This is a genomic window from Nocardia terpenica, assembly GCF_013186535.1.
Classification (GTDB): domain Bacteria; phylum Actinomycetota; class Actinomycetes; order Mycobacteriales; family Mycobacteriaceae; genus Nocardia; species Nocardia terpenica.
Window position 1 is genome coordinate 1260003 of record NZ_JABMCZ010000001.1, and the last position, 110555, is coordinate 1370557.

The 110555-nt window shown below is 66.6% G+C and carries 130 protein-coding genes and 1 tRNA gene (1 of these 131 only partly in view); 62 read left to right on the forward strand and 69 right to left on the reverse strand.

What is annotated here, in order from left to right; translation table 11 throughout:
- The first annotated feature begins 66 nt into the window (after positions 1-66).
- From HPY32_RS05790 to HPY32_RS05800, 3 genes are all read left to right on the forward strand, one after another.
- Entirely contained in the window at positions 67-2325 is a 2259-nt protein-coding gene (locus HPY32_RS05790; RefSeq protein ID WP_156674662.1) for a TPR repeat domain-containing protein, read from the forward strand.
- A 125-nt stretch (positions 2326-2450) separates the two neighbouring features.
- Positions 2451-3131, forward strand: a complete 681-nt coding sequence (locus HPY32_RS05795) for a hypothetical protein (protein ID WP_082871680.1) — start codon at positions 2451-2453, stop codon at positions 3129-3131.
- A gap of 183 nt (positions 3132-3314) precedes the next feature.
- Positions 3315-3479: a hypothetical protein gene (locus tag HPY32_RS05800; protein ID WP_156674661.1), complete on the forward strand. Its 165-nt coding sequence runs from the start codon at positions 3315-3317 to the stop codon at positions 3477-3479.
- A gap of 263 nt (positions 3480-3742) precedes the next feature.
- Here HPY32_RS05800 and HPY32_RS05805 read toward each other — a convergent pair whose 3' ends face one another.
- The 4 genes from HPY32_RS05805 to HPY32_RS05820 form a co-directional block, all read right to left on the reverse strand.
- The gene (locus tag HPY32_RS05805) at positions 3743-5341 is read right to left on the reverse strand and encodes an alpha/beta hydrolase family protein (protein WP_067592960.1); all 1599 of its coding nucleotides are present in this window, start codon (positions 5339-5341) and stop codon (positions 3743-3745) included.
- A 161-nt stretch (positions 5342-5502) separates the two neighbouring features.
- Positions 5503-5877, reverse strand: a complete 375-nt coding sequence (locus HPY32_RS05810; RefSeq protein ID WP_067592957.1) for a VOC family protein — start codon at positions 5875-5877, stop codon at positions 5503-5505.
- A 158-nt stretch (positions 5878-6035) separates the two neighbouring features.
- Complete coding sequence (gyrB, locus tag HPY32_RS05815; protein WP_156674878.1) at positions 6036-7961, reverse strand: DNA topoisomerase (ATP-hydrolyzing) subunit B; 1926 nt, start codon at positions 7959-7961, stop codon at positions 6036-6038.
- A 316-nt stretch (positions 7962-8277) separates the two neighbouring features.
- Complete coding sequence (locus HPY32_RS05820) at positions 8278-9510, reverse strand: MFS transporter (RefSeq protein WP_067596158.1); 1233 nt, start codon at positions 9508-9510, stop codon at positions 8278-8280.
- Between the two features lie 103 nt (positions 9511-9613).
- Here HPY32_RS05820 and HPY32_RS05825 point away from each other — a divergent pair, with 103 nt between their 5' ends.
- The 7 genes from HPY32_RS05825 to HPY32_RS05855 all read left to right on the forward strand — a co-directional run bounded on the left by HPY32_RS05825 (position 9614) and on the right by HPY32_RS05855 (position 17188).
- Positions 9614-10507 (forward strand): LysR family transcriptional regulator, encoded by an 894-nt coding sequence (locus HPY32_RS05825; RefSeq protein WP_067592952.1) that lies wholly within the window; start codon positions 9614-9616, stop codon positions 10505-10507.
- Between the two features lie 169 nt (positions 10508-10676).
- Complete coding sequence (locus tag HPY32_RS05830; RefSeq protein WP_067596157.1) at positions 10677-11732, forward strand: PhoH family protein; 1056 nt, start codon at positions 10677-10679, stop codon at positions 11730-11732.
- A 297-nt stretch (positions 11733-12029) separates the two neighbouring features.
- Entirely contained in the window at positions 12030-12584 is a 555-nt protein-coding gene (gene ybeY / locus HPY32_RS05835) for an rRNA maturation RNase YbeY (RefSeq protein WP_067592948.1), read from the forward strand.
- A complete protein-coding gene (locus tag HPY32_RS05840) occupies positions 12581-13921 on the forward strand; it encodes a hemolysin family protein (RefSeq protein WP_067592945.1) in 1341 nt (446 codons plus the stop codon). Before ybeY ends, HPY32_RS05840 begins: the two co-directional genes overlap by 4 nt.
- Positions 13914-14297, forward strand: a complete 384-nt coding sequence (locus HPY32_RS05845) for a cytidine deaminase-like protein (protein WP_067596156.1) — start codon at positions 13914-13916, stop codon at positions 14295-14297. Before HPY32_RS05840 ends, HPY32_RS05845 begins: the two co-directional genes overlap by 8 nt.
- Positions 14294-15199, forward strand: coding sequence for a GTPase Era (era, locus tag HPY32_RS05850; protein ID WP_067592942.1), 906 nt, complete (start codon positions 14294-14296; stop codon positions 15197-15199). The genes HPY32_RS05845 and era overlap by 4 nt, the downstream gene beginning before the upstream one ends.
- A gap of 417 nt (positions 15200-15616) precedes the next feature.
- Positions 15617-17188 (forward strand): NCS1 family nucleobase:cation symporter-1, encoded by a 1572-nt coding sequence (locus HPY32_RS05855; RefSeq protein WP_067596155.1) that lies wholly within the window; start codon positions 15617-15619, stop codon positions 17186-17188.
- A gap of 24 nt (positions 17189-17212) precedes the next feature.
- Here HPY32_RS05855 and HPY32_RS05860 read toward each other — a convergent pair whose 3' ends face one another.
- Positions 17213-18631, reverse strand: coding sequence for an amidase (locus HPY32_RS05860; protein ID WP_231951827.1), 1419 nt, complete (start codon positions 18629-18631; stop codon positions 17213-17215).
- Between the two features lie 136 nt (positions 18632-18767).
- On the opposite strand from HPY32_RS05860, the gene HPY32_RS05865 reads away from it, so the two are divergent.
- Positions 18768-19181, forward strand: coding sequence for a hypothetical protein (locus tag HPY32_RS05865; protein WP_156674660.1), 414 nt, complete (start codon positions 18768-18770; stop codon positions 19179-19181).
- Positions 19182-19189: 8 nt separating this feature from the next.
- Here HPY32_RS05865 and HPY32_RS05870 read toward each other — a convergent pair whose 3' ends face one another.
- Both HPY32_RS05870 and HPY32_RS05875 read right to left on the reverse strand, forming a co-directional pair.
- The gene (locus tag HPY32_RS05870) at positions 19190-20038 is read right to left on the reverse strand and encodes an MBL fold metallo-hydrolase (RefSeq protein ID WP_067592933.1); all 849 of its coding nucleotides are present in this window, start codon (positions 20036-20038) and stop codon (positions 19190-19192) included.
- The gene (locus HPY32_RS05875; protein ID WP_067592930.1) at positions 20038-20601 is read right to left on the reverse strand and encodes a TetR/AcrR family transcriptional regulator; all 564 of its coding nucleotides are present in this window, start codon (positions 20599-20601) and stop codon (positions 20038-20040) included. Before HPY32_RS05875 ends, HPY32_RS05870 begins: the two co-directional genes overlap by 1 nt.
- Before the next feature lie 119 nt (positions 20602-20720).
- On the opposite strand from HPY32_RS05875, the gene recO reads away from it, so the two are divergent.
- Positions 20721-21497 carry a DNA repair protein RecO gene (gene recO / locus HPY32_RS05880; RefSeq protein ID WP_067596154.1) on the forward strand — a complete coding sequence of 259 codons (777 nt, stop codon included), beginning with the start codon at positions 20721-20723 and terminating at the stop codon, positions 21495-21497.
- 57 nt (positions 21498-21554) lie between these two features.
- Positions 21555-21977: a PPOX class F420-dependent oxidoreductase gene (locus HPY32_RS05885; protein WP_067592927.1), complete on the forward strand. Its 423-nt coding sequence runs from the start codon at positions 21555-21557 to the stop codon at positions 21975-21977.
- A gap of 159 nt (positions 21978-22136) precedes the next feature.
- On the opposite strand, the gene HPY32_RS05890 is transcribed toward HPY32_RS05885, so the two are convergent.
- Positions 22137-22877, reverse strand: coding sequence for an IclR family transcriptional regulator (locus HPY32_RS05890; RefSeq protein ID WP_067592924.1), 741 nt, complete (start codon positions 22875-22877; stop codon positions 22137-22139).
- A gap of 204 nt (positions 22878-23081) precedes the next feature.
- On the opposite strand from HPY32_RS05890, the gene HPY32_RS05895 reads away from it, so the two are divergent.
- The 3 genes from HPY32_RS05895 to HPY32_RS05905 all read left to right on the forward strand — a co-directional run bounded on the left by HPY32_RS05895 (position 23082) and on the right by HPY32_RS05905 (position 24850).
- Positions 23082-23888 carry an isoprenyl transferase gene (locus HPY32_RS05895; protein ID WP_067592921.1) on the forward strand — a complete coding sequence of 269 codons (807 nt, stop codon included), beginning with the start codon at positions 23082-23084 and terminating at the stop codon, positions 23886-23888.
- Positions 23885-24292, forward strand: a complete 408-nt coding sequence (locus HPY32_RS05900; protein WP_098693833.1) for a YbjN domain-containing protein — start codon at positions 23885-23887, stop codon at positions 24290-24292. Before HPY32_RS05895 ends, HPY32_RS05900 begins: the two co-directional genes overlap by 4 nt.
- 285 nt (positions 24293-24577) lie before the next feature.
- Positions 24578-24850, forward strand: a complete 273-nt coding sequence (locus tag HPY32_RS05905) for a hypothetical protein (RefSeq protein ID WP_067592918.1) — start codon at positions 24578-24580, stop codon at positions 24848-24850.
- Positions 24851-24907: 57 nt separating this feature from the next.
- On the opposite strand, the gene HPY32_RS05910 is transcribed toward HPY32_RS05905, so the two are convergent.
- The 7 genes from HPY32_RS05910 to HPY32_RS05940 form a co-directional block, all read right to left on the reverse strand.
- Positions 24908-26101 carry a glycosyltransferase gene (locus tag HPY32_RS05910; protein ID WP_067592916.1) on the reverse strand — a complete coding sequence of 398 codons (1194 nt, stop codon included), beginning with the start codon at positions 26099-26101 and terminating at the stop codon, positions 24908-24910.
- Positions 26098-26958, reverse strand: coding sequence for an alpha/beta fold hydrolase (locus HPY32_RS05915; RefSeq protein WP_067592912.1), 861 nt, complete (start codon positions 26956-26958; stop codon positions 26098-26100). Before HPY32_RS05915 ends, HPY32_RS05910 begins: the two co-directional genes overlap by 4 nt.
- Positions 26955-27284 (reverse strand): hypothetical protein, encoded by a 330-nt coding sequence (locus HPY32_RS05920; RefSeq protein WP_067592909.1) that lies wholly within the window; start codon positions 27282-27284, stop codon positions 26955-26957. Before HPY32_RS05920 ends, HPY32_RS05915 begins: the two co-directional genes overlap by 4 nt.
- Positions 27281-31738, reverse strand: a complete 4458-nt coding sequence (locus tag HPY32_RS05925; RefSeq protein WP_067592906.1) for a type I polyketide synthase — start codon at positions 31736-31738, stop codon at positions 27281-27283. Before HPY32_RS05925 ends, HPY32_RS05920 begins: the two co-directional genes overlap by 4 nt.
- A gap of 6 nt (positions 31739-31744) precedes the next feature.
- Positions 31745-38605, reverse strand: coding sequence for a type I polyketide synthase (locus HPY32_RS05930; protein ID WP_067592903.1), 6861 nt, complete (start codon positions 38603-38605; stop codon positions 31745-31747).
- A 601-nt stretch (positions 38606-39206) separates the two neighbouring features.
- Complete coding sequence (locus tag HPY32_RS05935; RefSeq protein WP_067592900.1) at positions 39207-40661, reverse strand: MFS transporter; 1455 nt, start codon at positions 40659-40661, stop codon at positions 39207-39209.
- A 471-nt stretch (positions 40662-41132) separates the two neighbouring features.
- Positions 41133-42182 carry a LacI family DNA-binding transcriptional regulator gene (locus HPY32_RS05940; RefSeq protein WP_231951823.1) on the reverse strand — a complete coding sequence of 350 codons (1050 nt, stop codon included), beginning with the start codon at positions 42180-42182 and terminating at the stop codon, positions 41133-41135.
- Positions 42183-42288: 106 nt separating this feature from the next.
- Here HPY32_RS05940 and HPY32_RS05945 point away from each other — a divergent pair, with 106 nt between their 5' ends.
- Positions 42289-43224, forward strand: a complete 936-nt coding sequence (locus tag HPY32_RS05945; protein WP_067592894.1) for a TIM barrel protein — start codon at positions 42289-42291, stop codon at positions 43222-43224.
- Entirely contained in the window at positions 43221-44627 is a 1407-nt protein-coding gene (locus tag HPY32_RS05950; RefSeq protein WP_067592891.1) for a sugar porter family MFS transporter, read from the forward strand. The genes HPY32_RS05945 and HPY32_RS05950 overlap by 4 nt, the downstream gene beginning before the upstream one ends.
- A 120-nt stretch (positions 44628-44747) precedes the next feature.
- Here the strand turns inward: HPY32_RS05950 and HPY32_RS05955 are convergent, their stop codons facing one another.
- The 3 genes from HPY32_RS05955 to HPY32_RS05965 form a co-directional block, all read right to left on the reverse strand.
- A complete protein-coding gene (locus HPY32_RS05955) occupies positions 44748-45677 on the reverse strand; it encodes an esterase/lipase family protein (RefSeq protein ID WP_231951821.1) in 930 nt (309 codons plus the stop codon).
- A gap of 809 nt (positions 45678-46486) precedes the next feature.
- Positions 46487-46915 carry a hypothetical protein gene (locus HPY32_RS05960; RefSeq protein WP_156674659.1) on the reverse strand — a complete coding sequence of 143 codons (429 nt, stop codon included), beginning with the start codon at positions 46913-46915 and terminating at the stop codon, positions 46487-46489.
- A gap of 169 nt (positions 46916-47084) precedes the next feature.
- A complete protein-coding gene (locus HPY32_RS05965) occupies positions 47085-47345 on the reverse strand; it encodes a hypothetical protein (protein WP_156674658.1) in 261 nt (86 codons plus the stop codon).
- 87 nt (positions 47346-47432) lie between these two features.
- On the opposite strand from HPY32_RS05965, the gene HPY32_RS05970 reads away from it, so the two are divergent.
- Both HPY32_RS05970 and HPY32_RS45580 read left to right on the forward strand, forming a co-directional pair.
- Positions 47433-48224, forward strand: coding sequence for a MerR family transcriptional regulator (locus HPY32_RS05970; protein ID WP_067592882.1), 792 nt, complete (start codon positions 47433-47435; stop codon positions 48222-48224).
- 447 nt (positions 48225-48671) lie between these two features.
- Positions 48672-48800, forward strand: coding sequence for a hypothetical protein (locus HPY32_RS45580; protein ID WP_269456524.1), 129 nt, complete (start codon positions 48672-48674; stop codon positions 48798-48800).
- A gap of 71 nt (positions 48801-48871) precedes the next feature.
- Here HPY32_RS45580 and HPY32_RS05980 read toward each other — a convergent pair whose 3' ends face one another.
- From HPY32_RS05980 to HPY32_RS05995, 4 genes are all read right to left on the reverse strand, one after another.
- Positions 48872-49225: a VOC family protein gene (locus HPY32_RS05980; RefSeq protein ID WP_067592879.1), complete on the reverse strand. Its 354-nt coding sequence runs from the start codon at positions 49223-49225 to the stop codon at positions 48872-48874.
- A 174-nt stretch (positions 49226-49399) separates the two neighbouring features.
- Complete coding sequence (locus HPY32_RS05985; RefSeq protein WP_156674657.1) at positions 49400-50044, reverse strand: hypothetical protein; 645 nt, start codon at positions 50042-50044, stop codon at positions 49400-49402.
- A 318-nt stretch (positions 50045-50362) separates the two neighbouring features.
- Entirely contained in the window at positions 50363-50800 is a 438-nt protein-coding gene (locus HPY32_RS05990) for a Fur family transcriptional regulator (protein WP_067592874.1), read from the reverse strand.
- A gap of 3 nt (positions 50801-50803) precedes the next feature.
- Positions 50804-51199, reverse strand: a complete 396-nt coding sequence (locus HPY32_RS05995) for an ArsR/SmtB family transcription factor (protein WP_216675877.1) — start codon at positions 51197-51199, stop codon at positions 50804-50806.
- Between the two features lie 208 nt (positions 51200-51407).
- Here HPY32_RS05995 and HPY32_RS06000 point away from each other — a divergent pair, with 208 nt between their 5' ends.
- Both HPY32_RS06000 and HPY32_RS06005 read left to right on the forward strand, forming a co-directional pair.
- Positions 51408-52799, forward strand: coding sequence for a glycine--tRNA ligase (locus HPY32_RS06000; protein ID WP_067592872.1), 1392 nt, complete (start codon positions 51408-51410; stop codon positions 52797-52799).
- Positions 52800-52858: 59 nt separating this feature from the next.
- Complete coding sequence (locus HPY32_RS06005; RefSeq protein ID WP_067592869.1) at positions 52859-53731, forward strand: serine hydrolase; 873 nt, start codon at positions 52859-52861, stop codon at positions 53729-53731.
- A gap of 338 nt (positions 53732-54069) precedes the next feature.
- Here the strand turns inward: HPY32_RS06005 and HPY32_RS06010 are convergent, their stop codons facing one another.
- Positions 54070-55020 (reverse strand): LysR family transcriptional regulator, encoded by a 951-nt coding sequence (locus HPY32_RS06010; RefSeq protein WP_067592862.1) that lies wholly within the window; start codon positions 55018-55020, stop codon positions 54070-54072.
- An 83-nt stretch (positions 55021-55103) separates the two neighbouring features.
- On the opposite strand from HPY32_RS06010, the gene HPY32_RS06015 reads away from it, so the two are divergent.
- From HPY32_RS06015 to dnaG, 11 genes are all read left to right on the forward strand, one after another.
- Positions 55104-56057 carry an MBL fold metallo-hydrolase gene (locus tag HPY32_RS06015; RefSeq protein WP_067592860.1) on the forward strand — a complete coding sequence of 318 codons (954 nt, stop codon included), beginning with the start codon at positions 55104-55106 and terminating at the stop codon, positions 56055-56057.
- Between the two features lie 72 nt (positions 56058-56129).
- Positions 56130-57050: an NADP-dependent oxidoreductase gene (locus HPY32_RS06020; RefSeq protein WP_067592857.1), complete on the forward strand. Its 921-nt coding sequence runs from the start codon at positions 56130-56132 to the stop codon at positions 57048-57050.
- Between the two features lie 85 nt (positions 57051-57135).
- On the forward strand, positions 57136-58071 hold the full coding sequence (locus HPY32_RS06025) for an ABC transporter ATP-binding protein (protein ID WP_067592854.1): 936 nt from the start codon (positions 57136-57138) through the stop codon (positions 58069-58071).
- Position 58072: 1 nt separating this feature from the next.
- Entirely contained in the window at positions 58073-58849 is a 777-nt protein-coding gene (locus HPY32_RS06030; protein WP_067592851.1) for an ABC transporter permease, read from the forward strand.
- Positions 58850-58917: 68 nt separating this feature from the next.
- Complete coding sequence (locus tag HPY32_RS46060) at positions 58918-60117, forward strand: sensor histidine kinase (protein WP_067592848.1); 1200 nt, start codon at positions 58918-58920, stop codon at positions 60115-60117.
- Positions 60111-60719 carry a response regulator gene (locus HPY32_RS06040; RefSeq protein ID WP_171982810.1) on the forward strand — a complete coding sequence of 203 codons (609 nt, stop codon included), beginning with the start codon at positions 60111-60113 and terminating at the stop codon, positions 60717-60719. Before HPY32_RS46060 ends, HPY32_RS06040 begins: the two co-directional genes overlap by 7 nt.
- A 259-nt stretch (positions 60720-60978) precedes the next feature.
- Entirely contained in the window at positions 60979-61398 is a 420-nt protein-coding gene (locus tag HPY32_RS06045) for a VOC family protein (protein WP_067592843.1), read from the forward strand.
- Between the two features lie 46 nt (positions 61399-61444).
- Entirely contained in the window at positions 61445-62140 is a 696-nt protein-coding gene (locus HPY32_RS06050; RefSeq protein ID WP_067592840.1) for an MBL fold metallo-hydrolase, read from the forward strand.
- 66 nt (positions 62141-62206) lie between these two features.
- The gene (locus HPY32_RS06055) at positions 62207-62899 is read left to right on the forward strand and encodes a YdcF family protein (RefSeq protein ID WP_067592837.1); all 693 of its coding nucleotides are present in this window, start codon (positions 62207-62209) and stop codon (positions 62897-62899) included.
- A 21-nt stretch (positions 62900-62920) separates the two neighbouring features.
- Positions 62921-64219, forward strand: a complete 1299-nt coding sequence (locus HPY32_RS06060; protein WP_067592834.1) for a deoxyguanosinetriphosphate triphosphohydrolase — start codon at positions 62921-62923, stop codon at positions 64217-64219.
- Positions 64200-66128 (forward strand): DNA primase, encoded by a 1929-nt coding sequence (gene dnaG / locus HPY32_RS06065; RefSeq protein WP_067592832.1) that lies wholly within the window; start codon positions 64200-64202, stop codon positions 66126-66128. The genes HPY32_RS06060 and dnaG overlap by 20 nt, the downstream gene beginning before the upstream one ends.
- Here dnaG and HPY32_RS06070 read toward each other — a convergent pair.
- Entirely contained in the window at positions 66125-66370 is a 246-nt protein-coding gene (locus HPY32_RS06070) for a hypothetical protein (RefSeq protein ID WP_067592828.1), read from the reverse strand. The two genes, dnaG and HPY32_RS06070, sit on opposite strands and share 4 nt — an antisense overlap.
- Before the next feature lie 202 nt (positions 66371-66572).
- Between HPY32_RS06070 and HPY32_RS06075 the strand changes: the two genes are divergently transcribed.
- Positions 66573-68606 (forward strand): CocE/NonD family hydrolase, encoded by a 2034-nt coding sequence (locus tag HPY32_RS06075; protein WP_067592824.1) that lies wholly within the window; start codon positions 66573-66575, stop codon positions 68604-68606.
- Between the two features lie 5 nt (positions 68607-68611).
- On the opposite strand, the gene HPY32_RS06080 is transcribed toward HPY32_RS06075, so the two are convergent.
- Entirely contained in the window at positions 68612-68992 is a 381-nt protein-coding gene (locus HPY32_RS06080) for an acyl-CoA thioesterase (RefSeq protein WP_082871678.1), read from the reverse strand.
- A gap of 201 nt (positions 68993-69193) precedes the next feature.
- Here HPY32_RS06080 and HPY32_RS06085 point away from each other — a divergent pair.
- Positions 69194-69266, forward strand: a tRNA-Asn gene (locus tag HPY32_RS06085).
- Between the two features lie 262 nt (positions 69267-69528).
- On the opposite strand, the gene HPY32_RS06090 is transcribed toward HPY32_RS06085, so the two are convergent.
- A complete protein-coding gene (locus HPY32_RS06090) occupies positions 69529-70254 on the reverse strand; it encodes a hypothetical protein (RefSeq protein ID WP_067592820.1) in 726 nt (241 codons plus the stop codon).
- On the reverse strand, positions 70251-70583 hold the full coding sequence (locus HPY32_RS06095) for a hypothetical protein (protein ID WP_067592817.1): 333 nt from the start codon (positions 70581-70583) through the stop codon (positions 70251-70253). Before HPY32_RS06095 ends, HPY32_RS06090 begins: the two co-directional genes overlap by 4 nt.
- 324 nt (positions 70584-70907) lie before the next feature.
- On the opposite strand from HPY32_RS06095, the gene HPY32_RS06100 reads away from it, so the two are divergent.
- Positions 70908-71753: an MmyB family transcriptional regulator gene (locus tag HPY32_RS06100; RefSeq protein WP_082871677.1), complete on the forward strand. Its 846-nt coding sequence runs from the start codon at positions 70908-70910 to the stop codon at positions 71751-71753.
- A 3-nt stretch (positions 71754-71756) separates the two neighbouring features.
- On the opposite strand, the gene HPY32_RS06105 is transcribed toward HPY32_RS06100, so the two are convergent.
- The gene (locus tag HPY32_RS06105) at positions 71757-72581 is read right to left on the reverse strand and encodes an alpha/beta fold hydrolase (RefSeq protein ID WP_067592812.1); all 825 of its coding nucleotides are present in this window, start codon (positions 72579-72581) and stop codon (positions 71757-71759) included.
- Positions 72582-73087: 506 nt separating this feature from the next.
- On the opposite strand from HPY32_RS06105, the gene HPY32_RS06110 reads away from it, so the two are divergent.
- Positions 73088-73357 (forward strand): hypothetical protein, encoded by a 270-nt coding sequence (locus tag HPY32_RS06110; protein ID WP_067592811.1) that lies wholly within the window; start codon positions 73088-73090, stop codon positions 73355-73357.
- A 69-nt stretch (positions 73358-73426) separates the two neighbouring features.
- Here the strand turns inward: HPY32_RS06110 and HPY32_RS06115 are convergent, their stop codons facing one another.
- Entirely contained in the window at positions 73427-73837 is a 411-nt protein-coding gene (locus HPY32_RS06115) for a helix-turn-helix domain-containing protein (protein WP_067592801.1), read from the reverse strand.
- A 339-nt stretch (positions 73838-74176) separates the two neighbouring features.
- Here HPY32_RS06115 and HPY32_RS06120 point away from each other — a divergent pair, with 339 nt between their 5' ends.
- The 19 genes from HPY32_RS06120 to HPY32_RS06210 all read left to right on the forward strand — a co-directional run bounded on the left by HPY32_RS06120 (position 74177) and on the right by HPY32_RS06210 (position 84467).
- Complete coding sequence (locus HPY32_RS06120) at positions 74177-75076, forward strand: YqaJ viral recombinase family nuclease (RefSeq protein WP_067592797.1); 900 nt, start codon at positions 74177-74179, stop codon at positions 75074-75076.
- Between the two features lie 2 nt (positions 75077-75078).
- Positions 75079-75354 carry a hypothetical protein gene (locus HPY32_RS06125; protein WP_067592794.1) on the forward strand — a complete coding sequence of 92 codons (276 nt, stop codon included), beginning with the start codon at positions 75079-75081 and terminating at the stop codon, positions 75352-75354.
- Positions 75351-76082 carry a RecT family recombinase gene (locus tag HPY32_RS06130; protein WP_067592792.1) on the forward strand — a complete coding sequence of 244 codons (732 nt, stop codon included), beginning with the start codon at positions 75351-75353 and terminating at the stop codon, positions 76080-76082. The genes HPY32_RS06125 and HPY32_RS06130 overlap by 4 nt, the downstream gene beginning before the upstream one ends.
- Complete coding sequence (locus tag HPY32_RS06135) at positions 76082-76273, forward strand: helix-turn-helix domain-containing protein (RefSeq protein WP_067592789.1); 192 nt, start codon at positions 76082-76084, stop codon at positions 76271-76273. The genes HPY32_RS06130 and HPY32_RS06135 overlap by 1 nt, the downstream gene beginning before the upstream one ends.
- 86 nt (positions 76274-76359) lie before the next feature.
- Positions 76360-77001 carry a hypothetical protein gene (locus HPY32_RS06140; RefSeq protein WP_067592786.1) on the forward strand — a complete coding sequence of 214 codons (642 nt, stop codon included), beginning with the start codon at positions 76360-76362 and terminating at the stop codon, positions 76999-77001.
- Entirely contained in the window at positions 76998-77621 is a 624-nt protein-coding gene (locus HPY32_RS06145) for an LvrA C-terminal domain-related protein (RefSeq protein WP_067592784.1), read from the forward strand. Before HPY32_RS06140 ends, HPY32_RS06145 begins: the two co-directional genes overlap by 4 nt.
- Before the next feature lie 62 nt (positions 77622-77683).
- Entirely contained in the window at positions 77684-78103 is a 420-nt protein-coding gene (locus HPY32_RS06150; RefSeq protein ID WP_067592781.1) for a hypothetical protein, read from the forward strand.
- On the forward strand, positions 78100-79602 hold the full coding sequence (locus HPY32_RS06155; RefSeq protein WP_067592777.1) for a DnaB-like helicase C-terminal domain-containing protein: 1503 nt from the start codon (positions 78100-78102) through the stop codon (positions 79600-79602). The genes HPY32_RS06150 and HPY32_RS06155 overlap by 4 nt, the downstream gene beginning before the upstream one ends.
- Positions 79569-80144, forward strand: coding sequence for a deoxycytidylate deaminase (locus tag HPY32_RS06160; protein WP_197696591.1), 576 nt, complete (start codon positions 79569-79571; stop codon positions 80142-80144). The genes HPY32_RS06155 and HPY32_RS06160 overlap by 34 nt, the downstream gene beginning before the upstream one ends.
- Positions 80145-80157: 13 nt before the next feature.
- Positions 80158-80367 (forward strand): hypothetical protein, encoded by a 210-nt coding sequence (locus HPY32_RS06165; protein ID WP_156674655.1) that lies wholly within the window; start codon positions 80158-80160, stop codon positions 80365-80367.
- Complete coding sequence (locus HPY32_RS06170) at positions 80364-80666, forward strand: hypothetical protein (RefSeq protein WP_067592774.1); 303 nt, start codon at positions 80364-80366, stop codon at positions 80664-80666. The genes HPY32_RS06165 and HPY32_RS06170 overlap by 4 nt, the downstream gene beginning before the upstream one ends.
- Before the next feature lie 239 nt (positions 80667-80905).
- Positions 80906-81649, forward strand: coding sequence for a PE-PPE domain-containing protein (locus HPY32_RS06175; RefSeq protein ID WP_067592768.1), 744 nt, complete (start codon positions 80906-80908; stop codon positions 81647-81649).
- 121 nt (positions 81650-81770) lie between these two features.
- The gene (locus HPY32_RS06180; RefSeq protein WP_067592765.1) at positions 81771-82217 is read left to right on the forward strand and encodes a single-stranded DNA-binding protein; all 447 of its coding nucleotides are present in this window, start codon (positions 81771-81773) and stop codon (positions 82215-82217) included.
- Between the two features lie 300 nt (positions 82218-82517).
- Positions 82518-82802 (forward strand): WhiB family transcriptional regulator, encoded by a 285-nt coding sequence (locus HPY32_RS06185; RefSeq protein ID WP_082871675.1) that lies wholly within the window; start codon positions 82518-82520, stop codon positions 82800-82802.
- A complete protein-coding gene (locus tag HPY32_RS06190) occupies positions 82799-83209 on the forward strand; it encodes a RusA family crossover junction endodeoxyribonuclease (protein ID WP_067592759.1) in 411 nt (136 codons plus the stop codon). Before HPY32_RS06185 ends, HPY32_RS06190 begins: the two co-directional genes overlap by 4 nt.
- Complete coding sequence (locus HPY32_RS06195) at positions 83206-83496, forward strand: hypothetical protein (RefSeq protein WP_067592756.1); 291 nt, start codon at positions 83206-83208, stop codon at positions 83494-83496. Before HPY32_RS06190 ends, HPY32_RS06195 begins: the two co-directional genes overlap by 4 nt.
- Positions 83483-83725 carry a hypothetical protein gene (locus HPY32_RS06200; RefSeq protein ID WP_067592753.1) on the forward strand — a complete coding sequence of 81 codons (243 nt, stop codon included), beginning with the start codon at positions 83483-83485 and terminating at the stop codon, positions 83723-83725. Before HPY32_RS06195 ends, HPY32_RS06200 begins: the two co-directional genes overlap by 14 nt.
- Positions 83726-83727: 2 nt before the next feature.
- Positions 83728-84261, forward strand: coding sequence for a helix-turn-helix domain-containing protein (locus HPY32_RS06205; RefSeq protein WP_067592750.1), 534 nt, complete (start codon positions 83728-83730; stop codon positions 84259-84261).
- Positions 84258-84467, forward strand: coding sequence for a hypothetical protein (locus HPY32_RS06210; protein ID WP_067592747.1), 210 nt, complete (start codon positions 84258-84260; stop codon positions 84465-84467). Before HPY32_RS06205 ends, HPY32_RS06210 begins: the two co-directional genes overlap by 4 nt.
- Positions 84468-84470: 3 nt before the next feature.
- On the opposite strand, the gene HPY32_RS06215 is transcribed toward HPY32_RS06210, so the two are convergent.
- The 5 genes from HPY32_RS06215 to HPY32_RS06235 all read right to left on the reverse strand — a co-directional run bounded on the left by HPY32_RS06215 (position 84471) and on the right by HPY32_RS06235 (position 87012).
- Positions 84471-84866, reverse strand: a complete 396-nt coding sequence (locus tag HPY32_RS06215) for a hypothetical protein (RefSeq protein WP_067592744.1) — start codon at positions 84864-84866, stop codon at positions 84471-84473.
- Positions 84867-84868: 2 nt separating this feature from the next.
- Positions 84869-85147 (reverse strand): hypothetical protein, encoded by a 279-nt coding sequence (locus tag HPY32_RS06220; RefSeq protein ID WP_156674654.1) that lies wholly within the window; start codon positions 85145-85147, stop codon positions 84869-84871.
- 205 nt (positions 85148-85352) lie between these two features.
- Positions 85353-85946 carry a hypothetical protein gene (locus tag HPY32_RS06225; protein WP_067592738.1) on the reverse strand — a complete coding sequence of 198 codons (594 nt, stop codon included), beginning with the start codon at positions 85944-85946 and terminating at the stop codon, positions 85353-85355.
- A 20-nt stretch (positions 85947-85966) separates the two neighbouring features.
- Positions 85967-86467, reverse strand: coding sequence for a hypothetical protein (locus HPY32_RS06230; protein WP_067592735.1), 501 nt, complete (start codon positions 86465-86467; stop codon positions 85967-85969).
- Between the two features lie 29 nt (positions 86468-86496).
- A complete protein-coding gene (locus tag HPY32_RS06235; protein ID WP_156674653.1) occupies positions 86497-87012 on the reverse strand; it encodes a hypothetical protein in 516 nt (171 codons plus the stop codon).
- Positions 87013-87298: 286 nt separating this feature from the next.
- On the opposite strand from HPY32_RS06235, the gene HPY32_RS06240 reads away from it, so the two are divergent.
- Both HPY32_RS06240 and HPY32_RS06245 read left to right on the forward strand, forming a co-directional pair.
- On the forward strand, positions 87299-87676 hold the full coding sequence (locus HPY32_RS06240) for a dATP/dGTP diphosphohydrolase domain-containing protein (RefSeq protein WP_082871673.1): 378 nt from the start codon (positions 87299-87301) through the stop codon (positions 87674-87676).
- Entirely contained in the window at positions 87664-88431 is a 768-nt protein-coding gene (locus HPY32_RS06245) for an exonuclease domain-containing protein (RefSeq protein WP_067592727.1), read from the forward strand. Before HPY32_RS06240 ends, HPY32_RS06245 begins: the two co-directional genes overlap by 13 nt.
- A gap of 203 nt (positions 88432-88634) precedes the next feature.
- Here the strand turns inward: HPY32_RS06245 and HPY32_RS06250 are convergent, their stop codons facing one another.
- Complete coding sequence (locus HPY32_RS06250) at positions 88635-88886, reverse strand: hypothetical protein (protein ID WP_067592724.1); 252 nt, start codon at positions 88884-88886, stop codon at positions 88635-88637.
- Between the two features lie 278 nt (positions 88887-89164).
- Here HPY32_RS06250 and HPY32_RS06255 point away from each other — a divergent pair, with 278 nt between their 5' ends.
- The gene (locus HPY32_RS06255; protein WP_082871672.1) at positions 89165-89905 is read left to right on the forward strand and encodes a helix-turn-helix domain-containing protein; all 741 of its coding nucleotides are present in this window, start codon (positions 89165-89167) and stop codon (positions 89903-89905) included.
- Between the two features lie 30 nt (positions 89906-89935).
- Here the strand turns inward: HPY32_RS06255 and HPY32_RS06260 are convergent, their stop codons facing one another.
- The 28 genes from HPY32_RS06260 to HPY32_RS06390 form a co-directional block, all read right to left on the reverse strand.
- A complete protein-coding gene (locus HPY32_RS06260) occupies positions 89936-90148 on the reverse strand; it encodes a hypothetical protein (protein ID WP_156674652.1) in 213 nt (70 codons plus the stop codon).
- 19 nt (positions 90149-90167) lie between these two features.
- A complete protein-coding gene (locus HPY32_RS06265) occupies positions 90168-90464 on the reverse strand; it encodes a hypothetical protein (protein ID WP_216675880.1) in 297 nt (98 codons plus the stop codon).
- Positions 90465-90604: 140 nt separating this feature from the next.
- On the reverse strand, positions 90605-91210 hold the full coding sequence (locus tag HPY32_RS06270) for a hypothetical protein (protein ID WP_067592715.1): 606 nt from the start codon (positions 91208-91210) through the stop codon (positions 90605-90607).
- A gap of 31 nt (positions 91211-91241) precedes the next feature.
- On the reverse strand, positions 91242-91787 hold the full coding sequence (locus HPY32_RS06275; protein ID WP_156674650.1) for a hypothetical protein: 546 nt from the start codon (positions 91785-91787) through the stop codon (positions 91242-91244).
- 66 nt (positions 91788-91853) lie between these two features.
- On the reverse strand, positions 91854-92372 hold the full coding sequence (locus HPY32_RS06280; RefSeq protein WP_067592709.1) for a hypothetical protein: 519 nt from the start codon (positions 92370-92372) through the stop codon (positions 91854-91856).
- 117 nt (positions 92373-92489) lie between these two features.
- The gene (locus tag HPY32_RS06285) at positions 92490-92732 is read right to left on the reverse strand and encodes a hypothetical protein (protein ID WP_067592706.1); all 243 of its coding nucleotides are present in this window, start codon (positions 92730-92732) and stop codon (positions 92490-92492) included.
- Positions 92733-92759: 27 nt separating this feature from the next.
- A complete protein-coding gene (locus HPY32_RS06290) occupies positions 92760-93860 on the reverse strand; it encodes a DUF932 domain-containing protein (protein WP_082871671.1) in 1101 nt (366 codons plus the stop codon).
- 67 nt (positions 93861-93927) lie between these two features.
- Positions 93928-94272 carry a hypothetical protein gene (locus HPY32_RS06295; protein ID WP_067592701.1) on the reverse strand — a complete coding sequence of 115 codons (345 nt, stop codon included), beginning with the start codon at positions 94270-94272 and terminating at the stop codon, positions 93928-93930.
- A gap of 7 nt (positions 94273-94279) precedes the next feature.
- Positions 94280-94702, reverse strand: a complete 423-nt coding sequence (locus tag HPY32_RS06300; RefSeq protein WP_156674649.1) for a hypothetical protein — start codon at positions 94700-94702, stop codon at positions 94280-94282.
- Between the two features lie 147 nt (positions 94703-94849).
- Positions 94850-95080 (reverse strand): hypothetical protein, encoded by a 231-nt coding sequence (locus HPY32_RS06305; protein ID WP_067592694.1) that lies wholly within the window; start codon positions 95078-95080, stop codon positions 94850-94852.
- The gene (locus HPY32_RS06310) at positions 95077-95298 is read right to left on the reverse strand and encodes a hypothetical protein (RefSeq protein ID WP_156674648.1); all 222 of its coding nucleotides are present in this window, start codon (positions 95296-95298) and stop codon (positions 95077-95079) included. Before HPY32_RS06310 ends, HPY32_RS06305 begins: the two co-directional genes overlap by 4 nt.
- On the reverse strand, positions 95295-95768 hold the full coding sequence (locus HPY32_RS06315) for a hypothetical protein (RefSeq protein WP_067592688.1): 474 nt from the start codon (positions 95766-95768) through the stop codon (positions 95295-95297). The genes HPY32_RS06310 and HPY32_RS06315 overlap by 4 nt, the downstream gene beginning before the upstream one ends.
- Positions 95756-96040 carry a hypothetical protein gene (locus tag HPY32_RS06320; protein WP_067592685.1) on the reverse strand — a complete coding sequence of 95 codons (285 nt, stop codon included), beginning with the start codon at positions 96038-96040 and terminating at the stop codon, positions 95756-95758. Before HPY32_RS06320 ends, HPY32_RS06315 begins: the two co-directional genes overlap by 13 nt.
- Positions 96041-96062: 22 nt before the next feature.
- Complete coding sequence (locus HPY32_RS06325) at positions 96063-96644, reverse strand: hypothetical protein (RefSeq protein ID WP_067592682.1); 582 nt, start codon at positions 96642-96644, stop codon at positions 96063-96065.
- Positions 96645-96646: 2 nt separating this feature from the next.
- A complete protein-coding gene (locus HPY32_RS06330) occupies positions 96647-97198 on the reverse strand; it encodes a hypothetical protein (RefSeq protein ID WP_067592680.1) in 552 nt (183 codons plus the stop codon).
- A 24-nt stretch (positions 97199-97222) separates the two neighbouring features.
- Positions 97223-97357, reverse strand: a complete 135-nt coding sequence (locus HPY32_RS45585) for a hypothetical protein (protein WP_269456523.1) — start codon at positions 97355-97357, stop codon at positions 97223-97225.
- Positions 97358-97467: 110 nt separating this feature from the next.
- Positions 97468-97860, reverse strand: coding sequence for a hypothetical protein (locus tag HPY32_RS06335; protein ID WP_067592677.1), 393 nt, complete (start codon positions 97858-97860; stop codon positions 97468-97470).
- Positions 97857-98210 (reverse strand): GNAT family N-acetyltransferase, encoded by a 354-nt coding sequence (locus HPY32_RS06340; protein WP_067592675.1) that lies wholly within the window; start codon positions 98208-98210, stop codon positions 97857-97859. The genes HPY32_RS06335 and HPY32_RS06340 overlap by 4 nt, the downstream gene beginning before the upstream one ends.
- Positions 98210-99037, reverse strand: a complete 828-nt coding sequence (locus HPY32_RS06345) for a hypothetical protein (RefSeq protein WP_067592673.1) — start codon at positions 99035-99037, stop codon at positions 98210-98212. The genes HPY32_RS06340 and HPY32_RS06345 overlap by 1 nt, the downstream gene beginning before the upstream one ends.
- Positions 99038-99125: 88 nt before the next feature.
- Complete coding sequence (locus tag HPY32_RS06350; RefSeq protein ID WP_067592669.1) at positions 99126-99503, reverse strand: hypothetical protein; 378 nt, start codon at positions 99501-99503, stop codon at positions 99126-99128.
- A 96-nt stretch (positions 99504-99599) separates the two neighbouring features.
- Positions 99600-100163, reverse strand: a complete 564-nt coding sequence (locus tag HPY32_RS06355) for a MerR family transcriptional regulator (protein WP_067592667.1) — start codon at positions 100161-100163, stop codon at positions 99600-99602.
- Entirely contained in the window at positions 100163-100381 is a 219-nt protein-coding gene (locus HPY32_RS06360) for a hypothetical protein (protein WP_067592664.1), read from the reverse strand. Before HPY32_RS06360 ends, HPY32_RS06355 begins: the two co-directional genes overlap by 1 nt.
- 20 nt (positions 100382-100401) lie before the next feature.
- Entirely contained in the window at positions 100402-100644 is a 243-nt protein-coding gene (locus HPY32_RS06365; protein ID WP_067592661.1) for a hypothetical protein, read from the reverse strand.
- Positions 100645-100727: 83 nt separating this feature from the next.
- The gene (locus tag HPY32_RS06370; RefSeq protein ID WP_067592658.1) at positions 100728-101030 is read right to left on the reverse strand and encodes a hypothetical protein; all 303 of its coding nucleotides are present in this window, start codon (positions 101028-101030) and stop codon (positions 100728-100730) included.
- Between the two features lie 77 nt (positions 101031-101107).
- A complete protein-coding gene (locus tag HPY32_RS06375; RefSeq protein WP_067592655.1) occupies positions 101108-101341 on the reverse strand; it encodes a hypothetical protein in 234 nt (77 codons plus the stop codon).
- A gap of 86 nt (positions 101342-101427) precedes the next feature.
- A complete protein-coding gene (locus tag HPY32_RS06380) occupies positions 101428-101598 on the reverse strand; it encodes a hypothetical protein (RefSeq protein WP_156674647.1) in 171 nt (56 codons plus the stop codon).
- A 65-nt stretch (positions 101599-101663) separates the two neighbouring features.
- Entirely contained in the window at positions 101664-102134 is a 471-nt protein-coding gene (locus HPY32_RS06385) for a hypothetical protein (RefSeq protein WP_067592652.1), read from the reverse strand.
- Positions 102135-102795: 661 nt separating this feature from the next.
- Positions 102796-103509, reverse strand: a complete 714-nt coding sequence (locus HPY32_RS06390) for a hypothetical protein (RefSeq protein ID WP_067592648.1) — start codon at positions 103507-103509, stop codon at positions 102796-102798.
- Positions 103510-104092: 583 nt separating this feature from the next.
- Here HPY32_RS06390 and dut point away from each other — a divergent pair.
- Entirely contained in the window at positions 104093-104533 is a 441-nt protein-coding gene (gene dut, locus HPY32_RS44420) for a dUTP diphosphatase (protein WP_067592642.1), read from the forward strand.
- Positions 104534-104643: 110 nt separating this feature from the next.
- Here the strand turns inward: dut and HPY32_RS06400 are convergent, their stop codons facing one another.
- Both HPY32_RS06400 and HPY32_RS45590 read right to left on the reverse strand, forming a co-directional pair.
- Positions 104644-105183: a GNAT family N-acetyltransferase gene (locus tag HPY32_RS06400; protein ID WP_067592636.1), complete on the reverse strand. Its 540-nt coding sequence runs from the start codon at positions 105181-105183 to the stop codon at positions 104644-104646.
- Positions 105180-105641, reverse strand: a complete 462-nt coding sequence (locus tag HPY32_RS45590; RefSeq protein WP_067592633.1) for an NUDIX hydrolase — start codon at positions 105639-105641, stop codon at positions 105180-105182. The genes HPY32_RS06400 and HPY32_RS45590 overlap by 4 nt, the downstream gene beginning before the upstream one ends.
- Positions 105642-105725: 84 nt before the next feature.
- Between HPY32_RS45590 and HPY32_RS06410 the strand changes: the two genes are divergently transcribed.
- Positions 105726-106334: a hypothetical protein gene (locus tag HPY32_RS06410; protein WP_067592631.1), complete on the forward strand. Its 609-nt coding sequence runs from the start codon at positions 105726-105728 to the stop codon at positions 106332-106334.
- On the opposite strand, the gene HPY32_RS06415 is transcribed toward HPY32_RS06410, so the two are convergent.
- Positions 106331-107986: a B12-binding domain-containing radical SAM protein gene (locus HPY32_RS06415; RefSeq protein WP_216675881.1), complete on the reverse strand. Its 1656-nt coding sequence runs from the start codon at positions 107984-107986 to the stop codon at positions 106331-106333. The genes HPY32_RS06410 and HPY32_RS06415 overlap by 4 nt on opposite strands.
- A 270-nt stretch (positions 107987-108256) precedes the next feature.
- Between HPY32_RS06415 and HPY32_RS06420 the strand changes: the two genes are divergently transcribed.
- A complete protein-coding gene (locus HPY32_RS06420; protein WP_171982672.1) occupies positions 108257-108550 on the forward strand; it encodes a hypothetical protein in 294 nt (97 codons plus the stop codon).
- A gap of 21 nt (positions 108551-108571) precedes the next feature.
- On the opposite strand, the gene HPY32_RS06425 is transcribed toward HPY32_RS06420, so the two are convergent.
- The 3 genes in view from HPY32_RS06425 to HPY32_RS06435 are tightly spaced (at most 24 nt apart) and all read right to left on the reverse strand, a layout consistent with a single transcriptional unit that may run on beyond the window.
- Positions 108572-109354: an endonuclease/exonuclease/phosphatase family protein gene (locus HPY32_RS06425; protein WP_067592628.1), complete on the reverse strand. Its 783-nt coding sequence runs from the start codon at positions 109352-109354 to the stop codon at positions 108572-108574.
- The gene (locus HPY32_RS06430) at positions 109351-110430 is read right to left on the reverse strand and encodes an aldo/keto reductase (protein ID WP_067592625.1); all 1080 of its coding nucleotides are present in this window, start codon (positions 110428-110430) and stop codon (positions 109351-109353) included. The genes HPY32_RS06425 and HPY32_RS06430 overlap by 4 nt, the downstream gene beginning before the upstream one ends.
- Positions 110431-110454: 24 nt before the next feature.
- A protein-coding gene (locus tag HPY32_RS06435) for a hypothetical protein (RefSeq protein WP_156674646.1) crosses the window boundary here: on the reverse strand, positions 110455-110555 show its final stretch. Its footprint extends 502 nt past the window's final position; only the last 101 of its 603 coding nucleotides appear in the window; the start codon falls outside the window, past its right edge; its stop codon occupies positions 110455-110457.

Here is a 110555-nt window from a genome sequence, read left to right on the forward strand (position 1 = left end):
CTCGACCGGTACGCCGACGAGTGGGAGAAGATCGGCGCCGACCTGGAGCAGGTGTACCAGAAGTACGTGGACGCCGTGGTGAAGGTGGACGGCACCTATTGGGAGGGCAAGGCGGCGATCGCCGCACACGACCGAGCCACCGGTGACTACAAGACGATCCAGACACTGTCCGACAAGCTGACGGCGCTCGCGAATCAGCTGCGGCAGGGGCACGGAGCCATCAACGAGCCGCTTCAGCGTGCCCGGGGCTACCTGTCCGAGTGTGAGCACAACGGCTGGTCGGTGACGCCGATGCTGACGGTGATCGGCAGCGGTGAGGTGCAGAAGCTGGCCGACATGAACCGCGATCTGCACGAGGCCGCCCAATCGGCGTTGAATGCCGATATCGCGCTGCAGGATGCGTTGAACGGTGCGAAGAAGGATCTGGCGATCGCATTCACCTCGGCGGCCGCGCTCGGTGCGGATCAGGCCAAAGCCGATGGGCAGCACCTGGTTTCGGACCCCACCCATATGACCGAGGCGGAAATTCAGCGCCTGATCGACGCCGGTCGGCTGACACCGGAGCAGATCGCGGCCCTGCACAGCGGTGGCACGGCGACCATCCCCGCGGCGCAGATGGAGTACCTGAACCAGATCAGCCGGTCCCTGGATGGTAATAGCCCCCAGGAGATTCAGCAGATCATGGACAAGCTGCCGCCGGACGCGCAACGCGGACTTGCCAATTCGCTACAGCTGATCTCCACCAGCACCGTAACCGCCGGTGTGACAGGCGATCCGAAGATTCCGGAGCACGGCGGCGAGAACCTGCTGCCGAAGAAGATGCGCGAGTCGCTGGATCGAACGGATCTGACCAAGACCACCTGGAGCACGAGCGGCGGCCCCATCGCCAGCAAGTACATCGAGCTCAACGGGGTGGCCGACAACCAGGCGATCGCGAAGATCGCCGGTTCCGCCGACCCGAACCTGCGTGCCGGTAGCGAACTCGACAAGAAGGTCCTCGACGTCGGCGCGAAATACCTGCAGGCGCAGACGGAATGGGAGCAGACGCCGGACAACAAGCTCGTCGGCTTCACCGTCGACGGTCGCGGGGCGGACCCGGGCAGCAAGATCACCGACGATATGTTCAAGGCCGTCGGCGACGACAAGGCCGCCGTGCAACATTTGGTGGTCGGCAGCGACGGCAAGCCGAACGCGCAGTTCTTCCACGATGCGCTGACGCATCAGTGGAAGGATCACGGTGACGCCGTGTCCTCACTGTTCAAATTCAGCGATCAGAATGTGACGCCGATCGATTCCCAGCGCCAAGCCTCGATCATGAGTGCCTTCGGCCAGTTCGCCGCCGGTGACAACGCCCCGAGCCATATTGCGGGCGGGGACGACAAGTGGAAGCTGTACGACATTCCGGGTACCGATCACAAGAATGTGGGGCAGCTCAACCCGAATCTGGTTCGGGCGCTGTCGGTCGGCATGAGCCCGTATGTCAATGATCTGATCAATCCGGGCAACCCCTCGCTCGACGGCTTCAATGTCGGCGACGGCTCGGGCCGCAGCTGGACCGATCCCGGCGGCAACAATACGTTCACGGGCTCGAAGAATATTTTCGCGCTGATGGATACCGACAAGGCGGCGGGGGACAATCTCAATGCTCGTGCCCTGGAGGAGTCCTTCGAACGCCAGGCCCTGGTCGGGCACAATCCGAACGACCCGCAGGCCAGAAACTATCTGCTGAACGCCGGTCAGCTACAGGGGCTGGTCGATGCCGGGCTGCGGGACGAGATCAGTTCCGAGGTGACGGACAATAATCAGGTGGCGCAGGACGTCTACAATCGGAAGAAGCTGATCTACGACACGGTCAAGACCGCGATCGGCACCAGCGTTCCGATCGGGGACGGCGATGACAAGATCACACTGAAACTGCCCGGCAGCGACGGTGTTTCGAAGATGCTCGGCCTCGGTGGCGATCCACTCAAGGACGCGATCATCGGTCCCGCTCCAACTGCCGGGAACAATGATATCGGGCTGAATCCCCCGAATTTCGATCGCCAGGCGTACAACGTTCTGGCGAATGCGGATGTGCCGGAGAACCTTCGGCAACAGTATCCGCGGCTGTTCAATGCTGATGGCAGCCTGAGATCCTGGCCGGACATCAACTCGACTCCGTATAACGCTCGCGAGACGGGCGGCTCGAGCCCGAATGAAGACATCACTGCGCTCTTCAATCAGCTCGGCCGACCGAATGACGGACATCAGACGGCAATGAAGGACGGATACGACATCGTGACGGGTGATCACCGGCAGGGCGACGATCGGCCCACTCGAAAATGACTGTCAGGCATAGGTTGTCGGCGATCCTCCTTATCGCCGGTCTCGCAGTCTGCGGCTGTAGCGGCAAGTCCACGGCTCCGTCGCCACCGGCCTCCGAGCCTGAACCGGTTATTCCGTCCACGAACGTGTGGTCGGCCGATCCGGGTGTGGATCTGTTCTCGCGTGGCGCGGAGTTGGTCCGTGCCACGATGGAGGCCGGAGGCTATGCCGCCTATGTGGGTGCCGATCATTCCTATCCTGGCTACGCGCGTGGGGTCGCTGCTCTTACCGATGAGATTGAACGTTCGAAGACGCCCGACCTGGGTGTGAAGAAGCTGGTGTCGCCACAGCCCACCGATCCGGATCTGAAACTTCAGCCGCTGACGACGTATCTGCATATGACTGCATTCGACGCTACCGATACCAAGGTGAGTGCAATTGTCTGCGGCTACACGGTCTGGCCGGAGCAACTGCCGTACGAGGATGATCGCTATGTCGGTGGCGGTACGCGGATCGAGCTCGAAAATACGGTCGCTGACCCGGGGGCCGCAGGCATTGCGAACCGAGACCCCAACTATCAGGACCCGCGGGCACATCGCTCACCCCGGTGGGACGTTTTCGGTACCTGGAGGGTCACCACTATCAAGGGCCCGGTCGGTGCCGGGCAGTACGCGCCGGAGTGCCTGCCCTGGTACCAGCAGCAGTTTCCCACCTTCACCAAGGTGCCGGACCTCAGTGAGCTTCAGGCCCCACCCGGATACCAAGCTCCCCATCATCCCGTCGCCCCGCAGTTCCCGGAGTGGATCGGCCCTACCAAGACAGGGTGAATCACCCTGTGCTGGTTCGAGACCCACAAGGGTCCTGACGAGTGTTGATCTCCAGAACAACAGAGGCGGCCGGGTATCCGCGGGCAGATACAGGGGGAGGGCCGGGAGCATCGCATTCCCGACTACCTGCGCGGGCACGACGGTGTCATCGGATCTGGTGCGCAACGAAGATGATCCAGCTCGGTGAACACGCAGACCAGCTGGCAGTTCAGTCCCGATGAATTCCTCTGGGTGTGGGCGGCCGAGACGGAGGTCCAGATCATTCTGTGGGGACGGTATCCCCGGTCCGCGACCCGGTTGCGGACGTTGGCGGCCGCCGTCGGCGATCTCGGCGTCGTCCTCTTTTAAAAGCCCGGCCCCACAGCGGAATTCGATCGCGACATCAAGCTCGTGGTCACCCGGCGCCCGCCGGGGTCGCCCGGAGACTCGTCGGCTACACCCCGCGCGTCCGGGGCGAGGAACCGCCGAGTTCCTGGCTGCGCAACGACGACGGCCTGCGCCCGATGGAGTAGCGAATTCGCCTGCTGCTGCGGGCTCCTCGCGCCGCCGAGGGCTATATCCGCATCGCCCGCGAAGTCGCTCGCCGCGCCGGACCGGAATCGCGGTAGGCGTCAAGCGCAGCCCGCGCGCAGATCCTCGCAGCGGTACCGAGTTCCGTCGGCGCGGGTGATGTCCAGGCGCGAAAGATAATGGTAGGAGTACGCATTCGCGTCGCCGGACGGGTCGACCGCCGCGGTGGCGGAGTCGTTACGCCAGGGCGGATCGGTCAATTCGGCGTCGGCCGTGGGGCTGTGGCGCAGATACTTGTCGAACCACGCGGTGGTGTACCAGGTGGCCATATCGCGTCCCCGCAGTGACGAGGGGATCAGGCCCACGCTGTCCGCGAAGTCGATGTGGTTTCCGCCGCGCAGCACGATGGCGGCGGAATCGACACCCGCCTTCGAATAAGCCTGGGATGCATGGGATTTGCTCTCCGGGTCGGGGGCCTGCGCGTAGGGGACCGGGGCGAGGAGATAGTCGCCCGTCATGTGCAGGGCCGGTGTGGTGAGCGCGGGGGGCGGCTCGTTCGGTGAGCCGAAGCACCGGTCGGGGAACCCGTACAGGGCCGGGAGCTGCACGCCGAGGATATTGTTGACCGGAGCCGTTGCGAACGCGAGCATTTCGTCCTGCGGCGGTCCGGGCAGGCACAGGCTGTCGAGGGCGACGATAGCGCGGACCCGGTGATCGGCCTGGCCGTTCCAGCTGGCCGCCTGCGCGCCGTAGGAATGGCCCGCCAACCCGATCTCGCTGTCGTCCACCAGCTTCCACAGCGGGTTGTATCCGCGCGCCGTGCCCGCTGCCGCCCGGCGCTGCTGTTTGGCCGAATGATTCGTACCGGTGCTGCGACTCGGCCGCGGCAGATAGGGTCGATCCGGAGCCGACAGGAAGAAGTCGAGCGCGTCGATCTGGCCGTCGTAGAACGGTAATCCGTTGCCGCCCAAGCCGAGTCCGTCTCCGACGGGGCGGTTGGTGCCGTTGAGCAGGGCCCCGGTCAGGCTCTGCGGGCCGACGAAGCCGAGCAGCGGTGTGCCCGCGAAGGCGTCCTCGAGCTGGTCGGGGGCCTCGCCGAACTGATCCGACATCCCTTCGCCCTGCGGATCGTAGGTGAGCACCACGTATCCGGCGCGGGCCAGGGCCTGCGCCAGGAACCAGTACGCCTGTTCGAAGCCGACGATGGATCCGTTGGCGAACACCACTCCGGGCCGCCGCGCCGGACCATCCGCCGTGGCCCATACGGTGCCGGACAGGGTGGCCCCGGAGCGGGAGGTGAACAGCACCGGTTCCGCCAGTCCACCGGATGCCCGCCAGCGATCGATGCCGACCTCGGGATCGATCGGGCAGGTCAGTACGAGCGTGCACGAGTTCGGATTCGGTTGGCGCTCAGGGTCGGCCCGTAGCGCCTCGAGGCGGCGTCGCTGATAGTCGACGGTGGCCGCCGCGAGCCGCGCCGGATATCCGGTGCCGAGCTTGCCGACCAGGTCCTTCGTGGTCTCCGACCAGATCAGCAGGTTACGTGCCTCGGCGGCGGGATCCACCCACTGCCCGGGGGCGGCGACGCCCGGCGAGGCGAACAGCAGCAGCCACACCAGCGCGAGCACCGCACCGGCCGGTGCGGTTGCGGGCAGTCGTAATCCGCTGTGCCGCATGAGTGCGCCATCGATGTCCCGCATCCGATCCCCTGTCATTGGGCCTCGGATACTGAGAGTATTTACATTCCATCGTGCTCGCAACTGTCCGATTAGGGGTGCCGGAGGTGCCGCTGGGGCAGCGGTGAAGCTCCACTGCCCCAGCGATACCTGGCGGTCCGGACTTACCGTCACCGATGCATGGATTACAGGTATGGGCGCGTGATCATCTCGAGCCCGTGTCCGGCGGGGTCGAAGAAGTAGACGCCCCGGCCGCCGTGTCCGGTATTGATCTGTCCCGGCTTCTGGGAGTGCGGGTCGGCCCAATGGTCGATCCCGCGTTCCACCAGGCGCGCATACGCCCGGTCGAACTGGTCGTCGTCGACCAGGAATGCGTAGTGCTGCATGGGGAAATCGATCGGCGGCTCCGCGAACTGGAGCAGCACCCCGTCCTCGCAGAGCAGGTTGGTGAACACGCCCCACGAGGGCGCCTCCGCGAGTTCGAAGATGTCGCGGAAGAACGCGGCGGACTCGGTGCGGTCCTTGGCGGCAATGATCGTGTGGTTGAACCGTGCGGTCATGAATTCTCCTGTGGTGATTGATCTTTCGTGCTCGTGGTCAATCACGACGGAGGTGGGCCCCGCCCGGCCCCTACGGTGCTCAGGTGAGCACCGGGTCACCGATCTGTGTGTGGCTGTGCGCCGTCCCGGTCATCATCGGTGGCGAGTGTAGCCGATGGCTACAGGTCGAGGAAGCGGACGTCTTTGGCGTTGCGGGTGATGAAGCTGCGGCGGGCTTCGACGTCTTCGCCCATGAGGATGCTGAACAGTTCGTCGGCGGCGGCCGCGTCGTCGAGGGTGACCAGGCGCAGCAGGCGGGTCTCGGGGTCCATGGTGGTTTCCCAGAGTTCTTTGGGGTTCATTTCGCCGAGGCCTTTGTAGCGTTGTACGCCGTCGTCTTTGTTGATCTTCTTGCCGGCGGCTTGGCCCTGTTCGAGCAGGGCGTCGCGTTCGCGGTCGGAGTAGGCGAATTCGGGTTCGCTGCGCTGCCATTTGAGTTTGTAGAGCGGGGGGCAGGACAGGTAGACGTGGCCGTGTTCGACCAGGGGGCGCATGAACCGGAACAGCAGGGTCAAAAGCAGGGTGGTGATGTGTTGGCCGTCGACGTCGGCGTCGGCCATGAGGATGATCTTGTGGTAGCGGAGTTTGGCGATGTCGAATTCGTCGTGGATGCCGGTGCCGAAGGCGGTGATGATGGATTGGACCTCGTTGTTTTTGAGGACGCGGTCGATGCGGGCCTTCTCGACGTTGATGATTTTGCCGCGGATGGGGAGGATGGCCTGGTACATGGAGTCGCGGCCGGATTTGGCCGAGCCGCCGGCGGAGTCGCCCTCCACGATGTAGATCTCCGACAGCCGCGGATCCTTGGCACGGCAGTCGGCCAACTTGCCGGGGAGGCCGCCGAGGTCGTTGGAAGTCTTGCGGCGCACCAATTCCCGCGCCTTGCGCGCCGCGACGCGCGCTTGCGCCGACGAGGCGGCCTTCTGCACAATGATTTTGGCGTCGGCGGGGTTCGCCTCCAACCAGTGCATAAGATTCTCGTTGCAGGTGCGCTGTACGAAGGATCGCACATCGGTATTACCGAGTTTGGTTTTCGTCTGTCCCTCGAACTGAGGATCGGGCAGACTGACGCTGACGATCGCGGTGAGTCCCTCGCGGATGTCGTCGCCGGTGAGGTTGCCGTCCTTGTCCCTGAGCAGCTTCTTGTCTCTGGCGTACCTGTTGACCACCGAGGTCAGTGCCGCCCGGAACCCCTCCTCGTGGGTGCCGCCCTCGTGCGTATTGATCACATTGGCGAAGGTGTGCACGGACTCGGAGTACCCCGAGTTCCACTGCATCGCCACCTCCATCCGGTGCCGAGAGTCCTTGCCGGAGAACGCGATAACGGAATTGTGGATGGGCTGCTTCGACCGGTTGAGGTGCCCGACGAAATCGATCAGGCCGCCCGGGTAGTGATAGGTCAGGGACCTGCTTTCGTCGTCGAGCCCGTCGCGCTCGTCGGTGAGGACGATGGTGAGCCCCTTGTTGAGGAATGCCTGCTCCTGCAACCGGCGCGCCACGATCTCGAAATCGAAGGTCGTGGTTTCGAAGATCTCCGGATCCGGCCAGAACCGGGTCAGATTGCCGGTGCGCCGCGTCGGTTCTCCGCGCAGCAGTTTTTCCGGCTTCGCATAGACGTAGTTCTGTGTCCAGTGATACCCGTCCCGGTCGATCTCCAGCTCGATGCGAGCGGACAGCGCATTGACCACCGAGACGCCGACGCCGTGCAAACCGCCTGCCACGGCATAGGTTTCGGAGTCGAACTTGCCGCCCGCGTGCAGTTGGGTCATGACGACCTCGACCGTCGGGACCCCCAGGGCATGCATCTCCACCGGGATCGCCCGGCCGTCGTCGGCCACCTCGACGCCGCCGTCGGCCAGTAGCCGGACGGTGATGCGGGTGGCGTGACCGCCCATCGCCTCGTCGACGGAGTTGTCCACGACCTCCCAGATCAGGTGGTGCAGGCCGCGTTCGCCGGTGGAGCCGATGTACATGCCGGGGCGCTTGCGGACCGCGTCCAGGCCCTCGAGGACCGTGATGTTGGCGGCACCGTAGTCGCGAGCCATCGCTGCGGTGGTGTCGTTCGAACGGGAATCGTTGGCAGCCACCGCGCGGGGCCCTCCTCACGTGTTCGGCCGTCGACACCGGGCGCAGGCACACGGGGGTCCCCTCGACGCGTGCGTCCACGAATTGCGGAGTGCTCGAGACGGCGGGTTCCCCCGAGATTGCGCGCCGACCACCGGCGACCTCACCGATACCTTTCGATCTCCACTCTACCTGTGAAGCGATCTCTGGCGCGAGTTAGACACGCCTGATGGCTTCATGAAGCCATCAGAACCCAACAGCTCGAGTAGGGATACGTATGAGCGCGATCCGATGGACTCACATGGACGCTGGGCCGCAAACTCCCGAATTGCCGCGAGCCGGTTTCGCGGTGGCGACCACCACGGCCAGCGCACCGGCGAGCACCACCAGCACCCCCACATACCCCGCGAGACCGGCCCAGCCGTGCCAGGCATAGGCCAGCCCCGCCGCGCCGCCCACCAGCGAGCTACCCAGGTAGTAGGCGAACAGATACAGCGACGAGGCGGCCGCCCGGTTACCCTCGGCGGCGGCGCCGACCCAGGCGCTGGCCACCGCGTGCGCCCCGAAAAAGCCTGCGGTGCACAGCAGTACGCCCGCCAGAAGCACCGGCAGGTGGTCGGGGACGGTCAGCGCCAGCCCCGCGGCCATGGTGAGAATCGAGACACCCAGTACGCGGGCGCGGCCCAGTCGATCGGCCAGCCGCCCGGCGACGGTCGAGGAGGCCGTTCCCGCCAGATACATGACGAACACCAAACCCGCTGTGGCCTCGGACAATCCGAACGGCGCGCGGATCAGCCGATACCCCAGGAAGTTGTAGACCGACACGAACCCGCCCATCAGCACGAACGCCACCCCGAACAGCGGCAGCAGCGTGCGATGCCGCAGATGACCGGCGAGATCGGCTGCCAGCGAACGGATTCCGGTCGGCTGCGGGACGAACCGCCGCGACGGCGGCAGGCCGCGCACGAACCAGACCGTGCACAGCGCCGCCGCCACCGCCACGGCCGCGTCACCCCACCGCCACGACGCCACCTCCAGCGTGAACGCCGGAATCAGCCGCCCGGCCAGCCCGCCGATACTGGTCCCCGCGACATACACGCCCATCGCCGCACCGAGCCCCGCCGCCCCGATCTCCTCGGCCAGATACGCCATCGCGACCGCGGGCACCCCGGCCAGCGCCAGGCCCTGCACCGCCCGCCCGACCAGCAGCACCCCCAGCGACGGGCTGAACGGCAGCAGCAGCCCGATCACGCTGGCCGCCACCGCCGACGCGATCATCACCCGGGTCCGCCCGAACCGGCCCGACAGCACGCTCACCGGCACGATCGCCAGCGCCAGCAGGCCCGTGGTCAGCGACACCGCCAGCGCCGCGTGCGCCGGGGTCGCCGCGAACGCCGCCGACAGGCTCGGCAGCAGCGCCTGCGCGCTGTACATCGAGGCGAAGGTGGTCAGGCCCGCGGCGAACAGGGCGACGGTGATCCTGCGTTCGTGGGCCGAGACATCGGCGGGAGCGGCGGCTGAGGTGGTCATGACGCTCAGCATGGGCACGGGCGGTCTGAAAAAGGAAATGCATAATGATTGAGAAGTTGATGCAGTGATGACATTAGGAGAGCTGGCGTGCGGGAGGCCCGGCATGGCGAGTGACGATCTGCACTGGTTCATCACCCTCGCCGAGCTGGAGCGCGTGGGCGCGGCCGCCGGCCGGCTACACCTGACCCAGCCCACGCTCTCGCGCATGCTGGCGCGGCTGGAACGCAGGCTCGGCGTCGAGCTGTTCGACCGGCACGGAAAACGGCTGACGCTCAACGAGTTCGGCCGGGTCTTCTACGAGCATGCCCGGCGCGCGCAGGGCGAACTCGACGCCGCCGCAAGGGAACTGGCCGATCTGGCCAATCCGGCCAGGGGTGTGGTGCGGCTGTCGTTCCTGCACTCGTTCGGCGCGCGGGTGGTGCCGGAGCTGATCTCCGGATTCCGCCGCGGGTCCGGCCGCATCACCTTCACCCTGAGCCAGGACGCGGCCGCGGCGGTGACCACGCGTGTGCTCGACGGCAGCGCCGACCTCGGCCTGGTCTCCCCGAAACCCGCCGACGCCGGGCTCGGGTGGCGCACGCTGCTGCGGCAGCGGCTGGCCCTCGCCGTCCCGGCCGACCATCGGCTCGCCGGGCGTCGCCAGGTGCGGCTGGCCGAGGCCGCCGACGCCGAATTCATCGCTATGCCAACGGGTTTCGGCATGCGGCGGATCCTCGACGACCTCTGCGCCGCCGCCGACTTCCGGCCCCGGATCGATCTGGAGTCCAGCGATCTGGTGACGGTCGCGGGGCTGGTCGCGGCCGGGCTCGGGGTCGCGGTGCTGCCGATGGAGGAGCCGCCGGTGCGCGGTCCGGCGCCCGCGCCGGTGCTGATCCCGCTCACGGATCCGGGGGCCGCCCGCGCGGTCGGGCTGATCTGGTCGGCGGGGGCGGCGCCGTCGGAGGCGGTGCGCCGATTCCGCGAGTACGCGCTCGCCTGGGCGCAGCGCACCCCCTGAACCGGAACATGCCCGTGACCAGGTGGTAGCCGTCTATTCACTGGGCGATGTCGGTGCTGCGCGTTAAACTTTCCTTGCACGAAGCAGACGTTCGAGACCGGAAAGCAGGCCATAGCTCCTATTGCGAACACCAGGTGAATTCGGCGACCCGACAACTTCCACGGCCGGCATCGGGGGCGGCGGCAACGGTTCGGGCCCTGCCGCGCGAACCGTGCGTTCGAGCATTGAGCTGGCACCGGAATCCGTCTTCGGCTTCCTCGGCTCCGCCGACGCGAACCTCCGCGAGCTCGAGCAGTTGCTCGACGCCGATATCCATGTCCGTGGCAACTCCGTGACGCTGACCGGCAAGGCCGCCGATGTGGCGCTCGCCGAGCGGGTGGTCGAGCAGCTGGTGGCGCTCACCGGCCGCAACCGCATGGTGACGCCCGAGGCCGTGCGGCACACCGTGTCCATGCTCACCGAGGGCTCGTCCGACTCCCCGGCCGAGGTGCTGAGCCTGGACATTCTGTCCCGGCGCGGCAAGACCATTCGGCCCAAGACGCTGAACCAGAAGCGCTACGTCGACGCGATCGACAAGCACACCATCGTGTTCGGCGTCGGACCGGCCGGTACCGGCAAAACGTATCTGGGCATGGCCAAGGCGGTGCAGGCGCTGCAGACCAAGCAGGTCAACCGCATCATCCTGACCCGCCCCGCGGTCGAGGCCGGTGAGCGCCTGGGCTTCCTGCCCGGCACCCTCAACGAGAAGATCGACCCGTACCTACGCCCGCTCTACGACGCGCTGCACGACATGATGGACCCGGAGGCCATCCCGAAGCTCATGGCGGCCGGGGTGATCGAGGTCGCGCCGCTGGCCTACATGCGTGGCCGGAGTCTCAACGATTCGTTCATCATCCTGGACGAGGCGCAGAACACCACGCCCGAGCAGATGAAGATGTTCCTGACCCGGCTCGGGTTCGGCTCGAAGATGGTCGTCACCGGCGACATCACCCAGATCGACCTGCCGGGCGGGACCTCGGGGTTGCGCCTGGTCAGCGAGATCCTCACCGATATCGACGACATCCACTTCGCCGAACTCACCTCGAGCGACGTGGTCCGCCACCGCCTGGTCTCGGAAATCGTCGACGCCTACGACCGCTACGAGTCCGACACGCGCCCGGTCACCACGGCCCACTACCCGGGCAATCGCGCCCAGCGCCGAGCCGCCGGTCGCGCTCGCCGCTGACGGAGATCCTTGCCGCGCATCGCTCCGCGCTGCACGGCAAGGAAGACGGGGACCGCTATCGTGCGCCGGGCGGGGATCGCTGTTGTTCGTCGGGCCGGGATCCGCTGTTGTTCGTCGGGCGGGGATCCGCTGTTGTTCGTCGGGCGGGGATCCGCTGTTGTTCGTCGGGCGGGGATCCGCTGTTGTCCGTCGGGCCGGGACCCGCTGTTGCCCGCCGGGTGGGCACCTTACTGTTCCCCGCCGGGCAGCGCAGCGCGATGCACGGCGGGGATCCCCTAGTGACATAAGCTGACCCCCGTGAGTATCGAGATCGCCAACGAGTCGGGTATCGACGTATCCGAGGAAGAACTGGTCAGCGTTGCGCGGTTCGTCATCGGGCGGATGGATGTGCATCCGGCGGCCGAGTTGTCGATGGTGCTGGTGGATCTCGACACCATGGCGGATCTGCACATGCGGTGGATGGATCTGCCGGGGCCGACCGATGTCATGTCGTTTCCGATGGACGAGCTCGAGCCGGGCGGACGGCCGGACAGCGCCGAGCCGGGGCCGTCGATGCTCGGCGACATCGTGCTGTGTCCGGAATTCGCGGCGGGGCAGGCGGCCAAGGCCGGTCACTCCGTCGACCAGGAACTGGCCCTGCTGACCGTGCACGGCGTGCTCCACCTGCTCGGCTACGACCATGCCGAGCCGGAGGAGGAGAAGGAGATGTTCGGCCTGCAGAATCAGCTGCTGGCGGACTGGTACGAGAGCCTGCGCGAGGCGCAGCGCCGCGCGGAACTCGCCGAGCGCGACCGACGGCTGCTCGGCAAGACCGGATTCACCGCACCCGGTGATCCGTTGGATCCGGCGTGAATTCGCTGATTCAGCTGCTCCTGGCGATACTGCTGGTCCCGGTGGGCGGCGCGTTCGCGGCCATCGATGCGGCGCTGGTGACCGTGTCACCCGCCCGCGTCGAGGACATGGTCCGCGCCGACCGCGCCGGCGCCCGGCGACTGACCCACATCATGGCCGACCGGCCCCGCTACGTGAATCTCATGGTGCTGCTGCGCCTGGTCTGCGAGATCAGCGCGACCGTGCTGCTGGCCGCCGCGCTCGACGACGTGTTCAGCGCCGGGCTGGCGCTGCTGCTCACCGCGATCGTGATGGTGCTGGTCGACTACCTGGTGATCGGCGTCGGCCCGCGCACCCTCGGCCGCCAGCACGCCTATTCGATCACCCTCGCCGCCGCCCTGCCGCTGCAGGTGATCGGCACCCTGCTCGGCCCGGTGGGCCGCCTGCTGATCATGATCGGTAATGCGATCACCCCCGGTAGGGGTTTCCGCAACGGGCCGTTCGCCTCCGAGGTCGAGCTGCGCGAGGTCGTCGACATGGCCCAGCAGAGCGGCGTGGTCGACTCCGAGGAACGCCGGATGATCCAGTCCGTCTTCGAACTCGGCGACACCCCGGCGCGCGCGGTCATGGTGCCGCGCACCGAGATGGTGTGGATCGAAGCCGACAAGACCGCGGCGCAGGCGATGTCGCTGGCGGTGCGGTCCGGGCACTCGCGGATTCCGGTGGTCGGCGAGAACGTCGACGACATCCTCGGCGTCGTCTATCTGAAAGACCTTGTGCCGTACGCGGATCGGGGCAAGAAGGTGTGGGTGCGCGAGGTGATGCGCTCGGCGGTGTTCACACCCGACTCCAAACCGCTGGATCAACTGCTGGACGAGATGCAGCGCCGCCGCAATCATATGGCGCTGCTGGTCGACGAATACGGCGGCATCGCGGGCCTGGTCACCATCGAGGACGTGCTCGAGGAGATCGTGGGGGAGATCGTCGACGAGTACGACACCGACGAGATCACCCCGATCGAGGCGCTCGGAAGCGGCAAATACCGTGTGTCGGCGCGCCTTTCGCTGGAGGATCTGGGTGAGCTGTTCGATACGGAGATCGACGAGGAGGACGTCGATACCGTCGGCGGTCTGCTGGCGCACGCCCTGGGCCGCGTGCCGCTGCCCGGTTCCAAGGCCGCGATCCACGGCTTGCAGCTGCGCGGTGAGGGCGGCACCGACGCCCGCGGCCGCGTCCGGATCCACACCGTGGTGGTGAAGCGGGCGGCGGAGAAGCCGGAGCGCGACGGCGGGAGCACCGAGATCGAGGAAAAACCCGCCCGGACACCGGGCTACGAGGATGGAGATGGCCATGAGTGAATCCGATGTCACCGGTCTGGACGCGGAGGACAACAAGCTGCTGGTGCTCGCGCGCGGAGCGCTGGGCCGCACCGGCGGCCCGGAGGGCGCCGCCGTGCGCGACACCGACGGGCGCACCTATGCCGCGGGCGCGGTGACCCTGCAGAACCTGGCCCTGACCGCGCTGCAGGCGGCGGTGGCGGCCGCGATCTCCAGCGGCGCCGAGGGTTTCGAGGCGGCCGTGGTGCTGGGCGGGCAGCTGCGCGACGCGGGAGTCGGTGCGGTGCACGAGGTTTCGCCCGGGGCGCGGATCATCTTCGCCGATCGCAACGGCGCGGTCTACGACACGGTGGACCCCGAGCCGATCACCGGTTACGGAGCCGGGGTGAACGAATGACCGACGCCGAATTCCGTTCGGGTTTCATCTGTTTCGTCGGCCGACCCAATACCGGCAAGTCGACGCTCACCAATGCCATGGTGGGACAGAAGATCGCGATCACCTCGTCGCGGCCGCAGACCACCCGGCACACCATTCGCGGCATCGTGCACCGCGAGCACGCCCAGCTGATCCTCGTCGACACCCCCGGCCTGCACCGGCCGCGCACGCTGCTCGGGCAGCGGCTCAACGACCTGGTGCGCGACACCTACTCCGAGGTCGACCTCATCGCGATCTGCATTCCCGCGGACGAGAAGATCGGCCCCGGCGACCGCTGGATCGTGCAGCAGATCAGGCAGATGGCGCCGAAGACGACCGTCGTCGGCGTGGTCACCAAGATCGACAAGGTGGGCAAGCAGGCCGTCGCCGAACAGCTGCTGGCCGTATCGCAGTTACTCGGCCCCGAGGCCGAGGTGGTGCCGGTCTCCGCGGTCAAGGGCGAACAGGTGGAACTGCTGGTCGACCTGATCGCCTCGAAGATGCCGGAGGGCCCGGCCTTCTACCCGGACGGCGAGCTGACCGACGAGCCCGAGGAAACGCTCATGGCCGAGCTGATCCGCGAGGCCGCGCTCGAGGGCGTCCGCGACGAACTGCCGCACTCGCTGGCCGTGGTGATCGAGGAGGTGCTGCCCCGCGAGGAGCAGGAGGGCATGCTCGACGTGCACGCCATCCTCTACGTGGAGCGCCCGAGCCAGAAGGCGATCATCATCGGCAAGGGCGGCTCCCGCCTGAAAGAGGTCGGCACCGCCGCCCGCAAACAAATCGAGCACATCCTGGGGACCCGCATCTACCTGCACCTGCACGTGAAGGTCGCCAAGGACTGGCAGCGCGACCCCAAGCAGCTGGGGCGTTTGGGGTTCTGATTCCGGCCAAAAGCATGCCGGAATCACAGACTGGTGGCATGTCGGACTGGCGGGTGGTGGCGTGCCGGACTGACGGGGTGGTGGCGTGCCGGATTGGTGGGTGGTGGCATGTCGGACCGATGGGGGTGGTGGCGTGCCGGATTGGTGGGTGGTGGCATGTCGGACCGATGGGGGTGGTGGCGTGCCGGATTGGTGGGTGGTGGCATGTCGGACCGATGGGGGCGGTGGCGTGCCGGATTGGCGGGTGGTGGCAGGCTCGACTAACGGATTGGTGACATGTTCGACCGGGAGGGGCGTGGTTCGGTCGCGGGCGGGCTCGTGCTGGAGTACATTCGCGGCCTCGGCCTGTTGATCGGCGGGGCGGAATCCGCTGTGTTTTGCCGTCGACGCGTCGGCCGAGCAGCGGAAGGACGCAGTATGAGTATCGACACCGCTCGGCCGGAGCCTGCCGAAGTTCCCGAATCCGCTGCGGCGGAACAGATTCACCGGTCCGATGGGCGGGTCGAGCTCGGTGCGGGGGTGGTTCTCGACGATCCCACGCTGGCCAATGCGGATCTGCGGCCGGTGCCGATTGCCCGGCGGCGCTGGACCACCTACAACTTCATGGCGCTGTGGGTCGGGATGGCGCACAATGTGGCGTCCTGGACGTTGGCGTCCGGGTTGATCGCGGTCGGCATGAACTGGGTGCAGGCGGTGGGGACCATTGCGCTGGCCAATGTCGTTGTGCTGGCGCCGATGCTGCTCACCGGGCATGTGGGCACCAAGTACGGCATCCCGTTCCCGGTGTTCGCGCGCGCGAGTTTCGGTGTGCGCGGGGCGAATCTGCCCGCCATGATCAGGGCGGCGGTGGCGTGCGCCTGGTTCGGCATCCAGTCCTGGATCGGCGGCGAGGCCATTTTCGTGCTGGCCGGAAAGTTGTTGGGGGACAGTTGGTCCCATGCCGGGCAGATCGGCGGCTATCCGTGGACGCAGTGGCTGTCGTTCGCGCTGTTCTGGTTGCTCGAGGTGGCGATCATCGCGCGCGGCATGGAGGCGTTGCGCCGGTTCGAGAACTGGGCCGCGCCGCTGGTGATCGTCGGCGCGGTGGCCCTGCTGGCATGGATCGCGGTCAAGGCGGGCGGGTTCGGGCCGCTGGTGAGCGAGCCGTCGAAACTGGGCTGGGGCCACGGCTTCTGGACGGTGTTCTTCCCGTCGCTGATGGGCATGATCGGGTTCTGGTCCACGCTGTCGCTGAACATTCCCGACTTCACCCGCTTCGGCGGCAGCCAGCGCGCCCAGGTGCGCGGGCAGGCGCTCGGGCTGCCGACCACGATGACGCTGTTCGCGGTGCTGGCGGTGCTGGTGACCTCGGGCACCCAGGCGGTGTACGGGGCGCCGATCTGGGATCCGGTGCAGGTGGCGGCGAAGATGGACTCCGTGGCGGGCACCCTGTTCGCGCTGGTGATCGTGCTGGTGGCCACGCTGTCGGTGAATATCGCCGCCAATATCGTCAGTCCCGCCTACGACCTGTCCAATCTGGTGCCCAAGCTGATCGGCTTCCGCACCGGCGCGGTGATCACCTGCGTGCTCGGCGTGGTGATCATGCCGTGGCGGCTGATCGCCAACCCGCACACCTACATCTATACCTGGCTCAATACCGTCGGCGGGCTGCTCGGCACCGTCGCGGGCATCCTCGTCGCCGACTACTGGATCGCCCGCCGCACCCGGCTGACGGTCCCCGACCTGTACCGCCGCTCCGGCGCCTATTGGTATGCGGGAGGCTGGAATTGGCGCGCCGTGGTGGCCCTGGTGGCCGGTGGTGTGCTGGCCATCGGCGGCTCGTATTCGACGGTCAGCGACGGCGTGAAGCAGGGGCCGTTCCCGGCCGACGGCATCATTCCGGCGCTTCGCCCTTTGGCCGACTACGGTTGGGCCGTCGGGCTGGCCTCGGCACTGCTGATCTACCTGGCCCTCGGCCGAGTGTTCCCCCAGCGCCCCGCCGATCGGTGAGACTTGCCGGAATAAAGAGTGGGACTACCCGCCGGATCGTTCCCACCACGGCTCGGGCCGTTCCCGCTCCCAGTGTAGTTCCGATTCCAATTGGGCCGCAACGGAAACCAGGAGCGGCTCGGAATTGGCCGGGCCCATGAGTTGGGCGCCGACCGGGAGGCCGGTGGCGGTGAATCCGGCGGGGACGTTCACGCTGGGCCAGCCCAGGATGTTCCACGGCCAGGTGTAGGGGCAGGCGGCGGTGATCAGGGCGTCGGTGGCCGCGATGCCCAGGCCGTTCATGGCATCGACCGGCGGGGGCGGGGTGGCGGTCGTCGGCGCGAGGACGATGTCGTAGTCGCGGAAGAAGCCGCCGATCCGCCTGTGCAGCAGCGGTTCCGCGGCGCGCGCGGCGAACAGGGCGGGCCCGTCCAGCAGCAGGCCCAGCGCGGCATTGACCCGGGTGCGCGAATCGACCTGGGCGCCGGGCAGTTTGGCGAGCTCGGTGCGGATGCCCGCCATCGAGCGCGGCAGGAAGGTGGTGCCGATCAGCAGCCCGTAGTGCAGGTCGGCGACGGTGACCGCGTGGCCGAGCCGCCGCAGCGCCGCGGCCAGATCGTGCACCCGGGCGGCGATCTCGCGGTCCAGGGCGGTCCGGGTGGCGGTGAACGGAATGTTCAGCGACAGCGCGATGCGCAGCCGCCCGGGGTCGCGGCCGACCGCGTCGGACACCGTCGCGGCGGGCGGGGTGTGCCGATCGCCCGGATGCGGACCGGCGGCCACGTCGAGCAGCAGGGCCGCGTCGGCGACCGTGCGGGCCAGCGGGCCGTGCACGGTGAGGCCGTTGAACGCCTCCGGCAGCGGCCAGGTGGAGATGCGCCCGCGCTGCGGCTTGATGCCCACCAGATTCGTCCACGCGGCCGGGATGCGCACCGAGCCCGCGCCGTCGGAACCCAGTGCGGCGGGCACCAATCCGGCCGCCACCGCGGCCGCCGAACCGCCCGAGGAACCGCCGGGCGTGTGCCCGGCGCGCCAGGGATTGCGGGTGCAGCCGAAGGCCGCCGCGTCGGTGAACGGCCACTGGCCGATCTCGCAGGTGTTGGTCTTGCCGACGATCACCGCGCCCGCCGCGCGCAGCCGCCGCGCCGCCTCGGCGTCCTCGGTCTTCGGGGCGAAGTCGCCGCCGCAGCCGAAAGCCGTTGGCTCCCCGGCGAGATCGGTGTCGTCCTTGATCGCGATCGGCACGCCCAGCAGCGGCAGCCGCTCCCCGGCGGCCAGGCGGCGGTCGGCGTCGGCGGCCTCGGCGAGCGCCCGCTCGCGGCGCACGATCCGGAAGGCGTTGAGCGTGGGCTGCGCGGCCTCGATCCGGTCGAGCGCATCCGTGGTCGCGGCCACCGACGTGGTGGTGCCGGAAGCGAGCGCGGCCGCCACTTCGGCCAACCCGAGCTCGCGTATCGATGCCATCGCCATGTGATCTCCGTCTCCCTGCCGACTGTACCGAACGGTAACCTGGAAATGGTCGTGTGTCCAAGTCGGGTCCCGGGAGTCGATTTTCGGGACCTCAGCGGCGGTGGTCGCGCAATCGGCCTACCATCTGGGCGTGAGGTGGATGTCCCGGGCGTTCGGTTCGAAAGAGCTACCGCTGCACATGCGTTCGGATCTGGAATCGGAAGGGATCGTGGTGTTCGGTCCCGTGAGTGGCTCCGTCGCGCACCGCAGCTACCGGACGCCCCTGCACTACGCCTCCTCGAGCTGGGAGAACGTCGCCTTCGGCACTATCGCGATGAGCCGCCGCCGCCTGATCGTCTGGGGCAATCGCGTAGCGCTGGTGGATGTTCCGCTCGGCCACCCCTCGGTGACGATGGAACTCCAGGGCCGAGAGCGAATGCTGCTCGAGGCCGACAACTCCGGCATCGACCGCACCCGCACCGGCTGGACCACGCTGCTGTTACGCACCATCCACGCGCCGCGGGTGGCCCAGCTCTACAGCGAAAGCGGAACCGGGCGGCCCTGATTCGCGATTCAGGCGTGGGAGCCGAGAGTCGCGCCGGAGTGCAGAGCGTGGAATTCGGAGCTGCTGTGCGCACTGAACACCGTGACCTCGCCGTTGTGCGTGTGGAGCAGTTCGCGTAGTCGTTCGTGGTTGGTGTGTCGGGCGCCGGTCAGTGCCTCGACCTGTTTTTCGAACATCGCGGCGCCGATCGGGACGGGTGGGCGGGCCGGATCGACCTGGGCGGGATGGAAATACGAGTCGCCCGCGTGCAGGAGCCAGCCGTGGCCGGTGTCGACGGCGACGGCGGTGTGGCCGTAGCTGTGCCCGGCCAGCGGGATCAGCAGGATCGACGGCGGTAGGCCGGTGAGGTCGCGGACGGCGTCGAAGCCGAACCAGGGCTCGCCGTGTTCGCTGTAGCGCTCCCAGGCCGGGCCGTGCGCGAATTGCGCTGCCAGGTACCGGGATTGCTCGCGGCCGCCGTGCGCGCCGCGCAGCGAGTCGAGTTCGACGGCGTGCACATGCACTCGGGCGTGCGGGAATTCGGCCAGGCCGCCCGAGTGATCGCGATCGAGGTGGGTGAGCACGATGTCGCGCACGTCGGTGCGGCGGTAGCCGAGCGCCTCGATCCTGCGGGCGACGGTGTGGGTGAGGTCGAGCACCGGACGGGTGAGCCGCACGAAGCCGCGACCCAGCCACCGGTCCGGATCGTGCACCGCGTTCTCGCCGATTCCGGTGTCCACCAGGGCGAGTCCGGTGTCGTGCTCGATGAGCAGGCAGTGGCAGACCAGTTCGGCGCGGCGGAACACCCCGGCCCGGCCGTCGAACAAGCGCCCGCCGAACGGCCGCATGGTGCCGCCGTCGAGGTGGTGGATTCGCATCAGGAGAGCTCCTTGTCGAGCGTGGTACGCAGGTGATCGGCGACGGCGCGCAGGGGTGCGGCGTCGCGCCGGGTCTTGGCGAGCAACAGGGCGCCCTCGATCATGGCGAGGACGACGGTCGAAAGCTCCCGGGCGCGAACGGGTTCGAGGCCGCGGTCGGTGAGGAAGTCGGTGATCGCCGCCTCCCAGGAACCGAATCCGTCGACGCAGGCCCGCCGGATCGGCTCGCTGTCGCCCGCGGTGTCGAGCGCCACCGTGGCGATCGGGCAGCCGCGCCGGAAGTCCGATTCGGTGAGATCCCGTGCGAGAGCGTCGATTACGGCGTCCAGGTCGCGGGCGGCGAGCGCGGCCGCCAGCAGGTCCCGCAGCTGCTCGCCGGAGCGGGCGACGGCCTCGGCCGCGAGTTGTTCCTTCCCGCCGGGGAAGTGGAAGTAGAACGAGCCCTTGGGCGCCCCGCCCGCGCTGACCAACTGGTTCAGCCCGGTCGCGTGGTAGCCCTGGGTGTGGAAGAGGTCGGCGGCGGCGTCGATGAACCGCTGCCGGGAATTGGTGCGCGATGGCATGCGACGACCATAGCGACAACTATGACGACTGGTCTAGTGATTACCGACTCGGAATCGGCCGATGAGCGGGCAGGCGTGGCGGATCGAGCGTGTCGATGCGGCATGCGAGGATGTGGGGCGTGCGGTTGTATCGGGATCAGGCTGTCGTGCTGCGTCAGCACAAGCTGGGGGAGGCCGATCGCATCGTCACGCTGCTCACCCGCCAGCACGGCCTGGTGCGGGCGGTCGCGAAGGGGGTGCGGCGCACCCGATCCAGGTTCGGGGCGCGGCTGGAACCGTTCGCCTACGTGGATGTGCAGCTGTACCCGGGCCGCACTCTCGACACCATCACCCAGGTGCACACCGTGGAGGCGTTCGCCGCCGCCATCGTCGACGACTACGGCCGCTACACCACCGCCTGCGCGGTGCTCGAGACCGCCGAGCGGCTGGCCGGTGAGGAGCGCGCCCCCGCGCCCCGGCTGCACACCCTGACCGCCGGCGCGCTGCGGGCGATCGCCGCCCGGCAGCGCCCGCACGAGCTGATCCTGGACGCATTCCTGTTGCGCGCCATGGGTTTCGCGGGCTGGGCCCCGGCCCTGGACGACTGCGCGCGCTGCGCCACCCCGGGCCCGCACCGCGCCTTCCACGTGGCCGCCGGGGGAGCGGTGTGCGTGCACTGCCGCCCGCCCGGCTCCGCGACCCCCGCCCTGGGCGTCCTCGACCTCATGAGCGCGCTCTACCGCGGCGCGTGGACCGGCATCGACGCCGTTCCCGACGTCGTCCGCCGCCAGGCCAGCGGCCTCACCGCCGCGCACCTGCAGTGGCACCTGGAACGCCAGCTGCGCACCCTGCCCCTGATCGAACGCTCCCGCCCGCACGGCGTGAGCGCCGAACCGGCGCAGAGCCGGGTCGGGTGAGCCGGGCCGGGTGAGCGCCCGGGGAATGAAAGCATCGGCCGCGCCGTAGAAGAAGGCATGAAACTCGACACCGCCGCGCGCGATCTCATCGGCCCCGGCGCCGACGCCACCCTGGTCACGCTGAACCCCGACGGCAGCCCGCAGGTCTCGGTCGTGTGGGTGGCGCTGGAATCCACCCCGGACGGTGACGAACTGGTGGTCGGGCACCTCTCCGAGCACAAGAAGATCCGCAATGTGCGCCGCGACCCGCGGGTGGCGGTGACGATCCTCGCGCCGGAACTGGGCGAGACCATGCGCCCCTACCTCCTGCTCACCGGCACCGCCCGGGTCGTGGAAGGCGGTGCGCCGCAACTCCTCCGCGAGCTGGCCAAGACCCTGGCGACGCCGGGCGCGAAGTTCCCGCCCGCCGACGCCCCGGATGGCTACCTGACCCGCATCCGCATCGAAAAGGTCGGCGGCGTCGGCCCCTGGGCGCAGTAGACGGGCCATTGTGACGCCACCCTCGAGCATTCGTGGCGTCACAATTTTCCGGGCGTGCCGTCACCATTCCGGGCGTGGCGTCACCATTCCGGGCGTGCCGTCACCATTTCCGACGCGCTGTCACAATTTTCCCGGCGCGCTTTTGGCCGGGATCCTCCCCTACAGCCCCGCCCGGCTCGAGCGGAGAAGGCGGGCCAGGTGGGTGGTCACCAACCCCGCCGCCTGCTGCACGGCGTGGCCCAGGGCCGGGATGCGGTCGGGCTCGAAAACCGTTGCGGCCAGGGCGGCTACCACCTCTCCGGCGGGGCCGCGCACCGGGGCCGCGACGCAGGCGACGCCGTAGCGGCGGGTGTCGAGGTCGTAGGCCATGCCGCGGTCGCGGGCGGCGGCGGTGAGGCGGCGCCATTCCAGGGGTGAGAAGCCTTCCGGCGGTACGGGATTCGGGTGGGCCGCGGTGAGGATCTGTTCGGCTGCCGTCCCGGGCGGCAGCAGCGTGCCGGGGCGGAACGGATACGCCTCCTCGATCTCGCGGTTGACCGAGGCGATCAGCATGGTGTCGCCGCGATCGGTCAGCGAGAGGGTGAACCCGCCGCGGTCCGTCGCCGCCACCAGCTGCCGCATCGGATGCGCGACCGCGGTCCGCAGCAGCTGCGCGGGCTGCCAGGTCTGGCCGAGCCGGAACATGCGCGGGCCCAGGCGGTAGCGGCCCGCGCGCCGCTGCACCGCGCCCTCCTCGATGAGCTGCCCGAGCAGCCGGTAGGTGGTGGCCTTCGGCAGCCCGGACGACATCGACAATTCGGTCAGGCCCGCCTCCTCCTCGCGCACCAGGGCCTCCAGCAGGGCGAACGCCCCCTCCAATACGCCGCGGCCGACGGTCCGCTCCCGTGTCGCTTCGCTCACTTTGCCCTCCCGATCGGATCGTGCACACGAACCCGAGCCCCGTGCTTGTATCGGTGAGGGTCCTCGGAATGGAACGCCCGGGCACCCGCACGGGCGTAAAGAGACCGTTAAAGCAGGAAACCGGACGGTGTTTTTCAGGAGATTGTGTGGAGAACCGGTGCGAACCCGGTGGTCCCGGTCGTCTGCCCGGCGACGTGTTGCAGGATGGTGGGCGTGATCGGTAACCGCGCCTCCTCCACCACTACCACCCGCACCGTTCGCCCGCCGTCGCCGCATCCGTCGGGGGCCAGGCCGCCCGCGCTGCCCGCGGAGTTCGTGCCCAAGCACGTAGCACTGGTGATGGACGGCAACGGCCGCTGGGCGCAGGAGCGCGGGCTGCCGCGCACCGCGGGGCACGAGCGCGGCGAGGCGGTGCTGCTGGACACCGTCGAGGGCTGCATCGAGATCGGCGTGAAATGGCTGTCCGCGTATGCCTTTTCGACCGAGAACTGGCGGCGCAGCCCGGACGAGGTGCGCTTCCTCATGGGCTTCAATCGCGATGTGATCCGCCGCCGCCGCGACGAGATGCACGAGATGGGCGTGCGGGTGCGCTGGGCCGGGCGGCGACCGCGCCTGTGGCGCAGCGTGATCAAGGAACTGGAGATCGCCGAGGAGCTCACCAAGGACAATACGGTGATGACCCTCACCATGTGCGTCAACTACGGTGGTCGCGCCGAGATCGCCGACGCCGCACGGGAAATCGCGCGCCGCGTGGCCGCCGGTGACCTGGACCCGGAGAAGATCACCGAGGACACCTTCGCCCGCTTCCTGGACGAGCCGGATATGCCGGACGTGGATCTGTTCCTGCGCCCGTCCGGCGAGCTACGCAGCTCCAACTTCCTGATCTGGCAGTCCGCCTACGCCGAATTCGTCTACCAGCACACGCTGTTTCCCGATTTCGACCGCCGCAATCTGTGGGAGGCGTGCGTGGAGTACGCCAAGCGCGACCGTCGGTTCGGTGGGGTGAAGTGAGCACCGAGCAGAAGACCGCGGAGGAGTTGCAGGCCCGCGCCGGCGCCTGCCTGGCCCGCTACGACATCGCCGTCCGGGTCGAGAACGGCGGCCTGGGTTTCGAATACGACGGCGCGCTGTGCTCGCTGCGCGCGGTCACCCTGGCCCCGGGCCTGGACGTCCTCACCCTGACCTGCGTGCTGGCCTGGGATCGCCCGCGCAAGCCGCAGCTGCACAGGCGGGTCGCCGAGCGCAACAACGCGCTGCAGTTCGGGTCGCTCACCGTCATCGCGCACGGCGATCTCGCGGATGTGATCCTGCGCTACACCTTCCCGGCCGCGGGCCTGGACGACGAGGCGCTGGCCACCATGCTGCTGCTGGTCCTGTCCGGCGCGGGCCAGGCCCGCCGCGGCTTACTGCCCTGACCGCCTCCCCGCATTTCTGGCCATACCAGTCGGAGCCTCGGCAGTTGGTCACCGGTCCTGCGTGGGTGCCGCAGAAGGAAGACGGAATCGGCGGCCGGTGCTGGGAACCCGTCCAGGGCAGCACCGGCAGGTGCCCGAACGGGATAGGGGTAGGGGCGGTGCATTACTGCGCGAACATGACGAAAGACCCCACCGCCGGTGACACGAACAGCGCACACTCGAACATCGGAGACGAATTCCGAAGCAAGGCAACGCATTCCCTGTCGCCGACCGAAACCGACCGCCATGTCACAGCCTGCGCCAGCCCCCGGCCAGCACCCGGACCGGGCCACTGACGGCGACATCGTCGCCGACATTACGGCCACCCTGGAACGCATCGCCCGCGACCTGCGCGACACCGCCGCCCTGCACCAGATCACCCAACTCTGGAATCAGCGCCGGACCCCGCCTCGCACCGGCGCGGACCTCGCCGCCCGGGTCGGCGCAGACCTGGCAGCGATCCACCACATCCTCGCCGGCCTCGACTACCGCACCGCGCCCGGCATCGGCCAGTCCTGACACCCCCTGACGCCCGCAGCCCGCCGGAAAGCAGGGTCCTCAGCGACAGGCAACAGCTCACGTGGACGGATTCGGCATCACCGTGCGGGCGGCGAACGTCTCCAGTTCGGCCGCGGCGGCGCAGGCGCCCCCAGCGGAACGGAAGGACCGCTGCAGCTGCGCCGCGGCCTGACTGTAGTGCGGCTGGGTGAGTACGGCGTCCACCGCATCGCCCAGGTGTCGAGTGGTCGCTCGGTTGAACCGGACGCGGATGCCCGCACCGGCTCGTACCACCTGGCTGGCGACAATGGATTCGTCGTTGACGATGGGCGCCATGACGAGCGGGAGTCCGTGCCACAGGGATTCACAGACGGTGTTGTGCCCGGCGTGACAGATCACGGCGTCGGTTTTCGCCAAGAGCGGTACCTGCGGAACGCGCGGTCGGACAAGGATGTTCGGCCCCAGGGCGCCGAGTACGCCGCCTGGGTCGACGATGACCGCTTGGAGTCGTTCGGCTCGGGCGGCGATGGCCTCCGCGGCCGCGGTGAGAAATCGGTCCACCCCGGTGGTGCAGATCGTGCCCAGCGTGATCAGGACGGTCTGTCGCGCCGGGTCCAGCCAATCCCACGGAAAATCCGATTCGGATGGTCGCGCGGTGACCGACGGGCCCACGAACCGGATCTGTTCTCCGACCTCGACATCGGGTCCGACGAGTGCGTCGGTCGTGAACGCCAGCACCAAGTGCGGGGAGAACCGGGGGTCGGCATCCTCGGCGGTGGGGTCGCCGATTCGTTGGCGGAGGTCGCGGACCAGGTCGGTAAGCCAGGCTTGCACTTTCGGCAGTCCGGCCAGGGGATCGACGAGATCGGCCGGGGTGGTAGCGGAGGTCGCCCAGGGCAGGCCGAACCGTTGCGCGATCAATGCGCCCGCCACCGCGTGCTGGTCGACCACCAGAACGTCCGGTACGAAATCGGCGATCGCCGCGGACACGCCTGGAGCCATGGCGTCGGCCAGGGGTACGAGGACCTTCTCCCACAGCAGCTTCAGTCCGATCGCGGGCGAGCGGTATTCCAGTGGCTGAACGGGTGGTGTCTCGCTGTCCCAACCACAGGCCGGGTAAGCGATTGTCTCCCCTCCGGCCAGTTGTCGGATCATCTCCGGTGGGCCCGCCCACGCCACCTGATGGCCCTGCTCGGTCAGTGCGGCCGACACGCCGACGAGGGGGTTGATGTGGCCGACCAGTGGGGGTACTACGAACAGGTATCTGCTCACGTTCCGTCGCCTCCTCCTCGCGGTGTCTCCGTATGCGTGTGTTCCGAAATCCAGGTGACGATGAGGTCGTGCACTTGGGCGGGGGCGTCCAGCAGTACCGAGTGCTTCAGACCGGGCAGGACGGCGGACCGGCAGTTGGGGAGCAGCGACTCCACCCACGGAATCACGTCGGTGACCAACCCGTCGCTGCCGTAGATGAGCAGTACGGGACAGCGCACCGCGCGGATCTCGTCCTCGCCGACCAGGTGGCCGACGGGGACGTCGCGGACGACCGTTGTGGTACGCATCAGCTGCTCGGCGGCCTTTCCGATGCGGAGGAAGTGCGCATACTGGCTGGATCGCAACGGCCCCGTCCTACTCGCCTCGGCGACCCAGCGCGCCAGCAGGTTGTCCTCGCTGTCTTGGTTCGCTGCGACATACTGCAAGCTCTGCGCTGCGAAACTCGCCCACGCCTCGGTCGCGGGGCGTGACTCGATCATCGTGACGGTCGCTGTGCGATCCGGGCGGCGCACCGCGTAGTTGAAGGCCACCGTTCCGCCGTAGGAGTTGCCGACGAGGTGCACCGGGCGCCTGATGTCGAGCTGGTCGAGGAGTGCGTCGAGATCGGCGACGAAGGTGTCCAGCGTGTATCCGCTCGGGGGGCGCTCACTCTTTCCGTGTCCCCGCAAGTCGTACAGGATCACGTCGAACCCGGCGTCGGTGAACGGGAATCCGAGTGTGAAGTAGTAGCTTGCCATGTTGTCGAAGCAAATGCCGTGGATGCACACCACGATCGGCGCCTGGTCGGCCACCGCGGTGCCCCGCGCGGTCAACCGTCGCACGTGGTGATCGACTCCGTTCGCCCGGACCCGGCTCACCGGTCGGCTCCTTCGGCTGCGCGCAGACAGGTGGTCACGTGCTCGACCAGTTGGCCGACGGTGAGGTTGATGATCTGATCGAGTTCCATGTCCGCCACGAATTCGGCGAAGTTGACCGCGTGGCCGTACCGCGCGTCCAGGGACTCCCCCAACGCGACCATGTCGATGCTCTCGAATTCCAGATCCTCGCCGAACGCGGTGTCCATGCCGATCTCGAGGTCCTCCAGGTCGTAATCGTCCAGCACGTCCCGGATCATCGCGGCGATCTCGGCGCAGACCGCGGCCTCGTCCGCTCGCACCGGTACGTCCGAGTTGCCGATATTCATCGAGTCGCCTCCTCGTCCTGCGGTTCCGTCGCGGTCCACGCCACGACGTAGGTCCTGATCGGCAATGCGGGCGGGTTGCTCACCTGCGCGCAGCGCACCCGGTAGCGGCGGGGCCCGATTTCCACGGCGAGCTCGGACGGCTCGGCGGCGACCACGGCGAAGTCACGTGGTCGCCCTTGCAGGCCGGTGCCTTCCGCTTTCGCGACGGCTTCCTTGGCCGTCCAGAACCTGGTGAACCACAACGCTTCCGGTTCACCGGTTGCCGCGCATCGGGCGGAGAGCAGTGCGCGTTCGGCTGCGCCGAGGGCGATCTCGTGAGTGCCGCCCGCGCGTTCGGTGACTTCCTCGATGTCGATCCCCACGGCAGGACCACCGGTCCCGCTCGACGGCCGGGCGATCGCTACCGCGGCTTCCCTCCGATGCGCGATGGACACGGTCAGTTCCGGCAGTATTCGCCCGTGCAGGCCCGCCACCAGCGGTCGGCCGTCGGGGGCGTTGCTCACCTTGATCTCGGCGGGGAAGATCGGGTCGTCGCTGTCGGTCCAGAGCCATTGCCGTACCGCGTCCTTGGCCACGATGCGACCGAGCGCGAACTGCCGACGGGCGCCCGGCGGGCACCGCTCGTAGTCCTCCCGCTCGCCGCTGCTGAGGTGGTTACGGATAACGAGGTCGCGGGAGGCCAGGTCCTGCCAGCCTTCGAAAAGCAATGCCCAACCACCGGATTGGGGGTCCGACAGCAGGTGCCGCTCGGGAAAGCGTTCGGTCGGCGGGCCGGTGGAGAAACGGCGGTCCCGCCAGCCGGTGAGCTCGGCCCACACCCTCCCGTCGGCCACCAGTTGCAGGTCGGCCTCGACGTGGGAATCGGTGACCGAAGTGATCCGGACGAAGCAGTCGATCTTCGTGCCCGCCTCGGGATGTGGACCGAAGAATCGGATTCCGCCCAGCCGCACCGGAAGCACCACATTGTGTTCGGTCAAGCTGGTCATCACCCAGCAGCCGAGGATCTGACCGGCGTTGTCCAACAGGGCTCCTGGTGCGCCGGGCGTGGTGATCGTGCCGCGCATGTGTGCGTCGCCGGTCGCGATGAGCTCGCCGACCCCTTGGAACCGGGGTCCGTGAAACATCCAGCGTCCGGTGTACAGCTGTTCGGCGGTGAGCACCGGTGGGCGTTCGGCAGCGGGCTCGGGGTCCCAGGGTGGCGGCGGGGCGGCGGGGTACGACGGATCCAGCTCGATGACCGCCCGCGCGTAGGGGCCGAACGATACGGCGACTCGGCTGTCCGATTCGGGTGTCACGGTGACCGGTACGTCGGTTGGGGGTGCGGCGGTCACCCACCGGTGGAACAGGACATCGTGGACGGCGACGGCCTTCCGGCCGGGTGCGGCTTGTTCGGCGAAGTCCATCATGTGCTGGATCATGGTGGTGGCCGGTAGCACCGGAAAGCGGTCGGCGTCGTCCGGCCAGTCGCGGCGTTGCTGGATGAAACCGTGATCCAGCAGGTACGGCATCGTCTCCACCGACACCCGCAGCACGTCCCGAATCTCACCCGGTGGAGGCGTCGAGGATCGCTCACGGGCCGCGATGAGTGTGGCCGCAGTGTCGGCGGTGTTGTTCAGCAGCGAGTGAAGCTCCGCGGCCACCGGGTATCGATTCGCGAATTGCCGCAAGGTGGACAAGCCGGTGCCGGAGTTCGTATGGCCGGTGGGCCGTTCCACAAGCGGCAGTAGTTCCCGGCTCGTCCGATCGTCCAGCGAGACCAGTGCGGAGCCGAGCTCCAACCGCATCGGCGAACCGCGCTGAACTGCGCGATCCGCTGTGTGTCGGGTGAGCAGAACATCGGTGTCGGCTGTGCCGCCGTCCACCCACAGGGCGTTGGCGACTCGCCGCAGTTGGTCCAGCCCGCTGCGATGCGGCGAGGCGGCGGGGACGACGAGATGATCCTTACCGTGCAAGGTGTCGCCGATGAGCGAGCCGAGCTGTCCCGTGCCGACCTGGATGAACGCGCGGAAGCCTGCCGCATACATCGCCTCGATCAGCGGGCGGAACCGCACCGGTTCCAGGAGATGCCGGAAGAACAGCTCACGGATGTCGTCCGCGTCGGACGGGTAGGGGGACACGGTCGTCGCCGACCAGACCGGCACGCTGGGCGGCAGCGTCTCGAGGTGCCGCGCGATCCGCCTGACCGGGTCCAGGTAGGGCTCCAGCATCGGTGTGTGGAAACCGGATTGGAACGGCAGCACATGCCCGAGCACCTTGCGGGCACGAAACCACCGCACGAATTCTTCGACGATCGGCTTCGGGCCGCAGACCATCGACTGATTCGGTGCGTTGTCGTGGGACAGGACGATCTCCTGCCGGTCCTCGAGCGCCGCCAGCACCCGATCGGCCGGTGCGCCGATCACCGCGAACGCCAATCCGAGGCGCCGCACCGAGTCGGGGTCGAACGAGGTGACGAGTTCGTCCGCGGTGGCGCTGGTGCACATGCCGCTGGCCACCATCGCGGTCCATTCGCCGACGCTGTGCCCGGCCATCGCGTCCGGGGTGATCCTCATCCGTCGCAGGGCGGCGTTCAGCAACCGGCCGAGGCTCACGACGCCGACCGCGTGCCGACCGACATCGCCAACCAGAATCCCGCCATCGGGATTGGCCGGGTATCCCGGCACGGATAGTCCGAAATGCTCCGCGATATCGGCGGCCCGGGGGTCGAACTCCGCCTCGAGACCGGGAAAAACGAAGGCCAGCTTGCCCGCACCGCCGAGCAGGGGCTCCGGTGTGAACCAGACGTCGTTGCGGCCGCGCCAGGCACGGCCGTTCGCCACCACCCGTCTGGCCAGCGCCAGCCGTTTGGCGGTCGGATCGACGATGCCGAGCCTGCTGCCGCCCGTGGGACGACGGTGGTCGTCGGCACGACCGCGCGCGAGTATCGCCGAATCGTCGGCGTCGAGCAGTTCGGCAAGGCGCTGCGGACTGTCCGCGGACAGCCGCAGCACCCGCTCGGGTTCGGCAACCGGCGTAACGACCGCCGCGCCGACCGCACCGGTCGGCGCCTGTTCCAGGACGACGTGTGCGTTGATGCCGCCGAAACCGAAAGCGTTCACCCCGGCCCGGCGAATCCGCTGTCCGCCAATGCTTTCCCACGGTCGTGCGGAGTCGAGCGGCTGGAACCTGGTCCTCGCCAGGGCCGGGTGCGGGTCTTCGCAGTGCAGGGTCGGCAGGAGCACGCCGTGGTACACCGCGAGCGCGGCCTTGATCATGCCCGCCACGCCCGCGGCGGGCATGGCATGACCGATCATCGACTTCACCGAGCCGATCACCGGGCGTTCGCCGTGGGCGGGGCCGAATACCTGGCCCAGGGTGGCCAATTCGGCCGCGTCTCCGGCCGGTGTCGCGGTGCCGTGCGCCTCCAGCAGGCCGACCGAGCCCGGCTCGGCCGGATCCAAGCCCGCCGCGCGCCACGCCTGCCGCACCGCTCGCTGCTGACCCTGTGGGTCCGGGTTGAGCAGGCTGGCACTGCGGCCGTCGCTGGCCACCCCGACGCCCCTGATCACCGCGTAGATCCGGTCGGCGTCCCGCTCGGCATCGGACAGCCGTTTGAGTGCGACCACTCCGGTGCCCTCCCCCATCAGCAGACCGTCGGCGCCGCGATCGAACGGGCGAATACGCTCGCTCGGCGAGAGCGCCCGCAACTGGGCGAACACGCTCCACAGCGTCACGTCGTGGCAATGATGGACCCCGCCGGCCAGCACCAGATCGCAACGGCCGCTGACGAGTTCGCGCACCGCGTGATCGACCGCGACCAGCGAGGAGGCACAGGCCGCGTCCAGTGTGTACGCGGGCCCACGCAGATCCAGCCGGTTGGCGACCCGAGATGCGACGAAGTTGGGTACCACGCCTACGGCCGACCCTGGTTCCTCGGGTCCGAGCCTTTCGTGGAACGCCGCGCGCACCCGGTCCAGACGCTCGGGACTCAGCTCGGGAAACAACTCGCCGAGGGTGCGTACCAGCTGGGTGGTAGTGATAACCCGCTGCGCCAGCCGAGCCTGACCCGCGCTGAGATAACCACCGCGGCCGAGGATCACGCCGACCCGCTGCCGATCGCCCGGCAGCCGGTCCTGCCCGCCCGCGTCGGCGATGGCCGCGGCCGCCACCCGCAGGGCGATCAGCTGATCGGGTTCGATACCGGGCACCGCGTTCGGCATGATCCCGAACGGGAGCGCGTCGATCTCCGCGAACTCGTCGACGAATCCGCCGCGACGGCAGTAGATTCGGTCCGCTCGCCCCGGCCCTTCCGCGGCATCCGGCTCGTAGAAGACCGCGGAGTCCCATCGGTTGGCGGGCACGTCGGTGATCGCGTCCACCCCGTCCACCAGGTTCCGCCAGTAGGTTCCCAGCTCACCCGCGCCCGGCAGCATCACCGCCATCCCCACGATCGCGACCGGAGTGTTGCCCAGCATCGGAATTCACCACCCGGAGGCCGTGTAGACGACCGTATCGACAGCGGGCTCACCCCAGGCCAGCTCGCGCAGCAAGCCGAGGGCGCCTTCCTCCGGGTCGATCAACTCGATCCCTCGGCGGACGTACTCCCGGCCCAGTTCCGGGCTGACCATTCCGCCGTGCGGGCCGACCGGCGCCCAGGGTCCCCAGTGGACGGTCAGCGCCCGTCGGCCGGTGCGAGCCGCCCACCGCGACCCAAGGCTCTGTAGCGCGTCGTTGGCCGCTGCGTAATCGGCTTGGCCGCGGTTGCCGAGCACCGCCGCGATGCTGCCGAACAGCACCGCGAACCGCGGTCCGTTCGGCAGTCCCTGCACCGCGTCGAGCAGCTCTCTCGCACCGTCCACTTTGGTTCCGAAGACCCGCTGGAAGGATGCCAGGTCCTTGTCCGCGACCAGTTTGTCCTCGATCACGCCCGCGGCGTAGACCAGACCGTCCAGACGGCCGTGCTCGCTGTGGATGTCCTTCACGAGCCGATGCACGCCTTCGGCGTCGTGCACATCCAGCGAGTGGTACCGCACGTCGCTGCCCAATTCGCGCAGTTCTTCCAGGCTCGTCCCGATCTCGCGCTGGGCTGAGATCTCGCCGACCGTCCGTTCGATGTCGGCCGCCGACCGTCGGCCCTGCGCGATCAGCGCGGCGCGCAAGGCCGCGCGGTCGGTCGCCGCCGCGATGGCCGGATCCTCCGGGCCGACCGGCGCGGCGGTCCGCCCGACCAGCTCGAGCCGACAGCGGCTCGCCGCCGCGAGCGTGGCCGCGAACCGCGCGGTGATCCCGCGCGCTCCGCCGATCAGCAGGACCACCGATTCGCGATCGAGGCCCAGCGCGCTCGCCTCCGCCGTGCAATCACCCGCAGGACCGGCACCGGTGGCGCCGAGCGGGCCGAGACCCGCCTCGACGAGATCGAATCCGTGCCGGACGCCGTCGCAGCGCCGCACCACGGGGATTCGATCCTCGGCGAGCAGTTCGGCGAGCAGTTCCTCGGCCAGTGCGTCCGGCGCGCGCCGCGGGTCGACCTCGACGAGCCGCGCCGTCGTGTCCGGGTATTCCCGAGACAGCGCGCGAAACAGCCCGCGCAGCCCGGCCGTGCGGTCGTCCGGCTCGGCGGCGGCCGACCGCACGGCGACCAGCCACTCCGGATTACGCAGCAGAGCCGCTCGAAATACCGGGAACGATTCCGGCAGCACCGGCGTGTCCGTGTCCGAGAGTCCATCGAGGTACCACACACCGTCCACGTGGCCGTCCGGCTCGCCGATCCGGTGGGTCGCTTCCCGGGTGACGGTGTCGGCGCCGAGCGCTGCGAGCCTGGTCGCCAGGCTCTCGGCGAGGCCGTTTCCCGAGCCCAGCATCACGAACCGCTTGCCGTGCAGGGCTTTTCCGCGTGCGAGGTCGCCTGCGGGGAGCGGCACCTCCTTCAGCAGCAGCCGTTTGGGCACCGCGCCCGGCCGAACCGCCTGCTCGGCAGGCTTCTCCGCGATGGTGTCGGGCGAACCGTCGTCCCGGGCCGGGGTTGCTCGCGCATCGGCGTCGTCATCACGGCGGGCAAGCAGCCACTCGGTGATAGCCGAAGTGGTTCGCGCCTTGGACAGTTCCTCCAGTTCGGTGTCGTCGAGTTCGGTCACCCCGGCGGTGTCGGCCGGGATGATCCTCCCGACCAGCTCCCCGACGATCTCGGCCCGCTTTATCGAGTCGATGCTCAGGTCCGCCTCGAGATCAAGGTCTGATTCGATCATGTCGACCGGGTATCCGGTTCGCTCACTGATCAATTCCGCGACCGCAGACAGGATGTCGTCCGTGGACAGCGTGACCAACGCCTGTTTCGGCTCGACGGTTTCGTGCGGCGGCACCGGAGCTTGCTCGGCAGCCGCCGAAACGGCCTGGAGTTCCGCGGCGGCGCGCGGTGGTGGCGCTTCCCCGAAGTAGCTGAGCAGCACGTCCCGCTGGGCGGCGACCATTTCCTGGCTGGTCCGCAAGAACTGGGAGATCAGCGCCTCCCGGTCGTGGCCGAGGGCGCCGCCATTGTTCACGGTGGCACGTTGCTGTAACACAGTGTCCCCCAGCGCTATACGTTGCGGCGGCTCGAGCGCACCGGCCAGCGCCGCGCCGGAGACGGTCCGGACACGGTGCCCATTGACGATCCACCCAGGCCGTTGCGGTGAGGTGGCGTGATAAGCGTCGATCGCGTCCCGTCCCTGGAACAGCCATTCCGTGTCCACTCGAACTCCGGACGTGGCCAGCCGCGCCAATGCCCGCAGGAACCCCGTCAGGCCCCGTCCGCCCTCGCAGCTCACCGTCCGATGTGGACGGTCACCGAGAATGTCCGATACCAGTCCCGTGAGCACCGAACCGGGGCCGACCTCCACGAACACCCGTGCGCCCTCGGCGTACATCGCCTCGACCTGGTCCCCGAACCGCACGGGTGCGTCGATCTGGGCGGAGAGTTCGCTGCGCACCTGCTCGGGGTGTGTGGGGTATCCGGCCGCGGTGCGGTTGGACCAGACCGGCACCTCGGCTTCGCACACCGGTGTGTCCGCGAGTACGTCGGCGAAGCGCTCGCGGGCGCGCCCCAGCAGCGGACTGTGGAACGCGCAGGCGACTCGAATTCGCTTGGCGCGCAGCCCTGCCGCGTGCAGCCGCCGCACCGCCGTGTCCACCGCGGCGCTCGGGCCGGAGACCACGGTTTCCTTCGGCGAATTCTGGTTGGCCACCACAACCCGGTCGGCGAGATCGGCGGCGCGAAGGGCCTCGGCGACCTCCCGCGCACCGGCGGACACCGCGGCCATCGCACCGGGGTCGGCACCGGTCGAGGAGAGGATCGCTTCGGCGCGAGCGGCACTGAGCTCCAGCAGCGTATCCGGGGTGAACGCCCCGGCCGCGCACAGCGCTACCAGCTCGCCGTAGCTGTGCCCCGCCATCATGTCCGGCCGTACCCCCGCCGCGGTGAGCAGGTCGTGGGCGGCCATGCCGACGATGCCCAGCGCGGGCTGGGCGACCCTGGTGTCGGTGATCCGTTCCTGCTGTGCCTTGGCCGTGGCAAGGTCGAACGCGACCGGCGGATAGAGGGCGTCGGCCCAGCGGCGGCCACGTTGCAGGTAGTACTGGACCTCCGGAAAGGTCACCATCAACTCGGCGAGCATCCCCGGGCTCTGGCTGCCCTGTCCCGGGAACAGGAACGCAACCGCACCGTCCCGGTCCCATTCCGGGTCGGAGACAAAGACACCACCCGAGGGGTCATCTTCGCCGGTTATCGCGCGGCGCAGCAGGCCGCGCAACTGTTCCAGGTCGCTGGCCACCACCGCGATCCGCACCGGTTCGGCGCGGGAGTCGGAGCGACGCGATGCGGCCAGTGCCACATCACGCAATCGCCATGGCTCGTCGGCGTCGACCAGTTTCAGCAACCGCTCGACCTCGCGGGTAGCGGCCTGCCGGTCCGCGCCCCGGAAGGTGAACAACTCGGCGGGCCACTCGTCGAGGGCGTGCTTCGACGGCGCCCCGCCCTCATAGGCTCGCAGGACGACGTGAAAGTTGGTGCCGCCGAAGCCGAACGCGCTCACCCCGGCAACCCGCTGCGCGGGGGCGGCAGCCCACGGCCGCGCCGCGGCGTGGAACACGAATGGGCTGGACTCGGCGTCCCACCCCGAGTTCGGCCGCGTCACATGCAGCGTGGGCGGCAACACCCCGGAGCGCAACGCCAACGCGGTCTTGATCAGACCGGCCATGCCTGCCGCGCACTTCGTATGCCCGATCTGCGATTTCACCGAACCCAGCACGCAACCACCGGGATTCGCGCCCGCATCGGTGAACACGTCGGTCAGGACGGCCAACTCGGTGCGGTCACCCACCATCGTCCCCGTACCGTGCGCCTCGAGCAGTCCGACCTCGGCGGGCGAGATACCCGCATTGCGATACGCCCGTTCCAGCGCAAGCCGCTGCCCCTGCGGCCGCGGCGCGGTCAGGCCCATCGACCTGCCGTCGCTCGACCTGCCCACCCCCTTGATGACCGCGTAGATCCGGTCGCCATCGCGTTCGGCGTCGGCCAGCCGCTTGAGCACCACGCAGGCCACACCCTCGCCGAGGACGATGCCGTCCGCCGAATCATCGAAGGAGCGCGACCGGCCGGTGGGCGACAGGGCATGCACCGACGAGAAGAGCAGATAGTCACCGATCCCGTTATGCAGGTCGGCGCCGCCGCACAGCACCACGTCGCTGGTGCCGAGGGCCAATTCCCTACAGGCCGCGTCCACCGCCGCCAGCGAGGACGCGCATGCCGCGTCCACCGTGTAGTTGGCGCCGCCGAGACCGAGCCGATTCGCGATCCGCCCGGCGATGACGTTGGCCAGCATCCCGGGAAACGAGTCCTCGGTCAGCTTGGGCAGCTGGGCGTCCAGCGCGGCAGGCAGCTCACCGAGATAGCCCGGCAGGCAGGCACGCAGCGAAATCGTACTGGACAGGTCGCTACCGGACTCGGCGCCGAAGATCACGGACGTTCGTGACCGATCGAAAACCCGCTCGCCGTATCCGGCATCGACGAGTGATCGCCACGCTGCCTCCAAAGCCAGCAGCTGCACGGGCTCGATACTGCTCAACGCGGTCGGCGGGATGCCGTAGCGCAGCGCGTCGAACGGGATGTCCGGCAGGAACCCGCCCCATTTCGACGCGGACGTCCCGTCGGCGCCGTCCGGCGCGTAATAGATCGCCGGATCCCAGCGGTCGGGTGACACCTCGGTGATCGTGTCCACCCCGCCGACCACGGTGGCCCCGAAACTGGCCAGGTCCGGCGCTCCCGGGAACATGCAGGACATCCCGATCACCGCGATATCGAGCGGGGCGGGGGCCTGCGGCTCGCCGCCCCGCTCGCTGAACCGCGTCCGCAGGTCGGCCGCGCGCCGGACGAAGTACGCCGCTGCCGCCGTGCTCACCGACTCGTGTAGCGCGCGGATCGTGGTGACCTCGCCGCGCAGGGCGGCGACCTGACCGGCCATGAACAAGCCCTCGGCGACCTGACGGTCGCGGTCGACCCGGGCCAGCGTGTCGCCGACTCGTTCGATTCCCTTGCTGGCCAGCCGCAACCGGCCGAGGTTGAGGCTTTCGAGCGTCTCCCATACCTGCCGGTCGGTGGCGCCCTGCTCGCGCAGTTCGTCCTTGACGGCCAGGAAGGTGTCGGTAAACGGGCTGCGCACGCACCGGGTGGCGTGGCCGGGCGCGGTCTCCAGGAGCACGGTCTGCCGCGCGGTCACCACCTGGTCCTGGAACACCGGCTCGATAGCGCCACAGCTCACCGCTTGTTCGGTCAGCAAGTAAGCGGTGCCCATCAACACGCCGATGGCCACCCCGCGCGCTGCCAGTGGGGAGGCCAGCGCGGCCACCATGGCCGCGGACCGCGAGTCGTGGATTCCACCGGCAAACAACACCCGCAGCCCGTCGGCCGACTCGGAGGTTCCATCCAGGTACTTGATCAGGACGTCGATCTGCGCTTCCCACAGCGGAAAGCTGGCACGAGGTCCGACATGCCCGCCGCACTCGGCACCCTCGAAGACGAACTTGCGCGCGCCCGCATCCAGAAACTGTTTCAGCAAACCGGCGGACGGCACATGCAGGAACGCCTCGATGCCCACCTCCTCCAGGGCCGACGCCTGCGAGGGCCGCCCGCCCGCGACGATCGCACACGGCGGGCGGATGGCGCGAATGACCTCGAGCTGGGCAGCCCGGATCTCCTCCGGCGCAAAGCCGAGCACCCCCACCCCCCAGGGCCGCCCACCGAGCACGTCGCGGGTCTGCTCCAGCAGAGCAAGGGTCTGCTCTCGGTCGGCCAGCGCCAACGCGATGAACGGCAGCCCGCCCTCGGCGGCGACCTGTTCAGCGAACAGCGCTTGGTCGCTGACCCGGGTCATCGGCCCCTGCACGACGGGGAGTGAGGTGCCCAGTGCGCGGCTCATCGGGGAGTCCGGGACAAGCACCTCCGCGAGCGCATCGCCTCGCACCGCGTCGTGAATGGCCTCGGTCACCGCCCGTACCGCCGTCCCGGCATCACCCCACTGCTCGGCGAACCGTGCGGCGAGAAAGCCGTCCTGACCGATCGGCAGCAATTGAGCGCGTAGATCGCGGGCGCCCAGCCGACCCCGGACGTCGGGGCCCTCCGGATCCGGTACGGCATCGTGCCCGCGCCTGCGCAGCACCCGGAACCCGTCGACCACAGTGGTCTCGGAGCCATCCATGGTGCGGATCGCGGCGGCGACCTCCCCGGGCACGTTCGACTCGGCCAGCAACGCCAACTGGGTATCCAGCACGACACCGGCCGCACCGCCGACAACGGCCGCGGCCGCGGACCGGGGACCGATTCCGCCACACGCCCAAATCGGAACATCCACTGCCTCCGCCGACAACAACTGCTGGAGCAGAACGAATGTGGTCAGCTCACCGATTCGGCCACCGCATTCGCAGCCACGGGCGACCAATCCGTGCGCCCCGTCCCGCACCGCGCGCAATGCCTCCTCCGAACTGGTCACCTCGACCAGCACTCGGAAGCGGGAGCGGAGTTCGGCGGGCCGCCACCGAGCGTCCGCGTCCAGCACCACCGTGCTGATGTCCGCGCCCTCCCCGGCCAGCTCGACCGGATCGAGCGCACAGCTACCCCCCAGCCGCACCCCGAACGGCCCCGGAGGCCAACGTCCGGCCCTGGCCAGTTCCTGCCGGGCTCGCCGGTCCCCCGTACCCAGATCGAGCACCCCGAGACCCCCCGCTGCGCAGATCGCAGCGACGAGCCGTGCATTGGGCTCGCCGAACGGACTGATTCCGATCACGGCCTCGGCCGCAGAGGACAAAGCCGTCATAGAGGCTCCCCCGCCCGGCCCATCGGGCAGTGTCGGAACTCGTTGGGGCGTCGGTAATATTTCTCATGTTCGGCAGTCACGGTGGGAATCCTCATCTCAGCTATCGATGGTGGTGCCCGAAAAACAGCGTGTCGCACAGATTTCCGTACGATCGGATCGGCGAGTAGTCGGTTGCGACGGGGATGTCGCTCGACGGGTGAACGCCGCCTCGCCGCCCGACTCTCGGTCTGCTGCGAGGCGGCCATCGCAAACCCTCTCAACTCGAAGCCTCAACTCGGAGTCGCGTCGATCCGAGTGATAGGTCGGCCGTAAAGGAACTGTTAGCGAGTGTGACACGAATTCATTCCAACTGGAAGTATTAATCACGAATCGCGATTGACATATCGAGGGCATTCGAGGAAACAAGAGAATGGGCAATGATATAGGACTGCTTTTGGAGTCGTTTAACTTGCGATACCACGCATGCAATGCACGTGGCACTCGATCAGCGAATCGCCTTCCCGCGGCGAGCATCTCCGCGTAACCAGCACTATCGGTGGCGTATCGACCGGCGACAGTGCGGTGTGCGTGCGGGAGGGCACCGTCCCGCGGAATCTTCGGCTCAGCCGTCCGCGCGCCGGGGCAGGCAGAACATCAAGGCCCACATCACTGTCAAGGCGGCTGCGACCCACCACAGCACGCCGGTGAACGCGGCGCGGTTGAGCGTGCTCGTGGGTGAGTCGCCGGTGGCGGAGAAGAACACGAGGCCGGTCAGTGCGATACCGAGGGCGTAGCCCAGCTGGAGTGCGGTGTTGAACAGGCCAGAGGCCGAACCGGCGTGCTCGTGCGGAACCTTCGCGAGAGTCAGATCGGCGATCGGTCCGCCGATCATGCCGAGGCCGAACCCGAGTAGCAGAACGGGGGCCGTCATCGTGAGCAGCGTCGAATCGGCTCGCGCGCTGCTGATCTGGATCCCGTAGGCCGTGATCGCGGCGAGGGTGATCAGGGCTCCGGTCTGGGGCAGGCGACGCGCGAAGCGTCCGGCGGTCTTCGTCGTGGTGATCGCACCGGCCAGCTCGCCGAGAGCGAGCAGCACGAAGGCCAGACCTGCTGTCACCGGGCTCATGCCCAGGCCACGCTGCAAATACAGCGTCCAGGTCATGAAGAACAGTCCGCACAGCAGGCCCAGCATCAGCTGCGCGGAAAGACCACCAGCGAACTGTCTGCCGTTGAACAGCGACAGCACTACCAGCGGGGCATCGTCGGTGCGGCGCTGTTGGTGGCGCAGGAAGACGCCGAGCACAAGCAGACCACCGGCGACCATGGCCCAGCACCACAGCGGCCAGCCGTGGGCGTGGCCTTCGGTGAGCGGAAAGACGATCAGCACCATCGCGATCGCGGACAGCAGCATGCCGGCGAGGTCGAGTCGGTCGGCCTTCGCCGCGGTCGACTCGGTGATGAACTTGCGTCCGAGGATGATCACGGTGAGCCCGATGGGCACGTTGATCAGGAAGATCGGCCGCCAGGACAGTCCGAACAGGTCGGCCTCGGTGAGTAAGCCGCCCAGGATCGGACCCAAGACGTTGGCCATCGGCAGGACGGCTCCGTAGAGGCCGAAGGCCCTGCTGCGGTTTTCGCCGTCGAAGGTGACGTGGAGGGTGGCCAGAACCTGCGGGATCATCACGGCGGCGGCTCCGCCTTGGAGTACGCGGGCGGCGATCAGCATGCCGGGGTCGGCCGCGATGCCGCACAGCAGCGAGGCGAGGGTGAACCCGACGGTGCCGAGCAGGAAGGTCTTGCGGCGGCCGTAGATGTCGCCGAGCCTGCCGCCGGTGATCAGCCCGAGCGCGAAGGTCAGCGCGTAACCCGCGGTCAGCCACTGCAACCCCGCTGGTCCGGTGCCGAGTGACTGCTGGAGCGTAGGAAGAGCGGTGAGGACGACCGAATCGTCGAGGATGCTCATGAGTTCGCCGGTCAGAACGACCGCGAGGGCGATCTTCGAGGACACGTCGAGCGGGGTTCGAGCCGAAGGTTCGGGGGTTGGCTCGGGCTCGTTGTCGAGCGCGGAGGAATTCACGGTAGGACTCCCGGTTCAGGAATCGGGGAGCTCGCCGTCGACCACACCAGGACCGGACAACACGAAACCCAGGGCAGTCGGCAGAGCTGCACCCGGGAAATGACAGAAAACTGCAGGGGTGGTGACGCAACTCAGGCCAGCGCGACGTCCGCCCCCGGACACGTTCGGAAATCAGGACGTGGGGGAACACGGACGGCTACATGGCCTGGGATATAAGTCACCACCTCGAATCCACTACAGAAGGAAGCACGGGAACTCGACCACGATACGACACTGCCCGGGTCCCGCGCACACCAGATATCCGCGAGCATCCGAGCCTCGAACAGGTTCTGCACCACGCTCGAAGGGATCGGAATGAACCACCCTGCCACGTGGCGCTCATTTCGTGGCACGCATAACCCGTGTGCATGGCGGGCATGCGCGGTGGTCCTTCGGGGGCCGTCTTCATTATCGGCTTCATTGCCAGCCGGGTCAGGGGAGGATCCCGGTATCCGTCCGATTCGGGGGTGGTCCGGAGGTGCCGCGGACGACGAGTTTGGGTTGGACGGCAACGTCGCGGGCTGGGGTGTCGGGGTTTTCGAGGCGATCGGCGAGGGCGCGGACGGCGTGTTCGGCTTGTCGGGCGGGGTCCTGGTTGACGGTGGTGAGGTCGATGTGGATGAGCTGGGCGAGGGGGCTGTCGTCGTAGCCGACGATGGATATGTCGCGCGGTGGCCGCAGGCCGTCGCGCCGGAGCCCGTCGAGCAGCCCGACCGCGGTGCGGTCGTTGCTGGCGAAAACGGCTGTGGGTAGGGGAGTGTCGGCGGTGAGCAGGGTGGTCGCGGCGGCGAGGCCGGAGGCTTCGGTGTGGTCGCCGGGCAGGATGCGGATACGGTCGGCGAGTCCGTGGCGCTGCATGCCGGTGCGGTAGGCGCGGCGGCGAGCGGCGGAGCCGGAGCCGGAACCGCCGTCGATATGGGCGATGTCGGTGTGCCCGAGTTCGACGAGATAGTCGATCACCTGGCGCACGCCGTGGGCTTCGGCGGCATGGACGGCGCCGACGCCGGTACCCGGTGCGCTGCGGCTGATGGCCACGGTGGGCACTTGTCTTCCGACGGTGGCCAATTGCTCGCTGGTCAGTGTGGGCCCGAGCAGGATCAGGCCCTCGCAGCGATGGCCGAGCAGCGACTCGACGACCTGTCGTTCATTGCGGGTGGGTGCGGTGGCGGCCAGCAGGATGTCGTAGCCCAATTCCGCCGCGATCGGGTAGATTCCGTCGACCAGGTCGGCGTGGAACAGGTTGCGCATGGTGACCACGACCCCGATGACGCCGCTGTGGCTGCGGGCAAGCAGGCGAGCGGCGGTGTCGGGCCGGTACCCGAGTTCGTCTGCGGCGCGGAAGATCCGGTCGCGGGTTTGTGCACTGGCGCCCGGCCGATCGCGGAACGCCAGCGAGACCAGGGCGCGCGATACTCCGGCGTGCGCGGCGACATCCGCCATCGTCGGCTTGCCACGTCTGCGCGCGGTTCGCGAGTCGGTCACCGGTGGTCCTCTCCAGCCTTGACATCGTCTGTGATCGCCACCATAGTAACGGACTAGAGCGCGCTAGTAGAGCGCGATAGGTCCCACTTTCCAGGGAGTTCCAGTTATGACAACGACGTCACCGCCTCATATCCTCGGCAATCTGTGTCTGGGCTCGGCACCGGACTCGTGGGGTGTGTGGTTCGCCGACGACGAGGGTCAGATTCCGTACACGCGCTTCCTCGACGAGCTGGTGGTGGCCGGTTACACCTGGTTCGAGCTGGGACCCTACGGCTATCTGCCCACCGATCCGCGGCGGCTGGCCGAGGAGGTCGACGCCCGTGGGCTGCGGGTGTCGGGCGGCACCACGTTCGGCGCGCTGCATCGGCCGCGGGAGTGGGACGATACGGTGGCCGCCACCCGGCGGGTCGCGGAGCTGACCGCCGCGGCCGGTGCGCATCACCTGGTGTTCATTCCGCCGATGTACCGGGACGAGAAGACCGGCGCCTATACCGAATCGCCGGAGCTGACCTCCGAGCAGTGGGCCGGATTCGGCCGCCGCGCAAGCGAACTCGGCAAGATCCTGGTCGAGGAGTACGGCGTGCGGCTGGTGCTGCACCCGCACGCCGACAGCCACATCCAATCCCAGTCCGAGATCGAGCGCTACCTGAACGAGAGCGACGCGCGCTACGCGAATCTGTGCCTGGACACCGGGCACGTCGCCTACGGGGGCGGCGACGCGGTGGATCTGATCCGCCGGTACGGCGAGCGGATCGGCTACGTGCACATCAAACAGATGGATCCGACCGTGCTGGACGCCGTTGCGGCGGAGAATCTTTCATTCGGTGAGGCGGTCTCGCGCGGGGTGTGCGTGGAGCCACCGGCCGGTGTGCCCGATCCGGTGGCGGTGGTCGAGGCGCTGTCCGACCTGGATGCCGACCTGTTCGTGATCGTCGAGCAGGATCTGTACCCCTGTGCACCGGAGGTGCCGCTGCCGATCGCCAAGCGCACCCGCGAATTCCTCAATGCGCGTGGGGTGGACGTGCCGGGAAGCGTGGCATGAGCATGCGGGCCGGTGTCATCGGCGCCGGAGAGCGACGGCAACCATACCGGCGGCGCTTGCGCGTCCTGATGATCGTTGCGACCTTCGGGGGCTTGCTGTTCGGCTACGACACCGGCGTCATCAACGGTGCGCTCGCTCCGCTGAGCCGGGATCTGCATCTCGGACCGTTCACCGAAGGTGTGGTCACGAGCTCGCTGCTGTTCGGCGCGGCCGGTGGCGCGTTCTTCGGCGGTCGGCTGTCGGACCGGCACGGCCGCCGTCGTCTCATCCTGGTGCTGGCCGCGGTGTTCGTCATCGGCACCGTGGGCTCCAGCCTCGCCCCCGGTACGGGTGTGCTGGTGGCGTTTCGGTTCATCCTGGGCCTGGCCGTCGGCGGCGCATCGGTGACCGTTCCCACCTACCTGGCCGAATGCGCGCCCGCGGAACGCCGCGGACGGCTGGTCACCCAGAACGAGCTGATGATCGTGTCCGGGCAACTGCTCGCCTACACGATCAACGCGATCATCGGCAATGTCTGGGGTGAGCACGCCGGGATCTGGCGGTGGATGCTGGTAGTCGCCACGCTCCCGGCCGTGGCGCTGTGGCTGGGCATGCTCGCGATGCCGGAAAGCCCTCGCTGGCTCGCCGCGCACGACCGGTTCGCCGAGGCTCGCGCGGTGCTCGAGCAGATCCGGCCGGCCCCGCGCGCCGCCACCGAGCTCGCCGAGGTGCGTGAGCTTGCGATGGAGGACAAGCGATCTCGCACGGGCGGCTGGGCCGACCTGGCCACGCGATGGATTCGGCGGCTGGTGTTCATCGGAATCGGTATCGCGATCGTGCAGCAGATCACCGGCGTCAACTCGATCATGTACTACGGCTCGCGGATTCTCGCCGACTCCGGATTCTCCACCAACGGCGCGCTCGTCGCTCAGACCGCCAACGGCGTCATCTCCGTGCTGGCCACCATCGTCGGAATCTACCTGTTGGGCAAGAAGAATCGGCGTCCGCTGCTGCTGGCAGGGCAGGTCGGCACCACCACCGCGCTACTGCTGATCGGCGTCTTCTCGCTGGTGCTGCCGCCGGGTGCGGGCCGGGCCTCGGTAGTACTCGTGCTGACCGCGACCTTCCTGGTATTCCAGCAGGGGGCGATCTCCCCGGTCACGTGGTTGATGCTGTCGGAGATCTTTCCGCTCCGATTGCGCGGCTTCGGCTTCGGGCTCACCGCGCTGGTGCTGTGGCTGACGAACTTCGCCATCGGCCTGCTGCTCCCGGTACTGGTCGGCGCCATCCACATCTCCGGCACCTTCTTCCTGTTCGCCGCGCTCGGCGTCGGGGCGATCGTCTTCGTCGCCCGATACGTGCCCGAGACCCGGGGCAGATCGCTGGAGACCCTCGAGCACGAACTGCATGCCCGGCTGGCCTGAGCGGGTGCTACCCGGCGTGATCGCGTCGAATACGCCTCCACCGGCCGCATCACGGCCGAACCGCGGATGCCGCAGATACTCGTCGGCGACATCGACGATCAACAATTCCTCACCCTGGAGTCAGCGGACGTTCGGGAAGAACGGCGCTACCGGAAAACAGGGGACTGGCACGGCGGTCGATGGGGACAAGGCGTTGAGGACGTATCGCCAGGCGCGTTCGTTGTACATCAGCGCGACGTGCTCGGATCGGTCATCGGGGCAGTCGTTTTGCAGCAGGATGTTGGTTACCTCGGGACCGTGCAAAAACTGCTGGTCGTAAGGGGTGACTATCTCGTCGTTTCGGGTGACGATGGTCGTGTAGGTGACGCCGGGACGGGTGTCTCCTTGTCCGTAGACCTCCGCATTCAGCTCGGAACCGATCGCCTGCTGGGTCAAGGCGGGCCACGCCGCGCCGATCAGGTCGTAGATCCACCAGCCCACCGGTGGCACGAAGCTGCGCAGATACACCAGATTGCTCAGGGTGGTGCCGTGGTTGGCGGGCCCGAGGCCGATCATCTTGTCCACCTTCGCGTTTCCGCCGAGCACGTTGAGGTAGTACAGCGGCAGCACACCGCCGCCCTGCGACGCGCCGACCAGGTCTGCCTTGGTCGCGCCGGTCGCGGCGAGGACTCGATCGACGAACGATGCCAGGACCCGGCCCGATTTGCGGATGTCGTCGAGGGCCTGCAGCGGCAGTTCCGGCAGCCACCAGGTATTGCCGAAGTTGAACGTATAGACGCAGTAGCCGTTGTTCTTCAAATAGGGTGAGCCCGCCTGCCACGCGAGTGCCTGTGTGGTCGCGGTCGGGTTCACCAACACGACCGGATTCGGATGCGCCGCAGTCGGTTTGCAGTTCCAGTCATTGGCGCCGGGGGGTGGGTTCTCGGGAAACAGGCCCGGTAGAATCCCCGCGCCGAGATCGAACGGCACCGGCAGCGGTCCGGTCGCCGGATCCGCCTTGGCTGTCCCCTGGCCGAAGGCCGCTGCGGCACACACCGTCAGTGCCGCCACCGTCGGCAGAAATCCGGTCTTCCATCGCGCTGGCTTTCGCGCATCCATCCGAACTGTCCTATCTCGTGCAGTTGCTCAGGAACATAGATCTCGAATGTGGTGTCGCAGGTGGCGTGTGTCGACGTGTTCGCGTCGGCCTCGAAGCTCGATGTCCACGGTTGTGGACCTGCGGCAGTGGAAAATGAATATTCACCGGACAGCCTTGTGCGCTGTCGACTTGTCTTCCTCGGTGCGTGACCGACCGTTGCGGCAGTCCGGCTTCGGTGCGCCTTGCAGTCCGCCGCGATCGCCTGGCACCGCGCCAACCGCCCGAGTGCTCGCCTGATATGGAACAGCTAGGTTCCTGGCGACTCGTCCGGATAGCGCTGCCGATGTACTACTGACGCGCAGACTAATTCAGGCATTATCCGACCGCAATAGCTTTGTGCACATAGCTGCCCGGCGGAGATTCGGGTTGTGCGTATCGACAACGGAATCCCGCATGTCGCAATATCCACCCGACTGCCCGTGCGCGAGACCAAGCCGGAGAAATTGCCCTCGGGCGGGTTGCGGGGAATGGTCGAGGATTTCCTGCGCGACAATCCCGGGCAGGACTTCAGCTCGACCGCGCTCGAGCATCGGCTCGACGACATCCACCAATGCGACCTGTCCGGCGGGGGTCACCGGCCTGGTAGCCCTCGGTGGCCTTCGTCGCAACAAATCCGGTCGATGCATCGAGGTCGCCGCTCTGCAACGCATGAAATACAACGGTATCCACAATTTGGTGTTTCACGATGCCACCGCTGCTGCTCCATGAATGAAAGCCCGAGCTACACGAGTGGTTCGCCGCCGCTGGGGTGGACGACATGGCAGTGGGTTCCGGTCACCGTGCCCGTGCCGTCTCCGGCGTCCATCTTCAGGCAGGCCACCAGATACCTTCCTGTAAAGGCTTTGTCGGATCCTTCGGCCGGGCTTTCCACGTCGTCGCTGCGGATAGCCAGATTCTGACCCTTCTTCGTCGCACCTTTCCGGGGTGCCTCCCCCTTGACCACGCAGCCGGTGGCGACAGCGTTGTACACCTTGACCGTCTTGTCGCCGTCCGGTAGCGAGACCTTCTCTTTTTCGACATAGCGGACGGTGACAGCGTCGCATTGATAGCCGTTGAAGTCTTTAGCCGGCTCGGCCGCGACTACTGCGGCAAATGTTAGGGGCGCAAGGATTGCGCAGGCGAGAATGCCGAGAACTTTCGCAACTGTCACTGTGTCCCTCTTCGCGAGTGCTGAGCTAGGGCTGAACCAACGAACAGTCTTCGAGACAGTAGAGCGCCTGGATGGAAGCGGTCGACGAGAACACGCCACGCGAACGATTCGGTCACGACGCCGTCCCGGCGGCCAATGCGCGGTATGCCGCATCCCGCGCGGTGAAGCCTCAGGATTCTTGCCGGAGGGTGCCCCGGGCGTTGTCTTCGACCCATCTCCTCAGGTAGAGCGGGCTGGTGACGACGTTGGGGCGCCCGTCGGGTTGGTCGGGGCGCACGGTGACCATGAAGGGGAATCCTCCGGCCTCGACCGTCGCGCCACCGGTGATCGCGGCTGCGTTGCCAGCGAGAATCGCATCCGCGACTACCATGCTCACAACCAATGCCAGCAGCCTGGTACACAACACTCGCACAACACCCTCCTCGATCACGTGGTCCTAGTCTGTCCACGCGGCATTCGTTGCCGCGATGGTTCGTGCCTTGACTCTCTCGTTACGTGAGGCGGCACAGTGACAGACATGGAACCTGTAGAACACACTGTTGGCGTGGTCGCGCAGTCGACCGGCATATCGGTTAGGGCCTTGCATTACTACGACGAGATCGGTCTGCTCCAACCCGGCGGGCGCAGCGCGACCGGATACCGTCTCTACAGCGACAGCGACCTCGAGAGACTGCAGCGGATTCTGTTCTACCGTGAGCTCGATTTCGGCCTCGAAGACATCGCGTCCATGCTCAACGATTCCCGCCTCTCCGACGAGGATCACCTGCGGCGCCAACACGAACTGTTGAGCGACAGGATCTTCCGGCATCAAGCCATGGTCGCGCTGATCGACAAGGAGTTGAGCGCCCGTAAGGCGGGCATCACCCTCACCCCCGCGGAACGACTCGAGGTGTTCGGCGGCGACCGTCTCGTCGACGCTGCCGACGAAGCCGAACGACGCTGGGGCGGACTGCCGGAGTTCGCTCAGCGCCGGGACCGGACCACCCGATACACCAAGCAGGACTGGCTCGACCTGCGCGCCGAGCAACGCGAGATTCACCAATCCCTCGCCGACGCGATGCGGGCAGGCACCGCGGCCGAGGATCCGGCCGTCATGGATCTCGCCGAACGACACCGCCGTCACCTCGAACGCTGGTTCCACGACTGCGATTTCGACACGCATCGGCGATTGGCCGAGGAGTACCGCGCCAATCGCCGACTCGGCCTCAACTACGACGACATGGCTGCAGGGTTATCGCAGTACATACACGACGCGATCCTGGCGAACTGCCGACGCAGCAACTGCGTTTCCGAAGTGCCCGGAGGGTAAGTCGACACACCGCGGCAGTAGTCGTCGGAAAACGCACTCTTCTGCCGCATATCGCGCGTTGGTCAGTCGCCCGAATCGGCTGGCCCCGCCATCGCCGCTGCCTCATTCGGAGCCGACGGCTGAAAAGGTCGCAGGCTGCGGAAACACGTTGCCGCCGAGGGTGTCTCGCGACGAGGGGTTGCCGACAGACCCCGCGCGGGACCGACGACCGAGCGGGTCGGTGCTCCTACTGCATGACCGTCAGGGCGCCCGTGGCGCTGCCGCTGCGGATCTTCGAAACCTGCAGCTGCGATGTCGATGATCTCGGCAAGGAACACAGCCACCGCGTGCTGCGCGTGGTCGGCAAGGGCAGCAAGGTTGTGCCGATTCCCTTGCCGCCAGCCGTGGGACGCGGCATCGACCGCGCGATCAGCGACCGCGGACGCGGACCGATTCTGCTCAATTCTCGTGCGCGACGTCCAGATCGCCGCCCGCCACGCCGACCCCCGCACCACCATGCGCTATGACCGCGCCCGTACCAACCTCGACCACCACCCCAACTACATCCTCGCCGCCTATATGGCCTCGGGCACATGACAACTCAACGCGCGCACATGCCGATGACAGGTCGATACGTGATACGAGATGACCTGCGGCGTCCGGGTGAATCAGTAGTACTGGACCAGGCAGAACTCATGCTCCTCGGGATCGGCCATCACGACGACTACACCCTCGTCGTAGTCGTGTCGTTCGCCGGTGCACCTGCCGCCGAGAGCGATGACCTGAGCGATGCCCCGGTCGATGTCGTCGACTGCAACGTCGAGGTGTAGGCGAACCTTGCCGTGCTTGGGCTCGGTCACGGGTTGGAAGACCAGGCGAGGCTGCGGATCGCCGGGATGGCCGAGGTAGACCCAGCCAGGGTTGGACGGCCCCTCCGGGCGGTCCAGTAGCGCACTCCAGAAGCCCGCCACCCGTTTCACGTCGACGCAGTCGATGGTCACTCCGACCCAGCGGTTGGTCATCTCGTCAGTGTTCCTCTGTTCTCTGTCATCGGGGGGCCTGGCACTCGGACGGGATCGGGCGCCGACCCGCGCGGCCGACCGAACGCAACATACTGCCGCCGACCGCGCACTTCAGTTGTGTTCGGAAGGTCGTCCGCCCCCGAAGGTGCGCTCATCCAGCGGATAGCGGCACCGTCATTGGTCGATCTTCTTGATTTTCGTAGGTTCCGAGGCATCGGATTCCCGGACACGAACCGTAGCCAGTGCGGCCGCATCCTCTGCTGCCGCAGCGTCATTGGCCAACTCGACGTCGGCCGGAGACTCCGCCGCGGCGTCGGCAGCGTCGGCGGCCGCCTGGGCTTCTGTTTCCGCTTTCCGGGCACGTGGGAGCACTTCTTTGAGGTAGTTCGCAAACTTGGTTGCGATTCCAGGGGTGTTGATCATCGCGGGGAGGACGCGGACGAAGCAGGCATAGGGCGGGACAGCGGCTCTGGCGGCATCGGCGTCGGCGCGGGCTGCGGAGGCGGGATCCTTCGCAGCGGCAGCCTTCTTCACCGCAGCATCGACAGCGTCGGTGGCGTCGCGCTTGATCTTGTCGCATTCCCCTTGGGGCGTGAGGAACCCGGTTACTACCCTGGTGCGGCCATGGGCGTAGTCGGCACGGGCACGAGCCTGAGCGATCAGAGCGTCGTCGACGGTCGCGGCATGGACGCCGATGCCCGCGGTCGGCAACGCCCCAGCAGGACTTGCCATGCCACCGACGGCCGCGTGCGCAGCCGCCACGGCAACGACCCCGATCGCTGCCCGCAGCGCATGCCTGTGACCTCCACCGAAACCCACACGATCTCCCTCCAAACGGCGAACAAACCCTCGGTCGCCAGGTATTCGATCCCGAACTCCGCCGGGATTGGTCGCCTTCCACAGCGATGGCCAGACCGAGCCCGCCGAATGGCAAAAAACATCGCGGCCCGCCTAGCCGGGCGCTGGACATCCCTCATGCCGCTTACCGGGGGGACGGCAAGACGAAACCCGTTGCGGCACAGAACGTCCGCACATGCCGATTTCACACCAATCGCAAGCTAGTTCGACGTGAGTACATGGAGTTACCCATGTACTCCCGAAATCAAGCATTGCTCTGGCAATACTCGTCTGCACCTCTCAGCAGACACGGCCGTCGCGGGCGCCGGCGCAACTCTGGCAGGTGCCGAAGACCTCCATGGTGTGGCTGATGTCGGTGAAACCGTGGTCGGAGGCCACGGATTCGGCCCACGCCTCCACGGTCGGGCCCTCCACCTCCACCGTGCGGCCGCAGTGGCGGCACACCAGGTGATGGTGATGGCCCTTCGAGCACTGGCGGTAAACCGACTCGCCGGTGTCGGTGCGTAGCACGTCCACCTTGCCCGCCTCGGCCAGCGACTGCAGCGTCCGGTAGACGGTGGTCAGGCCGATGCCCTCACCGCGGCGGCGCAGCTCGTCGTGCAACTCCTGGGCGGAGCGGAACTCCTCGATGTCACCGAGCAGCGCCGCGATGGCGCTGCGCTGGCGAGTACTGCGGACCCCGACGGTCTTCTCGGTAGTGCCCGTGTTGTCCGGCACGAATCACCCTTCCTCGGCATGTGCGACGGCGTCGACGACGATGCGTGCCAGATGATCGTCGACCAGTTCGTAGATGACCTCGCGGCCGGTGCGCTCCCCGCGCACCACGCCCGCCGACTTGAGAATGCGCAGATGCTGGCTGACCAGCGGCTGCGTGACACCCAGCGTGTCGACCAGTTCGTGGACGCAGCGCGGGGATTCGCGCAGCTGGAGCACGATGGCGATCCGGACCGGGGCCGCGAGCGCCCGCAGCAGCTCGCCCGCCCCGTCCAGAATGGCGCGCGGCGGCACGATCGGCGCGGTGGGCGCGCGGTAGGGATACGGATCGTGGGGGATCGGGGTGGGCGCCTCCACGGCGACGCGGCTGCGACGCGCGGGGACACCGCTGTCGGCGGTCATCGAACCAACTCCTTATTGGAAACCGATCCCATTTTGATATGCACAGGTGCGCATGTCAATTCTGGGTGGTCCGTGTCCCGCGAGTCTGCCGAAATCTTATTTCGGAGAGTCGTCCGCGTGGGGCATCCGGTCCTGCCGCGCGGGGCCGGGAACCGTGCCTATAGGCTGGATCGAATCGTTTTCGCAGCACACAGGGAGACCGTCAGTCGTGGCACCCAAGTCCAAGGTCGACACCGTCGCCAATCTCGCCAAGCGCCGGGGTCTGGTGTACCCCAGCGGCGAGATCTACGGAGGCACCCGGTCGGCGTGGGATTACGGTCCGCTGGGCGTCGAGCTCAAGGAGAACATCAAGCGCCAGTGGTGGCGGGCCATGGTCACCGGCCGCGACGACGTGGTGGGCCTGGACTCCTCGATCATCCTGCCGCGCCAGGTGTGGGTGGCCTCCGGCCACGTGAGCGTGTTCAACGATCCGCTGGTCGAATGCCTCAACTGCCACAAGCGCCACCGTCAGGACCACCTGCAGGAGGCGTACGCGGAGAAGAACAAGATCGACGATCCGGACAGCGTGGCGATGGAGCTCATCGGCTGCCCGGACTGCGGCACGGTCGGCAAGTGGACCGAGCCCCGCGACTTCAACATGATGCTCAAGACCTACCTCGGCCCGATCGAGTCCGAGGAGGGGCTGCACTACCTGCGGCCGGAGACCGCGCAGGGCATCTTCGTCAACTTCGCGAACGTGATGACCACCGCGCGCAAGAAGCCGCCGTTCGGTATCGCCCAGATCGGCAAGAGCTTCCGCAACGAGATCACCCCGGGCAACTTCATCTTCCGCACCCGCGAGTTCGAGCAGATGGAGATGGAGTTCTTCGTCAAGCCGGGCGAGGACGAGCGGTGGCACCAGTACTGGATCGACACCCGCCTGGCCTGGTACACCGACCTGGGCATCGATCCGGAGAACCTGCGGCTCTACGAGCACCCGAAGGAGAAGCTGTCGCACTACTCGACCCGCACGGTCGACATCGAGTACCGCTTCCACTTCCAGGGCGGCGAGTGGGGTGAGCTGGAGGGCGTCGCCAACCGCACCGACTTCGACCTGAAGACGCACTCCGAGCACTCGGGCACCGAGCTGAGCTTCTTCGATCAGAACTCGGGCGAGCGCTACACCCCGTACGTGATCGAGCCCGCGGCGGGTCTGACCCGCTCGCTCATGGCGTTCCTCATCGACGCCTACAGCGAGGACGAGGCGCCGAATGCCAAGGGCGTCATGGAGAAGCGCACGGTGCTGAAGCTGGACCGCCGCCTGGCCCCGGTGAAGGCGGCCGTGCTCCCGCTGTCGCGCAACGCCGATCTGTCGCCGAAGGCGAAGGACCTCGCCGCGCGGTTGCGCCGGAGCTGGAACGTGGAGTTCGACGACGCGGGCGCCATCGGCCGCCGCTACCGCCGCCAGGACGAGATCGGCACCCCGTTCTGCATTACCGTCGACTTCGACACCCTCGAGGACCAGGCCGTGACCGTGCGCGAGCGAGATTCCATGGCGCAGCAGCGAATCGCGCTGGACCAGGTGGAAGGTTATCTGGCGCAGCGGCTTATCGGGGCCTGAGGTCCCGACGAGCTCCCAGAAGTTCCCGGCATGCTTTTGGCTGGGAACATAGGGCCGACATGAGACAGATCTTCGAGCAAGCGGGCGTGCAAGGCTGGCTGCATGCCCGCTGCCTCGATTGCGGGGCCGAAATCGGTGACGGCGCGGACGAACCCGTGGTGCTGTCGTCGGTGGTGAAGGTGCTGCTGGTGCTGGAGCTGGGACGGCAGATCGCGGCGGGGCAGGTCGATCCCACGGATCGGGTGCGGGCGACGGCCGCCTACCGCCTCGGCGGGCCGGGGACCTCGGGATGCCGCGACGATGTGGAATACAGCCTGCGCGACGCCGCGTATCTCGCGCTGTCGCTGAGCGACAACACCGCCGCGGACCTGCTGTTCGAGCGGGTCGGACTGGACAATGTGCGTTCCCTGGCAAGGGAATTGGGCCTCACCCGCACCCGGATCGCCGGGGCCCTCCGCGATCTGCTGCTCTCGATGGCCGAGGACATCGGCGCACCGGACGCCACCGAATTCGCCCGCCGCTACCCGTCATTGGCGCCCGCCGACGTCTTCGCCCTACGCGCCCTGGATCCCCGGCGCACCACCGCGAGCACCCCGCGCGAAATGACCCGACTCCTGGACCTCATCGCCCGCGACGCGGCCGGACCGCCCGCCACCTGCGCCTGGCTGCGCGAGCTGATGAGCCTCCAACTCAACCAGCACCGCCTCGCCGCCGCCTTCCCCTCGAACGCACTGGTATGGGGCAAAACCGGCACCCTCCCCGGCCTCCGCAACGAGATCGGGGTCGTCGAATTCCCTGATGGTGCGCGATACGCCGTTGCCGTATTCACCAAGGCGCGTGTGTTGGATCACCGTCTGCCGCAAGCGGATCGGGCCATCGGCACGGCCGCTCGCACAGCGATCGAGGCCATCGATCACCGGCGCCCCAAGTAATCCGCCGCGCTTTCTACCTTTGATCCCGGTGTGCCTCTCACCTTTGACCCCGGTGTGCCTCTCACCTTTGACCCCGGTGTGCCTCTCACCTTTGACCCCGGTGTGCCTCTCACCTTTGACCCCGGTGTGCCTCTCACCTTTGACCCCGGTGTGCCTCCCACCCTTGATCCCGGTGTGCCTCCCACCCTTGATCCCGGCGTGCTTTTGGCCGGGATCTCTCGTAGATTCCGGCCAAAAGCACGCCGGAATCAAGGGAGTACATCGGAGTACATGGGAGTACGTGGGAGTACATGGGGATGGGGGGAGTCATGCCCGAATGTCGGGAATGCCAATGGTATTCACCGGCGGCCGATGAGTACATTCCACGGGCGCGCCTCGTCCTGAGCCGGGGCAAGCGTCGAAACACCGTCGGCGCGAAGCACTTCCACGATCAGCGTGCCGAAGCGGTGGGCGACGGGGTGCGGAGCGGTGGTGGGCCAGGCCAGGGACATGCGGCGGTGCAGGGGGTTGCCGGTCAGGGGGCGCCAGACGACGCGGGGTTCCTTCTGGGTCACCATGCCCTGGTCGAAGGCCACGCCGTGGCCCGAAAGGACCAGGCCCAGCACGAATTCCGGATTGCGGGCGTGGACCACGCGGGTGGGCCGGAAGCCGTGTTCCCAGCAGGTGCGCAGCGTCGCGTCGTACAGGTTCGGCGCGGTGGCCCGGGGGAACAGCACCAGGCCGTGGCCCGCCAGATCGGCCAGGGCGAGAGCGGATTTCGCGGCCAGCGGCGAATCCCGGTGCAGCACAATGCCGAGCGGGGTGTCCACGGCCGGGCCGAGCTCCAAACCGATGATGTCCACCGGATGCTGGAGCAGTCCGGCGTCGAGCTGGCGGTCGGCGAGCAGGCGCAGCTGTTCGGCCGTGGTCAACTCCTGTAGGTCCAGCCGCACCTGCGGGTGCTGCCGCTCGAAGGCGGTCAGGATGGCCGCGAGCACCCGCCCGGCCAGTTCCGGCGGCACACCCACGCGCAGGGCGTCGGTCTCGCCCCGATGTGCCTTGCCGACAAGGGTTTTCGCCCGATCCCAGCGGGCCAGCAGGTCGCGTGCCTCGGCGAGCAGGATCTGACCGGCCTCGGTGAGCTCGACGGTGCGGCCGCGATCGAACAGCCGCGCGCCGAGATCCCTCTCGAGTTCGCGGATGCGCTGGCTCAGCGGCGGCTGGGCCATGTTCAGCCGCTGGGCGGCGCGCCCGAAATGCAATTCCTCGGCCACGACGACGAAGTACCGGAGCTTACGCAGGGGGTCCACGCTGCTACGATATCGGCTTCGATATGGATCGCCGCAACGTTCGATCTTGGACAGCCCGGAGCCCGGCGTGGTGATGTGCCCGCATGACTCAGTTGAACAGGAGAGGGTTGCTGGGCGCGGGCACCGCGGTCGCGGCCGTGCTGGCGGCGGGGTGCACGAGCGAGGACCGCAAGTCCGCGGCGGCGGCCGGATCATCCGGTGTGGCGGTGCAGTGGTGGGGCAACAACGGCTGGCAGATCCGGGTCGGCGGGAAATCGGTGCTGATCGATCCGTGGCTCACCCGCTTCCGCACCGGCACCTACACCAAGGCGGGCGCCGATCCGCGGACGCCGCTGTCGGTCGACACCGCGCTGATCGATTCCCACCTGGATTCCGGTCGGCTGCGCGCGGACCACATCCTGGTCACCCACGGGCACTACGACCACCTCACCGACGTCCCGTACATCGCGCAGCGCACCGGGGCGACGGTGTTCGGCACCGAGACCCACCTGAACCTGCTGTCCGCGCTGGGCGCGCCCGAGGATCAGCTGGCGCTGGTGACCGGCGGCGAGGATTTCGCCTTCGACGGGTATTCGGTGCGCGTGCTGCGGTCGCTGCATTCGGCGATCGGCCCGCGCGCCCAGATCCCGTTCCCGGGAACGCGTCCCGGCTACGGCGGGCCGAAAATCCCTCGGCCGCAGGTGATCGGCGATCTGGTGGAGGGCGGCACGCTGTCCTATCAGGTCACCGGCGGCGCGGTGAGCGTGCTGAATCTGGGCGGCTCCAACTACATCGAATCGGAGCTGACCGGGCTGCGGCCGGACATGCTGCTGCTGCCGGTCGGCGGGGCGAGGGTACGCGAGTACGTGCCGCGCCTGCTGCGCACCCTCGGCAATCCCCGGTACGTGCTGCCCACCCACTGGGACGATTTCGACTACCCGCTGGGCGAACCGGCCCGCGATACCGGCGGGCTCGATACGCTGCACAAAGCGGTGACCGCGGCCAGTCCGGGCAGCAAGTTCGTGGTACTCGGCCACCTGGAGACCTGCACACCCTGATCCCGCGGAAATATCTCGGTGGGACGAACCGTTCCGGTTCCACGAAGTGACCCCGAACAGGAAGGCACAGTCATGGCGCAGGCGGTCGAGTTCGATCGATACGGTGATGTCGATGTCCTGAACGTCGTCGAGGTGCCCGAGCCCGCGCCCGGACCGGGGCAGGTGGCGGTGCGGGTGGTCGCGGCCGGTATCAATCCGGGCGAGACCAAGATTCGCGAGGGACTGCTGCACGACCGCTGGCCCGCGACCTTCCCGTCCGGTCAGGGCAGCGATTTCGCGGGGCGGGTCACCGCTCTCGGCGATGGGGTCGGCGGCGTCGCGGTGGGCGACGAGGTCCTCGGATTCACCGAGCAGCGGGCCAGCCACGCGACCCACGTCGTGGTCCCGGCCGAACAGGTGACGGCCAAACCTGCCGCGCTGTCCTGGGATGTGGCGGGATCGGTGTATGTCGCGGGCACAACGGCTTTCGCGGCCGCGCGCTCGGTGAGCCCCGCGGCGGGGGACACCGTGGTGGTGTCCGGGGCGGCGGGCGGGGTGGGCTCGCTGGTGGTGCAGTTGCTGCGCGCGAAGGACGTGACCGTCATCGGCATCGCGGGCCCGGGCAACCATGCCTGGCTGCGATCCAAGGGCGTGATCCCGGTCGAGTACGGGGACGGGCTCGCCGACCGGCTGCGCGCGGCCGCGCCGGACGGGATCGACGCCTTCATCGACACCTACGGCGACGGTTACGTGGCGCTGGCGATCGAACTCGGGGTGCAGCCCGAGCGTATCGACACCATCATCGACTTCGCGGCCGTGGAGAAGTACGGGGTGAAGTCCGAGGGCAATGCGTTCGCCAACACCATCGACGTGGTCGCCGAATTGGCCGGGCTCGCCGCCACGGGCGCGCTCGAGATTCCTATTGCCGCAACCTATCCGCTGGATCGGGTGCGCGACGCTTACCGCGAGTTGGAGCGCGGGCACACGCACGGCAAGATCGTGCTGCACCCCTGACGGCTGGGCGGGCATGACAACTGTCATGGCACAGTCGTGACGCTCGAACCAGGTCCGTGCGGGCGTCCGCCGCAACAGTGGAGCCATGACATCAGCCATGACCTCCGGCCCGGCGGGGCGGGTCGGCGCCGCGGCGGCCATCGAGATCCGCGGGCTCACCAAGTCGTTTCGTACCTCCGGCGGGACGGTCCGCGCCGTCGACGGGCTCGACCTGGTGGTCGCGCCGGGCGAGGTCGTCGCCTTCCTCGGACCCAACGGCGCCGGTAAGTCCACCACCATCGATATGCTGCTCGGCCTGCTGCGCCCCGATTCGGGCACGGTGCGGGTGTTCGGCGGCACCGCGGACGAGGCGATCGCCCGGGGGCGGCTGGCGGCGGTGCTGCAATCGGGCGGGCTGCTGCCCGACATCACGGTCCTCGAGACCGTGCGGATGGTGGCCAGCCTGCACGCGAATCCCCGTCCCGCGCAGGAGGTTCTGATCCGCGCGGGCATCGACGGCATCGCCGACCGGATGGTGGGCAAATGCTCCGGCGGCCAGCAGCAGCGGCTGCGCTTCGCGCTCGCTCTGCTGCCGAATCCGGACCTGCTGGTGCTCGACGAGCCGACCACCGGCATGGATGTGGAGGGGCGGCGCGATTTCTGGAACGCCATCCGCCGCGACGCGGGGGAGGGGCGCACCGTCGTATTCGCCACCCACTACCTCGACGAGGCCGACGCCTACGCCGACCGCGTCGTGCTGGTGCGCAACGGCGCGGTGGTCGCCGACGGCAGCGCCGCCGCCATCAAGAACCTCGCCGCCGGGCGCACCGTGAGCGCCACCCTGCCCGGGGCCGACCGGCCCCAGCTGCTCGCCATTCCCGGCGTCGACAGCGTGGAGCAGCGCGGCGATCGAATCCTGGTGCACGCCAAGGACTCCGACGCCGTCGCCCGCTACCTGCTGACCGCCACCCCGGCCATCGATCTCGAGATCGCCGGGCACAACCTCGAGGACGCCTTCCTCGCCCTCACCGGAGACCGCTGACATGACCCTGCTCTCTGTCCCCCGCACACCCGTGCGCGCCCTCGGTGGATTCAGCCTCGAATTCCTGAGACTGGAGGTGCGGCGCATGCTGCGCAACCGGCGCACCGGCATCTTCGCCCTGATCATGCCCGCAATACTGTTCGTCGCCTTCGCGGCCCAATCCTCGTACCGCACAACGCCGTACGGTTCGGGCAACCTCACGTCCTTCTTCATGGTCTCGATCGCGCTGTACGGGGCGATGCTGTCCACCGCCGCCGGTGGCGCCGCGGTGTCGGTCGAGCGCGCGGCGGGCTGGAGTCGCCAATTGCGGCTGACCCCGCTGCGGCCCATCGCCTACATCGCCACCAAGGTGATCGTCGCCCTGCTGCTCGGATTGGTTTCCGTCGCAGTGGTTTTCGTGCTCGGCGTGGTATTCGGTGCGAAGCTGAGCCTGCTCGCGTGGGTGAGCTGCTTTCTGATCGTGTGGTTGGGTTCGCTGGTCTTCGCCGCATTCGGGCTGTTCGTCGGCTACCTGCTGCCCGCGGAGAACGCCATGCAGCTGGTCAGCCTGGCCATGGTGCTCATGTCGTTCGGCGGCGGGCTGTTCGTCAAGCTGAGCGGGTGGGCCGCGACGGCCTCGAAGGTGATACCGACCAGCGGGGTCGCCACGCTGGCCCGGGCGCCGTTCGGGGATATCGACGCCGGGTCGATCGCGGTGGCGGTGGTCAATGTGCTGGTGTGGGGTGCGGTGTTCGCCGGGGGTGCGGCGGTGATGTTCCGGCGCGATACCGCGCGGTGAGCCTGCTACCGCACCCTCGGACGGCCGGGGGTGCGGTAGCGTCCGGCGGTGTGGTGAGGAGTGCTCGGGTGGATGTGAAGACACTGATCAGGAGGGTGCAGCCGCGGTTCTCGCGGGCGCTCGATCGCGCCGCGATCGTGGAACCGTCGGAGATGGGGCCATGGCAGCGGGCGTGGTTCGGTGTGTTCCTCGCTGTGGTCTGGGCGGCGGTTCTGATCAGTCCGATTCACGAGAAATTCCGGCACGATGTGCTCGCGGGTGCCCTGGCGGCCACGGTTATGGCGATTCTCGCCGTGTTGATCATCGTGGCCCTGACCTGGTTCCGCCGGTTCGGCCCGGATAATTTCGGCCCGGACAATCCGGCCGAGCAGGGACCGATCGATCCCCGGGTCTGGATATTGATCGCGGGCATGGTGGTGTGCAGCCTGGCGCTGGTGGTCCTGCTGGGTGGAGTCGGCGTGGCGACCATCCTGTGGGTGGCGTCGGTGGGGGTGTTCGTTCTGCCGAGCCGCGAATCCGGATACATGGTGGTCGTCACCGTGGGGATCATCGCGATCGTGGCGCTGCTACAGCACTTGAACGGCGGGGAGTTGTTCATATGTATCGTCCCGATCTTCATGTGGATCGGCCGTGAGGTCGGGACCCGCGGCCAGCGGTTGCGCGAGCTCGCCCGCGCCCAGCGCTCCGAGCTCGCCGTCGTCGAGGAACGCAACCGCGTCGCCCGCGATGTGCACGACATCCTCGGCCACTCGCTCACCATCATCACCGTGAAAACCGAACTGGCGCAGCGCCTTATGGACATCGACCCGGCCCGCGCCCGGACCGAGATGGCCGATGTGGAACGCCTCGCGCGCGAGGCCCTGGCCGGGGTGCGCGATACCGTCGGCGGCCTGCGCGAGATGTCGCTGTCCCGCGAACTCGCCAATGCGCGAACGGCATTGCACGCGGCCGGAGTCGAGGCCGAGATACCCGCCGACCCCGGCCTACCCTCCGAACGCGGCGTGGTGCTCGGCTGGGTGCTGCGCGAGGCGGTTACGAATGTGGTGCGGCACAGCGCCGCCCGGCACTGTACCGTGCTGGTGAGCGAGTCCGGCATCGAAATCAGCGACGACGGTATCGGATTGGGCGCGGACACCGAATTCGGTTCCGGCCTGAGCGGATTGCGCGAACGCGTGCGGGCCGCGGGCGGGGCACTGACGGTCGGCCGGGCGGCCGACGGCGGGTTGCGCATCGCCGCAACCTTTCCCGAGACGAGGAGGCTATCGTGATCCGCCTGCTGCTGGCCGACGATCAGGCGCTGGTGCGCGGCGCGCTGGCGGCCCTGCTGGGCCTGGAGTCGGATCTCGAGGTGGTGGCCGAGGTCGGGCGCGGCGACGAGGTGCTGACCGCGGTCGAGCGCACCTCGCCCGACGTGGCGCTGCTGGACGTGGAAATGCCCGGCCTGGACGGGATCTCGGTCGCCGAACAGCTGCATGCCGCGCACCCGGGCCTGCGCATCCTGATGGTGACCACCTTCGGCCGCCCCGGCTACCTGCGCCGCGCCATCGACGCCGGGGCCGACGGCTTCGTCGTGAAGGACACGCCCGCAAGGGAATTGGCCGACGCAGTGCGCCGGGTACACATGGGCCTGCGAGTGGTGGACCCGGCCCTGGCCGCCGAAACCCTCACCGCCGGAACCTCACCGCTCACCGCCCGCGAACGCGAGGTACTCGCCGCGGCCGCCGACGGCGCGACCGCCGCCGCCATCGCCGCCCGCCTCCACCTGTCCGAGGGGACGGTCCGCAACCATCTGTCCTCTGCGATCGGAAAGACGGGAACTCGGACGCGCGCCGAGGCCGTGCGGACCGCGGAACGCCTCGGGTGGTTGTGATCCCGGCCAAAAGCATGCCGGGATCATGTAATCGCATGCCGGGATCATGTAATCGCATGCCGGAGACGTGTTCGCATGCCGGGGATGATGTGGTCGCGTGCCGGGTACGTGGTTGCATGTCGGGGATGACGTGATCGCATGTCGGGATATGTGATTGCGTGCCGGGATGACTGCGGGTCATCGGGTGATGCTGTGGGGGATCAGAATGATGCGGTGGGTCGGTGGTGTCGTCGGTCGGCGTCGGCGTAGGTTTCGGATCGTGCATTTGACTCAAATCCGGCTGATCGTTTCCGATTTCCCTCGCACCTTCGAGTTCTACCGTGATGTCATCGGATTGCGGCCGCAGGTCGATAATCCCGGGCCGCCGTATGTGGCCTTCAAGCCGGAGTTCGGTAGTGGGTTGTGCCTGCACGATCGGGATGATCTGAACAAGGCTGTGGGTGGGGCACTGCGGGTCGGGGAGGGCCGCAGCGATACCGCCCTCGTCGCGCTGCGGGTCGACGATCTCGAGCGGTACCTCACCGAACTGCGCTCTCGTGGCGCGGAGATTCTCGCCGAGCCCGTTACGTTCGGCGATCGCATTCTGTGCGCCTACCTCCGCGACCCCGAGGGCAATCTCGTGGAGATCCAGCAGTGGCTCACCACCCGATCCGGCGAGCCGATCCCTCCTGCCAGCTGACCACCGCACGACCCGGCGCGCGAAGACGCGAACTTTGTCGGAGTCCATGGCTACGATCGGAGGGGTGATCACGATGGACTCCCCTTATACGGGCCATGTTTCGCCGGGTGCCAATCCGCAGCAGCGGGATGTCCCGGGCGCGCGCATCGTGAAGATGTCGGTGGGCGGCATGGACAACAACTGTTACCTGGTGCAGGACACCGGAACCGGCGCGGCGCTGCTGATCGACGCGGCCAACGAGCCGGACCGCATCCTCGAGCTGCTGGGGCAGGAGGTGCCGGACGGGGTGCACCTCGTCGTCACCACGCATCAACACCCCGACCACTGGCAGGGGCTGGCGAAGGTGGCGGCCGAGACCGGCGCCCCCACGGCCGCGCACCCGCTCGACGCCGAACCACTGCCGGTGCCGCCCGCCCGCCTGCTCGCCGACGGCGAGACCATCCGGCTCGGCGACCGCACCCTCGAGGTCATCCACCTGCGCGGCCACACCCCCGGCTCGGTGGCCCTCGCCCTCACCGACGGCGGCGGCCGCACCCACCTGTTCACCGGCGACTCGCTGTTCCCCGGCGGCGTCGGCCGCACCACCACGCCCGAGGATTTCGACTCCCTCTACGGCGACGTCACCGGCAAACTGTTCGACCGCTTCGGCGACGACACCGCCGTCTACCCCGGCCACGGCGACGACACCACCCTCGGCGCCGAGCGCCCGCACCTGGGGGAGTGGCGACGTCGCGGTTGGTGAACGGCGGTAAGCGGCCGAGCACGCACCGCAACCTCGGCGTGATCGAGCACTGGCAGACTCTGGGACATGTCGTCGGCTCCCGCACGCCCCGCCTTCGCCGCCTCGCCCCCGCCGGGCTCGCGCACCCGCGGCTCGGCCCTCGGGCGCTGGATGTGGCGGATCGTGGTGGGCACGCTGCTGATGGCGGTGGTCCTGGTCGGCGGCACCGCACTGCGGGTGTGGCAGGTGGCGCGCATCAACGACTACTCCCACGCCGACGCGATCGTGGTGCTGGGCGCGGCGCAGTACGACGGCACCCCGTCCTCGGTCTTCGAGGCACGGCTCGGCCAGGCGGCCAACCTGTACGCGAAAGGCGTTGCGCCGCTGGTGGTCACGGTCGGCGGCAAGCGGGTCGGCGACAACTACACCGAGGCCGCCTCGGGCAAGAACTACCTCAGGAACCGGGGCGTGCCCGCGGATCGGATCCTCGCGGTGGAGACCGGCTCGGACACCCTGCAGAGCATCGAGGCCGTGACGACCGCCCTGCGCGCCCGCGACCTGTCCTCGGTGGTGCTGGTCAGCGACCCGTGGCATTCGCTGCGCACCCGGACCATGGCCCGCGACGAGGGCCTGCGCGCGTGGACCGCCCCGACCCGCACCGGCCCCGCCGTCTACACCCGGGAGTCGCAGTTCCACGGCATCGCCCGCGAAACCGGTGCGCTGCTGTGGTATCAGCTCACCCATTTCTCCGCCGACTTCAAATACACCGCGGAGCAGTGACCGGATAGGAGCAGCACAGCCATGAGCGGCGCGGAGGACGCCTACACCGACCACGACCGCGAACGCGTGGTGCCCGAATCCGCGAAAACCGCCGGTCTGCACTGGTCCTCGACCCCGGAGCGGCGCAGCGACTTCGCCCGCGACCGCGCCCGGGTGCTGCATTCGGCGGCCCTGCGCCGCCTCGCCGACAAGACCCAGGTGATGGGCCCGCGCGACGGCGACACCCCGCGCACCCGGCTCACCCACTCGCTCGAGGTCGCCCAGATCGGCCGCAGCATCGCCGAGGGCCTGGGCTGCGATCCGGACCTGGTGGATCTGGCCGGGCTCGCCCACGACATCGGCCATCCGCCCTACGGCCACAACGGCGAACAGGCCCTGAACCGATTCGCCGACGCCTACGGCGGTTTCGAGGGCAACGCCCAGAACCTGCGCATCCTCACGCGCCTGGAACCGAAGGTCTTCGACGCGCACGGAGAAAGCTTCGGGCTCAACCTGACTCGCGCCGCACTGGACGCCACCGTCAAATACCCCTGGGGCAGAACGGCAAACGCCAGAAAATTCGGCGCCTACGGCGTGGACACCGCCCGGCTGGACTGGGTCCGCCGCGACGCACCCGAGCGGCGGCAGTGCCTGGAATCACAGATCATGGACTGGTCCGACGACGTGGCCTACTCGGTGCACGACGTCGAGGACGGCGTGATCGCGGGCCGCATCGACCTGCGCGCCCTCGCCGACCCCGCCGAGCAGGCCGCCCTCGCCGCGCTCGGCGCGGCGCAGCACCCCACGCTGACCACCGACGAGCTGATCGCCGCCGCGCAGCGCCTGTCCGAACTGCCGGTGATCACCGAGGCCGCGGGCTACGACGGCACGCTGCGTGCCTCGGTCGCGCTCAAGCGACTCACCAGCGATCTGGTCGGCCGGTTCGCCACCGCGGCGGTGGAGGCCACCCGCGAGGCGTCCGGCGGGCACCGGCTGTCCCGCTACGCCGCCGATCTCGAGGTGCCGCCCATCGTGGCCGCCGAGGTCGCGATGCTCAAGACCGTCGCGCTGCGCTACGTGATGTCCGACTCCGAACACAAATTGCGGCAGGACGATCAGCGCGAACGGATCCTGCGCGTCGCCGATCATCTGCTCGCCACCGCGCCGTCCGGACTGGACCCGGTGCTGCTGCCCTGGTGGGAGGCCGCCGACGACGACACCGCGCGGGTGCGGGTGGTGGTCGATCAGATCGCTTCCTACACCGAGAGCAGGCTCGAACGCGTGGCCGCCGATATCACCCCGCGCGGTAGACTCGCTCACCGTGGCCGGACGACTCCCTGATCGCGATATCGCGGCAATTCGAGAACGCGTGCGCATCGAGGACATCGTCGGCGAGTACGTGTCGCTCAAGCGGGCCGGCGCCGATTCGATGAAGGGCCTGTGCCCCTTCCACGACGAGAAGTCGCCCTCGTTCCATGTGCGCCCCAACCACAACCACTTTCACTGCTTCGGCTGCGGCGAGAGCGGCGACGTGTTCGCGTTCCTGCAGAAGATCGATCACATCGGCTTCGTCGAGGCCGTGGAGCAGATGGCCGACCGCATCGGCTACAAGATCAACTATGAGGGCGGCGGCACCTCGGTGCAGCGCGACCGCGGCACCCGCGCCCGCCTGGTGGCCGCCAACGCCGCCGCGCAGGAGTTCTACGCCGCGCAGCTGAACGAGTCCGAGGCCGAGGCCGCGCGCAAGTACCTCACCGACCGCAACTTCGACGGCAATGCCGCCCGGCTGTTCGGCTGCGGCTTCGCCCCCGGCGGCTGGGACACCCTGACGAAACACCTGCTGCGCAAGGGATTCGACATCAAGGAGCTGGAGGCGGCCGGGTTGTCCAAGCCCGGTCGGCACGGCCCGATCGATCGCTTCCACCGCCGATTGCTGTGGCCCATCCGCAATCTCGGCGGCGACATCATCGGCTTCGGCGCGCGCCGGTTGTTCGACGACGACCAGATGACCGCCAAGTACGTCAATACGTCGGAAACGGTGCTGTACAAGAAGTCTCAGGTGCTGTTCGGGCTCGACCTGGCCAAGCGCGAGATCGCCAAGGGGCACCAGGCCGTGGTGGTCGAGGGCTACACCGACGTGATGGCCATGCACCTGGCGGGCGTGAAGACGGCCGTCGCGTCCTGCGGCACCGCCTTCGGCGACGAGCACCTGGCGGTGTTGCGCCGATTGCTGATGGACGACAACTTCTGGCGCGGCGAGATCATCTACACCTTCGACGGCGACGAGGCCGGGCGGGCGGCGGCGCTGAAGGCGTTCGGCGGCGACCAGAAGCTGGCCGGGCAGACCTACATCGCGGTCGCCCCCGACGGCCAGGACCCGTGCGAGCTGCGCCAGCGCTCCGGCGACGGCGCGGTGCGGGATCTGGTGGCGCGCCGGGTTCCGCTGTACGAGTTCGTGATTCGCGGCACCGTCGAGAAGTACTACGACGATCCGGTCACCAAGGACATGAGCGTCGACAAGCAGGTGCAGGCGCTGCGCGAGGCCGTGCCGGTGGTGGCGCAGATCAAGGACTTCGCGCTGCGCAAGGCGTACGCGACGAAACTGGCCGGTTGGGTCGGCTGGGAGGACATCCAGCAGGTGGTCCGGCGCGTGGGCGACGAGGCCCGCCGCGGCCCCCGCAAGGGCGGCGCCCCGGCGCGCGAGTCCGCTCCTGCCGCAACGGTGTCGGAGAGTCCGGCGGCGCTGCCGCATCCGGGCGATCCGGTGCTGCTGCCGCAGCGGCAGGTGCTGGCGGCGGCGCTGCAGTATCCGGCGATCGCGGGCCCGGTGTTCGACGCGCTGGACCCGGAGGCGTTCACCCATCCCGCCTATCTCGCGGTGCGGGCGGCGATCGCCGAGGCGGGCGGCACGGCGGCCGGGCTCGGCGGCGCGGAGTGGGTGACCCGGGTCAGCGACCACACCGACGATCTCACCCTGCGGGCCCTGGTGTCGGAGCTGGCGGCCGAGCCGCTGCCGCTGAAGTCGATGGACGACATCCAGCGCTTCGTCACCGGCGTGCTGGCCCGCACCCAGGAGGCGTGGGTGGGCCGTCAGGTCGCGGAGCTGAAATCCAAACTGCAGCGGGTGTCCTCGACGGAGCAGCCGGATGCGTACATGGCGCTGTTCGGTGATCTGGTGGCGTTGGAGCAGTATCGCAAGAGCCTGCTCGCGCAGGCCATGGGCAATTCCGGCGACTTCGCCCTGAGTTAGCGGCGCAGCTGGTCCTGGGGGACCAGCACGGTGGTGCGCTCGTCGAGCGGTTCCATCGGCTCCAGTCTGGGCTGGGTGCTGAGCCGGTCGGACAGCTTCTGCCGCCCGACCAGGACGAGCTTGCGGGTGATCGGGCTGGCGGTGATGGCGCGCGTGGTCTTGCTGATCTGCTCGTAGCGCGCTCGCCCGGCCTTCGCGCCGAGCACGTAACCGGCTGCGACACCGATGATCAACCGCAGCATATTCCAGGCTCCTCCCAGTCCACTGTCCGCGCGCTACATCATGCCAGAGGGCTCCGACAGGGTGCACAGTGCACGGAGCGGCGCTCCGGGATTCATCAGTTTGCCGGTGGACGCGGCGGGTCCCGGTACTGTGTGCTGAATCACGGAGTCCGTCGGAGGTCGATTTCGTCTGGAGGGCAAGGTGTTTCACGGTAGAAGTCGGATGGTCGCCGGTGCGGTGACCGCCCTGACGGTGGCGCTGGCGGCCACCGTGCCCGCGGGTGAGGCGTCGGCGATCCCGCTGGTGGGCGCGGCGCCGACCGCGCCGGAGGGGATCGGCCTGCCCGCCGGATACGTGCCGCCGCCGCCCACCTACGGCGTGGGCCTGGACCTGGGGCAGGTCATTCCGCTGTCCGACGGCACCCAGCTCACCGCGACCGTGCGCTATCCGACCGATCCGTCGACCGGGCAGCGCGCCGCCGGGCCGTTCCCGGTGATCGTCGACTACACCACCTATATCGGGCTCAGCGGCGTGCTGACCGCCGCGGTCACCGGTGCGGTGCGCGGGGCGCTGGACGCGCTGCACGTGCGACTGCCGGACAATGTGCAGGATCTGGATCGCATTGTCGGCCAGGCCACCAGCGCGCAGGACGCCCTGGTGCGGCGCGGCTACCTCGAGGTGGTGGTGGACGTGCGCGGCACCGGATCGTCGACGGGCGCTTGGAATCCGGCCTCGCCGACCGACGGCGCCGACGGCATGCAGGTGGTGGACTGGGCCGCGAAACTGCCGAATTCCAGTGGGAAGGTCGGCATGTTCGGCTACTCGTTCCCCGGCGTCTCGGCCATGCTGACCGCGGGGCACAGCCGCCCGAACTCGCCGCTGCAGGCGATGATGATGTTCACCGTCCCCAACGACGTGTTCAAGCACGCGGTGAGCCACGACGGCATGTTCAGCCCGGTGCTGCTGACCGTGCTCATCCCCGCCATCCAGGCGATGAGTGCCGTTGCGCCGCTGCTGAATCTGCCGCTCACCCCGCAGGTGGCGGTGCAGGCGCTGATCGACCACGTGCGCGCGGCGCTGGCCTCGCCCGACACACCGCTGGCCAAGCTGGTCGACGGCTTCGGCAACGGCACCTACGGGCACAAGGACGCGTGGTGGTCGGACCGCGATTTCGAGCCGATCCTGCACAATTTCGTGGACAACGACATTCCGACCTATTTCGTCGACGGCATCTGGGATCTGTACCAGGACGGCGCCTTTCAGAACTACGCGCAGCTGCAGAACCTGGCGGCGGGACGGCCGCAGTTCGCGCCGATGGACCCCGGGCAGCGCACCGATCCGAGATTCCAACTGCTGCAAGGGCCCTGGTATCACGTCGGCATGGGTGCGGGGCCGTACGCGCGCATGGATACCGACCCGATCACCATCGCCTGGTTCGACCACTGGCTCAAGGGCGTCGACAACGGGATCGATCGCACCTCGCGGACGCTGCACCTGATCGATCAGACGGGTGCGGGCGCCAACACCACCGCCTACCCGTTCGCCGAGGCGCGCCCGACCACCCTGCGGCTCGGGGCCGGAACCCTCGGCGCCGCCAGCACCGGCGCACCCGACCGGCTGGCCTACTCACCCGTCGAAAACCCGTGCAACCGGGACAATTTCGAGCAGTGGACCGCGGGCGCCCTGCAAATGGCCCTGAACCTGTTGAACGTGAACGATCCGTGCGCGGCCGCCGAGATCGTCGGCCCGCCCTCCGGCATCGCCTATCTCGGCGATCCGGTCTCCGAGCCGACTCTCGTTGCGGGCCCGGCGAATCTGCACACCTACCTGTCGTCCACCACCGACGACGCCGCCCTGCAGGTCCACCTCGACGACGTGGCCTCCGACGGCGGCGCCGCCGAAATCACCGGCGGCGCACAGCTGGCCACGCTCCGCACCCTCGACGATGCCAAGACCTGGCGCACCGCCGACGGCACGGTCTACTCCGCGGAACACCGGCTCTCCTCGGCCGACATCACCGCGTTGCGGCCCGGCGACGTGGTCCCCGTCGACATCCGTTTGCGCCCAACCTATTACCGGCTGGAGGCCGGACACCGGCTGCGGGTCCGCGTGACCACCGGAAACTTCCCGACCACCATGGCCCCGCTCCCGGAGATCCCCAAGCTGATCGGATCGACCGTGCAGATCGTCCACGACCCGCAGCACCCGAGCAGCCTCACCGTGCCGCTGGCCCCGGCAACGGCATTGCACCCGTAGGCCGTTCAGCTCAACGCGGCCCGAACATGCTCGGGCACGGGGATCGGCCGGTAGTCGTCGTGATCGATGCAGACGAAGGTCAATTCGGCCCGGCACACCGCCCGATCCCCGACATCCAACCGCACCCCCACATCGAAAGACGTTCGCCCCCACCGAATCACCTCCGGCGAAACTTCGATCTCCTCCCCGTGCCGTGCGGGCGAGACCCACTCGATCCCCGCCTTCTTCACCGCGTAATCGAACCCCTCCGTGTAGTTCTCCCCCAACACCCCCCGCAACCACACATCCATGGCGTCATCCACGAACGCCAAATAGTTCGCATTGAACACCACCCCCTGCATATCGCAGTCGCCATACCGAACCCGCACCCGATGCGTAAACCCCACACCCCGATCCTACGAACCACCCACCCCATCCGTCCCCGAGGTGATTCTCCTCACCCTCCCCCGCCCACCCTCCCACTCTCCCCGCCCCCAGCCCCACCCCCAACTCCGACATTCCCCCAGGTAGACCCCCGATTTGGGACTCCCCCCAACGATAGGCTAAAGTTTCTCCTCGGCCCGCCCAGAACGGACGAGCCGGAGCAATCCCCTATAGCTCAATTGGCAGAGCAGCCGACTGTTAATCGGCAGGTTCCTGGTTCGAGTCCAGGTGGGGGAGCGTAGAAAGACGCCTATGACCAGTGGTCATAGGCGTTTTTCATAATCAAGTACAACTTGAGGTGCCGACAAAGGTGCCGACAAAGCGTAGACGAGAGATTTTGCAGCAGTTGATTTTTCGTCTGCCCTGCCGCTGACGGGCAGTTTTCAGGGCGTTTTTCGCCTCTGACCTGCAAAGATCCCAATGAAGTGAATTGGGACACAAACCAACTGGTATGTCCTGACGGTGGTGGCTGAAAGTAACCGATCCTCAGCGATCTCCCTCAAGGCTTGAGTGAGCCGCGGACCTCCCTGTCCGGCTTCAGCGGTGCGTCGTCCTGCCACGGTAGGTACATGCCCAGGGCTGCGGCAGCGGCGAACAGCAGAGCCGACCAGGTCACGGCCTCCCATGGCAGCGAGCTCGCAAAGTCGACAAGAGCGCCATCGGCCGGCACGTTGTCGCCGACGCGGCGGATTGCGCCGATCGCCCAAAGCAATGACGCCGTCGCCAGTATCAGCAGGCTCCAACGTGCTGCCTTGGGTATCCCCTTGTCCACGCCGGCTGCCAGGCTTGCCATGAACAGGAATAGGCCCGCGAATGCCGCGATGATGGCGGTGGTCATGAGCAGGAACTCTGCCTGTGACTCACCCTGGTGATGGACCGCGATGCTGATGTAGGCACCGATGAGCCCGCCTGCGACCACCGCGGCGGTATGGGTGAGCCATAAGCGATTCGTGAACGACCACGCACGTGCACCGAGATAGATCATCGCGACAGAGATAATGACCGCGCAGGTGTAGGAGAGCAGGTCGACGGCCGTCGCGCCGATGGCCTCCCGCTCCCATTCGAAGTTGTAGCTCACCGTGGTTTGCATCAGCGCACTGAGCGCCAGGAGCATGATGGTCATCGCGCGGCTGGCGACATCGCGCCACCGCGGAAGCCGTATGAGCGCCACGATCAGGCACACGATGGCCGTGGTGACGTGCAGGACGTTGGCGATGATCGTCATGACAGCAATCTCCGGGCGGGATTGGCGCGCTTCCCTTTTCGCGGCGCGTCCTCGGTGGTGTCGATGCCTGGCTGGGCCGGTACAAGCAGGCGGTGCGAAAGCTCTTCTATCAGTTGCCCATTCGTGGCCGACCGCAACGCATCGCTGACGGTGGGTCGGTCGCCTACGATCGGCAGCCGGAACGCTTCGGCCGGCGCCAGTCCGGCCTGGATCAAACCTTCGGCGGGGTTGACCCCGAACGCTAGGCAGAAGTCAATGACCGTCTGCGCCACAGCGGGTTTGCCGCTGTCGAACAGGTGCCGATCAATCCGGCTGGCGTTGACGTTCATGTGCTGTGAGATAGCGAGAGCGCTCAACCCTCCTGAGATTTGCCTCAGCCATTCCTGAAATCCGCCAGCCATGGCGTGATCGTACCTGCGGGCTCGAGGGGCTCATGGGACGTGTAGCTCTGCTGATGGTGGATGTGTCCCCGCTCACGTCTCCGCATATCTGCGGAGGCTGGTTTGCAAAAGTGAGATAACGAATGGTTTGCTTCCCTGGTGGCAGCGTCTGGTTATGACCAGCGTGGCCGCGCGCGGTCGGGCAGACTTGCGTTCGAACGTATATTCGAATTGGTTGGCTGTTCGCTGCTTTGTGCCAGAAAGGATGTGCCCATGTCTGCCGACGTCGTTGATCCGGGTGAACCCAGTAGACCGGCGGCACTGCCCGACTATTCGGCGGGGAGCTACATGCGCGAACTGCGGGACGCCCGCGGGCTCCCGCGCGCACAGGTCGCCAAGTGGCTGCGGATGCAGCCGAACTCCCTGGGTGGGATCGAGAACGGGTACCGCGTGCCGACCCCTGAGAGCGTCGACCAGTTCGCCCGCGCGATGTCGCTGAGCCCCGCCGAAGAACGGTATCTGCGCAAGCTAGCGGCCGTGAGCAAGCCCAAGGCCAAGTTACCGCCCAGGCCGAAGGCCAGTTCCCCATCGCCCGACTACAGCAACGTCATCAGCGTGGACATGCAGGCAGGGCTCGACAAGCTGGTTCCGCATGCAGCCGCGTGGGTTGACCCGCAATGGCGTGTCTTGGCCTCCAATGAGGCGTATCGGCTCGCATACCCTGGCCTCGAAGGGATGGGCAATGTGCTGCGGTGGTTCTTCCGTCATCCCGAATCCCGCGCCACGATGCTGGACTGGGAGGCGGAAGCCGCCCTGACTGTGGCCTGGTTCCGCGCTCTCGTCGGCGAACATGGAAACCCTGCGTGGGCGCTGGAACTACTCCGCGAACTCGGGGATTCGGTGGACTTCGCGCGAATGTGGCGGGCTGGAACCGTGACGTTCAGCCGCAAGACCCCGCACATGCACCTGTGGGACTCCAGGGTTGGCCAGCCGTACACGCTGCTGGTGCAGATCACCCGGGGGCCGAGTGACCTGCCGCCGATGCAGCACTTCCTTGGTATCCGCATGCCATACCAGGGCGGCGACGCGCTTCTCAGGCGCGCCGGCCGCCTCCACTGAGGATTAGGCCGCGACGCGGTGCCTCGCCGACGCCGTGCTGAACAGGGATAGGAACTCCGACAGCGCGGCGTTGGTGGCCTTGGGATGGGTCCAGTTCGCCGCATGGCCAGCGCCTGCGACTGTGGTCACCAGGCCGCGGGCGCCGACGAGGCCCGACGCCATTTCCGCGGACTTCTGGGCGGTGCTGGTCGGATCGTTCTCACCACGCAGAACCAATGCGGGGCAGGCGATTTCATGGAGGCGGTCGAGCGCTGAATCGCGGTCGATGAGGTTGTCGGCAGCCTCGCGGATCCGCAGGCGGTCCGAGGCGGCCCACTTGTTGATCCACGGGGTCTGCTGAGCTTCGGTGCCTCCGATGAGGTGCGGTGCCAGCTGGAGTGCCAATGGCATCAGCGGGACCTCAAGGTCGCACCACCCGCTGAACAGGAAGGCGTAGTCGCCTTTCTCTGCGGGGGTTGAGGCGTCGGCCGTGGTGTCGAGCAGGATGAGCGATTGCACCCTGTCAGGTGCGGTCAGGGCCACGCGCAGAGCGGTGTACCCGCCCTGGGACATGCCAGCGATCACTGCGGTGTCGACGCCAGCGTGATCCATGACTGCGAGGCAGTCCCCGGCGAGGTCCCAATAGGTGAAGGGCTGTCCGGCGGGCGCTTCAGTCTGCCCATGGCCCCGTGCGTCCCACCGGATGATCCGGTACCCCTCGTCGATCAACGGCAGCTGAGGGTCGAACTGGCTGCTGTCCATGAAGAACCCGTGAGCGAACACCACGGGGATGCCGTCGCCGCCGGTGTCGGTGTAGTGGATCCGGACGTCGGCATTGCTTGCATACATGGTTGTGTGCTTCCTTCGAGAACTGGATTGGTTCGTTCTCGCCATTGCGGCGATGAATTTATGACCCATTCGCAACTCGCACAGTTACTGCGAGCGACTCGCACCATTGGTGCGACTTTCTCCCCGTTGGGTGTTTGTCGCACTACATGCAACGCGATTCGATGCCACTTCGTCCAATTCGGAAGCAATTCAATTCCGAATTGATTCAGCCTGGCAGGAGTGCCTGTCCGGCACCACCACCAGGAGCTGCATAGTCGGCCAAACCCGCTGTTCAGCTGGCATAAACTGTGGCAGTGGCACGGCTCACTGAAACGCCGTCGGGGTCGGATTCGATCGCGCGGAACCGCCGTCGCATCGTCTCGCCGGTGCCACCGTTTACGAAGGTAAAGTAATTCAAAAGTGAATTACGGAAGGGCTTGGCGGAATTACCCGTGATCGTGTTCCATTAGCTCACCGCGCACTGTCGGGGGCGCGAGGGAGAACCGTTGCGAGAGAGGAAAGCTCTAATGCCGAGCAGTGACCGTGTCGCCACCTGTGAGAGCGAAAGCGTGATGCTGACTCAGTGTCAGCGCGTGGTGCAGGTGGCCGCGTTCGCGCTCGAGGGCTCGGGGTTCGTGGTGTTCACCTTCTCCGACGGCACCTCCGACGACATCACCGCGGAGCAGGCACTAGAGATCGGGCGGCTCGGCGCGCTCAGTCTCCGTATGGCCGAAGAGGAACCGGCCGATGGCGAGTTAGCCAGCGGTGACCTGCCCGAAGGTGGCGCAGCTGCCTAGCTGGCTCTGAAAAGCATTGTGGGCTCGATCCTTCGAAAGGATCGAGCCCACGCGTGGTTCAGGTAGCGACTACTTCGCCGCGCCGATCAGCCGGACTGCTTCCGCCTCGATGACTCGACGACGCTGCGCGACCAGTCGCTTCGTGATGATCTCGAGTGCAACCCAGTCGGCCGACTCCAGGATGTCCATGCCGGCGACTTCCAACGACTTCGTCTTGCCAGGAAGCTTGCCGATGCCACCCAGGCGGGCGTAGACCGTCTCCGGCTCGATGTTCAGCGCCTCCGCCAGCTTGGTGATGGTGCTCGCGCCGGGCATGCTCGTGTTGTTCTTGCCGGTGACGATGCGGTGCACCGTGCTGGGGCCAAGGCCGGAAGCCTCGGCCAGCTGCTTGATGCTGGGGTCTCCGGTACGGGGGCTGACGAGGCCGGCGGCCTTCATCTCTGACGCCCACGGCTCGGGGGCGAGTTCTCCGCGTGCCATGCCTTCCGGCCTCCTTTCGTGGCGTACACGTCGAACCCACTGTAACGCACCAAAGTTCATGAACTTTGGTTTATGGAACGCCTTCAGACTCCAGCTTTCATCCAGCATCCAGATTCTGCATTGGACATATCCGTTCCAAGCGTTCTATGGTACGTGGGACGCATGAAGGAAAAACCACTGGTACTAGTCGGTCAATGCGGATCTCCCACCGTCCCGCATGCGTTCCAAACCTCCAATACGAGTGCGCATCAGTGCACATGTTGACGTGACATCAGGAATGCTGGCGAAATCAGAGTGACATCCCATACATCCCCTCCAGTGAACGGATGCGCGGTCCCCATGGGCCGCTTCCGCTCCGGATCACCCGAATGGCACGCCGCGCGCGCCGCCGGCCTCGGCGGCAGTGAGATCGCCGCGGTCCTGGGCTTGAGCCCGTGGGAGTCCTACTGGAGTCTGTGGCACCGCAAACAGAACCTGTTGCCCCCGGTCCGCGAGAACGAGCTGATGGTCATGGGCAGCCTGTTCGAGCCGGTCATCTACGAGCACTACCGCGACAACCTGCTCCCGCCCGGCCACACCATGACCACCGGCGAGACCTTCCGGCACAGTGCCTACCCGTGGATGATCGCCAACCCGGACGGTCTCATCTGGGATGAGCAGGGCAATCTCGTCGATGGCCTCGAAATCAAATGTGCCTACCGCGACGACAAGTGGGGCGCGGAAGGTACCGACGAGATCCCTATCTACTACAAGACGCAGGTCTGCTGGTACTGCATTGTGATGGGCCTGCGCGGCATGAACATCCGCGTGGTGTTCGGCGTCGGCGACTGGCGCACCTACCGCTACGAGCCCTCCGAGCAGGACATCCTCACCGTCGCCACTGCCGGCCAGGAGTTCATGACCCGGCTCGAGGCTGGCATCCTGCCCAACCTCGACACCCACCTCGCGACCTACGAAGCGCTCAAGACGCTGCACCCGGACATCGACGGATCCACCGTGCAAGTCACTGCGGATCTGGCCGATCGCTGGTGGGCCGCTCAAGACGCGCTGGCTGCTGCTGAGGACGCGCTGCAAGGGGTCCGCAACGAGCTGACGCACACCATGGGCGACGCCTGGCGCGCTCAATGCGGTGAACAGACCCTCGCCTGGCGACAAGCACGCGGCGGCGGCACCCCCTTCGTGAAGTCCGCCCCCAATCCCCGCTTCGCGGACATTCGAAACGCCCTGAAGAAAGGCTGATAGTGGAACTGCTCGACACCCTCCCGCCCAGAACCACCGTGGGTGGCCGCCCGCCGGCGCATGCCGATAAGGCGGAACTGTTGCGCGCCAACCCTTTGCGCTGGGCCAAGATCATGACCTGCCACAGCGCGACCGTGGCAGCCTCTCAGGCCAACAACATCCGCCGCGGCAAGTTGAGGGCCTTCACACCCTCCGGCACCTTCGAAGCCGCCGCGCGCGACTGCGACGTCTACGCCCGGTACATTCCCGAAAACCAGGTCGGAGCTGATGCTGCATGAGTTCCATTGCCGCTGCGGCCGAGTCCGCCGAGGTCACCCCGGCCTCGATCATCAACAAGTACCGCGACGACATCGCCACCGTGCTGCCACCGAAGCTGCGCGAACGTATCGACCGCTGGATCCGCCTGGCGATCGGCGCAGTCAACTCCAACCCTGAGCTGATCAGCCGCGTCCGCGCCGACCAAGGCGCGTCGATGATGCAGGCGCTCATGAAGTGCGCCGCTCTTGGTCACGAACCCGGCTCCGGCCTCTTCCATCTCGTGCCCAAGGGATCTCGCATCGAAGGCTGGGAGGATTACAAGGGCATTCTTCAGCGCATCGACCGCTCCGGCGTCTACGCCCGGACCGTGATCGGCGTCGTCTACGCAAACGACGAATACAGCTACGACCAGAACGTCGACGAGCGCCCACGCCACGTCCGCGCCACCGGAGACCGCGGCGAGCCCATCTCGTCCTACGCCTATGCGGTCTACCCCAGCGGCGCGATCACCACGGTCGCCGAGGCCACGCCCGAACAGATCGCCTCGTCCAAGTCCAAGGCCCGTGGCGCCGACAACGCCGCCTCCCCATGGAGAGCACCGGGCGCGCCGATGCACCGCAAGGTCGCGGTCCGGCTGCTGGAAAAGCACGTCGCCACGTCCGCCGAGGATCGCCGCGAACCCATCTCCCGCAGCGCCGCGAACGATGTCGTGATCGACGCGACCGCCGACTACTACCAGGAGCCGTGATGCCGAAGACGTCCTACAACGTCGAAGAGGCCGCCGCCGAGTTCGGTTTGAAGCCGCGCGATCTCTACGACGCCATGAAGGCATACGAGCTGGCCTATCACCCGGTGGGCCGCAAGAAGATCATCCTGCACGACGAAATGGTGCGGTGGCTGAGATCCCATCAGCCCGGCAAGCCCAAAGCCGCGGCCTGACAACCCTTCTCGCCCCGACAGGGGATCGGCAGCCCAAGTCCCGAGGGCCGCCGATCCTCTGGTTCGCCACGCCCTGAAACGGATCCATGAACACCGATCTCCTCCCCGCCGAAACCGCCCGCGACCACATCAAATCCCTGATCGAAGGCGGCAGCAACCAATCCCGCATCGCCCGCTGCGCCGAGGTCTCCCGCATCACTGTCGTGCACATCCTCCACGGCTACGTCGTCAACGTCACCCGCGACACCCACGAAGCCATCATGCGAGTCCGTGCCGAAGACGAAAGCCACGGAGTCCCTGCGGGCCACGTCGACGCCGTCGGAAGCCGCCGCCGCGCCCGCGCTCTTGTCGCCGACGGCCACACCAGCGCCCACATCGCGATGCGGGCGCAGGTATCGCTGCGCACCCTGTGGGCCATCCTCGACGCCGAACTTGCCCACGTACCAACCGACATCGCGCACCGGCTTGAACGCGCCTTCGCCGTCATGCAGATGACCCCAGGCAAGAGCGCCAGCGCCCGGAGTTACGCCGCCGCCCGCCGCTGGAACCTGTCCTGGGAATGGGACGAGGAGGATATCGACGTCCGCAACGCCCGGCCCTTCCCCTCAAGCCTCGCCCGCCGCCAGGACATCGTCGACGCCATCAAGGCAGAGACAGAAAACGGCACCCGCTTCCGCCCGGTCGTCATCGCCTCCACTCGCCGCTCCCGTCTTCGGAGCGCCGCGTGAATCTCACAATTCCCGACGACTTCCCCGATGGCCCCCGCTACGCCAACCTCACTGTGGGCGAACAGTATTCGCTCTTGCGCGGCTGGATGTACTGCGCCCGTTACGACACCTTTCTCGTGCCCTCGAGCGTGTGGTTCGCCTTCACCGCTGGCGCCACCCACACCATGCTGGAGCGCGCCGGCCTGATCGAAACCAGCACCGCGCCAGCGGGAGTGATCTGCCCCGGTGGTGGCCGTGCCCGCCGCGCATCGGCGCGCACAAAGACCTTGGCCAAAGCCGACACTCGATTCGACGAGTGGTGGGCAGTATGGCCGCGCAAGCAAGCCAAACGTGACGCGCAGAGAGCATTCAGCAAGGCGCTGAACCTGATCGGCTTCGACGAGCTGATGGCTGCGACCCAAGCCTTCGCCAGCGACCCCAACCGCGAAGACCGCTACACCCCCTACCCCGCCACGTGGCTCAACGGCGAACGGTGGGCCGACGCACCGCTGCCTGCCGACCCCGCCCGCACCCGGTTCGACGCCAGCTCCCGAATCAACACGACCGTCGAGCTGGGCCGCCAACTCGCCGCCGATATCGCCCGCACCACCTCCAGACCAGAAATGCGAGCCCTACCGTGAACCCCCGCCATGTCGAAGCTGCCACAACCGCATACGCGGCTGCGGAAGCGCTCGATCCGCAGATGCCGCCCGCCGACGCGGTTCGGCTACGCGCGTGGGCCGACCTTTTCGCTGACGACGACATCGGCCCCAGCGAGGCCCTGGCCGCGGTGAAGAGCTATTACCGCCAGCCCCAACGTTTCCCGATCAAGCCCGGCGACATCATCGACCGGGTCACCAAGATGCCCATCACCAGCAGCCCCGAGCGCATCGCCGCGTTCATCGACCGCTGGTCCGAGCATCCGTACTCCGATGCGATCCAGCGCTTGACCGGCATGCACTGGAACCCGCCGTTCCCGCCTCCGCCCGCGATCGACCGCCATGACCCGATCGCGCTGCGCGAGTACCACCGCGCGGAGTTCCGGGCGTGGATCGGCAAGAACCGCAACGAGCTGGAACGCCGCGCCCTTGCTCATGGTGAGCAGCTGGAGCTGGGCGCATGATCGCCTACGAACGCGTCCTGGACGCCTTCCGCGACCAGGGCCTGGTCGTCATCGAGCGTGGCGGCAACACGGCCAACGCCCAAGCTCCCGGCCATTCGCCGGCAGATCGGTCGGTGTCCATCCGCGGCATCGAGGGCCAGGTTCTCATTAACAGCCACAGCGACGACACCGATACGGTGCTCGACCAGCTGGGCCTGACGCTGGCGGACCTGTTCGACAACCCGAAAGGCTCGGAGTACCGATACGACGACGGCCGCGTGGTCCACCGGTCGCCCACTAAGCGGTTCATCCAGTCCGGAAACACGCAGGGCAGCAGCCTGTTTCGAGCGAGCCGCCTCGCATCCGCCACCGTGATCTACCTCGTCGAGGGCGAGAAGGACGTCCTGGCCATCGAATCTCTCGGCGGCGTGGCGACCTGCAACGCCGGCGGCGCGGGCAAGCTGCACCTGTTCGACCTCACCCCGCTCTACGGCAAGACCGTGATCGTGGTGCGCGATATGGACCCGGTCGGCGAGAAGCACGCGCGCCAGGCCCTGGAGTTGCTCGACGGCCACGCCGACGTACAGCTGGTGTGCCCGGCCGCAGGCAAGGACTCTTCCGACCACATCATGGCCGGCCACGGCTTGGACGAGTTCGTCGCCGCCACCGCGCCGATGCCCGAAGGCGTCACCAAACTGTCTGACGCTGCGGCGGATTGGTGGGACTGGCAGCAGGCTCCACCTTCGGAGATCCGAATCTTCCCGTCCCCATGGGCTGCACTCAACGACAACATCGCGGGCGGATTCCACCCCAAGCGGTGCTACGTCATCGCTGGCCGTCCTGGCGGCGGAAAGACCATCGGCCTGCTCAACATCGGACAGCACCTCGGTGAGAGCGGGTTCCCGTCGCTGTTCTTCTCCATGGAAATGCCCATGCTGGAGATGGTGTCGCGCGTGATGTCGGCCGGCGCGGAAGCCAACTACGGCCGCATCACCCGCCGCCAGCTCGATCAGTGGGACCTACGCAAGCTCGAGCTGTACCGCGACGGCGGCCGGGTCGAAGAAACCCAGCTCTACCTGATGGATCGCTCCACGCTCACGATCGAGGACATGCGCGCCATCGCGCGGCAGATGAAGCAATCCGTCGGCCTGGACGCCGTGCTCATCGACTACATCGGCCTGGTCACCGCCTCCAAAGGCAAACGCGAACGCCGAGAAGCGTTGGGCCACGTCATGAAAGAGGCCGTGAAGATGGCCAAGGAACTCGACATCGCCGTGTTCATCGCCTCCCAGCTCAACCGCGGCCCCGAACAGTCCTCCCGGCCGCCGGTCCTGTCGGACCTGCGCGAAACCGGCGACATCGAACAGGACTGCGACGCAGCGTTTCTGCTGCACCACCCGCTGATGGACGGCCACCCCACCGGCGAGATCGAAATCATCATCGGCAAAAACCGCACCGGCCCAACAGGAGTCGTCGTCACGCTCCCGTGGCGACCGAACTACGCCAAGATCGGAGTCTGAGCATCTTGCTCATCGAAAAGAAGCCCACCGCCCTACGACACCGCGTCAACGCGGCACTCGAGGTCACCACTCTGGGCATACAGCAGATGCTCGGCCTCACCGACCCCATCGTCGTCGACCTGGAGGCGATCCTCGAAACCTTCGACTGGGGCGCGCCAGAGACCTTCGAAGGCCGCCCGGACTGGGACACCTACTTCCTTGAGATCGCCCGCACCGTCGCCATCCGATCCACCTGTGTGCGCGCCAAAGTCGGCGCGGTCGTAGCCACCGACAACCGGCTGCGCGGGGCTGGCTACAACGAAAGCCCGCCGGGCAAACCCGGCTGTGAATCCTGCCCACGCCGCGAATCAGGCTGCGCCCCAGGCAGTTCGTACGACACCGGCCCCGGCACTTGCCACGCGGTCCACGCCGAAGCCAACGCCCTGCTCGATGCGAACCGCTTCGACCTGCTCGGCGCCACTCTCTACATCACCCGCGAACCCTGCCCCGGCTGCCTGAAGCTCATCGAAGCCGCCGGGATCGTTCGCATCGTTCACCCCTGAAAGGAAGTGCCAGGTGGCCCTCACCTCAACACCCAGAGCCCAATTCGACGTGACCGGGAACGAGCACGCCCTGATCATTTCCGAGCAGCATGCGACGCACGTTTTCAACGTCAGCAACGTCGAGATCCGCACCATTTCCGAGTTCTCGGATCAGCCGACGAGCGTGGAAGTCGTGTTCCGCGCCTCGCGCTTTGACACCCACTCTCGCGGAGTCGTGGCATGAGCGAGGACATCCGCGAACTTCCCCTGAGCTACGTCCTCAACGATGTCGACGCTGGCGCCGCGCATGCCTGGGATTACGAGCTGCGCTGGTTGTGGACCCACGATCGGCACAAAACGCTCGCGATGGTTCAAAGTGTCGCCAAGAGCGGGATCCGCGAGCCTATCTGGATCCGGAGGCCAGCTGGTCCGGATGCGGATAGTCGCCCAAGCATGCTCGGCGGCAACCACGCAGTGGCGGCAGCGGTCGCCCTGCAACTGCCTACCGTTCCGGTGCGTTTTCTGGAAAGCGACGCTGCGTGAGCCAAGGGCAGAAGCCGCGGTGGCCAGAGTTCTACCCGCGCATGAAGTACCGGGCACGAAAACGCGACCAGCGGCGCGTCCGGATCCGGTTCTGGAACGAGCGCTTCGAGCCGCTGTGGCCGCAGCCAACGCTGAGCGCGGCCGTGTTGCTCACCGTCGTGGCATCTCACGAACTGCGTGCCCGCTGGAGCGGAACAGCGACCCAATCGGAATACGAACTGAGATAAGGAGATTCAGCTGTGATCGACGTGCTGATCATGGGCGGCACCTGGAACCCGGGTGGCGACCCGGTCACCGAAGCGTTCGCCCAGCGGCTCGACCCGGAACTGTTCAACTACCAGTACGTGCCGTACCCGGCTACCTACGGCGGATTGGACCTGCCCTACACCTACAGCGTCGAGCAAGGACGCCAGGCGCTGGTAAACGCGATCCATGCAGCACCGAATCCGGTCCTGCTGGCAGGGTATTCGCAAGGAGCGGGGATCGCGGGCGACGTCGCGGCCACCATCAGGCGCGAACCGTTCAGCGGCCTTGAGGTGGTCGGCGTAGCCCTGATCGCGGATCCGCTGAGGCCGCCCGGCTGGGGTTCGGTAGGGATCAATGGCTATGGAATCGCTGGGCAGCGCCCGATTTCGAACATGCCAGCCTGGTGGGCCGTGGCCGACCGCGATCCGATCACCGCGCTGCCGGAGGGTTCGGCGCTGCGTTCCCTGGCGGACTTCACCGGCTACTGGGGCATGAGCAGCGTCGAGAGCTGCGCGCGGTGGGGTCAGTCGATCATCGACACCGCGGCCCAGCAGCGCTATCAGCGGTGGTGGTCTCCGGGGAACTGGCGCGAAACAGCCGATGTCATCGGCCAAGCCAATGCCTATCTGTTCGAAGGCCGCCACACCGGGGCCTACATCGCCGAAGGTCACTGCGAACGCCTGGCCGAGCAGGTGAACCGATACGCCGAGGTGCAAGCGTCCCAAAGAAGCAACTGAGGAACGCAATGAAATCTCAAATATGCTGGTAAAGGCCAACATTGATATACACCCCATATCCCATGGAACTTGGGATATGGGGTAACGTGGCGCTCGTATAGACCTGAGAGGAGCCGCCGCCGTGGCAGCTGGAGATACGCAAATCACTGTCGTCGGGCGCCTGACAGCCGACCCCGAACTGCGGTTCACGCCAGCCGGCGCGGCGGTCGCAAACTTCACCATCGCGTCCAACCCGCGCGTGTTCGACCGGAACGCGAACGAATGGAAGGACGGCGAGGCGCTTTTCATGCGCTGCTACATCTGGCGCGACGCCGCGGAGAATGTCGCCGAGAGCCTCCAGCGCGGGTACGCCGTCGTCGCGCACGGCGTCCTCAAGCAGCGGTCCTACGACACCAAAGAGGGCGACAAGCGCACCGTTGTAGAGCTGGAAGTGTCCTCGATCGGGCCCGACCTGGCCAAGAACCAGCGCGCGCAGGTCACCAAGACTCAGCCCGGCACCGGCACAAGCGGCAAGCAGGACACCTGGGCCAACCCCTCCGGCGGCACCGACACAGCCCCGCCCTTCTGATCCACCTCGCCAAGTAGCGAGCCGTCAACATCACCGCCCGAGTTCGTTTGTCCTTTCATGCCTCGGGAGTTCGGAATTGAAAGTGCGCCCATGACCTTCAACCTCTATGAGAGAGGCGCAACTGCGGCGAGCCCACCCCACCGTCCCAGGGGTGAAAACGGCTGCTGGAGAACGGATCTGGCCATGATTCTCGATCAGGCAATAGCCGTCGACGGGAACACCCAGGCCGCGATCGTTCGCCTGCGCCAAGCCCTCGACACCGGAGCCCTCGACCTCCGATAAAAGCGAGCACAACTCCATATGGCTTCTCACGACCGGGACTGGATGGTCCGCGCGCAATGCCGCGACACCACCGACTACAGCGTCTACGACTCCGACAACCGCGGAGGCGGCCAGGCCGAACAGGCGCAACGCGCCTGCGGTGGATGCCCCGTCCGTGCCGAATGTGCGAGCTACGCACTCAAATTCGCCGACAGTATCGGCGGACTCGTGTGGGCCGGCGTCCCCGTTCCAGAATCGCCGACCACCATCTACTACCACCGCGCACTCGATCGGCTGCGCGCTATCGCAGGCCAGGCCGCATGAGCCTGGGCATCGCCTTCGATGAGGCCGTCAACCCTGCCGCGACCCGCCACGTAATCATCCTTCCCGGCGACCCGCACCCCAAAGGCCGACCGCGGTTCAGCCGAGGTCGCGCCTACACCGCAGATGCCGACCGCGATGCCGAAGCGCGCACCGCTCTGCTTCTCGCGCAGCAGGTTTCGCAACCCCTGGCCGGAAACGTCGCGCTGACGTGTGTGTTCTATCGGCGCACCCGCCGCCGCGTGGACGTGGACAACCTGATCAAACACGTCATGGATTCCGCCAACGGGGTCCTGTGGCGCGACGACTCCCAGTGCACCTCGCTGCGGGGCGTGATCGAACTCGACCGCGAAAACCCGCACACGCTCGTCCTCATTGGCCCCCACGAATCCAGTCTGGTCAGAACATGATCCTCACCCTCACCCGCACCGTGTACCGGATCCTCGGCATCCCTGTCGCCTCGGTGACCCGCCAGGAATGCACCACCGAATCCGACGGCGGCGGCGAAACGTCCGAGGACGACAGCGATTCCACGCCAATGCCGCAGCCGGAACTCACCCAGCATGGCTACGCCTATTCGTGCAGCGAATGCGGCGAACTGCTGCTGGAAGGTCTCGCCGAACCACTTATCGGCGCGGACTACATCGAACTTGCTCTGCACCACGACTGCCAGGAGAACGCTCATGTCGAATCGTGAAAACCGTACTCCGGAAGAGGAACTCGGCGACGCCATCCGCCGCTGGGTTGCCGCCACGTCCGGCGGCGCGCTCGCCACGGACTTCATCATGTTCTCCGCCGCGCACGACCCCGCACGCTCCGGGACCGGCTACTTCCTTGCCATGTCCGAGGGCATGCCGTATCACACCGCGATCGGCCTGACCCAGCACCTAGCCGAGGTCGTCGAAGACAACTTCGCCAACGAGTGACCATGTACGGCCTGCCCAACATCATCGCGCTCCAGGCCGCTGCTGAACGCGCCAACGCGCACATCCCGTACGGCACCGACCTTCCAGAGTTCTCCACCGCAGCCGAAGAGCTTCTGCCCCACGTGTTCCGAGCGATCGACTACCTGTTGTCCGAAGCCGGGCAGTCAGCCGTCGGTGACGTCCGCGCCCACCTCACGGCGCTGATGCGCGCCGGGCACACCCAGGCCAGCATTTGCAAAGCATCCGGGGTGTCCACGGCAACAATCAGCCGGATCATTAATGGCGCCACTGCGAGGCCATCCGCCGAGGTGGCCGAAAAGCTCCTGTCGATTCCCGTGGAAGCACCAACCGCGCGGCCCGTCGACACCGAGCTGCTCGCCAAACTCGAACGAGGCGAGAAGGTTCCGGTGCCGTTCGGGCAGAAGGACCGCTACGCCGAGCTGCTCGCCGCGGCCGGCGCGGACACCCAGCACATCGTGCACACCATGCGCATGTCCTACGCCCGCGCGATCAAGGCCCAGAAGGCGGCAGCATGAAAACCGAACTAACCGCGTGGCAGCTGACCAGCGAACACGCTGGCATGATCCTGTCCTGGCGCAAGAAATCTCGGCTACGCACCGGCACTATCGCGCGCGTCACCCGCCGCGGCAGCGACGAAAACTGCTACGTACACATCGAACTCCGCAACCCCACCGAACTCGCGGTGCTCGCAGGCGGCGAGCTGGTGCACGTGCACCCTTAGTCCTCAGTCTTCGAGGTCTAGGACGGAAATCGAGTATTCGAGCTCGCCGAGGTTGAAGAGTTCGCCCACGCCCATCTGGTCGACCCTCTGGTGAAGGCGTGTCTTCGCACCGGCATCCGTCCGGTGCACTGAGGTGTAACCCTCGTAGCTCTCGCCTTCTCCGTATTCGACGGACATGACGTAGACCTTCTGGGTGCGGTCGTCGAGTATCTGCTGGCGGCGCAGCGCCGCGAGCCGGTCGAGCCAGCCGACAATGTCGGCCGGCGACGGTACGCGCTGGATTGACGCCTTATCGGGAAACAGCAAGCCGGTGTCTGGGATCTTCGCGAAGGCTGAGGCGATCGCGAACATGTCCCGTTGGGTGAAGACGGGCTCGTCGTACAGCGGATTGTCGGTCAAGTTCAGTCCTTGTCGTCGCGGTTGGCCCGATTGTCGAAGAGCATGCCATCGCGGTCTGACATCTCGGCCGCTTGGCGCTGAAGCGCCGCGATGATTTCGGGGTGAAGGTCGGGAAGCCGCCGCGGGAGAAGAACAGTTCCTTTGTCTAGATCGACGTCGCGCCACCGCACATGCTGAATGGCGTCCGCGGCCTCGGCCAAGGGCAGGTTCAGCTGGTCCATGGCCGCGAGGGTCAATTCGGTTCGTACTTCCGCCCTGGCTTTGTCCAGTTCATCTGGCATGTGTGCCCCTGCCCTGCGTGTTCGTGAACGACGGAACCTCGGCCAATATGACCGGGGTTCCGTCGTCTGCCTGTGGTCAGTCTTTCAGCCTTAGAACCCGAACACGGCCTTGAGTAGCGAATCGACCATGGTCATCTCGCTGGCCGTAGCCTGGCCCGCCAGTTCCCCCTTTCGCGATTGGCCAGAGGGACGCGGCATCCTTCGGTCAGCGGACGAACGTGTTGCGGACCTCGCGTAGGGCATGGTTGAGGTCGCTGATCACCGCCAGCAGTAGTTGCTCACCGGTCGCAATGTCGCGCCGCCACGGCAGGTAGCGCGGTTCGTTGATGCGGTCGAAGCTGTCGTAATAGACACGAGCCAGCCGGGTTTCGGAGTTGCAGGACTCCACGAACAACTCGATGCCGCGGATCTCGCCGCACTCGTCGTAGTCGGTGTCATAGGTGACATCCGCGCGTTCGGCGAGGCCGGTCACGCTGAACATGACACCGCCGGGGGATTCCTCGACTTCGGCGGTGGCTCGGATGAGGCTGAACAGTGCGTCAGTCCAACCCGCCGCCCAATCGCCGTCGACCGGCACCTCTGTCCGAGCTGCGGCAGCGGCGAACAGCTTCTCATCGACACGCAGCTCGAGAGTGGGGTCGGGGCTGGACATTTTCTTGCGCCAGAATGCAAGTCGGCCCATGTGCTCGAACAGGTGGCCTGGCTCGAAACCGTTCTCAGCGTAGTCGCGTTGCTCGTCGTCCCAGTTGTATTCGAGTAGGGCGTCAAGGGATTCGAGGATAGAGGTGGGTACGAACATGGCTGTCTCCTGTGTGGATGTCAGAGGCCGAAAACCGCGGCGAGGCATTTGAATTCGTCGGCGAGCATTTGGAGAACCCCGCGCAGGACCGAGGGGTAGGTCCGGTCTGCGGTGGTAGACCAGGCTTCGTCGAGGAAGGGAATGTCGTCGCGGCTGGAGCACTCGACGGTGACGATGACGACGCCCTCGATCGACTTGAGGCGAAGGCTGATGCCCTCGATGTGGCCCATGCGGTCGGCTAGCAACTCGTAGGCCAAGGTGATGCCCTGGGCGACAACATCTTTGATTGCAGGAACGGTGCTGTCAGCGGTGAGGAGTTCGGGGTAGATAAGAAGGCCGTTGTCGTGGAGGCCGCGGTTGATGGCGTCGACGATGTCGCCGATGATCTCGCACCAGGAGTTGTGCCAGCACCAGCCGTCGATCTGGTCGGTGCCGCCGCGGATGACCCAGTCCTCGGACCATTCGTATGACGTGAAGGCTTCGGCCGCGGTCGATTCGTCGAGCTTGAGGATCAGGGGCATGAGGACTCCGTTCGGTTGGGGATGGGTTGTCACGCAGGGGCGGACCACGCGGCCGGCGGTTGGATGCCGATTGCGAGCTGGTCGAGGAGATTGGCTTTCAGATCGCGGATCCGGTCGCCGAGTTCTTCGCACGATCGGATGCTTTCGGAGTCGTCGCCGTCCGCGTCCGCGGCGTTGAGGGCTTCGACGGTGGCCTCGAGGCGCACGATGTCGGCCCACTGGGCATCAGGGTCGAGGAGCTGTCCTCCGGTGCGGGCCGAGTTTGGCTTGGCAACGATCTCCGGCACGGGCATCCGTTTGGGCCGCCGGCCTCCGCCAAGCAGCCACACGGTGAGCTTGGCTTCGGCGAGGTCGCGTTGCTCCCGAAGTTCCTGCATGCGATCGGAGAAGCGCTCCTCGTCCTTGTAGGTCTCCTCCCCACGGTCTATAAGGGCACCGTATGCGTTCGACAGCTCCTCCATTTGGAATGCTAGATGCTCCAGCTCGCACCAGGCAGAGTCCGGGTTATATCCGTCCCAGCTGCTCGTTGTGACGTCGTAGTGCATAGTGTCCTCTTTCTGTCATACGTCCCATGCACACTATGGTGTATGGGATATGGAACGGTATCGGGGCGGTCTCGTCCCGTCGACCGGATGGAAAGTGAGGGCTCGGCCGCATGTGGTTAGTGATCGCGATTGCGCTGGTGATCACCTGCTTGTTGGAGATCGCCTACCTGGCGGCGTCCCTGAAATGGGCTGACCGACTGTGGCGGTGGTCGCGCTGCTCTGAGGGATTCACGGTCATGCTCGCCCTGGTATGGGCGGTTCAGCTGGTAGCCGAGGGGCTGAGTCGGTGAACTCGGCACCGATCGAAGAGCGAGTCACCAGCCGCACCGGCGGGCAGAAGGGCCGCAAGCTTGCACGCTTCGGACTCATCCCCGCCGGCCCGCTCCGCGAGCTCGCCGAACTCTATGGCCGCGGCGCGGCCAAGTACTCAGATGACAACTGGCGCAAGGGGTATGACTGGTCGCTCTCGTTCGACGCGATGATGCGTCACGCCTGGGCGTTCTGGGACGGCGAAGACATCGACGAAGAGACCGGTGCCAAACACATCATGTGCGCGGTGTGGCATGGAATCACGTTGGCCGCCTTCATGGTTCTGCACCGCAGCTTCGATGATCGGCCCACCACACGGCCGGCGAAGGGGGAGGAAATCGAGTGCCCGTTCTGACCGACGGCCCATGGACCCAGCGAATCCTTGGCGGATTCGATCTCGAAACCACCGGCCCAGAACCGGAAACCGCGCGGATCGTGACCGCATGCCTGGCGTACTTCCACGAAGGAAAGCTGAGCAAGCGGACTTGGCTGCTGGATCCAGGCTGCGAGATTCCGCAGGGCGCAACCGAAGTGCACGGTATCTCCACCGAGCAGGCCCGCGCCGAGGGCATGGACTACACGGCCGGCCTCGCTGAAATCACCAACGCCCTGAACTGGCTGTGGGACCAAGGCGCGGTGGTCGCGATCTACAACGGCGCCTACGACTGCACCGTCATGGCTGCCGAGTCCGCCCGTACAGGCGCGCGGGTGTGGCGGCCGGGACCGGTCGTAGATCCGTACGTGATTGACAAGTACTGGGATCCGGACCGCCGCGAGAAGCGCACCCTCCGCATGGTGGCCGCACACTACGGCGTGGCCCTGGAGAACGCGCACAACGCCGACGACGACAGCATGGCCGCCATGCGCCTTGCCTGGGTTCTGGCCCGCACCTACCCCGAGGTCGGAGCGCTCACCGTGCCGCAGCTGATGGACGCCCAAGCCCTGTGGCATCGGCACAACTCCGACAGCTACCGCAACTGGGCGATCACCAAAGCCGCGAACCTGCGCGCCCGCATCGAAGAACTTGCTCAACGGGCTGCTGAGCTGGAACGACGGGCCGCCAACCCCGATAGCGGCTGGCCGCTGCGGCAGGGTGTTCAAACCTCGTGACAAGTCGCAAACGGGCAGTAACCTCAGATGCGAGCGTCGCTCACCCTGCCGGTGGCGGGGACAACTGAATAACAACTGAATATGGCCGGTGACGATCTGAAGTCCCGCCACCCGTCTCGAGCCTCGCGGAAACCGCGCCGAGCCGGGGCCCGCTTCCCCGGGCGCACGCCTGGTCCTTTTCGTGCGCTCGGGGATGCTGGTATCTACGGCCTTCCCAGCAGGTCCACGTCCCCAGCCCCTTCCATATCGCGAACGAAGATGTCGGCGTTCGCTTGATCGGCGTAACGCTGAGCAGCGCGATGATCTCCCCGGCTGATAGCCTTCCGCGCCTTCTTCACGGCCTCGTCGATTCGCTCGTCCAGCTCCTTTCGTGCGTGCTTGCGGCCCGCTTCGTGGATGAGGTCGATCTCCCGCTGCTGACGCCGCGAGATCGCCGCCCGAATTCCTGCTCCCATGCATCTCCTATCTTTCGGTGACTCCGATTGGTCCCTGCGGCTGCACGAGGCTGCGTGACCCGCGCCGACTAGTTGCCCACGGGTTGCTTGAGTCATATTTGATCGCTCAACCTGCGACAATGCGCTAAACGTGTGGTTGCGCACAGCCCCCAACGCTGGTTGGTCAATCGACCAGTCGCGATGGTAGAAATGGCAACCACTCGCAGCCGCGCCTGGAGTGAAGACATCGCCGCACAGCCGGTGCGGACCCACGGCATAACACAACGAGGTGCACCCCCATGCCCAGGACGACGCTCCCGCAGTTCGTTCGGTCGAGACGCGAAACCTTGAGGTACACGCAGGCCCAGCTCGCAGAACTGGCAGGACTGTCGAAATCGGCAATCGAGAAGATCGAGGCCGGCAAGCTCGTCCCCGGCCTTGAATCCCTCGGCACCCTCTTCGACGCATTGCTGATCCCATACATCTACCGCGAGCGCATCATCGCCGCTCTCTTCCCCGGGATGCTGGACCGCATCCTTGGGCCAGCCGGGGGTGTGCCGACCGCCGCCGACATGGCCGACCTTGCGGACCTGCCCTATCCGGCCGCTTACCTCGCGCTGCCCGAAGGCTATGTCTTCGGCACAAACCAGCACTGGGACAACACCTTCCCCGGGTTGCAGGCCAAGGCGAGTATGGTCGAATGGCTCTTCACCGAGCCCTACGCGAAGGTCGTGCTGCTGGATTGGGAGCGAATCGCCCACACCTTCACCTACGGACTGCGCATGATGGGGCCGCTGGCCATGTCGCCCACGCGAATCGCAGACATCACCCAGCGCTGCGAATCCCACCCGCGTTGGGCACACATGTGGATCACCGACCCGGTCGAACCCTTAGCCCAGCAGCCGATTCTGCGGCTCGCCTCCCCGTTCGATTGGAGCATCAGCCAGCGCGAAGTCAGGATTGACAAGCCGCACCTGCCGCACCGGCCCTGGGTTACCTACCGTCTGACGCCGGTTCGGGATCAGGCCGCGGCAGCGTAACCCGGGGCAGAAACGAAACGAGGCCAGCGATTACTCGCCAGCCTCGTCCGTGCGTTCCAGCTCGGCCAAGCCTTCCTTGAGATCGGTGCCGATGAACGGGTGGTCATTCGTGGCCATGAACAACCATGTGCCCCCGGTCAGTTCGATCACTACGCCCGCGACCCTCCTACCGGAGTTCCACGCCAGACTCGTGCCTTCCTCGGCCGTCGGCTCCAATCTCAAACCCATCGCTGCACCCTTCATCTACTTCTTCCACCTTCGCTCAGGCGATCAACACGCCGAATTCCATAACCTCGGCCTTCTCGTGCATGGGCCGATATCCCCGCAGCGCATAGCAACTGGGGCAGGCGAACACCGGCCCGTCGATCGACTTCACCATCGGGCCGCGGCCGACTTTGCAGAACCGGCACAGGCCGCCGCCGGCCACATGCTCGAACCGATCGACCGGACCGAAATGGAAGTCGCCATGCAGCATCAGCGCGCCGGTTACCCGTGCATGTGGATGACGGGTTGCCAGCGCCGACAGCGATTCCTCGTACGGACCCCACAGGGCGCGCACTCGCTGGAACTCGGAGCATCCTGAATCATGCGCGCCGGTCGCGGTGCTGGGATTCGCGCACACCAGCACCGCCCACCGATACTCCAGCTTCATCGGCCCATTCTCGAGCGTGAATCTGCTGGGGCGCAACCACTCCGCGATCAGGCAGCCGTCGCTAGCTTGTGGCCCTGGAGGCGGTGGTGGATCAGCCACACGAGATCGGCAACCACATCGGCCGGCACTCCCTTCACCGAGAGTTTGAAGGTGTCGTCGTAGCTGAACTCAGCCCCGATGTGTTTCGAGTTCATCGCGTCGTGGGGTTCGTCGCGCCGCCAGTTGCTGTGGTTGGTGTAGGTCCAGCCCTCGGTGATATCGGCTAGCTCCTGCATCTGCGCGGCGCGATTGGCGGCCCGGTCGTCCGCGGCTTGCTTCTTCGCCTTCGCCGCGGCGAACTCCTCCCAATACCCCAGCAGCAGTCGTCGTCGGATCTCGGCGGCAATCTTCGCCGCGCCCTTGGCTTTCGAGATCCGGATTGTGTTCTGGAACTTGCGGTCCGCGTATCCGGAGTAGTCGCCGAACGAAGCCCAGACGACGATCTTGCCGCGGTCGACCGCCTGGGCGAAGCGCTGCCCATCGCCGTCGACGAGCGTGAGGTGCTGGCTGTCGAGGGAGTAGAGCTTGACCCGGTCGAAGTCGTAGGCGGCGCGCCAGTCGCCGTCGAGGTGGTAAACGATCTCCTGCATGAACGGCTCGTCGTATTCGCGCATAGTGAATCTCCCTGTCCTTGAGGTGGTTTCATCAGAAATGAGTTCTGGATGGAGGCTCGGACGCGTCGACCCCGGTGATGGTCTGCGTCTTCACCAAGTCCTTGCGTGGTCGCCACTCGATCTGGATGTGGCGGTCGCCGAGGTTCAGTCCGAAAGTGATGCCGTCGTCGACGGTCACGATGCCAACCCACACGACGCCGCGATGCCCGGTCAGCCGGTGGGGCCGGTCGAACTCTCGGACGACCCGAACCTTTTGGCCGACAGTGAGTTCCGTACTTCCGGACGTCTCAATCGCTCCGTTCTCATGTTGCGGCTGCTCTATCGGGTAGACCCGGACGCCCCAGTCCGCGATGACCTCGGCGGTCGACGGCCGCGGGGCATCGCTGTCGAGATCGACCGGCGGCTGTATGCCGTAGAGCTCCAGCTCGGCCGCGTGCTCGGCGGCCCTGACTCGCTCGGCGTCTTTCTGCGCTGCGCGCCGAGCGAAATACCTTCGGTCGCAAGGTACTTCCCAGTAACACACCACTGGGAAGGTCAGGTATCGAGCGTCAGGGTCCGAGGACTTGAATGCGGCCACACCCACTCGCCCACAGCGCCTGCACGTGTACTTGATGTGGTTGGTGCTGAAGTCGCCACCCATGGGCTAGTCCCAAGCGGCCGAGACAATCTTGCCCTCGGCGATGCCATCGGTCACTGCGGTGATCTCCACGTTGTCCCGCCAGCTCACAGAGGTGGGTGCGAAGCCGCCGCCGCAGGCCAGCACCAGCCCCGAGCCGCCGAGGGCGATGATGGATCCGACCGATTCGATGCGTCTCTTCGACTCGAACCGAGGCTCTTCGAGTACCTGGACGACCCGGATTCGATGCCCCACTCGCAAATGCGCGAACTGGTCCGGGATGGGCCGCACGATCTCAATCTCGTCGATCTCGCGGTCCGTGGTGGCGACGTAATTGCCTGCCTCGTTGCCCTCCTCCTCGGCCAGTACCTCCGAGTCGAAGAGTTCGGAGACCGCGTCGTCGTCGAGTTCGTCAAGGTCGTCGGGCAGTTCGTCGTCACCGGCGAGCATCTCGAGCAGTTCCGCCCGGGAGACGCGCATCTCGAACTGCTCGGTGGTCGACCAACGGATGACAACTTCCTCGACTGGGGTGGCGGCTGCGGACATGGCTGTACCTCCTTGGTGGGGAATGGGTTTCGATGGGTGCTCGGACGAGCGCGCCAGTGGTCAGGACCGGGCACGCACCGCGGTGGCGATGCGTGCCCGACTCAAACGGCGGGCGCGTTAGAGGAACTTGTGCGACACGAAATCGACGTCGCTATCGCGCTCGACGAGGTAGGAGTCCTCTTCGAGGTCACTGAGGTTGTCCGAGAGGATTTCGGCGATCTCGTTGGGACTCAGCGCTTCCGGGTCGTCGCCGCCCAGCTCTTCCTTGTACTGGTCGATGAACTCTTCCAGCGGCTGCTTGTAGGTGAACTGCTCGGTTGAAGTTCGGGTCCAGGTGTATTCGATGAACTGCTTGGGCATGGGGCTCCTCCTGCGTTGTTGGGGTGGTCAGGCCGGCTGAAGTTCGAGGACGCGCATGAGGTCCTTGCGGGCGATTTCGTCCTTCTTGGCGGTGTCGCCCTCGATGGCGTTGGCCATGTTCCGGTCGGCGCGCGAGACCTTGCTGTTGCCGATGGACGCGAAGTGGTGGTTGTAGGTGTTGACTGCCTGCAACACACCGAAAGCCGTTCCCGCCCAGGGCTCCACGCGGTTGTCGTGCCGGTACAGGTCGGTCAACTTCTCGCGCTTGTTGACCACGCGGGTCTTGGCTGCGCCTTCCTTCTCGGGCATCGGAGCCCACTCGCCCAGGAAGTCGTTGAACTGGCGGGTGCTGACCGAGATCCTGCACAGCTCACGGATCTCGTCGGCGAAGTCGTCGGCGCTGTCGATGATCAGCTTCAACGCATCGCGGGCCTCGGTGATCTTCAGCTTCGAGTTCTTCGAGTGCTTGGTCTTGAACCGCAGCCCCGATGCCCGCGCTTCGGCCTCGGCGGCGAACCGGGTGTTGTCGCACACCACCAGCGTGTGTGTCGCCGAATACTGGGTGGCTAGGGAGCCGTCGTGGGAGGTCCAGGCGAGTAGGTTCGGCCGGAAGTCCACGCCTTCAGCGGTCTTCACCGTGTCCGGGCGTTCGATCTGCACCCACGCCTGCGCTGACTCACGCAGCAGGCCGGCCGACGTGACGCCAAGCGAGTCGGTACTGGCTGCGAGGCCGTCTGCGGTGATGAGCTGCGCGACCTTGGCCAGAAGCCATTCCTGGTACTGATGCGGCTCGTAGCCTGCCTTGAAAACACCGAAGTCGTACTTGGTTTCGGAGTGGTAGATCGTCTGGCGACCGGTCTGGGTCAGGTGGATCATGTACGGCTGCCCGTCCGGGCCGATCCAGTTCCACTCGCCGGTGAGCGTGCTCGGTTCGGCGAACGCGCTGACGCCGGACTTGGCTTCGAAGTTGAACAGGCGACGGATGATGTCGTCCACCGGGATGAAGCCGGGGTAGTGATTGGGCTCCTCGCCCTGCATGGTCGCCTTGTAGTGCCAGGCGTTTCCGCGCTTCTCGGTCATTCCGACCAAGATGTTGGTGTTCAGCCATTCCATGGTTTCGCGAGACATGGTTTCTCCCTTGGTGTTTGGGTGGTGAGGAATTGGCGGCCGGTATCCGCCAGGTGAAAGCGAAGGGTCAGGCGATGACGTTGTCGTCGGACGGGCGCGGCCACTTGGAGTGGGCGTCCCAGCCTGAGCAGGTGTGCATGTGGTCCAGGGCGTGCCGGGCCAGGGTGCCGAGGCTGTCGCCGTCCTCGTGCTGGTAGACCACCGTGCTGCACAGCGTGCAGACCGCGTCCATGGCCAGGACATCTATGTCCTCGGTCTCGCGGAGGTCCACCCAGTCCAATACGTCCGACAGCGCCGGGGTGATGTGCGGCCGGAGCGGATGGTGAACCGTGACCTGCACGGTGTTGGTCCCGCGCAGGTCGTAGAACGGGTCGTAGTTGTGCACCGGGCTGCCGTCGTTGAAGAAGGTCATTCGCGCCTCACCAGCCGCTGTAATCGAACAGGTCGAAAGCTGTCGGTGCTGGCACGCTCACTTTCCATCGGCGAACGGGCATCGTGAACATCACCCTCGGTGCCGACTCGTCGTCGTGATGGTGCGCCCACGCAGCAGCCAGCGAATGCTGGCCTGCATCGACGGGTTCGAGCGTCACCGCGGCGTCACCGTCGTATGCCCTACCCACGTAGACGAGTTGGCCGTTTCCGATCAGCTCGAATGTGCCGTCCACAGGCACGCTGTCTACGCACGGAGCGAGGATCAGGTTGCCCGCCAGGCCAACTCCGGCGAATCGGTGGACTATGCCGTCGGCATACTCGAGCAGATCGCCATCGAGAGCGCCGCAGTCATGGCACCATTCGGGCTCGTTCCGGCCCTGCTCGAACTCCACTACCCACGCGCGGACCATGAGTTCGTCTGCTTCGTCCCACACGGCGCGGGAGGCCGATCCGATGGGCACGATGTCATTGCGTTGTGTCACTTGGCTTTTCCCATGTTTGAGCAGGCCGCGAGCATGAAGCTCGCGGCCTGGCGGGTGGATTGATTGGGGTGACCGCTACACGCGGTCGAGGAGCTGCTTCAGCTCGGCTCGGACCTGTCGGAACGAGTCGGCTTGGATGACGTCGTCGCACTGGGCGCAGTTGTCGTCGCAGTCATCGAGGGGGCCGTTGATGTGGGCTTCCTCGTCGTAGTAGTCGGCGAGGCGATCCAGTGCGGAGAGTAGGTCGGAGCCGTGCAGGACAACGAAATCCATCAGCTGCTCGCGCCTGCGGCGGGTGGCGCTCACTCCTCCGCCTCCGTCGAGATCGCCTCGATACCAATGACTTCGCGATTCCGTTCGTCGCCAACAACCCGGTCGGAAATGAACTCGAAGTTCTTGCCTTTGCCGAGGAGTTCGAGCAGTTCCTCGGGATCCCCATCCCAGTCCGCCGGGACCTTCACGGTCCAGATCTCCTCGATCTCGGCGGTGGCCTTCACGGTTACCTGCATGGTCTTGGTCGTCACCACGTGGTCTCCTCGGGGGTCTTGCGCTGGATCTTGTAACCGAGTTCGCGGAGCCGCGCCTCGTTCTTCAGGGGATGTACGGGCCATTTCGTGCGGCCAGGAGAAAGCCGGAACCAGTAGTAGTCGCACCGGCAGCTACCGTCCGACTTCGCGCCCCACTCGTAATGGGCGGGATCGCCACATTCGAATGGCGCTCCCTCATGGCAAGGGAACTCTTCGCAGTCGATGACCACGACGTCGGCGTGAGAGTCGCTGCGGGTGAGGCGGTTCTCCGCCTCCGGCGCACCGGGGACGGTGCCGTCGGCTGCGACCGTGCCTTCCTCGGATTCGTTTAGCCAGAGGTGGTACAGCCAGGCCAGCCGTTTGGCGGTCTTCATCGACTCTGCCCTCATTGCGTACGTGTATGGCTTCTCGCCGTCGTGCCGTTCGGCACCGGAAACGTTGATGGTGAACAGCTTCAGATCTGCCACCGCACGGCCTCCGTGGCTTCGTTAATCTCGGCGGCCCAGTCCTGGTCGTGGCTCTCGGTGGCATCCTGCACGACGTCCAGGAACGGAATGTCGTTGAGGCGGGCGAGGTGGAGGACGTCGCGGACGAGGTCCTCCATGTACTCGCGCAGTTCGCCCGCGTCCTCGACGATCGGATTGCGGATCGGCGCGAAGACGGTCCAGCGATGACCATTGATGGTGGTCAGTGCTCGCGCGGCGGCCTGACGATTGTGTTCGATTACGTTGCTGCTCATGACTTCTCCCTGGGGCGGTGGTTTAGGCGGTGGTGAGGTCGGCCGCGAAACGCAGCAGGTGCTCGGCTTCGTCGTGGGGAAGCTCGAACTGCATTTCGACCGTGGCGCCGTTGATACGGAACTGGCCTCGGTGCGGTGTCTCACCGAAGAGCCAGTAGCTGGTGTGGCCTGGTTTGTGGGCGTCGATGATCGCGCCGAGCCGTTGGGCAAACTCCTGCCGGTTCGCTAGCTCCAGCTCCCAAGCGAGCTGCTTGGCGTGCGCCGCCTCGTAGGACTGGAGGTAGGCAGGCAGGAAGCGTTTGCGGATGTCGCGGGCGATCTGCTCGTCGGACCGGGCTGTGCCGATAGTGATTTCGGTACGGCCGGCGTCGAGGTTGGGAACGAAATGCGCGCTGTCTCCGAATGTCGGAGAGATCAGAATGCGGGTCTGCCGGTTTCGGCCCGCGCCACGCTGGATCAGACGAGTCCACATCTGCGCACCGTCATCCCGGGTGATGCGGGCGTCGCTGCCGTCGATGAGGTTGCCTGGTGCACCGAACCATTCGTCGCCGAGGTAACCGGCGATCCGGTGGGCTCGCATGTGGAAGGTGTCGCCGTAGTCCATGGTCAGCCTTCCGTGAAGTACTCGGCGACGGCGTATGCGACGTCGCGGTGGGTCATCGGAGCCCGGCTGGTGAACTTGCTCGGGCGGGTGAGCGGCTTGCCCCATCGGGTGACGTGATAGGTCCATTCGCCGTGGTACGCCTGACCGGTGATCCCGCCGCCGATCTTCGAGACGAGGATGTCTAGGCCGCCGTTGACGTTGGTGATGTAGGTTTCCTCGGCCACGAATCCGCAGCCGCAGTCGCAGATGTCGAACTCGCCTTCGTCGCGTGCCTCGATGGCGACGTTCTCGACCGCCTCGGGGAGCCTCTCGCCTTGGAAGTGGTAGAGGGCGTGCGCGAGGATGGCGTCAGTGTCCTCGCCGCGGGAGTATGCGGTCATTAGGACGTTGGCGATGACATCCGATGCGAGAGTTTGGAACTCGTCGGTGTTGTCGAGTTCTTCGATCGCGCGCTGGTGGCCGCCTGCGCTGGCGCTGGCCAGGATTGCTACCTGACCGAGGTGCGCGGCTTCGACGCGGTCGGCGTAGGTGACGTCGTCGTGAGTGGTGGTCATCGGCTTCTCCTCAGCTGCTGGCGGTTAGACGAAGACGGGTTCGTGCTGGAAGTTCTCGACGCATTCGTAAATGGAGGGGACTTCGCCGTTCCAGCCCTTGCGGAAGTTGCCGGTCTGTAGCACGTAGGCGAGATAGTCGTAGGTGTAGATCGTCCGCATTCGTGGTGTTTCTTTCATTTTGTTTCTTGTAAATGTTGTTGCCGGTAAGGCATTTCGCTCTACGTTGCCGAGCGAGAATAACCAGCAGACATGGACATGAAGGGAGGCATTTACACCCCCTGAAGACGCGCAGGCTTTCGGATCGCAGCCATGGTTTCGAATGCATCCGCGATGGCCTGATGAATGAGGCTCGGACCGTTCCCGTACACCCAGTCCTCATGCGTGGCTGGGGAATCGGTGAGCGGATTGTGGTATCGGCCGTTGTACCAGCCGTATTCGAGGCTCCACACCGACGCCTCGCCCAGCTCCACACCGGCGCGGCTTGCGGTCACCTGTACGCCGACGAAGCACCACTCGTCGGCGCACCAGCCCGCCATCAGCTCGGGGTCGCACAGGATCGGGTCGTACTTGCGCTCGGGGCTCTCGTCCTCGTCGCCGTACATCCGGGCGTGAATCCGGAATCCGTCGATGACGCCCAGGTCCAGGCGTTCGATGGGTGTCATTTGATTCCTTCGGGTTTGGGGGCGCGGACCATCGCCTCAGCGGTGGCGAAGTCGCGCGCCCGGCCACGGTTGGGGACGAATCCGAATCGGCGGTAGAAGGGGCGAAGCCGCGTCACCGCCCCGCCGTATGCGTTGCTGGGGGTCAGCGCGGTCGGCACGCCCCGTCGGTCAGCCTCGGCCAGGATGCGGTGCATGATCGCGGTGCCGATTCCGCGGTTGCGTTCGCCTTCAGGGACGATGAGGCGGGCCGGGATCAGGTAGGTGTCGGCTGCGTGAATCCACAGCGAGACGCCGGGATTCTCGGATTCGATCGCGGCCCGCAGCTCCTCGATCCAGCTGTCGTCGGGCATCACGCGGATTCAGCGATGAGGTTGCGGTGGCGGAGATCCAGCACCAGCTCGTCGCCGCGCCAGCGGGCAAGGGTGACGACTGTGCCCAGGCGGGTGGCGATCCATTCGGGGATGACCTTCTCGCCGAAGTCGCAGGCTGACGGGTCGATCATGTTGGGGTAGCCGCCGCCGTGGCCGTAGTCGATGTATCCGCCCCAGGCGAGTTCGTCGATGAGTGCCTCGCCGGCCTCGGTGAGTTCCCACGCTCCGATGGCTTCGCGGACCGCCTTGTGCAGATCCCAGCGGCCGTAGTCGTCCCAGTGCTCCTGGATCTGCTCCTGTTCGACGGCTGACCATTCCTCCTCGTCGAGGCACGGGTAGCCCTCAAGGGAGTCGAGGACATCGGTCAGGTCTTCGGGCGCCAGTGAATCGAGATCCAGTGCGAGGTAATCGCAATCGGCGTACGGACCGTCGGAAAGCCCTGCGGCAGTTCCCCACTGCCGGTGCAGGACGCGGGTGTTCGCGATGCCGATGGCGTCGTCGTAGCCATAGCAGTCCTTGGAGCGGGTGGCATTGATCAGCAGCAGGTCTTTGCCATTTGAGCGCCAGGACGCCTTGTAGAAGGTGGCGAAGTGGTCGCACCCGCTGTGCCAGTCCTTTCCGTAGGCCCGTGCCATTTGCCCCCGGACCGAGGCGTCGAAGGCATTCGTCCCACCTCGGTAGTTCTCATCCAAGTAGGTGGTGACTTCGGTGCCGGTCCAATCCCAGCCGACATGCTCGGTGTGGTCGTAGATCCACTGCCGAGCTTCGTGGATCTGGTCGGAATCCAGCAGTTCGAGAACCTTCATCGAATATCTTTCTGCTCGTTCTTTTACGGTGTAAAGATCGGGGTTCAAAAACACCCCCACGAATGGGGGCGAACTTCAAATCCGATACCTACCTCATGGAGATGACCTCATCCCGGACGCTGAACAGGTCGAGGCCGGCGGCGCACCCAACGGTCTTCGCAGCCAGTGCCTCACGCTTCGCGCCACCGGCAACCCGGACCTTGCTCCGCAGCCACGCCGCCAGAGCGGACAGTTCACCAGCCCGGTAACCCGACAGATTCATGCGTGCTTCGACGTCGGCGAGTGCCGATTCCGGCTCGAACGGCATGCCCATGGCCATGGGCAGCAGATCTGAGGACGCGGTTGCCCAGTGCTGAGCTATGGCTCGCGCGACCGATGGCGAGATCGGCAGGCCGCATTCTTCGAACAGCGCCACCTCGGCGCGCGTTCGCTGCGCACCGGCGGCGAACGCGGTCATCGTCTTCATTTCGGTTGTCTCCCTGGATGGTTGATGCGCCCCGGTGAAGGGCGTGAGAAAGCCCCCGACGGCACCCGCGTCGGGGGCCTGAATCTGTTGGGACTTTCAGGCGGCGGTGCCGGGCGTGAGCACGGCGTCACTGAGTCGCCGACGTGCACGCTCACGACTGGCCTGCACTCGTCGTGCGTGAGCGCGCTCGGCGCGGGCCAGGTTGCGCGCCCGAACCCAGTCTTCGATTTCAGTGCGGACAACCAGCACCTGCCGCGCGCTCTCGAACACCGCCGCGGGGAAGTCGTCACCGCGCTGGCGCCACCACGACACCGCCTGGCGAGAGACACCGAACTGCGCGGCGACCTCCGCCAAGTTCACCAGTAGGTGCGGCCGATCCATGAACTCAGGCCGATGCCAAACCGTCGAAGGATTCTGCGGTGGGACGACGTCGGGCTGCGGCAGTCCTCGGCTGGCCGCGAAGTCGATCACCTCGGCCCGTGCCACGTAGACCAGGCGGCCCACCATCGCAACCGTGGGCGGGAACTGCCGAGGATGCCGCCGACGCCAGTTCGTCACCGCCTGCGGGCTCACCCCCAACTCCTTGGCCACATCAGCCAGCAACATCAGCTCGGATTCGCGGCCCTCAAACTCCGGCCGCAGCCACACGTACACCGGCATCAGACCGTCGCCTCCTTGCCTTCGCTGATCAGGACAAACATGGTCGTGAGGTGCTTGACGCTCGGCGTCGTGGTGCGGTTCGGGTACTTGGTTATGCCTCGGTAGGTCTGTTCGATGACCAGGCACTCGAAACGGCCATCGCCGAGGTCCTTGACGACTCGCAGGGTGCGGAAGTTGTCCTCCCGCTTGTCGCGGTAGACGTCACCGACGACAGGCATACGCTTGGGTGTGGCTTTTTTCATCGGGCCACCGCCACGGTGCGCAAGCCGCCGATCTCCTGGCCGGTAACCGGGTGGCGCATTGTGAAAGCCGTTGCGAGACCGCCAAGGATGTCGCTCGTTATGACCTCCATGGCCCACCCGTCGCGCAGCAGATCATTCATCACCTGCTCGACCAGCTGGCCGCACATGCGTTCGCTACCCTTGAGACCCGACTCCAAGTGGCCGCCATACGCGCCCCACATTTCGACCGTGTACGTCATGTTCTTCCAGCCTGTCCGCCCGTTTCCGGGCACGAAAAAGGCCCCGAGCAGATCGCCCGGGGCCCTGGAGATTTGGTTTGTCGTTAGTCGATGAAGATTCCGGCGGCAGCCAGCTCGGCGTCGCGATCCTCTGCGGAGATGACCTGCACACCCACCAGGCGCGCGTCCGCCAGCACCGACCGCAGCACGTTCTCAGCGGTATCGAGAGTCTCGGTGATCGCCTCCCGCAGCGGCGCATCCTCCACTGGCACACCGAACGATGTGCGGCCAGTTGCGGTGTTGTGGGACAACATCACCCAGCGACCGAACCCGTGCATCAGCCGTGACTGCTGCTGCTCGGTCAACGCTCCCGTATCGGCCTGCACCTCGAGTGACCAGCCCGGCATGATCCAACCTCCCACGTCCGCCGAAGAGATATCCCCGGGCAAAAACACCGGGGATGATCCGAAGATTCCAGACTGCCTCACGCCATACCCTTCTGCAAATCAACCCCAAGCACCCGCTGCACCTTGAACAGGAAGTACTTGAGCTGGTCCATCGTCTCCGGCGTCGCCGGAAACTGCTCATAGACGCCCTCACGCCGAAACCGCCAGCTGGCATCAGGCCCCTGCCAGACGTGCCATCCCTCCGTCTCGGCGGCCTGGATGGCGACGTCCATCCATTTCGAAATGACACGCCATTCCAACTCCACTTCCATGACTTCCTCCCGATGAAACGAATTACGAATGAGTGGCTGAAGAGTCGGGGGAACTACCGGGCGGGCCGGTAGCTCCGCTCACCCGTTCAGCGCCGGTACTCGATGGCGAACGCCAGCGCATTTGCGTTGTTGGCCAGCAAGCCGGACACGATCGGGACGGCCAGGCCCGGGGCGCGCAGGCGGGCCTCAACCTGATAGGCCGCCAGCGCATCTCGCGGCGCGGCCAGGGTGCGGGTGGGTTTGTCGAGCGAAAGCATCAGCCCTCCTTGGGCATAGGAAAGGCCGCCACCCGGAATGGATGGCGGCCACAGCGATTGGCGAGCTAAACCACGAACATCGGCAGACGCACGATGTGCTCGGCACCGGCCAGCGCAGCACGCAGCCGAGCATCAATCCGCGCCGCATACAGCCACGTCTCAAGGCACAGCGGCATACCCGACGCGTGCACCAACAGTGCCTCAGCGGCCCGCGCCGGGGTCAACCCGTAAACCTGCTCGAATACCGCATGGTGTACCTCCGGCAACACTGCCGCGTACCGCTCGGCCGTGCGCGTCATCGCGGACGGCAGGACAGGATCGACGTGCGGAATCTGCACGCCATCACGGAAGTACCGCGCCACGCCATCCGGCGAGATTTGCGCGGCCGTCACCGTGTAGTCCCGGTCAACCGTCACGACCTCGACACCGGACGGGACCGCACGCCCCGCCGACGGCCGGAACACACCGTCGAACACATCGAAGAACTGCTCTGCGCGCTCGTACTGCTGCGGCGTCCACTTGTACAGCGAAACCATTTGGGATCTCCCATCATTCACGGTGGATACGCATGGCCAGCGCGCGGTGAATCGCGCCGACCATGGCGGCCAGGACTGGCCGAAGACCTGCTGACACAGGTCTGACAATGCACCGATTGCGCGGTGCACTCTCAGACCTGCCCGGAGACGAATCCCCGAGCAGGGCAACAATTTCGGTGGTGACACCGGGCGACACGTTCCGTGCATTTGAAACGTCGAAACGGAATCTCACGCACTCTCTGCCGCACCGGATGGTTATCGGTGCCACCAATGGCCCACTATTGAGTTTTCAAACGACACAGCCCGTTCGCTTCCACTGCCCGGCGCATGCGCCGACTGTCTGGTTCCGCGAAACACCCAGGGCTCCAGGGCTGGCCGCAACGTTCAGTTGCGCACCGGATTTGGGTTTGCCCCGAGGGGCGAGGGATTGCGCCCCAAGCGGGGCAAAGGAATTCACCTCGAAAGGTGACGTTTTGCCCCGAAGGGCGAAGATTTGCGAGGGCCTACCCCGCTCAGCGCCATAGTCCGCTGCTAGCCGTCCATCGTGAGAACTGTCGCCGGGGCTCAAACATGGTGTCCCCTAGAGATTCCGCTACGGAAACTCTGCCCGGTCAGCAATCCGGCTTATCGCCGGATTGCTGCCGTACAGAATCGGCCGTCGCTACTTGGCCGCAGCCTTGGGCTTACGCGGCTGACGTGGCTTACGCGCTTCGCTCACAGCGGCGTCCGCTTCCGCCTGAGTCGCGCCCTGGTCGGGTTCCTGGGCAAATGCGTGCGCTTGGGCAAGCTGCGCCTTAGCGGTAGCGGCACGCTGTTCGAACCGTTCGACAGCTTCCGCCCACGCCTCATCAATCTTGGTGAGCCGGGTGAATTCGATCTCTGCCACGTCCAGCCGGTCCTGCTTGGCGAGAGTCTGTGCACCCTTGGTCAGCGCGTCCTTCGCGGCCTGCACCTTGTCGGATGCATTGCGGTATTCGGCCGTGCTACGGAAGCGGTCCCACCGACGCTCAATCTTCTTGACATCGCCCGCCGCCCGGTCGCTGTACCGAGCCGCCAGTGTAAGCGCCTTCAATGCGGCAACCTTTGGATCCTTGGGGGCGGCGGGGGTGCGCTCGCTACGCCGACCCTTGGCGGTCGTTTCCAGTGCCAGCACAACGTCTTTCAGCGTTGCGGCGTAGATCGGTTCGGTGCCCTGTCGGACTGGCATACCGAGCCATTCATCGCCTAACGCCATCACGTTGCCAATGTGCTTGCCGCCCTTGGTCACCTTGCGGAATCGGACGCCGGGCTCGATCTCGCATTCTCCGATGAGTAGCGGCTCATCCAAGGATTCGGGTGTGGTGGCCGTGGCGGCTTCCGTTGTGGCGCTGGTCATTTCGGGTCTCCCATCGTTCGCCCGGCCGGTGAGTCCGGGCTGTTGTCGCGGCCCGCCGTGGTGGCTGGCCGGTCCGTCGCTGTCGCCGTTGGTCGGTGACGAGAAACGAAGCTAGATGGTAGTGCGGCGACATGTCAAGTCCTGCGGTGAAATGCCAGGTCAGAGGGGGTATTCGAGATGATTTAGGTGAGACTAAGTAAGTCTGGCCTAAGTCTCACGTAAAGAAGAAAAAGGGCTCTGACCTGCAAGAACGTCGCGCGGCGACCATTCGGCGCGAACACGGCACGGATGGCGCGCGCCAACGGCTCGCGAGTCGCTGACGCTGGCGCGCCCTCGGCGCGGCACGGTGCCCACCGGTACGCCATGGCGCGGCACAGGAACGAATCGGAGCACCCGCCGCGCGGTTCGGCCACATACGGCACGCTCGCAGTCCGACCCCCAGCCCGGACCCCCCTCCCCGCCCCTATCTAAAGGACAGCGCACCTCTCGGGTGTTCGCCGTGCGTACGGGTTCCAAGGGGTGTAATTGCAGTCAACCGCCCCGTCGGCACTCGGTAGCCTCGGTTCGCGTGACCCGCGAACCCATTCGATACCGGAAATCAGACCCCACCTGGTTCGACCTCGTCCGCATCTACGAAGGCGATGCCGGCGTGGATCTGCGCACGACTAACGACGAGGTCATCGGGCCGGGGGAGCGGGTGCTCGTCGGCACTGGCATCGCGCTGGAACTCCCAATCGGAACGGTCGGGCTCATCCATCCGCGATCGGGCCTCGCCGCCAAAGCCGGCCTGTCGATCGTTAATGCGCCCGGCACCATCGACGCCGGCTACCGCGGCGAGGTCAAGGTCTGCCTGATCAACCTGGATCCGCGCACCCCGATCGAGATCCGCCGCGGCGACCGCATCGCGCAGCTAATCGTTCAGCGCATCGAGCTGGTCGACTTCGAATGTGTCGAGCAGCTGGAGGAAGCCGAACGTGGAACCGGCGGATTCGGCTCCAGCGGCGGGCATTCGAGCCTGGCCTAGGGTCTCGATGGAAACGTCACTGTGACATGAAGATGCCGAGCTGTCGGCACTGCGAGTGGCTCGGCATCGTTCACGCGCTTCCCGTAGGCCGGTGGCCGACATGGCGCAAGTCAGATAGCAACCGGTTGCACCATCACCAGTGATGTCACACCCAACTCGCGGTGCTCGCGGCGGGCCACGACTTCGAATCCCTCGCGCCGGTAGAACCGGATCGCGCGAGCGTTTGAATCCCGTACGTCCAGACCCAGCCAGCTCACACGCGCTTCGATGGCCGCCCACTTGCGCGCTTCAGTGCACAATTCAGCGGCGAGGCCCTGGCCGCGAACTGTTGGGACCGCATACATGCCCCAGAGCATCGCCCAACGATCTTGCGGACCAACCGGAATCGTCAGATCCGCAGAGTCGCGATCGCAATCCACGAAAGCCCCTGCCATACCCAACCAGATTCCGCCGGCCTCACCCACGACCAGGAGTTGGTGCCCTGGCTGCCGTGACCGTTCTATGCGCGATTCCCACTCTCCAGGTTCGAGGGCCACCGCCTGGTCGTAAGTCTCGAGGAAGGCTTCCGGCGCGTCGGTTAGTGCCTGGAGTCGAAGCGAGCGGAGCCGAAGACCGTCGCCGGACTCCGCTCTGCGAATCGTCCACATCATGCGGCACCGGTTGCGAGTCGATGGTGCGGCCAGTCGAGCAGGCCAAACGATTCACCACGGCGCCACTGCTCGATCCCTGCCCTGCTGTAGGGCACAACATCGTCAGGCAATTCGTCGATGGGGAACCATGCGATCTCACTGCACTTGTGCGGCTCTGCATTGCGGGGCTCGCCGACCCAGCGTGTCGCGAGGAAGAACGTCCCGACCCGCGCAGGACCGTCCGGCGCATGCTTGTGAACGACGGTCGCCAGCTGCATCGCGGGGCGCTCCAGCTCCAACCCGACCTCTTCATTCGCCTCGCGCATGACTGCGGCGATGAGATCCTCACCCGGGTCGAGCTTTCCGGAGGGGAGATTCCATAGCCCATCGGCGTACCCCGTGTTGGCTCGGCGAGCCAGGAAGATCTGGTCATCGCGCACGAGCAGGAGGTGAACGTCAACGTGGTTGAGGTACGGCACCAAGGATCCCTTCAAGGTTTCATTTGGGCGAGTCAGTTTCGTGTAACACGGTGATCTGCGACGTTGTGACGGTAGCCTGCCCCTGTGACAGACGCGAAGGTGTTCGACCTGGATGCGATCGTGGCCTCGGGTTGGGCCGAACCAAACGACTTTCCGGCCGCGGAATGGGCTCGGGCACAGGCATTCTGGCAGGCGCGCCGCGCCCATGACGCGCGATTGCTCGCCACCCGAACGAAGGCGTCAGACCTCATCCGAGAATGGACCGGCCGCGAGCCCCGCGATGTCGGATCGTTCGGACTGCGCTGCAATCTCGAGACCAGCGACCTCGATCTTGCTATCGGCTGGCCGGTCGACGAGCGCGAGCAGCTGCGCTCCGTCATCGACCGGCACGCGAAGTTCAAGGGTGAGCGTTTCACCAGCACCTCGACGACCCGGTTGGTGTACGTGTTTTCCGTCGATGAGGTCGAGGTCGACCTGAGCGTGCAGACCGAGGAGGACTTCGCGGTTGCATGCCGGATGCTCGACGACATCGAGGCGACCATGACCGACCCTGAGCGGATCGCGCACACCTGGGTGAAGCATCTGCTTCGGGATACGGGCCGGTTGGAGGAGTACGCGGCCTGGAAGCTCACCACCTATGCGCGGTTCTGCCCTGAGTTCAACTGGGTACCGATTCCCGAGGCCGCCAGCTAGGTTCCGCATGGATCGGCTGCGTTGATCAGTTCCCATCCGCTGCGGTCGGTCCATCGGTCGAACTCGACGTCGAGGAGTTGCCGGTCATCGGGAGGCAGGATCTGTCGCAGGCCGGCAACGGTTTTCGTCATACGTTCGGCCAGTGGTTCCAAGCGTGCGTCCATCATTTTGGTGAGGATGGTTGCCAATCCGTCGAGGTCGGTGCTGTCCGGCGACCACACGTCGAGAGTGTCGAGCATGTCGCTGAAGAGTTCGAATGCCGCGTCTTTGATGACTCCTCGTGCTCCTCTTGCCGCAGCGCGAGGGTGGCCGTCGAGGATCTTTTCCAGCGACTTGAGGGTGTAGTCGAGGGCGAAATGCCGGTCGACCCAGAGCTGTGCGTGCTGGGACAGGACGCCGATTCGGCGATCCGCGAATTGGGCGTCGAGGCGTCCCATCGACGGTCGGGCCGCGCCGGCGAGTCCGGCGGCCTGGACCTGTTTGGTGTACGCGGCGCCGATTAGGCATTCCATCGAGACGAGCATGTAGGAGATGCCGGTGTAGAAGGGTCGGCCGGTGGTGTGCTCGGCGACGAAGGATTCGTCTCGGACGCCGTCGATGATGTCCTCGATCGGCATGTGGGGCAGTGGCTTCAGGATGAGGTCAGTGCGGGATTGAAAGTGGTAGGTGCTTCGCAGTTCGGCTTCGGTCATGAGGTGGTCGAAGGTGATGTAAGTGAATCTGGTCGGCACGCCGAGCGCGGACAGGGTTCTGATCGCCAGGGCATTCTGCTCACCGGTGGTCTCCTTGTTGAACCTGGTGAGGATCGACGTCACGCCCGATTCGACGCCGAACAAGCAGCGCCGAAGTCCCTTCTCGCACAACGATCTCCACATTTGCGCGCGTTCGAGATGCCAGGCCCGGTCGGTATCGGTGCGCACGACCTGGTCGACTCGGCAGGAGGTTTCCCAGGCGAAGCGTTGCTGGTGGAGGACCTCGGCGACGTTGAGGGCGCGATCGACAGCGTCCGGGCCGCGGCCAACGAATTCTTCATCGACCAGATAGAGCGTCCTCGCGATTTGGGGATATCGGTCGAATACATCGCCCATGGCCGACACGATCATTGGCAGTTGCTCCGGTGGGACGCCGGACCACTTTCCTTTGTGGCCGCGGGGGCAGAAGGAGCAGTAGTTGGTGCAGCCGCGGGAGGACTCGAGTTGCGCGACGCCCAGGTTTTCGAAAGTCGGTGCCAGAAGGTCGAGTTCGGGGAAGATGTCGGTGCTGGTCCGGTTGGGGACGGTCGCGGATTTGCGGTAGCGGCCGATGGCCAGAGTTCCTTCTCCACGTGCGGCGCCGACGTAGCCGATGCCGCGGATCTCGCTGAAGCCGATGTCACGATTCCAGAATGCGAGCGTGTCGGCGATCGTGGGTTCGCCGGCGCCGCGGGCGATCAGCAACCACGGCCAGCGTTCCAGCAGGAGGTGTTCGTTGCGGGCCGTGAGGCTGCCTCCGGCGATGACCAGCGGCCGATCGTGAAGTGACTCGATGTCCTCGAGCAGATTCACGAGGAGGTCATGTTGGCCGAATGTCGCTGAGATGCCGAGGATGTCGGGTCTGCGCGTATGGACCGCCTCGATGATGTCGTCGAGGGTGACGCCCAGCTGCATGTCCATCAACGTGGTGTGGCCTGTGAGGGTGGCGCGGGCCGCGCGGGCGAGATCGCTGATGGCCAAGGGAAACCGGGGCAGCGGGAAGTACTCCGGATGGTAGAGAGCCGTCAGTAGCACGGCAGGGCGAGCGAATCGGTGTTCCGCTGCTTCGTTCAGATTCGCGTTGCTGATCCAGGAGTCGCCTTCCTCGAACACGATTCCGTCACGCGCCCAGGTGGGCCAGTCGCGGTCGGAAAGCGGCTGACCGGACAGTTCGGCGATTGTCCAGGTGGCGTGGTCTTCATGTTCGACCAGGAGGAGGCGGCGGTCGAGCGTGCCGGTGACGACGACGCGTGCGGGCATCGTGGTCGCGAGCATGTCTCGCAGCCGGTTGGGCTCGGTGAGGTGGAGGTCTGTGAGAAGCTTTGCGGTCGTAGTGGTGTCACCGTTGGCGAGAGCGACCGCACGGAGGATGCGGTAGGTGACGGGGTCGGTGTGATGCATGGGCATGCCGTTCTGGGCGGGGTGTCCGACCGGTTTTCGGCAGCACTGGGCCGCAGCGCGAGCCGATCTGGGGTCGGGCGCTGAAGGGTGTTGGTAGGGAATGGGTTACATACGCAGGGTCAGGATCATCGCGGCGTGGTCGCTGATGCCGTCAAGCCGTGGCTGGTGCTCGTAATAGCAGTCGGAGACGAGGTCGCGATGCTCGGTGCTGATGAAGGTGTGGTCGAACCGATATCCATTGCGGCTGCCGTTCTTAGCCGGCCGGCCAAACCATGAATGGTCGACCAGGTCCGGGTGGCGGAGCCGGAACGCATCGGTGAAGCCATTGGCGGCGAAGGATCGGTAGAAGTCGTATTCCCACGTGCCGAACACTTTGTAGTGCGGTGTGTGCCCTGGCTCGACCACATTGAGGTCGCCGGTGATGACACAGGGGCCGACCTCAACCTGCTCGGCTAGTTGCGGAAGGGTCGCGGCAACCGCCTCCTGGAATGCCCGTTTTGCGACGTTTCGTGCTTCCTTCGGCCCGCGTGAAGGGACATACAGTCCTGCGACGGAGAAGCAGGACCCCGTGGACGGCTTGATGCCAGCGAACACGAATCGGTTGGGCATCACTGTGATTGCGGCCTCGATCGGTTCGACCACTCCGCGCGCGGCCAGTAGCACCCGGTAGTTGTCGTCTCCCGGCTTCGACAGATGCACGCTGTAGCCCGCTTCCTCGAGCAGGCGGGCAGTGACATCTCCAGCGCGCCCGGCGGACACCTCGGTGAGGACCACGACGTCGGCCGCGTACTCGGAAAGCCACGCCACCTGGTGGTGTGCGCGGACCTCGCTGGCGCGCTGGACGTTCAGCGTCATCAAGCGGATCTCGGATTCGCTGCTGATCGTCATTGCTGCTCTCCTGTTGATACCTCGTCCACGAATACCTCGCCGTCGGCGTCGAGCTGCTTTTGGACGTCGGCCATGATCGCGCGAACCTGCTCGAGGATCTCGTCGCCGGGCCGTTCTCCCAAGCAATCAATATTGGCCTGTACTTGCTGCGGATCGCTGAAACCGACGAGTACCGCCGCGTTGTCCGAGCGCATCAGGCAGGACCAGAGAGCTATCCGGACGAGATCGTTCGACTCGGGGCCGACGAGCGCGCGCACCTGGTCCAGGCCGGCCTCGATCACCCGCACCGCGTCGCCGGTGAACCAGCGTTTGCGGGCACGGTGATCCTGCGGCCCGAATGTACGGGGCTCGGCTGTGGTGTACGCGCCTGTCAGCAGGCCCTGCGATAGCGGCTTGTTGATCAGGACGCCGCAGCCGTGGTCCTCAGCGAAAGTGAAGATGCTGTTTGATCGGGTCTGGGGTGTCAGCAGGTTGTCACGAACTGCGAGGACCTGGGGTCGGATGCGGTCGAACAGCTCCCGGAATCGGGCTTCTTTGTTGGCTTTCGGCCCGGTCGACAGCCTGTCGGGTGCGTAGCGGTGCGGCCCTCGCATCCCGATCGCGCGGATCAGGCCCTCCGTGCGGAAGTTGTTCATCATTTCGATGGCCAGCTCCAAGCGCTCGTCATCGGGGCCGAATTCGCTGTGGTGGAAGAAGTACACGTCCAGCCAGTCGGTGTTCAGGTTGTCCAGGGTTTGTTCGAGTTGGCGGCGCATGTGGCCAGGGTCGTAGCCGTGGGCCGCGGTTCCGGCGAAGTAGCCGACTTTCGACACCAGCTGGATGCGCTCGCGCTGCACCAGCGGGACCAGCTGCCCGAGAAGGCGTTCCGAGCGGCCGTGTCCGTAAACGTCCGCGGTGTCGAAAAGGGTGACGCCAGATTCCCACGCACGCTCAAGCCCAGCGATGGCAGCCGACTCGTCAACTGGTCCCCAGCCCATCGGCAGGCCCAAGTTGGTGTCCGGCCCGCCGATCGCCCAGCAGCCGATTCCAAGTCCGGAAACCTCGATCCCGGAGCTTCCCAGTGTTCGCGTGATCATCTTCTTGCCTCTATTCGTTGGATTTCACACTCGCCGGAGCCCGTCGAGGACGTCGAGCAAGGTCTGTAGGTCGGCGCCGGGGGATAGGTCGGGTTCGGTGTCGGCGACTTCGAACTTGAGGCCGC

Excerpts from the sequence above, each read along its gene's own strand:
- HPY32_RS05805 (WP_067592960.1), bottom strand. The coding sequence starts at position 5,341 with ATGCGGGACATCGATGGCGCACTCATGCGGCACAGCGGATTACGACTG.
- HPY32_RS05810 (WP_067592957.1), bottom strand. The coding sequence starts at position 5,877 with ATGACCGCACGGTTCAACCACACGATCATTGCCGCCAAGGACCGCACC.
- gyrB (WP_156674878.1), bottom strand. The coding sequence starts at position 7,961 with ATGGCTCGCGACTACGGTGCCGCCAACATCACGGTCCTCGAGGGCCTG.
- HPY32_RS05820 (WP_067596158.1), bottom strand. The coding sequence starts at position 9,510 with ATGACCACCTCAGCCGCCGCTCCCGCCGATGTCTCGGCCCACGAACGC.
- HPY32_RS05825 (WP_067592952.1), top strand. The coding sequence starts at position 9,614 with ATGGCGAGTGACGATCTGCACTGGTTCATCACCCTCGCCGAGCTGGAG.
- HPY32_RS05845 (WP_067596156.1), top strand. The coding sequence starts at position 13,914 with ATGAGTGAATCCGATGTCACCGGTCTGGACGCGGAGGACAACAAGCTG.
- era (WP_067592942.1), top strand. The coding sequence starts at position 14,294 with ATGACCGACGCCGAATTCCGTTCGGGTTTCATCTGTTTCGTCGGCCGA.
- HPY32_RS05855 (WP_067596155.1), top strand. The coding sequence starts at position 15,617 with ATGAGTATCGACACCGCTCGGCCGGAGCCTGCCGAAGTTCCCGAATCC.
- HPY32_RS05860 (WP_231951827.1), bottom strand. The coding sequence starts at position 18,631 with ATGGCATCGATACGCGAGCTCGGGTTGGCCGAAGTGGCGGCCGCGCTC.
- HPY32_RS05870 (WP_067592933.1), bottom strand. The coding sequence starts at position 20,038 with ATGCGAATCCACCACCTCGACGGCGGCACCATGCGGCCGTTCGGCGGG.
- HPY32_RS05875 (WP_067592930.1), bottom strand. The coding sequence starts at position 20,601 with ATGCCATCGCGCACCAATTCCCGGCAGCGGTTCATCGACGCCGCCGCC.
- HPY32_RS05885 (WP_067592927.1), top strand. The coding sequence starts at position 21,555 with ATGAAACTCGACACCGCCGCGCGCGATCTCATCGGCCCCGGCGCCGAC.
- HPY32_RS05895 (WP_067592921.1), top strand. The coding sequence starts at position 23,082 with ATGGTGGGCGTGATCGGTAACCGCGCCTCCTCCACCACTACCACCCGC.
- HPY32_RS05905 (WP_067592918.1), top strand. The coding sequence starts at position 24,578 with ATGTCACAGCCTGCGCCAGCCCCCGGCCAGCACCCGGACCGGGCCACT.
- HPY32_RS05920 (WP_067592909.1), bottom strand. The coding sequence starts at position 27,284 with ATGAATATCGGCAACTCGGACGTACCGGTGCGAGCGGACGAGGCCGCG.
- HPY32_RS05925 (WP_067592906.1), bottom strand. The coding sequence starts at position 31,738 with ATGCTGGGCAACACTCCGGTCGCGATCGTGGGGATGGCGGTGATGCTG.
- HPY32_RS05930 (WP_067592903.1), bottom strand. The coding sequence starts at position 38,605 with ATGACGGCTTTGTCCTCTGCGGCCGAGGCCGTGATCGGAATCAGTCCG.
- HPY32_RS05945 (WP_067592894.1), top strand. The coding sequence starts at position 42,289 with ATGACAACGACGTCACCGCCTCATATCCTCGGCAATCTGTGTCTGGGC.
- HPY32_RS05950 (WP_067592891.1), top strand. The coding sequence starts at position 43,221 with ATGAGCATGCGGGCCGGTGTCATCGGCGCCGGAGAGCGACGGCAACCA.
- HPY32_RS05970 (WP_067592882.1), top strand. The coding sequence starts at position 47,433 with ATGGAACCTGTAGAACACACTGTTGGCGTGGTCGCGCAGTCGACCGGC.
- HPY32_RS05980 (WP_067592879.1), bottom strand. The coding sequence starts at position 49,225 with ATGACCAACCGCTGGGTCGGAGTGACCATCGACTGCGTCGACGTGAAA.
- HPY32_RS05995 (WP_216675877.1), bottom strand. The coding sequence starts at position 51,199 with ATGACCGCCGACAGCGGTGTCCCCGCGCGTCGCAGCCGCGTCGCCGTG.
- HPY32_RS06005 (WP_067592869.1), top strand. The coding sequence starts at position 52,859 with ATGAGACAGATCTTCGAGCAAGCGGGCGTGCAAGGCTGGCTGCATGCC.
- HPY32_RS06015 (WP_067592860.1), top strand. The coding sequence starts at position 55,104 with ATGACTCAGTTGAACAGGAGAGGGTTGCTGGGCGCGGGCACCGCGGTC.
- HPY32_RS06020 (WP_067592857.1), top strand. The coding sequence starts at position 56,130 with ATGGCGCAGGCGGTCGAGTTCGATCGATACGGTGATGTCGATGTCCTG.
- HPY32_RS06025 (WP_067592854.1), top strand. The coding sequence starts at position 57,136 with ATGACATCAGCCATGACCTCCGGCCCGGCGGGGCGGGTCGGCGCCGCG.
- HPY32_RS06030 (WP_067592851.1), top strand. The coding sequence starts at position 58,073 with ATGACCCTGCTCTCTGTCCCCCGCACACCCGTGCGCGCCCTCGGTGGA.
- HPY32_RS06050 (WP_067592840.1), top strand. The coding sequence starts at position 61,445 with ATGGCTACGATCGGAGGGGTGATCACGATGGACTCCCCTTATACGGGC.
- HPY32_RS06055 (WP_067592837.1), top strand. The coding sequence starts at position 62,207 with ATGTCGTCGGCTCCCGCACGCCCCGCCTTCGCCGCCTCGCCCCCGCCG.
- HPY32_RS06060 (WP_067592834.1), top strand. The coding sequence starts at position 62,921 with ATGAGCGGCGCGGAGGACGCCTACACCGACCACGACCGCGAACGCGTG.
- HPY32_RS06070 (WP_067592828.1), bottom strand. The coding sequence starts at position 66,370 with ATGCTGCGGTTGATCATCGGTGTCGCAGCCGGTTACGTGCTCGGCGCG.
- HPY32_RS06075 (WP_067592824.1), top strand. The coding sequence starts at position 66,573 with ATGGTCGCCGGTGCGGTGACCGCCCTGACGGTGGCGCTGGCGGCCACC.
- HPY32_RS06090 (WP_067592820.1), bottom strand. The coding sequence starts at position 70,254 with ATGACGATCATCGCCAACGTCCTGCACGTCACCACGGCCATCGTGTGC.
- HPY32_RS06095 (WP_067592817.1), bottom strand. The coding sequence starts at position 70,583 with ATGAACGTCAACGCCAGCCGGATTGATCGGCACCTGTTCGACAGCGGC.
- HPY32_RS06100 (WP_082871677.1), top strand. The coding sequence starts at position 70,908 with ATGTCTGCCGACGTCGTTGATCCGGGTGAACCCAGTAGACCGGCGGCA.
- HPY32_RS06105 (WP_067592812.1), bottom strand. The coding sequence starts at position 72,581 with ATGTATGCAAGCAATGCCGACGTCCGGATCCACTACACCGACACCGGC.
- HPY32_RS06110 (WP_067592811.1), top strand. The coding sequence starts at position 73,088 with ATGCCGAGCAGTGACCGTGTCGCCACCTGTGAGAGCGAAAGCGTGATG.
- HPY32_RS06115 (WP_067592801.1), bottom strand. The coding sequence starts at position 73,837 with ATGGCACGCGGAGAACTCGCCCCCGAGCCGTGGGCGTCAGAGATGAAG.
- HPY32_RS06120 (WP_067592797.1), top strand. The coding sequence starts at position 74,177 with ATGGGCCGCTTCCGCTCCGGATCACCCGAATGGCACGCCGCGCGCGCC.
- HPY32_RS06130 (WP_067592792.1), top strand. The coding sequence starts at position 75,351 with ATGAGTTCCATTGCCGCTGCGGCCGAGTCCGCCGAGGTCACCCCGGCC.
- HPY32_RS06135 (WP_067592789.1), top strand. The coding sequence starts at position 76,082 with ATGCCGAAGACGTCCTACAACGTCGAAGAGGCCGCCGCCGAGTTCGGT.
- HPY32_RS06140 (WP_067592786.1), top strand. The coding sequence starts at position 76,360 with ATGAACACCGATCTCCTCCCCGCCGAAACCGCCCGCGACCACATCAAA.
- HPY32_RS06150 (WP_067592781.1), top strand. The coding sequence starts at position 77,684 with ATGCCGCCCGCCGACGCGGTTCGGCTACGCGCGTGGGCCGACCTTTTC.
- HPY32_RS06155 (WP_067592777.1), top strand. The coding sequence starts at position 78,100 with ATGATCGCCTACGAACGCGTCCTGGACGCCTTCCGCGACCAGGGCCTG.
- HPY32_RS06170 (WP_067592774.1), top strand. The coding sequence starts at position 80,364 with ATGAGCGAGGACATCCGCGAACTTCCCCTGAGCTACGTCCTCAACGAT.
- HPY32_RS06185 (WP_082871675.1), top strand. The coding sequence starts at position 82,518 with ATGGCTTCTCACGACCGGGACTGGATGGTCCGCGCGCAATGCCGCGAC.
- HPY32_RS06190 (WP_067592759.1), top strand. The coding sequence starts at position 82,799 with ATGAGCCTGGGCATCGCCTTCGATGAGGCCGTCAACCCTGCCGCGACC.
- HPY32_RS06195 (WP_067592756.1), top strand. The coding sequence starts at position 83,206 with ATGATCCTCACCCTCACCCGCACCGTGTACCGGATCCTCGGCATCCCT.
- HPY32_RS06200 (WP_067592753.1), top strand. The coding sequence starts at position 83,483 with ATGTCGAATCGTGAAAACCGTACTCCGGAAGAGGAACTCGGCGACGCC.
- HPY32_RS06205 (WP_067592750.1), top strand. The coding sequence starts at position 83,728 with ATGTACGGCCTGCCCAACATCATCGCGCTCCAGGCCGCTGCTGAACGC.
- HPY32_RS06210 (WP_067592747.1), top strand. The coding sequence starts at position 84,258 with ATGAAAACCGAACTAACCGCGTGGCAGCTGACCAGCGAACACGCTGGC.
- HPY32_RS06220 (WP_156674654.1), bottom strand. The coding sequence starts at position 85,147 with ATGCCAGATGAACTGGACAAAGCCAGGGCGGAAGTACGAACCGAATTG.
- HPY32_RS06225 (WP_067592738.1), bottom strand. The coding sequence starts at position 85,946 with ATGTTCGTACCCACCTCTATCCTCGAATCCCTTGACGCCCTACTCGAA.
- HPY32_RS06230 (WP_067592735.1), bottom strand. The coding sequence starts at position 86,467 with ATGCCCCTGATCCTCAAGCTCGACGAATCGACCGCGGCCGAAGCCTTC.
- HPY32_RS06235 (WP_156674653.1), bottom strand. The coding sequence starts at position 87,012 with ATGCACTACGACGTCACAACGAGCAGCTGGGACGGATATAACCCGGAC.
- HPY32_RS06250 (WP_067592724.1), bottom strand. The coding sequence starts at position 88,886 with ATGGGAGCAGGAATTCGGGCGGCGATCTCGCGGCGTCAGCAGCGGGAG.
- HPY32_RS06255 (WP_082871672.1), top strand. The coding sequence starts at position 89,165 with ATGCCCAGGACGACGCTCCCGCAGTTCGTTCGGTCGAGACGCGAAACC.
- HPY32_RS06260 (WP_156674652.1), bottom strand. The coding sequence starts at position 90,148 with ATGAAGGGTGCAGCGATGGGTTTGAGATTGGAGCCGACGGCCGAGGAA.
- HPY32_RS06270 (WP_067592715.1), bottom strand. The coding sequence starts at position 91,210 with ATGCGCGAATACGACGAGCCGTTCATGCAGGAGATCGTTTACCACCTC.
- HPY32_RS06280 (WP_067592709.1), bottom strand. The coding sequence starts at position 92,372 with ATGTCCGCAGCCGCCACCCCAGTCGAGGAAGTTGTCATCCGTTGGTCG.
- HPY32_RS06285 (WP_067592706.1), bottom strand. The coding sequence starts at position 92,732 with ATGCCCAAGCAGTTCATCGAATACACCTGGACCCGAACTTCAACCGAG.
- HPY32_RS06290 (WP_082871671.1), bottom strand. The coding sequence starts at position 93,860 with ATGTCTCGCGAAACCATGGAATGGCTGAACACCAACATCTTGGTCGGA.
- HPY32_RS06295 (WP_067592701.1), bottom strand. The coding sequence starts at position 94,272 with ATGACCTTCTTCAACGACGGCAGCCCGGTGCACAACTACGACCCGTTC.
- HPY32_RS06300 (WP_156674649.1), bottom strand. The coding sequence starts at position 94,702 with ATGGTCCGCGCGTGGGTAGTGGAGTTCGAGCAGGGCCGGAACGAGCCC.
- HPY32_RS06320 (WP_067592685.1), bottom strand. The coding sequence starts at position 96,040 with ATGAGCAGCAACGTAATCGAACACAATCGTCAGGCCGCCGCGCGAGCA.
- HPY32_RS06325 (WP_067592682.1), bottom strand. The coding sequence starts at position 96,644 with ATGGACTACGGCGACACCTTCCACATGCGAGCCCACCGGATCGCCGGT.
- HPY32_RS06330 (WP_067592680.1), bottom strand. The coding sequence starts at position 97,198 with ATGACCACCACTCACGACGACGTCACCTACGCCGACCGCGTCGAAGCC.
- HPY32_RS45585 (WP_269456523.1), bottom strand. The coding sequence starts at position 97,357 with ATGCGGACGATCTACACCTACGACTATCTCGCCTACGTGCTACAGACC.
- HPY32_RS06335 (WP_067592677.1), bottom strand. The coding sequence starts at position 97,860 with ATGACACCCATCGAACGCCTGGACCTGGGCGTCATCGACGGATTCCGG.
- HPY32_RS06340 (WP_067592675.1), bottom strand. The coding sequence starts at position 98,210 with ATGCCCGACGACAGCTGGATCGAGGAGCTGCGGGCCGCGATCGAATCC.
- HPY32_RS06345 (WP_067592673.1), bottom strand. The coding sequence starts at position 99,037 with ATGAAGGTTCTCGAACTGCTGGATTCCGACCAGATCCACGAAGCTCGG.
- HPY32_RS06350 (WP_067592669.1), bottom strand. The coding sequence starts at position 99,503 with ATGAAGACGATGACCGCGTTCGCCGCCGGTGCGCAGCGAACGCGCGCC.
- HPY32_RS06355 (WP_067592667.1), bottom strand. The coding sequence starts at position 100,163 with ATGCCGGTGTACGTGTGGCTGCGGCCGGAGTTTGAGGGCCGCGAATCC.
- HPY32_RS06360 (WP_067592664.1), bottom strand. The coding sequence starts at position 100,381 with ATGCCTGTCGTCGGTGACGTCTACCGCGACAAGCGGGAGGACAACTTC.
- HPY32_RS06365 (WP_067592661.1), bottom strand. The coding sequence starts at position 100,644 with ATGACGTACACGGTCGAAATGTGGGGCGCGTATGGCGGCCACTTGGAG.
- HPY32_RS06370 (WP_067592658.1), bottom strand. The coding sequence starts at position 101,030 with ATGCCGGGCTGGTCACTCGAGGTGCAGGCCGATACGGGAGCGTTGACC.
- HPY32_RS06375 (WP_067592655.1), bottom strand. The coding sequence starts at position 101,341 with ATGGAAGTGGAGTTGGAATGGCGTGTCATTTCGAAATGGATGGACGTC.
- HPY32_RS06380 (WP_156674647.1), bottom strand. The coding sequence starts at position 101,598 with ATGCTTTCGCTCGACAAACCCACCCGCACCCTGGCCGCGCCGCGAGAT.
- HPY32_RS06385 (WP_067592652.1), bottom strand. The coding sequence starts at position 102,134 with ATGGTTTCGCTGTACAAGTGGACGCCGCAGCAGTACGAGCGCGCAGAG.
- HPY32_RS06390 (WP_067592648.1), bottom strand. The coding sequence starts at position 103,509 with ATGACCAGCGCCACAACGGAAGCCGCCACGGCCACCACACCCGAATCC.
- HPY32_RS06400 (WP_067592636.1), bottom strand. The coding sequence starts at position 105,183 with ATGATGTGGACGATTCGCAGAGCGGAGTCCGGCGACGGTCTTCGGCTC.
- HPY32_RS06415 (WP_216675881.1), bottom strand. The coding sequence starts at position 107,986 with ATGGACATGCAGCTGGGCGTCACCCTCGACGACATCATCGAGGCGGTC.
- HPY32_RS06425 (WP_067592628.1), bottom strand. The coding sequence starts at position 109,354 with ATGACGATCAGCAGCGAATCCGAGATCCGCTTGATGACGCTGAACGTC.
- HPY32_RS06430 (WP_067592625.1), bottom strand. The coding sequence starts at position 110,430 with ATGATCACGCGAACACTGGGAAGCTCCGGGATCGAGGTTTCCGGACTT.